The 115,343-nt window shown below is 44.8% G+C and carries 93 protein-coding genes and 1 pseudogene (1 of these 94 running past the window's edge); 25 read left to right on the top strand and 69 right to left on the bottom strand.

What is annotated here, in order from left to right:
• The 13 genes from choW to D8S93_RS15645 form a co-directional block, all read right to left on the bottom strand.
• Nucleotides 1-189, bottom strand: partial view of a choline ABC transporter permease subunit gene (choW, locus tag D8S93_RS15705; RefSeq protein ID WP_005392552.1) — the beginning only. The gene continues 654 nt to the left of window position 1, outside the view; the window shows 189 of its 843 coding nt (coding positions 1-189); the start codon lies at nucleotides 187-189; its stop codon lies off the left edge, out of view.
• 78 nt (nucleotides 190-267) lie between these two features.
• Nucleotides 268-1,206: a choline ABC transporter substrate-binding protein gene (locus D8S93_RS15700; protein WP_005392553.1), complete on the bottom strand. Its 939-nt coding sequence runs from the start codon at nucleotides 1,204-1,206 to the stop codon at nucleotides 268-270.
• A 38-nt stretch (nucleotides 1,207-1,244) separates the two neighbouring features.
• Complete coding sequence (betA, locus tag D8S93_RS15695) at nucleotides 1,245-2,960, bottom strand: choline dehydrogenase (RefSeq protein WP_152814174.1); 1,716 nt, start codon at nucleotides 2,958-2,960, stop codon at nucleotides 1,245-1,247.
• 181 nt (nucleotides 2,961-3,141) lie between these two features.
• Complete coding sequence (gene betB, locus D8S93_RS15690) at nucleotides 3,142-4,602, bottom strand: betaine-aldehyde dehydrogenase (RefSeq protein ID WP_152814171.1); 1,461 nt, start codon at nucleotides 4,600-4,602, stop codon at nucleotides 3,142-3,144.
• 18 nt (nucleotides 4,603-4,620) lie between these two features.
• Nucleotides 4,621-5,220, bottom strand: coding sequence for a transcriptional regulator BetI (gene betI / locus D8S93_RS15685; RefSeq protein ID WP_005392557.1), 600 nt, complete (start codon nucleotides 5,218-5,220; stop codon nucleotides 4,621-4,623).
• Between the two features lie 525 nt (nucleotides 5,221-5,745).
• Nucleotides 5,746-7,767: a diguanylate cyclase gene (locus tag D8S93_RS15680; protein WP_413743278.1), complete on the bottom strand. Its 2,022-nt coding sequence runs from the start codon at nucleotides 7,765-7,767 to the stop codon at nucleotides 5,746-5,748.
• Between the two features lie 456 nt (nucleotides 7,768-8,223).
• Nucleotides 8,224-8,982, bottom strand: coding sequence for an SDR family oxidoreductase (locus D8S93_RS15675; protein ID WP_152814168.1), 759 nt, complete (start codon nucleotides 8,980-8,982; stop codon nucleotides 8,224-8,226).
• 9 nt (nucleotides 8,983-8,991) lie between these two features.
• On the bottom strand, nucleotides 8,992-9,888 hold the full coding sequence (mmsB, locus tag D8S93_RS15670) for a 3-hydroxyisobutyrate dehydrogenase (protein WP_005392560.1): 897 nt from the start codon (nucleotides 9,886-9,888) through the stop codon (nucleotides 8,992-8,994).
• Nucleotides 9,889-9,906: 18 nt separating this feature from the next.
• Nucleotides 9,907-11,037 carry an enoyl-CoA hydratase/isomerase family protein gene (locus D8S93_RS15665; protein WP_152814166.1) on the bottom strand — a complete coding sequence of 377 codons (1,131 nt, stop codon included), beginning with the start codon at nucleotides 11,035-11,037 and terminating at the stop codon, nucleotides 9,907-9,909.
• 10 nt (nucleotides 11,038-11,047) lie between these two features.
• Nucleotides 11,048-11,824, bottom strand: a complete 777-nt coding sequence (locus tag D8S93_RS15660) for an enoyl-CoA hydratase (protein ID WP_152814164.1) — start codon at nucleotides 11,822-11,824, stop codon at nucleotides 11,048-11,050.
• A 49-nt stretch (nucleotides 11,825-11,873) separates the two neighbouring features.
• Nucleotides 11,874-13,028, bottom strand: coding sequence for an acyl-CoA dehydrogenase family protein (locus D8S93_RS15655; protein ID WP_152814162.1), 1,155 nt, complete (start codon nucleotides 13,026-13,028; stop codon nucleotides 11,874-11,876).
• A 90-nt stretch (nucleotides 13,029-13,118) separates the two neighbouring features.
• Entirely contained in the window at nucleotides 13,119-14,612 is a 1,494-nt protein-coding gene (locus D8S93_RS15650; protein ID WP_152814160.1) for a CoA-acylating methylmalonate-semialdehyde dehydrogenase, read from the bottom strand.
• 70 nt (nucleotides 14,613-14,682) lie between these two features.
• A complete protein-coding gene (locus D8S93_RS15645) occupies nucleotides 14,683-15,861 on the bottom strand; it encodes a thiolase family protein (RefSeq protein WP_152814158.1) in 1,179 nt (392 codons plus the stop codon).
• Nucleotides 15,862-16,070: 209 nt separating this feature from the next.
• On the opposite strand from D8S93_RS15645, the gene D8S93_RS15640 reads away from it, so the two are divergent.
• The 6 genes from D8S93_RS15640 (at nucleotide 16,071) to D8S93_RS15615 (ending at nucleotide 23,221) form a co-directional block, all read left to right on the top strand.
• Nucleotides 16,071-16,457: a MerR family transcriptional regulator gene (locus tag D8S93_RS15640; protein WP_152814156.1), complete on the top strand. Its 387-nt coding sequence runs from the start codon at nucleotides 16,071-16,073 to the stop codon at nucleotides 16,455-16,457.
• A 59-nt stretch (nucleotides 16,458-16,516) separates the two neighbouring features.
• Nucleotides 16,517-17,686: an isovaleryl-CoA dehydrogenase gene (locus D8S93_RS15635; RefSeq protein ID WP_152814154.1), complete on the top strand. Its 1,170-nt coding sequence runs from the start codon at nucleotides 16,517-16,519 to the stop codon at nucleotides 17,684-17,686.
• A 113-nt stretch (nucleotides 17,687-17,799) separates the two neighbouring features.
• Nucleotides 17,800-19,407 (top strand): carboxyl transferase domain-containing protein, encoded by a 1,608-nt coding sequence (locus D8S93_RS15630; protein ID WP_152814153.1) that lies wholly within the window; start codon nucleotides 17,800-17,802, stop codon nucleotides 19,405-19,407.
• A 107-nt stretch (nucleotides 19,408-19,514) separates the two neighbouring features.
• Nucleotides 19,515-20,297, top strand: a complete 783-nt coding sequence (locus tag D8S93_RS15625; RefSeq protein ID WP_193621622.1) for an enoyl-CoA hydratase-related protein — start codon at nucleotides 19,515-19,517, stop codon at nucleotides 20,295-20,297.
• Entirely contained in the window at nucleotides 20,290-22,338 is a 2,049-nt protein-coding gene (locus D8S93_RS15620) for an acetyl/propionyl/methylcrotonyl-CoA carboxylase subunit alpha (RefSeq protein WP_152814149.1), read from the top strand. The genes D8S93_RS15625 and D8S93_RS15620 overlap by 8 nt, the downstream gene beginning before the upstream one ends.
• Nucleotides 22,319-23,221, top strand: coding sequence for a hydroxymethylglutaryl-CoA lyase (locus tag D8S93_RS15615; RefSeq protein ID WP_152814147.1), 903 nt, complete (start codon nucleotides 22,319-22,321; stop codon nucleotides 23,219-23,221). The genes D8S93_RS15620 and D8S93_RS15615 overlap by 20 nt, the downstream gene beginning before the upstream one ends.
• Before the next feature lie 86 nt (nucleotides 23,222-23,307).
• On the opposite strand, the gene D8S93_RS15610 is transcribed toward D8S93_RS15615, so the two are convergent.
• Nucleotides 23,308-25,929 (bottom strand): ATP-binding protein, encoded by a 2,622-nt coding sequence (locus D8S93_RS15610; RefSeq protein ID WP_152814145.1) that lies wholly within the window; start codon nucleotides 25,927-25,929, stop codon nucleotides 23,308-23,310.
• Nucleotides 25,930-25,940: 11 nt separating this feature from the next.
• On the bottom strand, nucleotides 25,941-26,777 hold the full coding sequence (locus D8S93_RS15605; protein WP_152814143.1) for a phosphate/phosphite/phosphonate ABC transporter substrate-binding protein: 837 nt from the start codon (nucleotides 26,775-26,777) through the stop codon (nucleotides 25,941-25,943).
• Nucleotides 26,778-26,909: 132 nt separating this feature from the next.
• Here D8S93_RS15605 and D8S93_RS15600 point away from each other — a divergent pair, with 132 nt between their 5' ends.
• Together D8S93_RS15600 and D8S93_RS15595 are read left to right on the top strand one after the other, a co-directional pair.
• Nucleotides 26,910-27,230, top strand: a complete 321-nt coding sequence (locus D8S93_RS15600) for a DUF1840 domain-containing protein (protein WP_005392576.1) — start codon at nucleotides 26,910-26,912, stop codon at nucleotides 27,228-27,230.
• A gap of 243 nt (nucleotides 27,231-27,473) precedes the next feature.
• Entirely contained in the window at nucleotides 27,474-28,022 is a 549-nt protein-coding gene (locus D8S93_RS15595; protein ID WP_152814251.1) for a sugar O-acetyltransferase, read from the top strand.
• A gap of 9 nt (nucleotides 28,023-28,031) precedes the next feature.
• Here D8S93_RS15595 and D8S93_RS15590 read toward each other — a convergent pair whose 3' ends face one another.
• Nucleotides 28,032-29,465: a PLP-dependent aminotransferase family protein gene (locus D8S93_RS15590; RefSeq protein ID WP_193621627.1), complete on the bottom strand. Its 1,434-nt coding sequence runs from the start codon at nucleotides 29,463-29,465 to the stop codon at nucleotides 28,032-28,034.
• 136 nt (nucleotides 29,466-29,601) lie between these two features.
• On the opposite strand from D8S93_RS15590, the gene D8S93_RS15585 reads away from it, so the two are divergent.
• From D8S93_RS15585 to D8S93_RS15575, 3 genes are read left to right on the top strand one after another with little or no spacing between them, the layout of a single operon-like run.
• Nucleotides 29,602-30,966 (top strand): cytochrome ubiquinol oxidase subunit I, encoded by a 1,365-nt coding sequence (locus D8S93_RS15585; RefSeq protein WP_069496089.1) that lies wholly within the window; start codon nucleotides 29,602-29,604, stop codon nucleotides 30,964-30,966.
• Nucleotides 30,967-30,994: 28 nt separating this feature from the next.
• Nucleotides 30,995-32,002, top strand: coding sequence for a cytochrome d ubiquinol oxidase subunit II (cydB, locus tag D8S93_RS15580; protein WP_152814139.1), 1,008 nt, complete (start codon nucleotides 30,995-30,997; stop codon nucleotides 32,000-32,002).
• A gap of 20 nt (nucleotides 32,003-32,022) precedes the next feature.
• Complete coding sequence (locus D8S93_RS15575; protein WP_015313385.1) at nucleotides 32,023-32,151, top strand: DUF2474 domain-containing protein; 129 nt, start codon at nucleotides 32,023-32,025, stop codon at nucleotides 32,149-32,151.
• Nucleotides 32,152-32,285: 134 nt separating this feature from the next.
• Here D8S93_RS15575 and D8S93_RS15570 read toward each other — a convergent pair whose 3' ends face one another.
• From D8S93_RS15570 to D8S93_RS15560, 3 genes are all read right to left on the bottom strand, one after another.
• Nucleotides 32,286-32,792: a hypothetical protein gene (locus D8S93_RS15570; RefSeq protein WP_226420519.1), complete on the bottom strand. Its 507-nt coding sequence runs from the start codon at nucleotides 32,790-32,792 to the stop codon at nucleotides 32,286-32,288.
• A gap of 15 nt (nucleotides 32,793-32,807) precedes the next feature.
• Entirely contained in the window at nucleotides 32,808-33,509 is a 702-nt protein-coding gene (gene hxpB / locus D8S93_RS15565; protein WP_104970586.1) for a hexitol phosphatase HxpB, read from the bottom strand.
• A 129-nt stretch (nucleotides 33,510-33,638) separates the two neighbouring features.
• Complete coding sequence (locus tag D8S93_RS15560) at nucleotides 33,639-34,520, bottom strand: LysR family transcriptional regulator (protein WP_152814136.1); 882 nt, start codon at nucleotides 34,518-34,520, stop codon at nucleotides 33,639-33,641.
• A gap of 97 nt (nucleotides 34,521-34,617) precedes the next feature.
• Between D8S93_RS15560 and budA the strand changes: the two genes are divergently transcribed.
• Genes budA through D8S93_RS15545 form a run of 3 tightly spaced genes read left to right on the top strand, consistent with a single transcriptional unit; the run spans nucleotide 34,618 to nucleotide 37,891 of the window.
• On the top strand, nucleotides 34,618-35,403 hold the full coding sequence (gene budA / locus D8S93_RS15555; protein ID WP_005373273.1) for an acetolactate decarboxylase: 786 nt from the start codon (nucleotides 34,618-34,620) through the stop codon (nucleotides 35,401-35,403).
• A gap of 29 nt (nucleotides 35,404-35,432) precedes the next feature.
• Nucleotides 35,433-37,136, top strand: a complete 1,704-nt coding sequence (gene alsS / locus D8S93_RS15550) for an acetolactate synthase AlsS (RefSeq protein ID WP_152814134.1) — start codon at nucleotides 35,433-35,435, stop codon at nucleotides 37,134-37,136.
• Nucleotides 37,133-37,891 (top strand): SDR family NAD(P)-dependent oxidoreductase, encoded by a 759-nt coding sequence (locus D8S93_RS15545; protein ID WP_152814132.1) that lies wholly within the window; start codon nucleotides 37,133-37,135, stop codon nucleotides 37,889-37,891. The genes alsS and D8S93_RS15545 overlap by 4 nt, the downstream gene beginning before the upstream one ends.
• 90 nt (nucleotides 37,892-37,981) lie before the next feature.
• Here D8S93_RS15545 and D8S93_RS15540 read toward each other — a convergent pair whose 3' ends face one another.
• From D8S93_RS15540 to D8S93_RS15490, 10 genes are all read right to left on the bottom strand, one after another.
• Complete coding sequence (locus D8S93_RS15540) at nucleotides 37,982-39,895, bottom strand: BCCT family transporter (RefSeq protein WP_048624916.1); 1,914 nt, start codon at nucleotides 39,893-39,895, stop codon at nucleotides 37,982-37,984.
• 125 nt (nucleotides 39,896-40,020) lie between these two features.
• Nucleotides 40,021-40,626, bottom strand: coding sequence for a methyltransferase domain-containing protein (locus D8S93_RS15535; protein ID WP_152814130.1), 606 nt, complete (start codon nucleotides 40,624-40,626; stop codon nucleotides 40,021-40,023).
• A 123-nt stretch (nucleotides 40,627-40,749) separates the two neighbouring features.
• Nucleotides 40,750-41,952 carry a phenylacetate--CoA ligase family protein gene (locus D8S93_RS15530; protein ID WP_152814128.1) on the bottom strand — a complete coding sequence of 401 codons (1,203 nt, stop codon included), beginning with the start codon at nucleotides 41,950-41,952 and terminating at the stop codon, nucleotides 40,750-40,752.
• Nucleotides 41,953-41,961: 9 nt separating this feature from the next.
• Nucleotides 41,962-42,783 carry an ABC transporter ATP-binding protein gene (locus D8S93_RS15525; protein ID WP_005392594.1) on the bottom strand — a complete coding sequence of 274 codons (822 nt, stop codon included), beginning with the start codon at nucleotides 42,781-42,783 and terminating at the stop codon, nucleotides 41,962-41,964.
• A gap of 80 nt (nucleotides 42,784-42,863) precedes the next feature.
• On the bottom strand, nucleotides 42,864-44,108 hold the full coding sequence (locus D8S93_RS15520; RefSeq protein WP_006741059.1) for an ABC transporter substrate-binding protein: 1,245 nt from the start codon (nucleotides 44,106-44,108) through the stop codon (nucleotides 42,864-42,866).
• Nucleotides 44,109-44,153: 45 nt separating this feature from the next.
• Nucleotides 44,154-45,221 carry a branched-chain amino acid ABC transporter permease gene (locus D8S93_RS15515; protein ID WP_152814126.1) on the bottom strand — a complete coding sequence of 356 codons (1,068 nt, stop codon included), beginning with the start codon at nucleotides 45,219-45,221 and terminating at the stop codon, nucleotides 44,154-44,156.
• 11 nt (nucleotides 45,222-45,232) lie between these two features.
• On the bottom strand, nucleotides 45,233-46,126 hold the full coding sequence (locus D8S93_RS15510) for a branched-chain amino acid ABC transporter permease (RefSeq protein WP_006741061.1): 894 nt from the start codon (nucleotides 46,124-46,126) through the stop codon (nucleotides 45,233-45,235).
• A complete protein-coding gene (locus tag D8S93_RS15505; protein ID WP_152814124.1) occupies nucleotides 46,126-48,078 on the bottom strand; it encodes a long-chain fatty acid--CoA ligase in 1,953 nt (650 codons plus the stop codon). Before D8S93_RS15505 ends, D8S93_RS15510 begins: the two co-directional genes overlap by 1 nt.
• Complete coding sequence (locus tag D8S93_RS15500; protein WP_005392600.1) at nucleotides 48,078-48,878, bottom strand: ABC transporter ATP-binding protein; 801 nt, start codon at nucleotides 48,876-48,878, stop codon at nucleotides 48,078-48,080. Before D8S93_RS15500 ends, D8S93_RS15505 begins: the two co-directional genes overlap by 1 nt.
• Before the next feature lie 241 nt (nucleotides 48,879-49,119).
• Nucleotides 49,120-50,757 (bottom strand): electron transfer flavoprotein-ubiquinone oxidoreductase, encoded by a 1,638-nt coding sequence (locus D8S93_RS15490; protein ID WP_152814120.1) that lies wholly within the window; start codon nucleotides 50,755-50,757, stop codon nucleotides 49,120-49,122.
• A 156-nt stretch (nucleotides 50,758-50,913) separates the two neighbouring features.
• Between D8S93_RS15490 and D8S93_RS15485 the strand changes: the two genes are divergently transcribed.
• The 3 genes from D8S93_RS15485 (at nucleotide 50,914) to D8S93_RS15475 (ending at nucleotide 54,704) form a co-directional block, all read left to right on the top strand.
• A complete protein-coding gene (locus D8S93_RS15485; protein ID WP_319803014.1) occupies nucleotides 50,914-51,666 on the top strand; it encodes an electron transfer flavoprotein subunit beta/FixA family protein in 753 nt (250 codons plus the stop codon).
• Complete coding sequence (locus D8S93_RS15480) at nucleotides 51,663-52,589, top strand: electron transfer flavoprotein subunit alpha/FixB family protein (protein ID WP_152814118.1); 927 nt, start codon at nucleotides 51,663-51,665, stop codon at nucleotides 52,587-52,589. The genes D8S93_RS15485 and D8S93_RS15480 overlap by 4 nt, the downstream gene beginning before the upstream one ends.
• Nucleotides 52,590-52,676: 87 nt before the next feature.
• Nucleotides 52,677-54,704, top strand: coding sequence for an acetoacetate--CoA ligase (locus D8S93_RS15475; RefSeq protein ID WP_152814116.1), 2,028 nt, complete (start codon nucleotides 52,677-52,679; stop codon nucleotides 54,702-54,704).
• 178 nt (nucleotides 54,705-54,882) lie between these two features.
• Here the strand turns inward: D8S93_RS15475 and D8S93_RS15470 are convergent, their stop codons facing one another.
• Nucleotides 54,883-56,433 carry an alpha-glucoside-specific PTS transporter subunit IIBC gene (locus tag D8S93_RS15470; RefSeq protein WP_074190707.1) on the bottom strand — a complete coding sequence of 517 codons (1,551 nt, stop codon included), beginning with the start codon at nucleotides 56,431-56,433 and terminating at the stop codon, nucleotides 54,883-54,885.
• A gap of 55 nt (nucleotides 56,434-56,488) precedes the next feature.
• Nucleotides 56,489-57,817, bottom strand: coding sequence for a 6-phospho-alpha-glucosidase (locus D8S93_RS15465; RefSeq protein ID WP_152814113.1), 1,329 nt, complete (start codon nucleotides 57,815-57,817; stop codon nucleotides 56,489-56,491).
• A gap of 180 nt (nucleotides 57,818-57,997) precedes the next feature.
• Between D8S93_RS15465 and D8S93_RS15460 the strand changes: the two genes are divergently transcribed.
• The gene (locus tag D8S93_RS15460; protein ID WP_005373312.1) at nucleotides 57,998-58,705 is read left to right on the top strand and encodes a GntR family transcriptional regulator; all 708 of its coding nucleotides are present in this window, start codon (nucleotides 57,998-58,000) and stop codon (nucleotides 58,703-58,705) included.
• A gap of 19 nt (nucleotides 58,706-58,724) precedes the next feature.
• Here D8S93_RS15460 and mnhG read toward each other — a convergent pair whose 3' ends face one another.
• The 9 genes from mnhG to D8S93_RS15415 form a co-directional block, all read right to left on the bottom strand.
• A complete protein-coding gene (gene mnhG, locus D8S93_RS15455; RefSeq protein ID WP_005392605.1) occupies nucleotides 58,725-59,018 on the bottom strand; it encodes a monovalent cation/H(+) antiporter subunit G in 294 nt (97 codons plus the stop codon).
• Nucleotides 59,018-59,296 (bottom strand): cation:proton antiporter, encoded by a 279-nt coding sequence (locus D8S93_RS15450; RefSeq protein ID WP_046875930.1) that lies wholly within the window; start codon nucleotides 59,294-59,296, stop codon nucleotides 59,018-59,020. Before D8S93_RS15450 ends, mnhG begins: the two co-directional genes overlap by 1 nt.
• The gene (locus D8S93_RS15445) at nucleotides 59,289-59,765 is read right to left on the bottom strand and encodes a Na+/H+ antiporter subunit E (protein WP_005392607.1); all 477 of its coding nucleotides are present in this window, start codon (nucleotides 59,763-59,765) and stop codon (nucleotides 59,289-59,291) included. Before D8S93_RS15445 ends, D8S93_RS15450 begins: the two co-directional genes overlap by 8 nt.
• On the bottom strand, nucleotides 59,762-61,258 hold the full coding sequence (locus tag D8S93_RS15440; RefSeq protein ID WP_152814111.1) for a Na+/H+ antiporter subunit D: 1,497 nt from the start codon (nucleotides 61,256-61,258) through the stop codon (nucleotides 59,762-59,764). Before D8S93_RS15440 ends, D8S93_RS15445 begins: the two co-directional genes overlap by 4 nt.
• Nucleotides 61,255-61,608: a Na+/H+ antiporter subunit C gene (locus tag D8S93_RS15435; protein WP_152814109.1), complete on the bottom strand. Its 354-nt coding sequence runs from the start codon at nucleotides 61,606-61,608 to the stop codon at nucleotides 61,255-61,257. Before D8S93_RS15435 ends, D8S93_RS15440 begins: the two co-directional genes overlap by 4 nt.
• Nucleotides 61,608-64,277: a hydrogen gas-evolving membrane-bound hydrogenase subunit E gene (mbhE, locus tag D8S93_RS15430; protein WP_152814107.1), complete on the bottom strand. Its 2,670-nt coding sequence runs from the start codon at nucleotides 64,275-64,277 to the stop codon at nucleotides 61,608-61,610. The genes D8S93_RS15435 and mbhE overlap by 1 nt, the downstream gene beginning before the upstream one ends.
• Before the next feature lie 166 nt (nucleotides 64,278-64,443).
• Nucleotides 64,444-64,635, bottom strand: a complete 192-nt coding sequence (locus tag D8S93_RS15425; protein WP_005392611.1) for a hypothetical protein — start codon at nucleotides 64,633-64,635, stop codon at nucleotides 64,444-64,446.
• Nucleotides 64,636-64,745: 110 nt separating this feature from the next.
• Nucleotides 64,746-65,681, bottom strand: a complete 936-nt coding sequence (locus D8S93_RS15420; protein ID WP_152814105.1) for a universal stress protein — start codon at nucleotides 65,679-65,681, stop codon at nucleotides 64,746-64,748.
• A gap of 396 nt (nucleotides 65,682-66,077) precedes the next feature.
• Nucleotides 66,078-66,797 (bottom strand): SDR family oxidoreductase, encoded by a 720-nt coding sequence (locus tag D8S93_RS15415; protein ID WP_046875926.1) that lies wholly within the window; start codon nucleotides 66,795-66,797, stop codon nucleotides 66,078-66,080.
• A gap of 135 nt (nucleotides 66,798-66,932) precedes the next feature.
• Here D8S93_RS15415 and D8S93_RS15410 point away from each other — a divergent pair, with 135 nt between their 5' ends.
• On the top strand, nucleotides 66,933-67,841 hold the full coding sequence (locus D8S93_RS15410; RefSeq protein WP_031780274.1) for a LysR family transcriptional regulator: 909 nt from the start codon (nucleotides 66,933-66,935) through the stop codon (nucleotides 67,839-67,841).
• 93 nt (nucleotides 67,842-67,934) lie between these two features.
• Here the strand turns inward: D8S93_RS15410 and D8S93_RS15405 are convergent, their stop codons facing one another.
• A complete protein-coding gene (locus D8S93_RS15405; protein ID WP_152814103.1) occupies nucleotides 67,935-68,708 on the bottom strand; it encodes an AraC family transcriptional regulator in 774 nt (257 codons plus the stop codon).
• Nucleotides 68,709-68,807: 99 nt separating this feature from the next.
• Between D8S93_RS15405 and D8S93_RS15400 the strand changes: the two genes are divergently transcribed.
• Nucleotides 68,808-69,944, top strand: a complete 1,137-nt coding sequence (locus D8S93_RS15400) for a multidrug effflux MFS transporter (protein WP_152814101.1) — start codon at nucleotides 68,808-68,810, stop codon at nucleotides 69,942-69,944.
• 116 nt (nucleotides 69,945-70,060) lie between these two features.
• Here the strand turns inward: D8S93_RS15400 and D8S93_RS15395 are convergent, their stop codons facing one another.
• The 11 genes from D8S93_RS15395 to D8S93_RS15345 form a co-directional block, all read right to left on the bottom strand.
• A complete protein-coding gene (locus D8S93_RS15395) occupies nucleotides 70,061-71,164 on the bottom strand; it encodes an alpha/beta hydrolase (RefSeq protein WP_152814099.1) in 1,104 nt (367 codons plus the stop codon).
• A gap of 223 nt (nucleotides 71,165-71,387) precedes the next feature.
• The gene (locus tag D8S93_RS15390; protein ID WP_152814097.1) at nucleotides 71,388-71,798 is read right to left on the bottom strand and encodes a hypothetical protein; all 411 of its coding nucleotides are present in this window, start codon (nucleotides 71,796-71,798) and stop codon (nucleotides 71,388-71,390) included.
• A gap of 98 nt (nucleotides 71,799-71,896) precedes the next feature.
• The gene (locus tag D8S93_RS15385; RefSeq protein ID WP_152814095.1) at nucleotides 71,897-72,388 is read right to left on the bottom strand and encodes a hypothetical protein; all 492 of its coding nucleotides are present in this window, start codon (nucleotides 72,386-72,388) and stop codon (nucleotides 71,897-71,899) included.
• Nucleotides 72,389-72,396: 8 nt separating this feature from the next.
• Nucleotides 72,397-72,969 (bottom strand): imm11 family protein, encoded by a 573-nt coding sequence (locus D8S93_RS15380; protein WP_038899731.1) that lies wholly within the window; start codon nucleotides 72,967-72,969, stop codon nucleotides 72,397-72,399.
• A gap of 3 nt (nucleotides 72,970-72,972) precedes the next feature.
• Nucleotides 72,973-73,740, bottom strand: a complete 768-nt coding sequence (locus tag D8S93_RS15375; protein ID WP_053807557.1) for an AHH domain-containing protein — start codon at nucleotides 73,738-73,740, stop codon at nucleotides 72,973-72,975.
• Between the two features lie 7 nt (nucleotides 73,741-73,747).
• Nucleotides 73,748-75,256 (bottom strand): PAAR-like domain-containing protein, encoded by a 1,509-nt coding sequence (locus D8S93_RS15370; protein WP_152814093.1) that lies wholly within the window; start codon nucleotides 75,254-75,256, stop codon nucleotides 73,748-73,750.
• Between the two features lie 148 nt (nucleotides 75,257-75,404).
• Nucleotides 75,405-76,196, bottom strand: a complete 792-nt coding sequence (gene icmH, locus D8S93_RS15365) for a type IVB secretion system protein IcmH/DotU (RefSeq protein WP_006741083.1) — start codon at nucleotides 76,194-76,196, stop codon at nucleotides 75,405-75,407.
• The gene (gene tssK / locus D8S93_RS15360) at nucleotides 76,193-77,518 is read right to left on the bottom strand and encodes a type VI secretion system baseplate subunit TssK (protein ID WP_006741084.1); all 1,326 of its coding nucleotides are present in this window, start codon (nucleotides 77,516-77,518) and stop codon (nucleotides 76,193-76,195) included. Before tssK ends, icmH begins: the two co-directional genes overlap by 4 nt.
• A gap of 11 nt (nucleotides 77,519-77,529) precedes the next feature.
• Nucleotides 77,530-78,030, bottom strand: a complete 501-nt coding sequence (gene tssJ / locus D8S93_RS15355) for a type VI secretion system lipoprotein TssJ (RefSeq protein ID WP_005392625.1) — start codon at nucleotides 78,028-78,030, stop codon at nucleotides 77,530-77,532.
• On the bottom strand, nucleotides 78,023-79,522 hold the full coding sequence (locus D8S93_RS15350) for a type VI secretion system-associated FHA domain protein (RefSeq protein WP_152814091.1): 1,500 nt from the start codon (nucleotides 79,520-79,522) through the stop codon (nucleotides 78,023-78,025). The genes tssJ and D8S93_RS15350 overlap by 8 nt, the downstream gene beginning before the upstream one ends.
• A 9-nt stretch (nucleotides 79,523-79,531) precedes the next feature.
• Nucleotides 79,532-80,131: a hypothetical protein gene (locus tag D8S93_RS15345; RefSeq protein WP_005392629.1), complete on the bottom strand. Its 600-nt coding sequence runs from the start codon at nucleotides 80,129-80,131 to the stop codon at nucleotides 79,532-79,534.
• A gap of 539 nt (nucleotides 80,132-80,670) precedes the next feature.
• Here D8S93_RS15345 and D8S93_RS15340 point away from each other — a divergent pair.
• From D8S93_RS15340 to D8S93_RS15330, 3 genes are read left to right on the top strand one after another with little or no spacing between them, the layout of a single operon-like run.
• Nucleotides 80,671-81,984 (top strand): type VI secretion system ImpA family N-terminal domain-containing protein, encoded by a 1,314-nt coding sequence (locus D8S93_RS15340; protein ID WP_152814089.1) that lies wholly within the window; start codon nucleotides 80,671-80,673, stop codon nucleotides 81,982-81,984.
• A gap of 27 nt (nucleotides 81,985-82,011) precedes the next feature.
• Nucleotides 82,012-85,404: a type VI secretion system membrane subunit TssM gene (gene tssM / locus D8S93_RS15335; protein ID WP_152814087.1), complete on the top strand. Its 3,393-nt coding sequence runs from the start codon at nucleotides 82,012-82,014 to the stop codon at nucleotides 85,402-85,404.
• 28 nt (nucleotides 85,405-85,432) lie between these two features.
• Entirely contained in the window at nucleotides 85,433-85,885 is a 453-nt protein-coding gene (locus tag D8S93_RS15330) for an Lrp/AsnC family transcriptional regulator (protein WP_005373369.1), read from the top strand.
• A 54-nt stretch (nucleotides 85,886-85,939) separates the two neighbouring features.
• On the opposite strand, the gene tssG is transcribed toward D8S93_RS15330, so the two are convergent.
• The 13 genes from tssG to D8S93_RS15265 form a co-directional block, all read right to left on the bottom strand.
• The gene (gene tssG / locus D8S93_RS15325) at nucleotides 85,940-86,938 is read right to left on the bottom strand and encodes a type VI secretion system baseplate subunit TssG (protein WP_152814085.1); all 999 of its coding nucleotides are present in this window, start codon (nucleotides 86,936-86,938) and stop codon (nucleotides 85,940-85,942) included.
• Entirely contained in the window at nucleotides 86,935-88,683 is a 1,749-nt protein-coding gene (gene tssF, locus D8S93_RS15320; protein ID WP_006741090.1) for a type VI secretion system baseplate subunit TssF, read from the bottom strand. The genes tssG and tssF overlap by 4 nt, the downstream gene beginning before the upstream one ends.
• Nucleotides 88,684-88,693: 10 nt before the next feature.
• Nucleotides 88,694-89,104, bottom strand: coding sequence for a type VI secretion system baseplate subunit TssE (gene tssE, locus D8S93_RS15315; protein ID WP_005392634.1), 411 nt, complete (start codon nucleotides 89,102-89,104; stop codon nucleotides 88,694-88,696).
• 61 nt (nucleotides 89,105-89,165) lie between these two features.
• On the bottom strand, nucleotides 89,166-90,641 hold the full coding sequence (gene tssC, locus D8S93_RS15310) for a type VI secretion system contractile sheath large subunit (RefSeq protein ID WP_005392635.1): 1,476 nt from the start codon (nucleotides 90,639-90,641) through the stop codon (nucleotides 89,166-89,168).
• Nucleotides 90,642-90,649: 8 nt separating this feature from the next.
• Nucleotides 90,650-91,156, bottom strand: a complete 507-nt coding sequence (tssB, locus tag D8S93_RS15305; RefSeq protein ID WP_005392637.1) for a type VI secretion system contractile sheath small subunit — start codon at nucleotides 91,154-91,156, stop codon at nucleotides 90,650-90,652.
• Between the two features lie 26 nt (nucleotides 91,157-91,182).
• Nucleotides 91,183-92,745, bottom strand: coding sequence for a type VI secretion system protein TssA (gene tssA / locus D8S93_RS15300; protein WP_152814083.1), 1,563 nt, complete (start codon nucleotides 92,743-92,745; stop codon nucleotides 91,183-91,185).
• Complete coding sequence (locus D8S93_RS15295; RefSeq protein ID WP_319803013.1) at nucleotides 92,732-94,732, bottom strand: serine/threonine protein kinase; 2,001 nt, start codon at nucleotides 94,730-94,732, stop codon at nucleotides 92,732-92,734. The genes tssA and D8S93_RS15295 overlap by 14 nt, the downstream gene beginning before the upstream one ends.
• A 237-nt stretch (nucleotides 94,733-94,969) precedes the next feature.
• Entirely contained in the window at nucleotides 94,970-95,914 is a 945-nt protein-coding gene (locus D8S93_RS15290) for a hypothetical protein (RefSeq protein ID WP_152814081.1), read from the bottom strand.
• Nucleotides 95,907-96,899 (bottom strand): DUF2169 domain-containing protein, encoded by a 993-nt coding sequence (locus tag D8S93_RS15285; protein WP_109169811.1) that lies wholly within the window; start codon nucleotides 96,897-96,899, stop codon nucleotides 95,907-95,909. The genes D8S93_RS15290 and D8S93_RS15285 overlap by 8 nt, the downstream gene beginning before the upstream one ends.
• Complete coding sequence (locus D8S93_RS15280) at nucleotides 96,880-98,199, bottom strand: hypothetical protein (RefSeq protein ID WP_152814079.1); 1,320 nt, start codon at nucleotides 98,197-98,199, stop codon at nucleotides 96,880-96,882. Before D8S93_RS15280 ends, D8S93_RS15285 begins: the two co-directional genes overlap by 20 nt.
• 94 nt (nucleotides 98,200-98,293) lie before the next feature.
• On the bottom strand, nucleotides 98,294-98,779 hold the full coding sequence (locus tag D8S93_RS15275; protein WP_319803020.1) for a hypothetical protein: 486 nt from the start codon (nucleotides 98,777-98,779) through the stop codon (nucleotides 98,294-98,296).
• Complete coding sequence (tssI, locus tag D8S93_RS15270; protein WP_152814075.1) at nucleotides 98,779-100,857, bottom strand: type VI secretion system tip protein VgrG; 2,079 nt, start codon at nucleotides 100,855-100,857, stop codon at nucleotides 98,779-98,781. Before tssI ends, D8S93_RS15275 begins: the two co-directional genes overlap by 1 nt.
• A gap of 72 nt (nucleotides 100,858-100,929) precedes the next feature.
• Nucleotides 100,930-101,448 (bottom strand): Hcp family type VI secretion system effector, encoded by a 519-nt coding sequence (locus tag D8S93_RS15265; RefSeq protein ID WP_005373415.1) that lies wholly within the window; start codon nucleotides 101,446-101,448, stop codon nucleotides 100,930-100,932.
• A 457-nt stretch (nucleotides 101,449-101,905) separates the two neighbouring features.
• Between D8S93_RS15265 and tssH the strand changes: the two genes are divergently transcribed.
• Both tssH and D8S93_RS15255 read left to right on the top strand, forming a co-directional pair.
• Nucleotides 101,906-104,584 (top strand): type VI secretion system ATPase TssH, encoded by a 2,679-nt coding sequence (tssH, locus tag D8S93_RS15260; protein WP_152814244.1) that lies wholly within the window; start codon nucleotides 101,906-101,908, stop codon nucleotides 104,582-104,584.
• Nucleotides 104,571-106,202 (top strand): sigma-54-dependent Fis family transcriptional regulator, encoded by a 1,632-nt coding sequence (locus tag D8S93_RS15255; protein ID WP_152814073.1) that lies wholly within the window; start codon nucleotides 104,571-104,573, stop codon nucleotides 106,200-106,202. Before tssH ends, D8S93_RS15255 begins: the two co-directional genes overlap by 14 nt.
• Nucleotides 106,203-106,274: 72 nt before the next feature.
• Here D8S93_RS15255 and D8S93_RS15250 read toward each other — a convergent pair whose 3' ends face one another.
• The 4 genes and pseudogenes from D8S93_RS15250 to D8S93_RS15235 form a co-directional block, all read right to left on the bottom strand.
• Nucleotides 106,275-111,038 (bottom strand): OmpA family protein, encoded by a 4,764-nt coding sequence (locus D8S93_RS15250; protein WP_152814071.1) that lies wholly within the window; start codon nucleotides 111,036-111,038, stop codon nucleotides 106,275-106,277.
• Complete coding sequence (locus D8S93_RS15245) at nucleotides 111,031-112,272, bottom strand: hypothetical protein (RefSeq protein WP_152814069.1); 1,242 nt, start codon at nucleotides 112,270-112,272, stop codon at nucleotides 111,031-111,033. The genes D8S93_RS15250 and D8S93_RS15245 overlap by 8 nt, the downstream gene beginning before the upstream one ends.
• 23 nt (nucleotides 112,273-112,295) lie before the next feature.
• Complete coding sequence (locus tag D8S93_RS15240; protein WP_152814067.1) at nucleotides 112,296-113,951, bottom strand: hypothetical protein; 1,656 nt, start codon at nucleotides 113,949-113,951, stop codon at nucleotides 112,296-112,298.
• 768 nt (nucleotides 113,952-114,719) lie between these two features.
• Nucleotides 114,720-115,343 (bottom strand): annotated as a pseudogene (locus D8S93_RS15235) (hypothetical protein); the annotation flags it as partial.

The raw sequence follows: 115,343 nt of genomic DNA, 5'->3' as shown, positions 1-115,343 counted from the left end.
AATTGCCGCCGTCATAATGATTGGCGCTGCAGGTGGCATCCATTTAAAAATGTCCACCACAAAAAGAATGATCGTTTCAAGTGTAATAGAGATTGCATCGAAGAAACCCGATGCATTGATGGTTAACCAATCGACGCCAGTTTCCATCCATTGGCCCAACGGTAGTTTGTTGTCCGTAATAAAATTCAAAATAAAACCTTTGTGTTAATGAAGCGGGCATAACTGCCCACTTTCTTTTTCAAAAAAACGCGCTTAAAAACTGCTTAATTAAGCGTTGGTTTTTAAATAGTTTGTAATTGCTGTTACTGCGTCTTGACCATCCACCGTCTTAACGCCTTCTAGCCACGCTTCAATTTGTTCTTGGTTTGCGTTCAACCATGCTTGCGCTGCTTTCGACGGTTTCTGCTTCTGGTTGAGAATCGCTTCCATCAATTCGTTTTCCATTTCTAGGTTGAATTCTAGGTTTTTCACTAGCTGACCTACATTTGGACACTCAGCAAGGTAGTTTTTACGTACGTTTGTGTACACATTCGCGCCGCCGTAGTTAGGGCCGAAGAAGTCGTCACCACCAGCTAGGTATTCCATTTCAACATTGCTGTTCATTGGGTGCGGGGCCCAACCTAGGTACACAATCCATTGGTTGCGGCGCGCAGCACGTGATACTTGAGACACCATGCCAGCTTCACTGGATTCAACTAGGCTGAAGTCTTTTAGGCCGAATGCGTTGCTATCAATCATTGATTGAATTAAGCGGTTACCATCGTTACCTGGTTCAATGCCGTAAATGCGGTCTTTAAATTTGTCGGCATGTTTTACTAGATCAGCGAAGTTGGTCACGCCTGCGTCATAAACGTATTTTGGAACCGCGAGTGTGTATTTTGCGCCGACGAGGTTCGCTCGTACGGTTTCAACGGTACCTGCATCACGGTATTTCGCGATGTCACCTTCCATCGTTGGCATCCAGTTACCTAGGAAAATGTCGATATCGCCATTGGCCATAGAAGAGTAAGTAACAGGTACCGATAGTAGATCGGTCTTCGTTTTGTACCCCAACCCTTTTAGCAGCTCAGATGTCACGGCGGTGGTCGCCGTAATGTCGGTCCAACCTACATCTGCAAAACGTACCGTTTCACATTGGTTGGCATAAGCGCCTGTTGCTAAAGTACTTAGTGCGATTGTTGAGAAGATTTTTGTCATCTTAGACATATTGAATTCCTTGTAATGATTACTGACTTTTTTCGTTTTTATGAGATCGAATCGAGATCTCTTTTTGGCGGATGCATTCGTTGCATCTCTTGCCAGTTCGGTGCAATCCAAACTGGTGCGTTGTTCGACGTTTCCAGGGCGTTATCCAAAATCATGTCCGCGGCGCGTTCTGCCACCATAATAGTTGGCGCATTTAAATTACCGTTCGGAATGGTTGGGAAAATAGAAGAGTCCACCACACGCAAGCCTTGAATACCGCGTACTTGGCATCGCTCATTCAAAACCGCTAATGGGTCATTGTCTGCGCCCATTTTGCAGGTACAAGATGGATGGTAAGCACTCTCGACATTCTGCTTCACCCATTCATCAATTTGCTCATCCGTTGTGATATTCAGACCCGGCTGGATCTCATCACCACGAAACTCATCCATGGCTGGCTGATTGAGAATCTCGCGAGTAAGGCGAATACAATCACGCCAATCCTGCTTATCTTGTTCAGTGGAAATATAGTTAAACTCAATCTTCGGCTTATCATTCGGATTCGCAGAGACAACTTCGACCGAGCCGCGACTTTCGGGCTTGTTAGGTCCAACGTGCACTTGGAAACCATGACCGTCAAAAGCAGCTTGTCCGTCATAACGCATTGCCGCTGGCAAAAAGTGATATTGAATATTTGGCCACTTTAGTCCTTCACGAGAACGAATAAACGCACATGATTCAAAGTGGTTAGTAGCCCCAAGGCCTTTGCGAGTTAATATCCACTCAGTGCCAATCAAGCCCTTGCTCACCAAACCTAATTTGCTGTTGAGCGTGATAGGTTGCTTACAGTGATATTGGAAGTACACTTCTAAGTGATCTTGCAGGTTTTTACCTACCCCTTCCAACGGATGTTTCACCTCAATGCCTGCTTTTTCTAATACTTCTTTAGGGCCAATGCCTGAAAGCTGCAACAGCTGAACTGAGCCAACCGAACCAGCACTCGAAATCACTTCATGATTCGCAAAACATTGCTGAACTGAACCTGACTTTTCGAATTCAACACCAACCGCTTTCTTGCCTTCTGCGCCTGTTTCTTCTAGTAATACGCGATGAACTGTCACTCGCTTCATTAGGGTGAAGTTTTTGCGTTTTTTAGCACGGCTTAAGTATGCATTAGAGGTTGAAGCGCGTACGCCTTTGTCAACGGTCATGTGCATTGAGCCAAAGCCTTCTTGCTGATAACCGTTGTAATCTTTTGTTTCTGGGTAGCCCGCTTCTTTGCCTGCATCAATAAAAGCTTGATACAGCGGATTGAGCTTCATATCGTTGCCGTTACATGTGCCGACTGGACCGTTATCGCCTCGGTATTCATCTGCACCACCAATCCAAGACTCTGCTTTACGGAAATAAGGCAAACACGACTGATAATTCCAGCCTTTCGCGCCTTCCTCTTCCCACTGGTCAAAGTCACAAGCGTGTCCGCGAACGTAAACCATGCCGTTGATAGATGAGCTACCGCCCAGAACTTTTCCGCGAGGGCAATGAAGTTGGCGACCATCCAACCCTTGCTCTTCAACCGTCTCAAACTGCCACGCGTATTTTTCAGTGTTCATAGGGTAAGAAAGCGCCGTCGGCATTTGGATAAAAATACTTTTATCCGACCCACCCGCTTCGAGTAATAGGACCGAATATTGACCACTTTCACTTAAGCGATCTGCTAACACACAGCCGGCCGAACCCGCACCGACGATGATATAATCGTAGTGTTGTTGCATTTTGATTCTCCTAGGAGTTAATACCAATCACAGTAGATAAGTGAGCGAAATTAGCGTAGGAAAAATGCTTGAGAACAAGGCGGAAATTTTCGATAAGTAGTTAGCCTACAATCAAAATTGACAACGCAGTTATCGAGCATTTTAACAAGCTAAAGTGGTCAGTTATCTACTACGATTGGTATCATTTATAAGGGCTTTCGAAGTCGCTTAGCTGAACCAGAACACTCTTCGTTTGTGTGTAATGCTTAAGGGTTTCGACTCCGTTTTCACGGCCAACACCTGATTGCTTGTAGCCGCCAACTGGCATTTCCGCAGGTGAGTCACCCCATGTGTTCACCCAACAAATACCCGCTTGAATTTGATGGATCACACGGTGCGCACGAGATAGGTTTTGAGTAAATACACCTGCCGCTAAGCCATAATCTGTGCCATTTGCACGCGCAATCACTTCCGACTCATCGCGGAATTTCAGAACTGACATTACCGGGCCAAAGATTTCTTGCTGAACGTGGCTCATGTCATCATCGCAATCGACAAATACGGTTGGAGCAACAAAGTTACCATTAGCTAAGCCATTCTCTGTTACTTTGTTGCCACCAGTCAGTAACGTCGCGCCACTCGCTTTCGCGGCTTCAATCGCTCCTAGTACTTTCGATTCATGATCTTTAGAGATCAGCGCGCCAATTTGCGTGTTCTCATCAAGCGGATCGCCGACAACTAACAACTCAGTTCGAGCTTTAAGTTGTGTAATAAAGTCATCATAAATACCTTCATGAACAAACACGCGTGTACCGTGCGTACAAACTTCACCTTGCGTATAGAAGTTCGCCACCATGGCCGCAGAAACGGCATCGTTTAACTTCGCATCATCAAAAATAATCAGTGGAGACTTACCACCCAGCTCCATCGTTACTTGTTTTAGTGTCTTAGCGCTGTCACTCATGACGACTTTACCGGTGCCTGATTCGCCCGTGAACGATACTTTTGCGATGTCAGGATGCGCCGTTAGCATCTGCCCTACTCGGTAATCCCCTTGTACGACATTAAATACGCCATCTGGCATGCCCGCTTCTGAATAAATTTCTGCTAGCTTAAGCGCTGTTAATGGTGTTTCTTCTGATGGTTTGAAGATCATAGCGTTGCCCGCAGCCAGTGCTGGCGCCGATTTCCACATCGCAATTTGAATTGGATAATTCCAAGCGCCAATACCTGCGCAAATGCCCAATGGCTCGCGACGTGTGTAGAAAAACTGGTCTTCGCTGAGTGGCTGCTGCTCACCTTGCAAGCTTGGAGCAAGACCCGCATAGTACTCAAGAACATCGGCACCTGTTGTTATATCAACCGCGACAGCTTCTTGAATTGGCTTACCAGTATCTGCCACTTCCAATACCGCCAGCTCGTCATTACGCTCACGTAAAATGGCAACGGCTTTGTGTAAAATACGGCTACGCTCGATCGCAGTCATTGCTGACCATGCAGCAAAACCTTTCTTTGCCGACTCAATCGCCGCTTCGAGATCGTCTTGGTTCGCTTGTTTAATGTTGGCCAATGGCTCACCATTCGCCGGATTGTAAGTGGTGAAGTGCTCATCTGAACACCCGTTGTACATCGCACCATTGATATAGTGTGCTTTCATTTCCATTTTGAAGACCTGTGACTTTTATATTTTTTCAGAATAAAACGTAAGTTGTTTGTCGAGATAGTCGTTGATGATGATTCTCGCTCTTTCTGCATCAATGCCTTGCGGGTTGAGCGTTCCGCGCAGCCAAATACCATCGATAAGTGACGCAATACCATGAGCAACCAGTTCGGCCTGCTCTGCATTTAATAATGCTTTGAGTTCTTTTCTTAGGTGGGACAATAAACGTCGTTCATTGACACGCTGCAAACGCTTAAGCTGCTCGTCATGCATTGAGTACGACCAGAACGCTAGCCAAGTCTTCGCAACTTGGTTTTCTGCCTGATAGCCGACAAAGTTACCGTCAATGATGGCATTAATTCTTTGGTGATGAGCATCGCTTGGCAGCTCACGTAACTTCTGTGTGATAGTGGACGAAAGCTGACGCAAGATCTCTCGCATCGTTTCCTCCAACAACCCATGCTTACCACCAAAATAGTGATTGATAATTCCCGTTGATACACCTGCTTCTTTACTGATCAACGAAATACTCGCAGCGTGTAAACCGACTCTATCAATCACTGACATTGTCGCTTTCACCAGCTGTGGTTTTCTGATTTCAGGCATCCCCACCTTTGGCATTTTGCGTCCTTGTTATTTTTAATTGAACGGTTAGTTAAATATAAAATGCCTGAAAATTAGTTCGAACTCAAATCATTTTTTAAGAAAAAGGTTATTAACAAGGGAAGGAAAGTTGATGGTGTACGCAAAATTTCTATGCGATAACTTGTCGTAAAAGTCAAAGATGCGTTTAAAAACCCAAATAAAAACACAAATAAACCAATAACTTATTGAAGAATCATTTTTTAACACACCTTTCAGAGAATTGTTTTTCGTGCCACAAAAATCCACACCAGAAAAATTTTACATCGACCACTAATCATTTCACCTGTATCGGCTTTGTTTGTATAAAAAACAGACACACTCGTGTGTTATAGTTTCGTATACACAAGTGACATTAGTACTTTGAAAATGGGGGAGATAAAACGAGTAGAAAATACTGAACGCTATGAGTATGTAATTCGATACTCTTAAGTGATTTTGAAGTAATCAGTAGGAAGGATGAGTTCAGGCTCACCGTTTGATGAGCCTGCATTCTTGATTTTATTAGGTCAGCTTGCGCCCTTTCACGCAGTTGCGTCCATCCGCTTTAGCTTGATAAAGTAATTTATCTGCCTGATCACAGAGTGATTTAAAATTCATCTCACTATCTTCGGTCGTCACAACACCAAAACTACAGGTCACTCTCACTTCTTCATTCTGTTCCGTGACGAACCCATGTAAGGATAAAGCGCTACGTAATCGTTCAGCGGTAATGAGAGAGTCTTCATGATCGGTATTGGGCATCACAACAACAAACTCCTCACCACCAAAGCGTGCAACAATGTCATTTTCACGCACCGTCTCTTCTAGCACTTTGGCAACGCCTGTTAGTACGGCATCACCGAACACATGTCCATAGGTATCATTTACCTGTTTAAAATAATCTACATCGATTAGCGCTAAACTTACCGGCCCCGACTGCGGCTTCTTTGGCACCATTTTCTGTTTATCGAGCTTGCTATCCACCCATTTGTTTAAAGCTAGGTAGCCGTACTTAACTTGCTCGACTTGCTCAGACACAAAATGCTGGACCTTTTCTTGCTTAGATTGAAGCGTCGGCTTTTCTTTGCGTTCACGTTTCGTCTCAACGGGTTTAGTGAACCAATCTTCTAAAAAACGGCGATTGAATAACCCTGTCAACGTATCTGTCTTTGCTAGGCGGCGCATTCTTAAACGTGATCGATTCACAACAAGGAATACCACTGCCATCATAAAGAGAACACCAATGAGTGCTAGTAGCGCTTCACCCAATAGATAAAAGGTGCGACGGTTATTTTCCAGTTCCATACGCTGCAACACGTTGTTCCAGTTGAGATCTTCGTTCTCATATTCAAGTCGTTCCAACTCAAATAACGTCTGCTGGCGCTCAAAATTTTCAACTTCTCTTTGGTTGCTAAATTGGATGAATTTATCGTGATAGTTGCCGTAAGTTTTATACGCTAATTTAAAGTCATTGCTTCCCGCGTAGGCCATGGCAGCCACTTTTAGTAGTTCCATTTGCTGTTGCTTAACATATCGGCTCTCGATAATTTCCGGCAACATAGGCGCGATCATCGCTAGAAGTGTCTCAAACTGCTTCTGTTCTAGCATATATTCGGCTTGCAACAGCTTAAATGTAGCTAAGTAGGCGCTAGAGGTTTCTCTATACTGTAAGTTCTCCGCCAACTTTAAGTGGCGAACCATCTTATTTTCTTGGTTCGTCTCACGGTATAACGCAGCAAGCTCGAGGTTAACTCGAAACCTAAAGCGCCCGTCACCAATGATTTGCGCGAGCTTTAGCGCTCTCTGATACGATACAATCGCCTCTTCGTATTGGAACTGTGCCTTATGAAGCTTTGCTATCGTTAAGACGCTCAGCAGCTCATTGAACGACATGCGTCTATCCCTAAAATAACGGTACGCTTGTTCCAACAATGCTTCTGAACGGTCATAGCCCTGAATTTTGACCAGTACGTCACCAAGCTCTAGCGCCGCCCGTTCGACCAATCCTTGAACGCCAGAAGACTCAGCCGCATCCATTGACGACATAATTGCGGCATAGGATTTTTTAAACTCGCCCTGCTCATCGTAGTAACGTCCTTTTAGCAACAGGATCTCAGACTCGAGCTGCTTATCGCCATTTTCACGCGATGTTTCCAACAAACTATCCAACGAAGAAAGCGCGGTATCGATATCGCTCTTTCCGACCATAGTTCGCATCTGAATCAACTTAAATAAGAGATACTCATGGCTTTGTGGACGCACAAGTTCCAACCCTTTTTGTGCGACGTTTTGGCTCTCTTCCGCGCGTCCAAGTAGCTCTAGAACCGTGGACTTTGCAAGCCAATAACGTACCAGTAGCTCTGTTGGTTGATTTTGTAGTAGAGAGTCTTCTTCTAACGCCTCAATCAAAGCCAAAGAGCTCTGAGGTAATGCGTAAATTTGATTTTCAATGCCTTCTAGCGACTGTAAAAACTTACCTTCTTGTTCAACCTTTTCTGCGGATGCCTGAATAGAAAGACACAGACACCCCAATAGTAGTGGCATCGTCCTAAGCGAATGAAATAGTGACATTATTGCTCTTCCCTAATGGGTAGTTACTTCAGTGTAATAGAGAATTCTGGTTATTTTATTATTAAGGTAGCTGAAGGTTATTCAGCCAGCCTCATATTCCCATGTATTTTGCGCTGAATAATAAATCACCATCTTTAGATGTCGAAATGGTTTTCGGTCACAATATAATCAATAAGAGTGTTTTTCATACCCCAAGAAGAAAAATCTCATCAATGAGACAAAAAATTGTCTTGATTGTGAATTAATGCATTTACATAAAAATTAACACGAGAGAACTTATTCATGCCAAAAATACAAAAGAGTTGTAAATGTAATCGGTACAGCAGCCTTTACTAAAACATCCATTAAAAATTATCGATAGAAACAATATAAGAAAGGAGGAAGGAAGCGGACAATCAAGCTCGCTCCCCTTTTTAATATGAGGAGGGGCTACATTCGCATTCCGCCATCGACTTCGAATACTCTTCCAGTCACGAACTCGTTGGTTAACACATATTTGATGGTCGAAGAAATTTCGTCCGCAAGCCCTAAGCGTCCCACAGGAATCATTTTCACTAAACGCTCCATCGCTTCAGGTTTTATTTGGTCCGTCATGGCAGTCTTGATGACACCCGGAGCAATCGCTACTGAGCGAATTCCGAAACGCCCTAACTCTTTCGCCCACACCGTCGCCATGGTGGCTACCGCCGCTTTGGATGCAGAATAGTTAGTTTGACCAATATTCCCCGCACGCGCGACGCTAGATATGTTGATCAGAACGCCTTTGCTATCGGTGTTCAGCATTACCTTGCTCGCTTCGCGGCCACACAGAAAAGTACCTGCGACATTCACATCCATAACAGACTGAAATTGTTCCAGCGACATCGCATTAACCTGACCATCTTTAACTTTGATGAACATACCATCGCGCATAATGCCTGCGTTATTGATCACGCCATTGAGCTGTTTGAAATCCGCTTCAATTTGCGTAAAAGCAGCGCACACTTCTTGTTCTTCCGTCACGTTCGCTACATAAAAACGAGTGGTGACGCCGAAAGATTCACACTCCGCTTTCGTTTCAGCCAGTTGGTCTGAATTGAGGTCGATAAGCGCAAGGTGAACACCGCTTTCCGCTAGCGACAGCGCCATTTGTTTACCAAGCCCCTGCCCGGCCCCCGTGATCGCAATAACCTTATTTGCTAGATCCATAAGCACTCCTTAGGCCTGATTTTGCTTTTGGTAGAACTCAAACAAGCTTGAAAAATCTTTTTGTCCGTTGCCCTGACCGTTGTGAAAATTAAACAGGTTACGAGCCAAGCTGCCCATTGGCGTTGATGTTTGACTGGCAACCGCCGCTTCCATCGCAAGACCGAGATCTTTCGCCATTAACTGGCTCATAAAGCCGCCCTGATAACCATTGCTTGCAGGCGTATTTTCCATCACACCCGGGCACGGGTTGTAAAGCTCTAGCGCCCAGTTACGGCCTGAACTTTGCAGCATGATGTCAGACAGCACTTTGGGATCAAGTCCGTTTTCCATGCCTAAATTGAGTGCTTCACAAGTGCCGCTCATCAAAATGCCCAACATCATGTTATTGCAGATCTTCGCCACCTGACCGGCTCCGGCATCACCTGCATGGAAAATGTTTTTACCCATGTGGCTAAGCACCACCTTGGCTTGAACAAAGTTCTCTTGTGAGCCGCCAACAATGAAAGTCAACGTACCTGCCGCTGCGCCCGCAACGCCACCAGATACCGGTGCATCAACAAAGCTGATGCCAAGCTGCAGCGCCTTTTCGCCAACCAAACGAGCGGTCGCTGGATCGATGGTCGAAGAGTCGATTAGCAGCGTTCCAGAATCTACGCTATCTAAGATCCCGTCTTGACCAAGATAAACACTTTGAACGTGTTGGCTAGCAGGTAGCATGGTGACCACCACGCTCGCACCTTGAACGGCTTGTTTTACCGAATCTGCACTCGACGCACCAAGTGCGGTAAGTTCTGCCACAGCGTTTGGATTCAAATCAAACACTTCGACGTTCAAGCCCGCTGTAAGTAGGTTCTTAGCCATAGGCGCGCCCATGTTGCCAAGGCCAATAAATGCAATTTTATCCATGTCGTATTTCTTCCTTGTCTAGAGTGCCACAGTGGCAACCGAGGATGCGGTCAGTGGGTATTCTGCTGAATCAATTGGCGCGAAGAAGCGTTCCAAAACTTGTGGCGTTACGTCAGAAACCGTGCGATGTTGCCAAGTCGGTTGATTGGTTTTATCGATAATCAGCGCACGAACCCCTTCTCTAAAATCACCTTCTAAGCCGCAACGTAACGTCAGATTAAATTCCATATCAAAACACGCTTTCAAAGAGAGGTTTTGATACTGCGTTAGCTGCTGATAAGTGATATTGAGCGACAACGGACTGCCATAATTCAATGCTTTTTGCGCATTGATGAACCACTTATCATCAACGTCGGCACTGCTGATTGCGCGAACAATCGAATCTAAATCACCCGAACAAAGCTGCTCAATCAATCCCGCATATGGCATCAACATCCCTTCGCTTGGCTCGTCCACTTGTACCGAACGTAGCGTAGTAGCGATTTTTTCGTTGATGTTCGCTTCACCTTTCCAACTTACCGATGCGAGTAGATCCAACAGAGCTTGTTTGCTTTCTGGCTTTGCAATCCATTGGCTTAATCCCAACGCTTTCATGTCTGTCGCATTAATTTGGCAAGCTGTCAAACTTAAGAAAAGTGCCAAATGTTTTGGCAACTGATTTAGGAAGTACGTCGCGCCTACGTCTGGGTAAAGGCCGATTTTAATCTCTGGCATCGCAAAGCGTGTGGTGGTTTCTGCTACACGATGGCTGGCGCCCATAAATAAGCCCACACCGCCGCCCATCAGATAACCATGCCCCCACGCGATGATCGGTTTTGGGTAAGTGTGAATAAGATGATCACAGCGATATTCGAGGTCAAAGAAGGTTTCCATCGCTGAAAACGCAGAATCAAAGTCTTGCTCTTTGTTTTCAAGTGCACGGTAAATCGCTTGAATGTCACCACCAGCACAAAACGCTTTTTCACCTTGAGCATGCAAGAATACCGCGACGATGCTGTCGTCCGTTTGCCATTCATTAAGCTGTTTGTACAACTGCTCAATCATTACGTAACTCAACGCGTTGAGAGCAGATGGATTATCAAGCTCCAGCACACCAATGACAGAGCCATCAGCGCACTCAAGTTTTGAAACATTTACTGTACCTGTCATTTGGCCTCCGCTAGCTGTTTGTCCATTGTGGCTTACGCTTTTGCAAGAAGGCGTTTACACCCTCAGTCTGATCTTGTGTATTGAACAGCTGTAAAAACAGTTCACGCTCCAAAACCAATCCAGCCGCGTGAGTTTGGCTGCGTCGACCTTGAATAAGCGTTTTGCACGCAGACACGGATTTCGGCGATTGGCCAGCAACACGCTGTGCAAGTACTATCGCCGCTTCTAGTGCTTGGCCATTCGCCACCACTTCTTCGACTAAACCAATTTTTTCCGCTCGCTCGGCCGTCACTCGTTCGCCACATAGAATCATACGTTTCGCCCAACCTTCACCTACCAACGCGGTCAGGTTTTGCGTTCCGCCCGCGCAAGGCAACAAGCCGACCGATGCTTCAGGAAGTGCCATTTGTACTTGTTCTTCTGCGATGCGAATGTCACACGCCATCGCCACTTCCAGACCACCCCCCATCGCATAGCCATTAACCGCTGCGATAGAAACCCCATCGAATGCAGACAGCGCTTCAAACGCTTCACCAAATGCGAACGCCATATCTGCTGCTTGTGATTTATCACCCGATGCAAAGTTGTTGAGATCCGCTCCAGCAGAAAAGAATTTCTCGCCTTCGCCCGTCAGTACCAACGCATAAATAGAGCGATCATTACTGAGTTCAATCGCCAACTCTTTGAGCTGATTTAGGGATTCAAGCGTCCAAGTGTTCGCTGGCGGATTACTAATCGTGAGTTTGGCGATATGCGCTTCGCGCTCCAATTTGATTTGTGCCGTCATAATCTTTCAGTCCTTTTTAATTTCTTTAGGTAAGGCTGTGTCTCGCTTTCTAGAGCAGTTCAACGCCTTCCGTGAGTAATCGTCTTGCGACGATCAGACGCATGATTTCGTTGGTGCCTTCAAGAATTTGGTGAACACGAACGTCTCGGAAATGGCGCTCAACAGGATATTCTTTGATGTAGCCATAGCCGCCATGGATTTGCAGCGCCTGATCACACACCTTAAAACCCACATCCGTTGCAAAGCGTTTCGCCATTGCGCAGTAGGCGCTTTTTTCTGCGTGTTTCGCGTCCAGTTTGGCGGCGGCGAGTCGCACCATTTGGCGCGCTGCCACCAGCTCTGTCGCCATATCAGCAAGCTTGAACTGCAACGCTTGAAATTGCGCCAGTGAACGGCCGAACTGTTTACGCTCAGTCATGTACTGCTTGGCTTCGTTCAGTGCCTGTTGTGCCGTGCCGACGGAACAAGTAGCGATATTGATTCGACCACCATCCAGACCAAGCATAGCGAACTTAAAACCTTCGCCCTCTTTACCCAACAGGTAGTCGGCAGGAATGCGGACATTTTCGAAGGTGATCATGCGCGTTGGCTGGCAGTTCCAACCCATTTTCGCTTCTTTTTTACCGTAGCTAATGCCTTCGATGTCAGCAGGAACGACGAACGCAGAAACGCCTCCCGCTCCTTCACCGCACGAACGCGCCATCACGACGAGAACATCTGTATCACCCGCGCCAGAGATAAACACTTTTGCGCCATTCAGGACAAACTCATCGCCGTCACGCACTGCACTGGTCGTCAGTGAAGCGGCATCAGAGCCGGCATTAGGTTCGGTTAAACAGTAGGAAGCGAGCTTTTCACCCGAAATTAGATCCGCGCTAAACTGCTGCGCCACTTCGGCTTTGGCAAAGCTGGTGATCATCCACGTCGCCATGTTGTGAATGGTCATAAACGCCGTCGTCGCGGTACAACCCATAGCCAACTGCTCGAAAATGATCGCCGCATCCAAACGAGACAATCCCAAACCACCATGCTCTGGCGGCGTATAGATGCTCAGAAAGCCAAGTTCACCTGCTTGACGCAGTACATCTTTAGGGAAATGATGGTTTTCATCCCACTCGGCCGCGTGCGGCGCTAACATTTGGTCTGCAAACTGCTTTGCTACTTCGGCAAACGCGAGTTGATCTTCGTTTAATTCAAAATCCATCTTGAAGTCCTAAGGTCTAATTCGTTGCACTTGAAGCCAAGCCATCTAAAGGTTTGAAAGGCTTGGCTAGAGGTATCGCTACTTCTGTGACTAGCTCAATTGAATGGTCATGTTTGGACCGCTTGGAATGTCATCTTCAAACCAACGCGCAGTGACAGTTTTCGTCTCGGTGTAGAAGCGAACCGCTTGTTTACCGTAAGCATGCAGGTCGCCGTAGAAGCTGCCTTTCCACCCCGTAAATGAGAAGAACGGCAATGGCACCGGAATCGGCACGTTGATGCCTACGTTACCTACTTCGATATTGTGTTGATACTTTCTCGCGGCAGCGCCGTTCGCCGTGAAAATAGACGTACCATTACCAAAGCGGTTTGCATTGATCAGTTCAATCGCTTCATCTAGGTCATCCACTTCCATAGTTAACAGTACAGGCCCGAAAATTTCTTCCTGATAAATCGACATGTCGGTTGTAACATTGGTAAACAGTGTTGGCCCCACCCAGTTACCGTTCGGGAAGCCAGGTACTTGGCAATCTGTCCCGTCCAGAACACAATTCGCGCCTGACGCTTTGCCTTCATTAATCAGATTCACCACTCGCTGCTTCGCTTGCGGGCTAATCAGTGGGCCATAACCTGCGGTTTCATCGTCCCACGCGCCAGGTTGAACCTGAGCTAACGCCTCTTTAAGCTCTGAAATCCATTCTTTGGTTTCGCCGACAAATACCGCCACCGAAATCGCCATACAGCGTTGGCCTGCGGCACCCACTGACGCGCCAACTAGGTTATTGATGACTTGCTGTTTGTTTGCATCTGGCATGATGACCATGTGATTCTTCGCACCCGCAAATGACTGCACGCGTTTTAAGTTGTCCGTACCCGTTTTGTAGATGTACTCACCAACTGGCACAGAGCCGACAAAAGAGATCGCACGAACGACTGGCTCAGTCAGAATGCGGTCGACTTGCTCTTTGGTGCCGTGGACAATTTGCAGCACGCCTTTTGGTGCGCCTGCTTGTTCAAACAGCTCCGCCAATTTCATTGCAGTCAGCGGAACTTGTTCCGACGGCTTCAAAATAAAGGTGTTGCCACAAACGATCGCCATTGGGAACATCCATAGAGGGATCATCGCAGGGAAGTTAAACGGAGTAATACCCGCACAAACACCGAGCGGTTGAATGTAAGAGTAACCATCAATATTGGTTGCGACGTTTTCCACCGTTTCACCCATCATTGAGCTACAAATGTTCGCCGCTTGTTCTACGACTTCAATCCCGCGCCAAATGTCACCCTTTGCATCCGCAAGAGTTTTACCTGTCTCGCTGGAAAGCAGTATCGCCAACTCATCGTGTTGCTCTTTTAGCAAGTGTTGGTAGCGTAGCATCAATCTCGCACGCTCCGGAGCGGCAACTTCTTTCCAACGCCTAAACGTCTCTGTTGCGCTGGCGATCGCCGCATTCATTTCCGATTCGGTGGCACAAGGCACTTGCGCAATCACTTCGCTGGTTGCCGGGTTGGTTACATCTAGCCATTGTTTTGAGTCGGAGATGGCGAATTCACCACCGATATACTGCTTTACTTGTTCTGTCATGATGACATCCTTGTATTTTTCAGCTTGTTACTGACTACTGTTATGTAAGTGAAACTTTGTTGAGAATGAATTAGCAGATTTCAATCGCGATGGCGGTAGCCTCGCCGCCACCAATACAAAGCGATGCAACGCCACGTTTACCGCCTGTTTGTTTAAGAGCGTGAATCAAAGTCACGAGGATTCGGTTACCACTCGCACCAATTGGATGCCCCAACGCACAAGCGCCGCCGCGAGGGTTCACTTTGCTCTCGTCCAATTCGAGTGCTTTCACCGCGTATTGAGCGACAACGGAAAAGGCTTCATTGATTTCCCAAAGGTCCACGTCTGATTTGTCCCAGCCCGTTTTTTCCAGCAGCGTTTCAATCGCGAATACGGGTGCGATGGTGAACTCATCAGGCTGTCTTGCATGCGTGCTGTACGCGACAATTTTGGCTAGAGGTTGAAGGTTTTCCTGACGGCCAAATTCACTATCAACCAATACCATTGCCGATGCACCATCAGAAATAGAACTGGAATTTGCTGCCGTTACGCCACCATCTTTAGCAAACGCAGGACGTAAGGTAGGAATTTTAGTGGCGTCGAGTTTACTCGGTTGCTCATCGTCTACCACCAAGGTTTCGCCGCGTCGACTTTTTACGTTGACAGGCACGATCTCTTCGTTGAACAAACCTTGTTCGATTGCTTGCTGCGCACGAGTCACCGACTGCTGCGCCCAGATATCCATACTTTCACGGCTGAACTGATACTTTTGCGCGGTTTGTTCGGCAAAGACACCCATCAATTCGCCTTGGTAGGCATCCTGCAAACCGTCATAAAACATATGATCAAGCACTTGCTCATGGCCTAAGCGGAAACCATCACGCGCTTTCTTAAGTAGATAAGGAGAAGAGGACATGTTTTCCATACCGCCAGCGATAACCGCGTGCGCGTTACCAGATTGAATAAGATCATGTGCCAGCATGACGGTTTTCATACCCGAACCACAGACTTTATTCAGTGTCGTACAACCGATCGATTGTGGCATTTCTGCTTTAAGACTTGCTTGTCTTGCTGGCGCTTGCCCCACGCCGGCGGGTAAAACGCATCCCATCAACACTTCGTCTATTTTTTGCACATCGAGTTGGCTTTCGGCTAGTGCCCCTTGGATGGCTTTCGCACCGAGTTCCGTGACATCTGTTGAAGCTAATGCACCTTGAAAAGAGCCGATAGGCGTTCGCTTAGCGGCAACAATCCATGTTTCATTTTTCATTCCATTAACCTTTTGTTGACGTTTACGTCATAACTATACTAACATTTACGTTAACGTCAAGTTTGAGGTTATTGTTTGTTCGAGTGACTATTTTATTTCGAGTAAATGCGAGTGATATCAAGGCTCAAGAGTGGATGTTGTTTATTTACTTTAACGTTAACGAATTGTATATTCGTATGAATGTTATACGAAAGTCGTAAGGTTAAGGAATGAACACATTTAAGATCAGCGAGCTCGCGAAAGAGTTCGACATTACTACCCGAAGTATTCGCTTCTACGAAGATTTAGGTCTCCTAACTCCGGAACGTAAAGGCAACACACGAATCTACAATGGTCGCGATCGAATTCGACTAAAACTGATTTTGCGAGGTAAGCGATTGGGCTTTTCTCTTGCAGATATCAAAGAGTTATTTGAACTCTACGATACCGATCAAAGTACTGAGCAGTTGAACTATATGATTCGGTTGATCGAAGAGAAGAAGGCAGCATTGCAACAGCAAGCAAACGACATTCAAGCGGTAATGATGGAGTTAAATGCAGCCAAGTTGCGATGTGAAAATACACTGAGCTCCATGAAAGGCGAAAAAGTCACCTGATCCCCCTATTATTAATCAACAGTACGGGGATGTAGGTGACGTAAAGGCAAGGACACGCAATGAAATCTACCTACTCTTCCCTGAACTTTGTTTATGATGAAAATACCGATTTGCTACGCGAGCAAATCAATAGTTTTGCTGCAAGAGAAATTGCGCCTTTAGCGCAATCTATTGACCAATCTAACGACTTTCCTAACCATCTTTGGTCCAAATTGGGTGACATGGGTCTTTTAGGTGTGACCACCAGCGAAGAGTTTGGTGGTGCGAACATGGGCTATCTCGCCCACGTTATCGCTATGGAAGAAATCAGCCGAGCATCCGCTTCGGTTGCGTTAAGTTACGGCGCTCACTCCAACCTTTGTGTCAACCAAATCCACCGCAACGGCACACAAGCGCAAAAAGAGAAATACCTACCAAAGCTCATCTCCGGCGAGCATATCGGCGCCCTTGCCATGAGTGAACCCGGTGCAGGTTCAGATGTAGTATCCATGCAGCTCAAAGCTGAACGTAAAGGCGACATTTTCCTGCTAAACGGCAACAAAATGTGGATCACGAACGGCCCAGATGCTCACACTTATGTTGTGTACGCCAAGACTGAGCCAAGTCTAAATGCGAAAGGCATTACCGCCTTTATTATAGAGCGTGGATTCCCTGGCTTTACTCAAGCACAGAAGCTCGACAAATTAGGTATGCGCGGTTCGAACACTTGTGAATTGGTATTCCAAAACTGCGAAGTCCCTGCTGAAAATATTCTCGGCGAAGAAAACCAAGGCGTGAAAGTGTTGATGAGCGGTTTGGACTACGAACGCGTGGTACTTGCCGGTGGCCCGCTTGGCATCATGCAGGCCTGCATGGACATCGTTGTGCCTTACATTCACGACCGCAAACAGTTTGGCAAATCCATCGGTGAATTCCAGCTAGTTCAAGCAAAAACCGCTGATATGTACACACAAATGAACGCCGCTAAAGCGTATGTTTACGCCGTTGCTGCTGCTTGTGATCGCGGTGAAACCACACGTAAAGATTCTGCTGGTGCGATCCTCTACAGCGCAGAACTGGCAACCAAAATGGCATTAGATGCCATTCAGCTACTCGGTGGTAACGGCTATATCAATGAGTTTGATACCGGTCGTTTACTTCGTGATGCCAAGCTGTATGAAATCGGAGCCGGCACTTCAGAAATTCGCCGCATGCTTATTGGTCGCGAATTGTTTAACGAAAGCGCCTAATAATCAGCCCAGGCGTTCTGACTAAAAAACATTTTCTTAATCAACCCAAATCTTATTCAACCTAAATAAAGACGGGTGTTCTCACCCGTTTACCGAATGGAGATCGGCTATTTATGGCTTGTTTGACGACCAATATTAATACCCATTCAGAGCAGTATCAGGAAAACTACCGATCTATGGCGTCTCTTGTGGATCAACTCTATACCGTGACCGCGCAAATCGAAGATGGTGGCGGCGAGAAAGCAAGAGAGCATCAGCAGAAGAAAGGCAAACTTCCGGTTCGTGAGCGTATTCTTGCCCTACTCGACCCTGGCTCATCCTTTTTAGAAGTCGGTCAGTTTGCTGGCTGGGATGTGTATCCAGATTACGTTCCATGCGCTGGCGTGGTTGCTGGCGTGGGTGTAATAGACGGCACCGAGTGTATGATCGTTGCCAACGACGTGACGGTAAAAGGCGGTAGTTACTACCCGCTCACGGTTAAAAAGCACTTACGCGCACAGGAAATCGCAGAGAAGTGTCAGTTGCCTTGTGTTTACTTGGTCGACTCTGGCGGTGCTAACCTACCCCGCCAAGATGAAGTATTTCCAGACAAAGACCATTTTGGCCGTATTTTCTATAACCAAGCTCGAATGTCAGCCAAGGGTATCCCGCAAATTGCGGTGGTCATGGGGCTATGTACCGCTGGCGGTGCTTACGTTCCTGCCATGTGTGACGTTTCCATCATCGTCAAAGAACAAGGCACGATCTTCTTAGCTGGCCCTCCTCTGGTAAAAGCAGCAACAGGTGAAGAAGTCAGCGCGGAAGATCTTGGTGGCGCAGACGTTCACTGCCGTACGTCTGGCGTAGCCGATTACTATGCTGAAAATGATCACCACGCGTTAGAACTGGCAAGACAAGCTGTCTCTCAAATCAACCACTTGAAACCCGTTCAACTCAAGCAGAAAACGCCGCAAGAACCACGCTTTCCTGCGCAAGAGCTGTACGGCATCGTCGGAACCGATCTTAAAAAGCCGTTTGATGTAAAAGAAGTGATTGCCCGAATTGTTGATGATTCGCAGTTCGATGAATTTAAAGCGCTATTTGGTGAAACCTTAGTCTGTGGCTTTGCCCATATTCACGGTATGCCGATTGGCATTGTCGCTAACAACGGCATTCTATTTTCAGAATCCGCACAAAAAGGTGCGCATTTTATTGAGCTGTGCGCACAGCGCAAAATTCCTCTGCTTTTCTTGCAGAACATCACTGGCTTTATGGTCGGTCAGAAGTACGAAGCAGAAGGCATCGCCAAACATGGTGCGAAAATGGTAACTGCTGTTGCGTGTGCAGACGTGCCAAAGTTTACCGTGGTTATTGGTGGTTCGTATGGCGCAGGCAACTACGGCATGTGTGGTCGCGCTTATGATCCAACCATGATGTGGATGTGGCCAAACGCGCGCATCTCCGTAATGGGTGGGGAGCAAGCGGCTGGCGTGATGGCGCAAGTGACTCGAGATATCAAAACGCGCAAAGGGGAAAGCTGGAGCGCAAAAGAAGAGGAAGCGTTTAAGCGTCCGATAGCTGAACAGTACCAAACTCAAAGCCATGCGTATTACGCCAGTGCTCGCCTGTGGGACGATGGCATTATTGATCCTGCAAAAACCCGTGATGTTGTGGGTATTGCTCTATCTGCTGCGCTTAATGCACCAATACCAGACAGCAAATTTGGCATCTTCCGTATGTAGTCAGATGCAAGGCAAGCCTTAACTCCTCGCTATCCACCGATGTTTATCCGAGTACTGGTTAGCGAGTATTGGAATATCAGACTGAAATGTCAGACAAAGGAAGTCACATGACCGGACTACTGCTTGAAAAAGACAGCAATGGCGTTGCCTGGTTGAGCCTGAATCGGCCAGAAAAACACAACGCGTTTAATGATGAATTGATTGCCTCACTGATTGAGACACTAGAACAACTCGAAAAGGAAGATTCTCTCCGTGCACTGGTGTTAACTGCACAGGGAAAACACTTTTCTGCGGGTGCGGATCTTGGCTGGATGCAGTCAATGGCCACCAAAACCGAGAATGAAAACCTGCAAGATGCACAGAAATTAGCTAAGCTCTTGCACAAACTGGATACCTTTAGCAAACCAACCATTGCTATGGTGCACGGCGCGGCATTTGGCGGCGCACTTGGGCTTATCTGTTGCTGCGATATCGCCATCGGTACGCCTGAAAGCCGCTTCTGTTTGAGTGAAGTGAAACTCGGCTTATTGCCCGCGACCATCGGCCCCTATGTGATTCGAGCGATTGGACAACGTCAAAGCCGACGCTACTTTTTAACCGCGGAACTGATTGATGCCGAGACTGCGCTTTCGATGAACATTGTTCATCAAATCGATCCCCAGCCAAAAGAGGCGGTCAATCGTATGGTTGAACACCTGCTTAATAATGGCCCACAAGCCATGCAGGCGGCGAAAGCACTTTGTTTGCGTTGTGATAACCAACCTATCGACCACTCATTAATTGAATACACCAGCCAAGCCATTGCAACCGCCCGCGTGTCCAGCGAAGGACAAGAAGGACTAAGTGCATTTTTTGAAAAGCGCGCCGCCAATTGGAGGAATCATGTTTAAAAGAATACTGATCGCAAACCGCGGTGAAATTGCATGCCGAATTATTAAAACCGCAAAAAGCATGGCTATAGAGACGGTTGCCGTCTATTCCGAAGCGGATCGAAGCAGCTTACATGTAAAACAGGCGGATTTTGCTGAATTTATTGGCCCTGCTCCGGCGAGTGAATCGTATCTTGATATCGATGCGATTATTGGCGCTGCGAAAAAATGGCAAGCTGATGCTATCCACCCCGGGTATGGTTTTCTTTCCGAGAACCCAAAACTAGCCAAAGCGTGCAGCGAAAATGGCATTGTATTTATTGGTCCTTCCACCAGCGCAATTGAAGCAATGGGTTCGAAGTCGCAAGCCAAATCCATCATGTCAGAGGCGAACGTGCCCTTGGTTCCGGGCTATCACGGCACAGACAACAGCGTTGAGCACTTATTGGCTGAAGCAGAAAAAATCGCTTACCCAGTGATGCTTAAAGCAACACAAGGTGGTGGCGGTAAAGGCATGCGAGTGGTCAACAGTGCAGCCGAAATGCCGTTGGCCATCGACGGTGCGCAGCGTGAAGCGCTTTCAAGTTTTGGCGACAAGCAGCTTCTTATCGAAAAATGTATTTTGCAGCCGCGCCACGTTGAAGTTCAGGTGTTTGCTGACCAGCATGGCAACTGTGTTTACCTGTCTGACCGCGACTGTTCCATTCAGCGTCGTCACCAAAAAGTAGTCGAAGAAGCACCTGCACCCGGTCTTAGTGATGAACTGCGTAAACAAATGGGTGAAGCCGCGGTTCAGGCCGCGCAAGCAATAGACTACGTTGGCGCTGGTACGGTTGAATTCTTGCTCGATAGCCGAGGTCATTTCTACTTCATGGAAATGAATACCCGTCTGCAAGTTGAACACCCTGTCACTGAATTGATCACCGGCGTTGATTTGGTTGAATGGCAATTCAAAGTTGCGGCTGGCGAGCATTTACCGATCTCGCAATCCGAAATCACTCATAACGGTCACTCAATCGAGCTGAGAATTTACGCCGAAGATGCAGACAATGACTTTATGCCGTCGACTGGATGCATTGATTATTTACAAGAACCCATCACGGACAACAATGTTCGACTAGCTTGTGTGCGTGTTGATAGCGGTGTTACCCAAGGCGATACCATTAGCGAATACTACGATCCTATGATCAGCAAACTGATCGTCTGGGGCCAAACACGTGATATCGCGCTCAAACAGCTTAAACAGGCCTTAACTCAATATCACGTGCGTGGAGTGACAACAAACATTGGTTATCTGCACAGCATTATTTCGCAGCCAGCCTTTGCCAATAGCGAACTTGATACCGACTTCCTAGTTAAACATCAGCAAGGCATTAGCGCTCAGCAAAATGTGTCAGATTCTCTCTGGCTAACGTTGGCGGCGGTTGCTCGCTGGAATGCTCTCACTGCTAAATCAGGCAGCTCAACGTTACCCGCCCCAACCGCACAAGGTTTTAGGCTGTCTGTTGACAACGTCTATCGATTTAACTTCACGGATGCCAATGCCAACCATCATGTACGTTTGCAACAATCATCGCAAGATACAGGTTCTCACTTCACTATCCGATGCGGCGAGGAGTTGCATCAGGTCATCCTGCTTGAAAGTGGCAACCAGTTTATCGTCGATATCGATAGTGTGCGTTACACCTTTAACGCGCTCAACGACGAGCAAAAGACGACGCTGTTTTATCTTGGTCAGCAGCGCACTTTCGCTCATCAACCTAACTTTGACTCTGCAAAAGATGTAGATGATGAACTTAGTCCAACCGCACCACTGAACGGCGTGATCTCGGCGGTCATGATTAAAAAAGGCGATGAAGTGGCGGCGGGCGATCCGCTGTTAGTACTCGAAGCGATGAAGATGGAATACACCATTACCGCTCCGGTAGCTGCGACCGTTGATGAAGTGTTTTATCAACATGGAGACCAAGTACAACACGGTTCCATCCTGCTGCATTTAATTTCTGCACGCGATAATATCTGTGAAGATAAGGAGCGCGAATATGCTACCAGCGAAGGTTAATATCGTCGAAGTCGGTGCTCGCGACGGCCTGCAGAATGAAACGGCAGTGACGCTGGTTGATAAAATCCGTTTGATCAATCAGCTAAGCACTAGTGGCTTAAAGCACATTGAAGCGGGCTCTTTCGTCTCGCCGAAATGGGTACCTCAAATGGCCGATTCCGATCAGGTGTTTGCGGGGATCACTCAAAAGCCAAACGTGGTTTATAGTGCGCTAACGCCAAATCTCGCAGGGTTAGAGCGTGCGCTGGAAAGTGGCGTAAAGCAAATTGCGGTGTTTGGTTCGGCTTCGGAGGCGTTCAGCCAGAAGAACATCAACTGCAGCATTGCGGAAAGCCTCTCTCGTTTTGAGCCCGTTATCGAGCTCGCAAAGCAACACAACATTCCTGTGCGTGGGTATTTATCCTGCACCATGGTTTGCCCTTATGAGGGAGAAATCAAGCCAGAGCAAACCACCGCGGTAGCGAATACGCTGTTTGATATGGGATGTTATGAAATTTCTCTGGGCGATACTGTTGGTAAAGCTACGCCCAATCGCGTTATCGCCATGCTGGATTCACTGTTTACACAGCTGCCAAAAGACGCATTAGCAGTGCACTTCCACGACACATACGGGCAAGCACTAGCCAATATTTACCAAGCCTTATTAATGGGCATCAACACCATTGACAGCGCTGTAGCTGGTTTGGGCGGCTGCCCTTATGCAAAGGGGGCCAGTGGCAATGTTGCAACGGAAGATGTGCTTTATCTGTGTGAGCAGCTCGGGATTGAAACGGGGGTTGATCTCAACATCATCAATCAAGCAGGTTGGCAAATTTGCCGCGCATTAGGTAAACGTCCGTCTTCCAAAGTAGCACTCGCTTTGGGTGACCCAAACAGCTTGTAAATTGCTCAACCCACGATACATAACTACAAACGAGCATGTTTAATAACATGCTCGTTTTTTTGAGCCGATTTAATCTAACCGAAACACTAAACAGAAGCGTGCTTTTCCTCTGCAAGGGTGTGACATCCCCACTTCGCAATCATATTAAGCAAATCACTTTTCTGAACTGGTTTTGTCAGGTAATCATCCATACCTAATGCGATACTTTTTTGTTGCTGCTCTTGCATCGCATGTGCAGAAAACGCGACGATTGGACACCAAGGAAACGCACCACTTTCCTGTAACTCACGAATGTCTTTTGTCACGCCAAAACCATCTTTGTTTGGCATAGAAATATCGGTCATCACCAAGTCCGGAGAAAGCTGTTTATAAAGTTCAACGGCTTCAACACCATCTTCCGCCAACGTCAGTTTAACACCTGTGTCTTGCAACATTTTTTCAATCAATATTCGATTGATATGGCTGTCTTCTGCGACTAATAGGTGCAGGCTAGAAAAGTCAGGGTTCTCATCTGAGGAAAGTTCTCGACGCTTTTGTGTCTTAGTAGAAAACAGAGCTTGCAGTTTATGCTGCGTGACCGGTTGCGGCAATAAACGATCCCGCTCGCACGACCATGCCTGCCCTTCCTCCATCACGCAAGGAGCAAGAAACAGTACCTGTTTGGCGGCGGATTCTGTCGCATCAAGCTCATAGAGCGCATCTCTACCTTGAGCATTGTTTACACTCGCGAGGATACGATCAAAACCATCCAATTTTTTACCCAAAGACTGCGCAGTTGACCAATCGTTGGCATGAGTAACTTCAATGCCAATCTCTTGAGCTAAATGTATCAAGTGTTGCACGCGCGGTTGATAATCATCAATCAACAATAGTCGATTTGCACTCAGCTCTATCGGTTCGGAAAGAAGCCGACTTTGCTTAGGCAACTGCAAACTAAAGCTAAAACACGACCCTTTGCCAAAATCCGAATGCACACAAAGCTCGCCGTTGTACATGCTGATCAAACGTTTTGAGATTGCCAACCCCAAGCCTGTACCTTCATGGCGTCTTGTCGCGGAGGTATCGACCTGCTCAAACTTATCCATAATATGAGCCAATCGATCTTCGGGAATACCAATGCCCGTATCACTCACGGAAAAATCAAAACCGTGCTCACTTTCTCTGACTTTGAGTAGCACATGGCCTTCATCCGTGAATTTCACCGCATTACCGATCAAGTTAAGCAAGATTTGATTAATCCGACCTTTATCGCCGACCACGACCGTATTCATAGACAATGGCATATCAACCAACAACTTAAGGTTCTTTTTATCCGCCTGATAGGCACACAAAGCGGTGCAACTCTCGACGAGTGAACGCAAGTCAAACTCCTCTTCAACTAACGTCAACTTGCCCGCTTCTACTTTGCTGTAGTCGAGGATGTCGTTAATGATCGTCACAAGGTTGTTGGCAGATTTGTGCAGCAAGAGTAATAACTCCCTTGGCTCTCGACGGTTTTCGTTCTCAAGCAATATCTCGCTGATCCCCATGATCGCGTTCATTGGGGTGCGAATCTCATGGCTCATGTTCGCCAAAAATTCCGATTTGGCTTGCATCGCCTTTTTCGATTTATCTAAAGCAGACGACAGACGCCCCTCCATCCTGCGCCTGTCGGTGATGTCACGCTCTACCGCAATAAAACGTAACAGCCCGCCATCTTCATCAAACACAGGAGAGAGCTCCAACTCGACCCAATACGGGTGCTTCGACTTGGTATAGTTGAGTATTTCAACCCTAATAGGAGAGTGCTTACGGACACTGTTTGAGAGCAATGCCACCGTATTTGGGTCTGTGTCTGGCCCTTGGAGTAACTCGCCCGGCGATTTGCCAATAACTTCTTCCAACGTATATTCGGTTAGCTGTTCAAACGCAGGGTTTACCCATGCAATAGTGCCTTCAGGGTGAGTAATGATAATGGTATCACGCGCATGTTCAGCAACCTCAGCAAGCTGCGATATTTTGGCCGATAACTGTTGCTGGGTTTGATGCTCTTGCTGAAGTTTAGTTTGCGCTTGCGCTAAAGAGCGTGACATTTGGTTAAACGCTTCGCCAACACGTGTAACTTCGTCATTGCCTGAAATCGAAATTTGCGAACCCGGACCTTGCTGTGAAACCTTGATTACCCCAGTACGAAGAAGATCGAGCCGCTTCATCAAATAGCTACCGAGAGCATACGAAAACATGGCCACCAGCGACATTTCAATAAAGGCGATAACCAAACTTGCTTGAGTCGCAAATGAAAGAACTTGATGTACATGTTCAACATTCACACCCATTTCAACCTTACCGAAAGTCTGCTCTCCAAGAGTAATCTCTTGCGCAACATCGTAAACTCCATCGGTCACATCAAACGGTCTCACACCAGTATCAACACCGCTGTAATCCCCCTGTAGCGTCAGCTCGACGCCATCTTGGTTAACAATACGAATATAAGCCAGCTCGCGCTCACTCACGACAGAGCGAGCAAAACTGTCTAGATAGGCTAAGTCCGTCGCAATCACCGCATCTCTCGACGCCTGAGCAAATACACTCACCAAGTGTTGGCTCCCAACCTCGAGGCTAGTCTCGTTGGAACTTTCCAACCAATTAAGCCCACTAATGATGAGTACACCGAGCGCAAGGGCCTCAATAAGAGCAATGCCAAGTATCGTTTTCGAACGCAGCGTCATAGGACAACCATTTATCTTGAGATTCCCAATTGAACAACATCTTGCCAATCTTGGTCTTGTGCAAGCTGTAACCCGTCAATGTTGAGTAAAGTAAAACTCTCCTGTGCTTTTGGATCGTCATTAAGTTGCGAAATTGCCTTTCGTAAGGCAAGAGTAATCTCTTCATCGACATTATTTGAAACCGCAATAGCATGAGGCGTATAACCAGCAGTTGTATAAATGATGCTAAGTTGGTCTTTTATTTCACTCGGCAAGCTCTCAAAGGTACGCTTCACGCCACCACCAGCAATGTACAAACCTTTAAGTACCCCCAAATAGACTGAGTCGTGCGAACCAACATATTTAGGCGTAAACTTGATGCCTTTCTGCGCCAACTCTGATTGTGTGATGATAGAAGCAGCAAATGCTCGTGGGGCAGGAAAAGCGATGGTCTTGTCTTGCAGCTCATCAAGGGAAACCGACTTCCCTAGCCTTGCTACAATAATGCCTGTAATGCGCTTATTTTTCGCTCTTGCTAACGCCGTATAACCTGGGTTTTGATTCACCAACGTAAAGTGATATGGGTTCATGTATGCAATGTCGTAGGCTCCAGCCATCAAGCGAGCTTCGAATGTGGGAATATCACGTGCCGTGGCAAACTTAATCTCAACGCCAGCAAGATCTCCCCAGCGTTGCAGTAATGGCTGCCATTGTTGCACTAGTTTGGTCGCCGACTGTTGCGGTACGACACCAAAAACAATGGAAGGTTGAGCAACGACAGAAGGTGACCATATGCATAACACCATAAGCAACGTAAATATTCGCTTGTGAAGCCGCCAAATCAACGTCTTTAATTGGGAGTTCAACAAAATCATCTCCTTATGTTTGTCTTTCGTTAAAGATAGATAGCTATCTGAAAGATTGCGAATTATCGGATTAAATTGCCTCGTGTCTCAGATACCATTTATACTCAAATGAACACCTACAACAGGAGCAGGTAAATGCTTATTACATTTCGTTGCCATAGCCACTCGAACGTCACTATGTTTGGCGATATTGCGATAAAGATGATCAAAATGATGGGGCATAGTGGCTCAGTACCAGGGTCTATTTCCGCTCAAGACATCCCTGATGCTCTATCTAGATTGACCTCCGCTCTCGCAGCACAAGAAGCGATAGAGAAGAACAACAGTCAAGCAATGGAAGAAGATGAGGAGCAAGAGGAACAAACGGTCAGTTTAGGACGCAGAGCATTTCCACTTATTGAGCTTTTAAAATCGGCTATTAAAGAAGAGTGCGAAGTGATGTGGGACAGCCAATAAATGCTCCAAATCAAGCTGTGGAGAGGAAAGCAACATCCAATCTATACTTTCCTCCCCTGCTAAAAGGAACTTACCCAATTCACTTCTCTATTTGAATGACTCTTAACGAGTGCTTACTCAAAACTAACCTATTGAACATAAATCAGTGATAAACATCTGATTTCATAATAAAAATTTCCTATTGACTGAAACACTCACTTATCATTGTGGCCTCAACTGCAAACCATTAATGGAATGATTGTTATGTCAGAACTGACTCGGATGCGCTCTGGAGAAACCTATAATTGCCTGGATGAAGAACTAAAGCTAATGCGCGCCAAAAGTGCGCAGCTTGTCTTCCAATTTAACCACGAGCCAAACCCAGGTATCCGTAGACAACTATTGGCGGAGATGGGCGTCCAATTAGAAAACAGCGCCTGTATAGAGCCACCGCTTCAACTTACCTACGGTTGCAACTTGTCCATCGGGGAAAACACCTACATCAACTGGGATGCCATTATTCTGGACAATGGACAGGTTGAGATTGGTGCGAACGTCATGATTGGGCCTAGAGTGCAAATTTACACAGCCGCTCATTCACTGGATACACAAAGACGCTTAGTCGGAGATGAGATCGCCAAACCGGTAAAAATCGGCAATAACGTTTGGATTGGTGGGGGCGCTATCATACTGCCAGGCGTGACCATTGGCGATGAGGCCGTCGTCGGCGCTGGCTCTGTCATAACCAAAGACGTTGCGCCGGGCGATCGAGTTGCTGGAAATCCGGCGCGCTCCATTAAACCAAAAAACTGAAGCAAGTCGCTATTCCGCCAAATGATCGCGAATAATGTTGGCAAGCAGATTGAGAGCATGGACGTATTTGTCATTGAGCTCAAAAGAAGCGTTAAGACGAATACAGTGATCGTATTGTTCTGTCAGGCTGAACATCTTTCCGGGTGCGATACTGATATTGTCTTTTAGCGCTTCTCGATATATCTGCAAGGCGTCGATATGCTTGGGAAGCTCTAACCAAATAAAGTACCCGCCGCTTTGGCTTAACACTTTGACTTCTTCAGGTAACAGCTCACTAAGCCGATCCGTCATCTTACTTTTACGTTCAAACAGCTTTTTCCGTAACTGCTTCAAATGCGATTCATAATTGCGGCTTGTTAAATAGTGCACCAATGTCATTTGCACTGGTGCACTCGTCGCTAATGTACTCATTAACTGTAACTTTTGTACCTCTAGCGCCCGCTTTCCCGCCGCAACCCAACCAATACGTAGTCCTGCGATTAATGATTTTGAAAACGAGGAGCACAACATGGTATTGCCCGTGTCATCAAACATTCTTAGTGGGTAAACCGAGTCATTCCCGGCATGCAGTTCGCTGTACACATCATCTTCAATCACTGGCACGTTATATCGCTGTGTCAGTTCAATCAGCTTTTGTTTTTTCTCGTTGGAGAGCGTAAAACCCAGAGGATTCTGGAAGTTCGACATAAGCCAGCACGCTTTCACATCGTGTGTTTGCAGCGCTCGTTCCAATGAATCTAGGTCAATACCCGTGACTGGGTCTGTTCTTACTGAGAGCGCTTTCAAACCTAACCGCTCTAAGGATTGCAATGCGCCATAGAATGCAGGCGACTCCACAACCACCCAATCTCCCGGTCTTGTACAAGCTTGCAAACTGAGCGTTAACGCCTCCAGCGCGCCTGCCGTAATGACAATTTCATCGGGTGAAATTTCAATGCCTTTCGCAGCATAACGCTTCGCGATGATGGTGCGTAATTGTTCGTTTCCCGGCGGTAAGTTATCAAAGGTGGTGGAAATCGGCATATTGCGAGCGGCTGCGCTCATCGCCCGATTCACGTGATATCGTGGGTACAAACTTGGGTCTGGATAGGCAAAGCCAAAATTGATCATGGATGGATTTTTGCTCGCCTGCAGAACATCAAAGATAAACTCATTGATGTCTACCTGCTCTGTCCACGAAACCGCGGCTGGCGCTTGGGGTTCATTTGAACTCTTAATATTGGGCGCGACTCGATAACCAGATCGCGGCTGTGACGTTACCCAGCCTTGAGATTCCAGAATTTGATACGCGTGCAACACCGTCATCAAGCTCAAACCCGAGTGTTCAGATTGGCGACGCAGCGAAGGCAGCTTGTCACCCGGATGCCATATCCCCGATTTTATCTGCCTTTTAAGCTGTTCCACTAACTCTTGATACTTCGCCAAACGCAAATCCCCTTTCATAAAGCCGAATGCAAAATAATAACACTTCAATATTTAATCTGTTATAGGTTTATAGTCACTGTCTGTACCTACTTCCCTCATTTCGCTCCTTTTAAAATAGCTCTCTCATAAAACTTAAAAGATCAAAGGAAGTTTAATGTTTGGCCTCGACGCATTTATGCTTGCACGGATACAGTTCGCCTTTACGGTATCCTTTCATATTATTTTCCCCGCTATCACCATAGGTTTGGCCACCTACCTCGCCGTGCTAGAAGGCTTATGGTTAAAAACACGTAATCCCGATTACCAAAAGCTCTATCACTTCTGGTCGAAAATTTTTGCGGTTAACTTTGGGATGGGCGTTGTATCTGGCCTTGTCATGGCCTATCAATTCGGCACCAACTGGAGTGGTTTCTCCGACTTCGCTGGTTCTATCACGGGCCCATTACTGACTTATGAAGTGTTAACGGCTTTCTTTCTCGAAGCCGGATTTCTTGGCGTAATGCTGTTTGGGTGGCGTCGCGTCGGCGAAAAGCTGCACTTTTTTGCAACCTCGATGGTGGCGTTAGGCACGATCATTTCGACGTTCTGGATTCTCGCCTCCAACAGTTGGATGCAAACACCACAAGGCTATGAAATTGTCGACGGACATGTGGTGCCAACCGACTGGTTTGCTATCGTTTTCAATCCTTCATTTCCTTATCGTTTGGCGCACATGAGCGTCGCAGCTTTTGTCAGTTCAGCACTCTTTGTAGGCGCGTCAGCCGCTTGGCATTTATTGAGAGGCAATCAAACGACTGCGGTAAAAACGATGTTTTCGATGTCGCTCGGGATCTTAGTGTTCCTTGCGCCACTCCAAGCCGTGATTGGCGATGTACACGGGTTAAACACTCTCGAACACCAGCCCGCCAAAATCGCTGCCATCGAAGGACATTGGGATAACAGCGATGGCAAACCAACCCCATTGATATTGTTCGGCATGCCAAACATGGAACAAGAACGCACAGACTATGCCTTAGAAATTCCTGTTCTAGGAAGTTTGATCCTACGCCACAGTTTAACTGAGCCAATCCCGGCGCTGAAAGACTTCCCGAAAGAGGAACGACCGAACTCACCTATCGTCTTTTGGTCATTTCGAATCATGGTCGGGCTAGGACTTCTGATGATTTTTCAAAGCTTCTACAGCATGTGGTTACGAAAAAAGAACACGCTTTATACCTCGCGTTGGTTCCTCAAATTTTCATTATTTATGGGGCCATCTGGTCTTATCGCGATACTCGCTGGCTGGTTTACGACTGAGGTTGGGCGGCAACCTTGGGTCGTGTATGGCGTACAAAAAACGCGTGATGCGGTTTCTGCACACGGAGACCTACAAATGAGCATCAGCCTGCTGTGTTTCCTTGTTGTGTACAGCTTGGTGTTTGGTTTTGGGTATTACTACATGATCCATCAAATCAAGAAAGGCCCCGATACAATCGAGCATGATGAGCACGACATGACGACCGTTTCAGGCCGCATTTAGAATTTGTCACAAAGTGAAGGTAAAGAATATGCATTTTGATTTATCCGTGATTTGGTTCGCGATCATCGTTTTTGCCACTTTGATGTACATCATCATGGATGGCTTCGATTTGGGGATTGGAATACTGATGCCCTTCATCAAGGATGAAAAACAAAAAGACGTCATGGTCAACAGTGTCGCGCCAGTTTGGGACGGCAACGAAACTTGGATTGTGCTTGGAGGCACATCTCTATTTGGCGCTTTTCCCATGGCTTACGCGGTGATTATTGAAGCGCTAACCATCCCTTTGACGTTGATGTTGATTGCTTTGATCTTTCGTGGCGTAGCGTTTGAGTTTCGCTTTAAAGCATTGGAAAACCACTTAAAGTTCTGGGACCGCTCTTTTATGGTCGGCTCGATTTTAACCACGTTTTTCCAAGGCATCGTCGTTGGCGCGGTAATTCAAGGCTTTGCGGTGGAAAACCGCGTCTTCGTAGGTAGCCAATTAGACTGGCTCAGCCCTTTTCCCATCTTTTGTGGTTTGGGTTTAGTCGCAACGTACGCGCTGCTCGGTAGTACATGGCTCATCATGAAGACGGAAGGTGAACTGCAAAACACGATGTACCGCTTCACTAACAAAACACTACTGGCGATGATCTCCGCATTAGTCATTGTGAGCGCTTGGACTCCACTTGCTTACCCTGCCATTGCGGAAAGATGGTTTTCTCTGCCTAATTTGTTCTACTTATTGCCCGTACCTGTCATTACTGGGCTGGTATGTCTGAAGATTGCCGACTCCGTTAAAAAGCGAAAAGAGGGCAGCCCTTTCGTGATGGCATTGGTGATCGTGATTCTCGGGTTCGCTGGGCTTGGCATCAGTATCTGGCCAAATATCATTCCTCCTAGCATATCAATGTGGGAAGCAGCGGCTCCTGCAAGCAGTCAGCGCTTTATGCTCGTTGGAGCGGTGATCATCATCCCGATCATTCTGGCTTACACCTTTTGGAGTTATTACGTCTTCTCCGGAAAAGTGAAAGAAGACGAAGCGTACCATTAACGAGTTGATAAGGAGTGAGTATGAAAATCAAAAATTGGTGCCGCCAGTGGGCTTGGATGGTTGGGATCTGGGCGGCCAGTGTGCTAGCTCTGGGGTTCGTATCAATGTTGTTTCGCGTCATGATGACCGCTGCAGGGTTAAAATCTTAGCTCGGGACTTTTAAGTCAATAAAAAAATGGATGCCTCTAGAGCTTGTGTAAGAGCTAGAGGCGTTGAACCTAATACTCAATCTTAATGATAAAGCCAAGCGTTAAGAATCTACTCAAAACACTCTTTCATAAGTCTACATTGCCTGCAGTCGTTCATGCATGCTTACGAGATCAAAAGGTTCAAGCTTTTTCGCAAGGTTCAGTAATGCTTCCTTTTTATCTTGCGGTAAACTTTGAAACTTCGACTCTAAACGTAAATCCACTTTGCTAAAAAGTAGCTTTCTAATTTGACTAGCTTTTGCCTTTGATAATTGCAATCCATCATTATCGGAGGTTTCAATTATCATGATAATCCTTGCTAACTCACTGAATTCATTATCAGAGCATAAATAAAGTGATTGTTTGTATAAATAGCCAACCGAAATTTCAAAATCAATATTAAGCGCTTGAATCTTATCGACAATGTTTTCACTCACATCATTTTGAGAAGAAGAGTTGATACAATCATCAAATCGCCTTTCAAATGTAACAAATCGATTATTGAGCTCGTCCAACATAGTCGTATCTTTTGCGAATGATTCTATAGGTAAAACCAATAAGAACATTGGCAGTAGGTATTTTTTCAGCGACCGACTGTTCACAATCAAGTCCTTCTTCTAAAAACTTTCATACGGTGTTGGTGCAATTGTTGCTCTCAAACTCAAGTCCATTAAACTCGCCAAATGGCTTTCATTAAACTCTGATAGCTTTTGCAGCTTTAGACTGGCTTCATTAAACTCTTGGTAGAACTTATCAGGTTGAGGTATCACGACTGTTTTTATGTTTGCTCGTGTTGCCGCAAGCATACCCGAATAAGAGTCTTCAAAGGCAATACAGTTACTTGAATCTACACCTAGTTTATTGATTGTTGAAAGGTAGACATCTGGCTCTGGCTTGCCCTGTTCTACATCGTCTGACGATGATATCGCATCAAAGTAACTGGCAATACCGAGTTTGTTCAAAATGATGGGAATGAGTTGATAAGGTGAATTAGTAGACAACCCTATCTTAAACCCTTTTTCCTTAAGCAATTTGAGTGTTTCTGTAACACCCTCTAATTCGCATCCTTTTTCAATTATTAATGTCTCCACTTTATCCACAACAGCATTCTCTACTTCCTCTAGGCTCTTTTCTTGCCAAGGATTACGTTCATACCAAAACCTTGTTACTTCACCTGTCGTCATCGTCGCAGTCTGCTTTGATAATACTTCGGTCACCTGGACGCCAACTGATGAAAACACCTGCTTTTCAGCTTCCTTCCACAAAGGTTCTGAATCAATCAGCAACCCGTCCATATCAAAGACCGCAGCGTATATCATTGGTACACCCTCAGTAAGTTCTATTCGTTGAGTAAGGTTTATCTGTTCAACCAAAGCATAGCTTTGCATATAACGAGGGAGAGTATCACATTTGCCTGGGGCTATCAGAGCCAGTTCGATAACTCATCTTTAAGCCTCAACATGACTGATGTTCGTGACTACTTTTAACGCCAGCTTATTGAGATTAGACGCCTCCCAAGCAACGACAACACGACTGGTTAGGGGGATATCATCAATCTCGGCGACTGTCGCGGAATCATCGAGATGTTCAGCCAGTGAGCGCGGAACGAGAGCAATACCTAGCCCTGCCTGCGCCATGGCAATCGTCGTACGAAGTTGCGGTGCTGCGAACTGTGGTTCGAGCCTTACTCCTGCGTCGGCAAAAAGTGTGCTCATGCCATCAAACAATGCAGGTCCAGTCTCTCGTGGAAACAGTAAAATTTTATGGCCTCTCAACTGTTTCATCTGGATACAGGGATATTTTGCCAGTTCGTGCCCCGCCGGAATCACCGCGACAAAAGGGTCGTTAAACAACACCTTGTGCTCAAAAGGCTCACTGGCGTAACAGGGTAGCCGCATGATTGCGAGATCAAGTTGTTTGCTTTTTAACTGAGCGGCAAGCTCTGGCATTGACAGTTCCGCCGCCTGTAAATGAACCCCATTCTCTTGAATACGCCCCACCCTCTCTAATACCTTAATGCAGGTTGATGTTGACGTTGCGAACCCGATTTTAACCTGCGTATTTTCACCACGGGCAATCTGTCGGGCTTTTGCTTTAGCGCGTTCCACATCAGCAAGAATATTTACCGCATCCGTATAGAAGACTTGCCCAGCATGGGTCAGTTCTACCCCTCTAGACAAGCGCTTAAATAGGTCCACACCAAGCTCGTACTCTAACTTTTTGATTTGTTGACTTAAAGGAGGTTGCGCAATCCCTAACTGTTCAGCGGCTCGGGTAAAGTGACGAGTCTCGGCGACCGCGACAAAATACTTCAGGTAGCGAAATTCCATATATTTTCCATATCAAAATAAATCTTTTTTATATTGGATTTAGCACCGTGTAGAAGTCAATCTAAATATACTCTTCATTGCATAACTGGTCTTACTCATGCGTGGATTTTATAACCCTCTATGTGCTTGTTCGCTTGAAGTAGCGAAAGAATTTTCTGAATACCATCACGTTACCGGAGATGGTGAGATTTATCAGACTTCGTTAATGAGTGCTTTGATCGCTGGTGTTTACGAAGGCTCAACAACCATAGAAGAACTGCTGAAACATGGGGATTTTGGTTTAGGTACGTTCAATGAATTGGATGGTGAGTTGATTGCGTTTGATAAGGAAGTTTTTCAACTCAAGTCGGATGGCTCCGCAAACCCGGCAGATCTGGCGCAAAAAACGCCCTTTGCTGTCATGACTTTTTTTAAGCCTGATATCGAGCTGCCACTAACATCGCGCATGTCACGTCATGAAGTCCATAGCCTCATAGACGACATGGTTCCAAGTGACAACCTATTTTGCGCAGTGCGCATTGATGGCGTTTTCGATTCAGTTCGTACTCGCACCGTACCTAAACAAACACGCCCTTATCGGCCAATGCTTGAAGTGGTCAAAGAACAACCGACATTCCGCTTCACGCATAAGCAAGGCGTGGTCGCCGGCTTTCGCAGTCCTAAATATACGACTGGCATCAATGTACCCGGCTATCACGAACATTTTATTACCGATGACCGCCAAGGAGGTGGTCATATCCAGGATTACAGCATTTCGTCAGGATTTCTCCAGATTGGCAAAGTCTCACGGCTAGTGATTGATACCCCAGTATCGACAGACTTCCTCAACGCCAATTTGGCTCCGGAAGATATAAATACCGCCATAGAAAAGGCGGAAAAGTAACAAAGTCAGGCAAATAATAAGGACAACAAATGCAATCCAAACCTTCAAATAAAAATGGAGCTCAGTTGATCGCTCAACAGCTAGAGTCTCTCGGCATTAAGTACATTTTCGGTATTCCCGGTGCAAAAATCGATCGACTGTTCGATGCGATTGAAGACACTAACATCCAAATGATTCCGGTACGTCACGAGGCTAACGGCGCGTTTATGGCGGGCGTTATGGGAAGACTAACCGGCAAAGCAGGCGTTACAATGGTTACGTCAGGTCCAGGCTGTGGAAACCTAGTTACGGGGGTGGCAACAGCAAACTCCGAAGGCGATCCGCTGATTGCTATCGGTGGTGCGGTGAAACGAACTGACCAGCAAAAACAAACACACCAGAGTATGGATACCGTCAGTATTTTTCGCTCTATAACCAAATTCAGTGCTGAAGTGCAGCATGTGGACGCCGCAAGCGAGATCATGGCGAACGCATTTCGTATCGCAGAGTCAGGTCGTCCTGGGGCTTGCTTTTTGAGTCTCCCCCAAGATGTTTTATCCGAGCAAACCCAAACGGACATTATTGTCCCCTCGCCTTACACACAGCCTGGTTGCGCAGACATCGCAGCAATCGAAGAAGCGGTCAGTCGAATCAGTAAAGCAAAGCGCTGTGTGGTTTTACTTGGCCTTCACGCGAGCCGCAGTCAAAACGCTGCTGCTATCGCCCGATTTCTTCAAAATACGCAGCTACCCGTTGTCGGCACTTACCAGGCCGCCGGCACGGTAGACATCAATTACTATCATCACTTTGCTGGGCGTGTCGGTTTGTTTAATAACCAACCTGGCGATGTTTTACTGCGGGACGCCGATTTAATTCTCACCATCGGCTTTAGCCCAATAGAGTATGACCCTGAGCTTTGGAACAGCCACCGCAACCCAGTTATTCACCTCGATATTGAACCAGCAGAATACCAACTTAATTATCAACCTTGTGTTGAAATCGTCGGAAACATTGCGCAGTCATTAGACAAAATGGGCAGCTATATCTCTGAATATGCTCGCCTTTCCCCAACGGCACTTTCAGTACTGGAAGAGGTAGCACTGCAACGGCAAGTGATCAAGGCTTATCCCAATGTCTATAACAAGCAAGGGTTTCATCCACTGGCGCTAATTAAAGCCATGCAATCTATCATCACACCAGATACCACGCTATGCCTTGATATGGGGAGCTTCCACATCTGGATCGCTCGTTACTTAAGCTGTTTTCGAGCTCGCCAAATGCTGGTGTCTAACGGCCAACAAACAATGGGCGTTGCACTACCATGGGCCATTGGTGCCAGCCTACTAAAACCTGGTAGCAAAGTGGTATCGATATCGGGAGACGGCGGTTTCATGCAATCGAGCATGGAGTTAGAAACCGCGGTTAGACTGAACTGCAATATCGTCCATATTGTGTGGGTTGATAACGCCTACAACATGGTAGAAATGCAAGAGATCAACAAATATCAGCGCTGCTCTGGTGTGAAATTTGGACCAATTGATTTCAAGGCCTACGCCGAATCATTTGGCGCGAAAGGCTTCGCAGTGACTAGTCAACACGAATTGCTACCGACATTGAATAAAGCCATGGACGTTGAAGGACCAGCAGTGGTGGCTATCCCCGTAGATTACAGCGACAACGACAAACTGATGTTGCCGCGCACAGAGAAAAATCAAGATCCCGTTTTTGTAAGTTTCGAAGGAGAAATCGCATGAGAGGATTAAAAAATAAAGTCGCACTCGTCACTGGTTCAGCCAATGGTATTGGTTTGGCCATCGCAAAACGTTTTTATGAAGAAGGCGCAAACGTCGCTCTTGCCGATTGGAATGAAGAGCAGTTGGCAAACGCCGTTGAGGGCTTTGATAAACAGCGCGTGTCTGCGCATTCCATTGATGTTTCTGATCCAGACAAAGTCGCAGAACTAATTTCTGATGTTGTTACCCGTTTCGGTAAACTGGATATTTTAGTAAACAATGCTGGCGTACATGTCCCTGGTTCAGTGATTGAAGGTAGTGTGGAAGACTGGAAGAAGATCTCTGGTGTAAACATTGACGGCGTCGTTTATTGCGCGAAGTTTGCGTTACCTGAACTATTAAAAACGAAAGGTTGTATGGTGAATACCGCGTCCGTTTCTGGTTTGGGTGGTGACTGGGGTGCCGCATTCTATTGCGCGAGTAAGGGCGCTGTGGTCAACCTTACTAGAGCGATGGCATTGGACCATGGTGCGGATGGGGTAAGAATTAACGCCGTATGCCCCAGCTTAGTAAAAACCAACATGACGAACGGCTGGCCGCAGGAAATCCGCGATAAATTCAATGAGCGCATTGCGCTCGGCCGAGCCGCCGAACCTGAAGAAATTGCGTCCGTCGTGACTTTCTTGGCAAGTGATGACGCATCTTTCATTAATGGCGTAAACCTACCTGTAGACGGCGGTGCCACCGCATCAGATGGTCAACCTAAAATAGTATAAGCATTAACACTGACTGAGCAGAATTTTTAACTGTAAGGTATCCACGCCAAAAAAGAGCCGAGTTTGTACTCGGCTCTTGTGTGTCTGTTCTTAAGCCTGCGACGTTGCTAAACCTGCCGACGCGCCGCCTAATAACACATGATTAAATTCCATTCGAGATTCTTGGGCTTGTTCAGACAGTTCTTGTTTCTTCTGTTGAGCCAACTCAAGCGCTTCGGTTAGTTGCTGTAGCTCTGTTTGCATCTCTTCTGGTAAATGATGGTCCGAAAACCCAGATTCACAGCTGTGCTCTAAGGCAAATGCGCGAATTCTCTTACGCATGCTCATCAGGGCCGCCATTGCTTCGCGCTCTTCTTCAGCCGCCTGTTGAGCTAAGTCTTTAAAGCGCTCAAATTTCGCCAAAGCCATTCCCTCTGTTGACCAAGGGTCAATTTCCGGCAGTTCTTCAATGTTAATGGTTGGCTCTTCGTATTCGGCTTGATGTTTAATATCTAGGCTCGCCGCGCGAACAAAGGACACCATCAACATCACCGAGATAACTAACAACGGTAAACCTCCCACGATCGCAGCGGTTTGTAATGTCGATAAACCTCCCATGAACATTAGGACGGTTGGCAGAAAAGACAAAGTAAACGCCCAGAACAAACGGTTCCAGCGCATCGGTTCTTCCGTCACATCATTTTGAACCACTGACGCAAGAATGTACGAGATAGAGTCAAACGACGTCGCCGTAAAAATGATACACAATAGTGTAAAAACACCAATAACGATTGGCCCTAACGGTAATGTGTCTAACGTTGCAAAAATAGCCGCTGGTGCGCCTGATTCGTTGAGGATTGCGATGACATCAAGCTCACCCGTCAATTGCAACGATAACCCGTAGTTACCTAAAACAATGAAGAATAAGAAACAACCTAAAGAACCGTAAAATATCGAACCTACGACCATCTGTTTGATCGTTCTTCCACGCGAGATACGCGCAACAAACAATCCCATGCAAGGAGCAAAGACCAACCACCATGCCCAGTAGAAAATAGTCCAGTCTTGCGGGAAGTGTGTATCTGTAAACTCACCATAACCACCAAACGGCTCCGCCCAGGTTGCCATAACAAAGAAGTTAGACAACATACGACCAATAGAATCTAAGCCCGTTTCTAACATGAACACGGTTGGCCCAACGGCAAGTACAAAGAGTAACAAGCCCATCGCACCCCAGAAGTTAATGTTACTAAGGAATTTGATCCCCTTCTCAAGCCCTGCATACGCTGAGTAACCAAAAATCGCAGTGCAGAGAAGTAATACAGCCACTTGGCTGAAGGTATTGTTTGGAAGACCAAAGATATGATGTAGACCACCGTTGATAAGAGGCGCTGCTAAGCCAAGCGTTGTCGCCGCGCCACCCAACATACCAAAAATAAATAGCACATCAATAAACTTGCCAATACCACCGTTTGCACGCTTTTCTCCTAATACAGGCATTAACGCACTAGAAATTTTCAAAACAGGTTGTTTGCGTACATAAAAAAAGTAAGCGATAGGTAGAGCAGGAATAAGGTAAATTGACCAAGCGATCGGTCCCCAGTGAAACAGACCATAAGTCGCGGCCCAGCGAATGGCTTCTTCACTGCCTGCTTCCAACTGAAATGGTGGTGATTGATAGTAGTATGCCCACTCGATGCACCCCCAATACAGAATACTTGCGCCAATACCTCCACAAAATAGCATTGCAGCCCATGAGGCGTTACCAAATTCTGGTTGCTCGTCGGCTTCACCAAGTTTGATTTGGCCAAGATCGCTGAACACCGTGTAAATCATAAAACACATTGCTGCGATACCCAGTGCGAGGTATAACACACCAAGCTTATCAGTCATGAAAAATTTGGCTGAAGCTATCCAATCCGCACCTTGTGTGGGAAATAAAATTAAAGGTATAACGACGCTGAGTAAAAGAAAGAGTGAGCCTAAGAAGGTAGGCTTATCGATGAGAGAAAATGATTTGTCCATATTATATATCCTTATGCTTTCAAAGGACATGATCTACATTTCTCACAACTTCGCCAATTCACAACACTTATCGTTACCACAAGAATAATTGTCTTTAAAATATGCATTATTTGATGCCATAGCGTTTAAATACGGCAGCTTTTCTGCCACACCATCCAGCGCTCTCTACCTTTAAAAACCTCAACACTGTTTGCCACCACTGAGGATTCCACAAGCTTAAACGCCGGTTCTAGATAACCCTCCAACTCCCCACTTCGCAAACAAAATGGAGGGAAGCGAGAGTGGTAATCATCATCTATAACGAAATAACCAATTAACAAACCGCCTCTTGGCAGCAATTTATCCACCATAGCAAAGTAATCTGGCCACTGGTCTCTCGGTAGTGCAGCAAGAAAGGCACGCTCGTAAATCACATCAAATGAGTGCGTAGAGTCAGCGTTAAATACATCCCCCAGCACGACTTTATCTTTGTGCTTGCCTAACGTCGATTGCGCCATTTTTACTGCTTGTTGGCTGTAATCCATCGCGATCACATCATGCCCATATTGAATAAAAGTGCTCAGTTCATAAGCGGCACCACACCCAGGAATAAACACTGACTGGCCTACATGAAGTGAATTGTCGAGATAGTCCTTGAGTTCTTGAGGTGTCGATTGGGCATCCCAAGGCATAGTGCCTCGGATAAACAAATCATCCCAGAATTGTGTGTTAATCATTGGTGCCTGTTTCATTTACCCGCTCCCTGATTGCGGTAGTAAAAAATAAAGGGATACGCAGCGCAATGTGGTATCCCCTCTCCTAGCCTTTGATTTTTACGTTGTTAGCTTTTTATAAATTCGTTTTACAATGATGGGTTAACTGCGCAGGTCATTGATTAACGGCTGCTCCGCTTGGTTCGGTACAAACTGGACATTGCCTTTCAGTTTAGTGACTGACTGTAGTGTTGCTTGAATGTCCTCTGCTGATACATGCACATCATGACAACAGAAAGTAATGGTATCGTTGAAGCCATCGCGCTCAATTTTCAAAGAACCTTTAATATCGTGGCGACGACAGACTTCTTGGATCTGATGCGGATAAACAAACAGGCCTTTCACTTTCACCGCTGAGTCCGCACGCCCCATCCAGCCTTTAATTCGCGCATTCGTGCGTGGCGAACCCGAGCCCGTTTCTAGGTATGCCGATAAATCTCCCGTTGCGTAGCGAATCAGCGGAAACTTCTCATCGAGCGATGTCACGACTACTTCACCGACTTCTCCCGGTTGTACAGGAATGCCATCAGGATTAACGATTTCAACGATAATATCTTCGGCAATCACCAAGCCTTGCTCGCCTGTGACTTGATAAGCAATCAAACCAAGCTCAGCACTTGCGTAGGCTTGAGAGACTGCAATGCCTTTGTCCTCAAACATCTGTTGCATGTCTGCAGTGACTGCTTCACCAGAGACCAGCGCTTTGGTAAAACTCGGCGACTCACCATATTTCTCTTGGTACTTTTGTAGCAACGTCAGCAAGTAAGAAGGCGTGCCCGTATAACCCGTTGGCTGCAGCTGTTTAATCGCTTCAATTTGTGCTTCGGTATTCCCGACACCCGCCGGAAATACCGCGCAGCCACAAGCTCTTGCGCCACCATCCATAATAAATCCACCAGGCGAGAAATGATAAGAGAGCGTGTTATGCACTAAATCGCCCGCACTAAATCCAGCCGCGTGAAACGCGCGCCCCATACGCCAGAAATCCATCTCATCCGTTTGTGCCTCATACAACGGCCCCGGTGATTGGAATACACGCGCCATCTGACCAATCGCAACACTATTTAAACCACCAAACGGCGGTTTAAGTTGCTGCTGGTTTGGCATATTGAATTTGCGCGTAATTGGAAACTGGGTAAGCCCTTCACGATTATTCGCCAATGTAGGATCTAACTCAGCAAAATGCGTCGCATAATGTTCGCTGTTGGCTTTTGCATTTTCAATCAACGTTGGCAGACGTTGAAACAGCGATTCTTCTCGTGCCTGCGGAGACAACGATTCTTTCGCATCAAATAGTTCGTTCATCCTTGCTCCTTATAACCAACGCTTACGACGTTTGTAAGATTTCAGATTCTTGAAGCTCTTGCGATCTTCATCGCCGCCGCCAAGGTAGAACTCTTTCACATCTTCATTGTTTAGCAGTTCGTGCTTGCTGCCATCCAGAACGATTTTGCCGGATTCCATGATGTAACCGTAATCGGCCGCTTGAAGGGCAAAGTTGGCATTCTGCTCAACCAAAAGCATGGTAATGCCTTGATCTTTATTAATCTTGTTAATAATGCTGAACACCTCCTTCACCAATAGCGGCGAAAGCCCCATCGAAGGTTCATCCAACAAGATCATTTTTGGACGAGCCATCAGTGCACGACCAATCGCTAGCATTTGCTGCTCACCACCTGACAAATAACCCGCTAGACCAGTGCGCTCTTTAAGGCGAGGGAAATAATCAAACACCATTTCGATGTCTTGTTCAACTTCGTTGTCCGTGCGCGTGTAAGCGCCTAAGCGAAGATTTTCTATCACCGTCATGTCTTCAACAATTCGGCGCCCTTCCATCACTTGGAAGATGCCCGAACGGACGATCTCTTCCGGGCTTTTGTTGTCTATGCGCTCGCCCATGAAGTTGATTTCGCCGCGCGTCACTTCACCATCTTCGGTTTTCAACAAACCAGAAATGGCTTTCAACGTCGTTGATTTACCCGCACCGTTGGCACCCAGTAAGGTCACTATCTGCCCTTTTGGAACTTCTAAGCTCACACCGCGAAGTACTAGTATTACTTCGTCGTAGACGACTTCAATGTTGTTCACTGAAAGCAGTATTTCTGCCGGTTCGATATTCGTTGCTAATTCAGCCATCAAGCTACTCCTTGCTAGGGTGAGAGTGTTCTCTCACCCATCCTTATTTTCAGTAAGCTTTGTTATTAATAAGTCGTCGATTAGTAACCTAGCCAATCGTCACGACGTGACAATGTCACCTGAGATACTTTCTTAATATCAACTGCGCCGCCGTTGTTGTTACCCATAAACACGTTCACGGTTGTTGTGCCACGGTGATCTTCCGGTTTCCAGTTCGCAGGTACACAAACACCTTCTAAGCCTTGTGGGACCCAGTTGTCATGGACATACATGCCCTTCTTGATGTTTTCACCCGTGATGCCACCGTTGTCTTTCGCCCACTCCATCGCTTCTTTCATGTAGAACGCAGAACAAATGCCGCGAATGTAGTGGTGAGTTCTAAACTCGCCAGGCTCTGATTCAGACTGCTTAGAAATCTCACGAACCAGTTTCATGCCTTCGTTATCGTCTCCCCAAAACGCCGTCATGCCAGGAAAAACATAATCTTTAAGGCCATCGCCCGCCGCTTCAAGTACTGGTTTGTCACCGCCCCAAATGTTCGCCATGTACTGGAACTCTGTACCAACCGTATTACAAGACTTCACGAGTGAGATTACCGAGCTACCGATATTGGCAATGTAACCGTAGTTGGTGCCAGACTCTTTGAGTGACAGACATTGTGCTTTGAAATCACCCGGTTTGAGTGACACAACGACTGGGTTTTGTACCTCAAAACCAAGCTCTTCAGCATATTCTGCACACGCTTCTTTTGGCGCATTCGGGAATGGGTGGTTATCGCCAATATGGGTAAATTTCGGCGCACCTTGGTTGCCCTTTGATTCCCAATCTTCTTTCGCCCACTTCACTAGTGCACGACACGCATCTGAGTACGACGCACCATAGAAGAAGTTATAAGGCGCTGGTTTCGCGGTTTTTGGGTTCTTGCCGGTTGGGTCCGTTAAGTGACCTGAATAAGAGGCAGAGAACACTGGCACTTTGTCTTTGGTCACAAACGAGATGAGTGCTTCGGTATCTGCCGTGCCCCAACCTTGTAGCGCAACCATGTCTTTACGCGCCACCCAACGTTTGTAGTTGGAAATGGCTACTGGCACTTTATACGCCATGTCTACCGTTTCAAATTCGAGCTCAGTACCGTTAATGCCACCGTTTTGGTTGATCCAGCGTAATGCGTCTCGCACACCAGAACCATAAGGCTTACTCACGTAGGCTGTTGGTCCAGAAAAGTCGACCAATTGCCCGACAAATACAGAGTCTTTTGCCCAAGTGGCGGTAGTAAACAGTGCCGAAGATAGCACCAACGTTGTCGCTAAATGTCCTTTGTTCATAACTCGTTGTCCTTGTTATTGAGGTATATTCCACTTAATTCCACGTTAATATGAGAACGGATAGTGTTTCCAATATGCTCGAATCTGTTGCCAGCGATGCGATAACCCTTGAGGTTCGAAAATAAGGAACAGCATGATGACCAAGCCGATCGCCATTTCTTTGAAGTAAGCAAGCCCATCAACGAACGAAGTGTTATTGCTAAACGCAGCCAACCCCGTCACGCCAAACTCCAACACTTCTGGCAGTAATACGATAAATATCGTGCCCATCAATGTGCCTTTGACGGAACCCAAGCCACCAATGATGATCATTGCCAAGAACTGGATAGACATCATGATGGTGAAACCTTCTGCTGATACGAAACCTAAATAATGCCCGTAGAGTGCACCCCCGATGCCTGCATAGAATGCACACACACCAAATGAGAGCAGACGATACTTGGTTAGGTTGATACCCATGATTTCTGCCGACAGGTAGTGATCTCGTACCGAGACAAACGCGCGACCATCACGAGAACGGATCAAGTTCGATGCCCACATGTACATAAAGATCAGCGCAAACAAAGCAATGTAGAAGAAGCTTTCATCGGTCGTAAACTCAAAGCCAAACAGATTGATAGGATTTGCACCAGCACCATATGAGCCGCCACTGAACCAGTCTGCACGAGCAAAGAAGTCCTCTAAAATAAACTGCGCAGCCAAAGTCGCGATCGCGAGGTATAAACCTTTAATTCGCGCGGCTGGCAGACCAAACAGCATCCCCACAATCATGGTTAAGTAACCCGCGAGCGGAATCGCAAACACGACTGGAATGTTGTACTGGTTATTCAGCCAAGCCGATGCAAAGGCACCAAAGCCAAAAAACGCGCCATGACCTAGGGAAATTTGTCCGGTAAAACCAACCAGAATGTTTAAGCCCAGCGCCGCGATTCCGAGATACGCAATCTGAATAAACAGGTTAAGAAAATAGATATCCAATACCAAAGGCGCAGCCAACATGGCGATCACACCTACAATCGCTAGGCTTCTAATGGTTTTGGTTTCAAAAATTGGCGTATCACTTTTGTATGTGGTTCGAAAATCCCCACATGGGCGCATGCTAAGTTGAGCCATGTTATTTCTCCTTAAATACGCTCGATATCTTTGGTACCAAACAGGCCGTATGGCTTGAAGGCAAGAATGATTAACAGCACATAGAACGGTGCAATGTTATAAAGGTTACCCACTTGCAGGTATTGGCTATCAAAAAACTCAGCTAAGTTCTCTAGCACCCCGATGGTGATACCACCGACAATTGCGCCGACTACAGAATCTAAGCCACCTAAAATAACGGCAGGGAAAACTTTGATACCAATAATGGATAGCGCGTCAGATACGCCGTTAACGATCCCGATAACAATCCCTGCTGTTGCAGATACCATGGCCGAAATAGCCCAACTGATGGCGAACACTTTCTTGATGGAAATGCCAAGACTCTGCGCGACTTGCTGGTTAAATGCCGTTGCGCGCATTGCCAGACCCATTTTGCTGAATTTGAAGAACCAGTAGAACGCGCCCATGATGAACATTGAGAAGATCAAACTCAGAATGTAAGCAAACTCAACATTCAAACCACCGATATTCACCACGTTTGTTTCGAACACTTGCGGATACGATACGGCCGAGACACCAAATATCCATTTCATCAATGCTTGGAAGAACATGGACAGACCGATGGTCACCATAATCACCGAGATAATCGGCTCACCGATTAAGGGCCTGAGCACAATGGTTTGCACCGCAATACCGAACACCATCATGAACGCAAGCGTGAGTAAAAAGCCGATAAAAAATGGCAGTTGCAGATGAACGAGCGCCGCCCAGCATACCCATGCGCCAATCAGCAAGAACTCACCCTGAGCAAAGTTGACCACTTGAGTCGATTTGTATATCAGTACAAAGCACATGGCGACCACGCCATACAACATGCCAACGATCACGCCATTAATGACGAGTTGCAGTAATAAATCCGTATTCACTATGCGATCCTCCGTTGTTCGCTATCCACCAGTGTTGGCTCATGTTCAATAAGCGTTTCAATCACTAGCGACGTTTGAATGCGTGTTTTGGTGCCATCCTGATAAGTGATCACCGTATCCACATCGACTTTTGGATCGTCGCTGTAGATGGTTTCGATGATGTCTCCGTATTTCTCCGCAACCACACCACGGCGCACTTTACGCGTACGAGTTAGCTCGCCATCGTCGGCATCCAGCTCTTTGTAAAGTAGAATGAATTTGCTGATCTTCTGTGCATCCGGCAGTGATTCGTTCACTTTCAGCACTTCTTCACGAATCGCTTGATACACTTCTGGTTGAGCGGATAAGTTGGTGTAGTTAGTAAATGCCAAACCGCGCTGCTCTGCCCACTTCGCAACAATCGCGTAGCGAATGCAGATGATGGCGGATAGCCAAGGTCGACCTTTGCCCACCACTACGGCTTCTGCAATAAACGGCGAGAACTTGAGTTTGTTTTCAATAAACTGTGGCGAATAACGGTCTCCATGGCTGGTTTCCGACATGTCTTTCAGACGATCAATCACCACCAAGTGACCTGAGTCTTTAAAGTAACCCGCATCACCCGTGTGCATCCATCCGTCTTGTACGTCTTCGTCATACGCTTCCTGGTTGTTCAGGTAGCCAGTAAACATGCCCGTACTTTTCGCGATAATCTCACCCACGCCATTGCTGTCTGGGTTGATGACTTTCACTTCTGCATTGTCAAACGCGACACCGACGGAATCGTAATCCACGTCATCGGCTTGGTGGACGGTGTACGCACCACACATTTCGGTTTGACCGTAAAGCTGCTTGAGTGGTACACCGATCGCTTGCAAGTAACGGAAAGTATCAGGTCCCATCGCCGCACCACCGGTAGCCGCAGATGCTAGATTCGAGAAACCTAAGCGGTCACGCAGAGCACGTAGCAAAATCCATTCAGCGAGTTTTGAACGTTTGCCCTGCTCTAACGCTTTGTTGGCTAAGCTCATGCCCAGTTTGTACATCTTCTGCTTAAACGGTGTGGAATCCATCATTCGCGCAGACACGTCTGCCACAATGTTTTCCCACACTCGCGGCGCAAGCAGCACGAAGTTTGGACCAATTTCGCGCAAGTCAGACATCATGGTTTCTTGTTCTTCCACGAAGTTAACGATTTGACGAGAAATCAACGCCTGACCAACCACATACACCTGCTCCATAATCCAAGGCAAAGGCAGAACAGAAACGTAGTTGTCGCCTGGAGAGCGCGGGTCTGCACGCAAATAAGCCGCACAGTGATCTAAAAAAGTGCCGCTGTGTAGCTGAGCCAATTTTGGTTTGGAAGTCGTACCCGACGTGGTACAAAGAATCGAAAGATCGCTGCCTTTGGTTGCCGCAACCATATTGAGATATTTATCGGGATCCGCTTTGTCGATCAGTTGACCTTTTTTATAGACCTTTTCAACGTCGATAAGTCGTGGGTCGTCGTATTTGCGCATTCCACGCGGGTCACAATAGATAATGAATTCTACGCTTGGGATCTCATCACCGAGCTCAAGTAGCTTATCGCATTGCTCCTCATCTTCCGCAACCACGACTTTTGCTTTGGCATAATTGATGAGGTACGCCACCTCTTCGTGCATAGAATCTTGATAGATGCCCAGCGAGAAACCTTTGATCGCGTGTGCGGCCAACTCGCCCCATACCCATTCCGGGCGGTTATCACCCAGCAAACCAACAACGTCTTGCTCACCAACACCTAAATCTTGCAGTGCCAGAGCCATCCACTTCACTCGATTTTCATAATCTTGCCAAGTGAACTCTCGCCAAATACCAAACTCCTTTTCACGCATTGCGACTTGCTCGGGCCATTTCTTGGCATTGTGCTGCAACACTTTTGGAAAGGTATCTAAGCGGGTTATATCTGCCCAATCATTATGTTGCTGTGCCATTATGCACTCTCCTCTAATGTCGGTAACTCTTCGCCTAAGTACGCTTGTTTCACATGTGGGTTGGCCATCACTTCTTCTGGCTCGCCCATCGCAATGTGTTTACCAAAATCCAACACCAATACGCGGTTAGAGATATCCATCACCACGCCCATATCGTGCTCGATCATGATGATGGTGATGTCTAACTCTTCGTTTAAATCCATGATGTAACGCGCCATGTCTTCCTTTTCTTCCAAGTTCATGCCTGCCATCGGTTCATCAAGCAGCAACAACTTAGGTTTTAAGGCAATGGCACGAGCAAGTTCTACACGTTTACGTAAACCGTAAGAAAGTGTGCCAGCGGTGGCTTTGCGAATGTGCTGGATTTCTAGAAAATCGATCACGTCTTCCACGTACTTGCGGTGCGCCATCTCTTCTTTCTGTGCGTTAGAGAACCAATACAGTGGCCCCGTGACGAAGTTGTTTTTTAGTAGGTGATGTCGGCCAACCATAATGTTGTCCAGTACTGACATATGAGAAAAGAGCGCTAAGTTTTGGAAGGTTCTTCCCAACCCTAACTCAGCTCGTTGGCTAGGTGTTCGTTTGGTTACATCATCTCCAGCGAAGATTACAGAGCCTTTGTTTGGTGTGTATCGACCAGAGATGCAATTGAGCATTGAGGTTTTACCTGCACCGTTTGGACCAATGATTGAAAAGATTTCCTTTTCATTCACATGGAAGCTCACGTCAGTTAAAGCTTTCACCCCACCAAAAGCCAATGAAATATCGTTTACCTGCAACAGAGGCGATTCCGATACCATAGTTGATCTCCCTTTCGTTATTTAAGTGCGTTCCATTGAGCACTATTTGATCAAACCTAACTTTGATACTGGTAACCGCTTTTACACCTATGCATCAACTTTGTATTCAGTTTACGTAAACGTCAATTTAAAATCAGAATAGTGCTTGAAAGATTAAGTTGCAATCGAGTTCATCGAGAAAGATTTGAACTAACGCAAACTTTAAGTAAATAAATTGTTAATAAAAATTATTCTCAGACGACTACATATTCGGATAGTTAGGGCCACCACCACCTTCCGGCGGTGTCCAGGTAATATTTTGACTTGGATCTTTGATGTCGCAGGTCTTACAGTGGATACAGTTCGCCGCATTTATTTGCAGCTCTGGCTGCTCCTCCCCCTGTACGATTTCATACACGCCAGCCGGACAATAGCGCTGTGCTGGCTCTGCATATAATTCAAGGTTCTGCTCAATAGGAATCCGTTGGTTCGCCAGTCGTAAGTGGCATGGTTGATCTTCCTCATGGAAGATATTGGATAGATAAACAGAAGAGAGGCGATCGAAACTTAACACGCCATCAGGCTTCGGATAGACAATTTTATTGCTGTTTTCCGCCAATAACAGAGACTGATGATCAGGCTTATCACAGCGGATATGCCACTTAGCTTTACCTTTTAACACGTTATGTTCCAGCAGCGCTAAGCCACCGCCCAGCCACGATCCAAAGCGGTGGATTCCACTTGAGAAGTTACGTGCTTGATAAAGCTCTTCATACAGCCAAGACTGTTTGAAATGCTTTTGATAATCAGCAGTAACTGACTGACTCTCAAGGGTTTCACATACTGCTTCGGCGGCAAGCATGCCAGATTTCATTGCGGTGTGCGTGCCTTTGATTTTAGCGCCGTTAAGCGTTCCTGCATCACAGCCAATCAACAAGCCACCAGCAAACTGTTGCGTGGGAAGCGAATGGAAACCGCCCTTGGTGATCGCTCTTGCGCCATAACTAATGCGTTTACCATTTTTGAGGTATTGCTCAATCAACGGGTGATGTTTAAAACGTTGAAACTCATCAAATGGACTCAAGTGCGGGTTCTTATAATTCAAGTCAACAATCAACCCGACGGCAACTTGGTTTCCCTCTAAATGGTAGAGGTAACTGCCACCTGTGGCTTCGTTCGCTAACGGCCATCCTAAGCCGTGAACCACTAACCCTTGTTGATGCTGCTCTGGTGGTATTTCCCACAGCTCTTTAAAACCGATAGCGTAATGCTGAGGCGTTTTCTCTTCAGCAAGATTAAATCGGTTAATCAATTGCTTACCAATATGCCCCCGTGCGCCTTCAGCAAATAAAGTAAACTTCGCTCGCAGTTCAATACCAGGTTCGTAATTTCCTTTTTGTTCACCATTTTTGTCTAACCCCATATCGCCCGTGATCACGCCACAAACGCGGTTGTCTTCATCGATGATCGCTTGGCTGGCAGTAAAACCTGGGTAGATCTCCACCCCTAAGTTCTCGGCCTGCAACGCCATCCATCGGCATAGATTGCCCAAGCTGATAATGTAATTTCCATCATTGTGCAACGTACTAGGCACTGCCCAAGAAGGCAGTTCATGACCATTGATTTCGTTGCCCAGATAGTAGGTTTTATCTTGGTTTACTTTGGTATTGAGCGGTGCGCCTTTCTCCTGCCAATCTGGAAACAGTTCATCCAAACTTCGCGTTTCAAACACCGCACCCGATAAAATATGTGCCCCAACTTCAGAGCCTTTTTCTACCACGCAAACTGATAGATCTTGTTCTTTCTCTGCGGCTAACTGTTTAATTCGGCATGCCGCAGACAAGCCTGCAGGGCCAGCGCCCACAATCAGAACATCAAATTCCATGCAGTCTCTTTCCATGATTGCATTCCTTTTTCTTTGCATGTTGCCAACTTGTTAATCAACAATATATTTAAAGTTGACGCAAACGTAAAGGTAAATTAACATCATTTTAAAGACGTCATCACATCGTCTTCCCTGTAAACACATAGTCTTCACTGTAAAAAGGAATCTAACGTGAAAATACTAGTGCCAATAAAAAGGGTCATTGATCCCTACATTAAAGTTCGCGTGAAAGCGGACCATAGCGATGTTGAAACCAATAACGTCAAGATGACGATTAACCCATTTTGCGAAATAGCCGTTGAAGAAGCCGTACGACTAAAAGAGCAAGGAGTTGCAGATGAAGTCATCGTTGTCAGTGCTGGCGGTAGCCAATGTCAGGAACAACTGCGTACCGCGCTTGCTTTAGGTGCCGATCGCGCTATTCATGTCGATACCGAAGACAAAATAGAGCCATTAGTCGTCGCTAAGCTGCTTAAAGCTCTGGTCGAGCAAGAACAAGCACAGCTCGTGATTACGGGTAAACAGTCGATTGATACCGACAACAACCAAGTAGCTCAGATGTTGGCAGCCCTACTTGACTGGCCTCAAGCGACTTTCGCTTCCGACGTGAAGATTGAAGATCAAAAAGTGCAGGTTGTCAGAGAAGTTGATGGTGGCTTGCTGACGGTTGCGATGAATTTGCCTGCCGTGATCAGCACCGATTTGCGTCTGAATGAACCGCGTTTTGCCTCTCTTCCTAATATCATGAAAGCCAAGCGTAAACCGCTAGATACGATCACACCTGACAGTCTGGGTGTTGAAGTGGTATTTGGCCAAACCATTCAAGAAGTCACACCTCCAGCGCAAAGAAAAGCTGGTATTAAGGTCGAATCTGTCTCAGAGCTTCTCGATAAGCTACGTAACGAAGCGAAGGTGATTTCATGAAGAACTTAATCATAGCGGAACATGACAATAACCAATTGCACGTAGACACACTTAAAGTGGTCAATGCTGCAAGCGAGGTCAGCCAAAATAACGTACTACTCGTGGTGGGTTATCAGTGTGAAGAAGTCGCTCAGCAAGCCAGTCGGGTTGATGGTATTTCAAACGTTATTTGTATCGATGACGAGCAACTCAAGCATCAATTTGCCGAGAGTATCGCACCTATTGTAGTGAGTATTGCTGAAGGTTTTGACGCAATCTGGGCTAGCTCATCATCAAAAGGGAAAGATCTTGCACCGCGAATTGCAGCGAAGTTCGGCGTTGGGCAAATCTCCGATATTGTCCAAGTTATCGATGAAAACACCTTTATTCGCCCTATTTACGCAGGGAATGCATTTGCCAAAGTGACCACCAGCGACAAGGTTCGCGTCGTCACCTTGCGCGCGTCTGCGTTTGAGCCGGTTACTTGTCACAACCAAGCTGATATCGAGCATCAGCAGGTCACTATCTCAGAGCCATTGGTTGAATTGGTTTCTGTCGATAAAACCGTGTCAGAGCGTCCTGAATTAAGCGCGGCAGAGGTGGTTGTGTCAGGTGGACGCGGGGTCGGTAGCAAAGAGAACTTCGCGTTGATCGAACAAGTTGCCGATAAACTAGGTGCTGCCATTGGCGCTTCTCGCGCGGCGGTTGATGCAGGGTTTGTTGCCAACGATTTACAAGTGGGTCAAACCGGTAAAATCGTTGCGCCTAAGCTTTATATTGCAGTTGGGATCTCCGGTGCCATCCAGCACCTTGCAGGGATGAAGGAATCCAAAGTGATTGTCGCGATCAACAAAGATCCTGAATCTCCTATCTTTGAAGTTGCCGACTATGGATTGGTTGGTGATTTATTTGAGGTACTACCTCAGCTTGCCGAACAACTTTAAACAATCAGATAAGGGGCGAACACTGCTATGTTCGCCCCTTTATTTTGTTTTGGTCATATTCAAAAAGAATTGAAATTAGAGGGACCTATGCAAAATTCTGCACCTATTTGGTCACCATCTGCTGAGCGCATCAGCAATAGCAACTTGCTACGATTTATCGAGACGGTTAATGCGCACCAAACCGAAGATATCTCAATCAATAATTACACGTCTTTACACCAGTGGTCCATTGACCACCATGACGAATTTTGGCGACATACCTGGCATTTCTGTAACGTCATTGGAAATATTGGCTCGCAAGTCAAAAGCCTTGGTGCTCCCAAGTGGACACAGACAGATTCTACTCAGAGCCATGTCAATAGGGACACCGTATGGTTTGCTGACGCCACGCTTAACTACGCAGAGAATCTCCTCTCTCAGGCCGAACAAACACCTGAGCGTGAGTTTATCGTTTTTACTAATGAACGCGGTGAACAAAAGCAGCTCACTGGTACACAGTTGCTCGAACAAGTGTCTGTCATTCAGCAATGGCTAACCACTTGTGGTGTTGGCAAAGGCGATGTCGTTGCGGGTTATTTGCCCTACCTTCCAGAAACCGTTATAGCCATGTTGGCTACTACCAGCCTTGGCGCCATTTGGACTTCAACCTCTCCTGATTTTGGTATCGATAGCGTCGTAGAGCGTTTTGGTCAGGTCAAACCGAAAGTTCTTTTTTGCTGTGATGGCTACCAGTTCGGAGGCAAAGCTTTCGATATGACGGACAAAAACACCACTCTTAGTAGTAAGTTAAGCAGTAGCTCCGAAGACGCTACTATTAGCGTATGCCAAATCGAATATTTACAAAATGCTAAGAATGCTAGCACTTCTGACTTTGTGTATTGGTCTGATATTACTCACCACTTTTCTCCAAAACCAGTTCAATATCAATCAACACTGTTTAATGACCCGTTATTCATTTTGTATTCTTCTGGCACAACGGGGCAACCAAAGTGTATTGTCCATTCCGTGGGCGGAACCCTGCTCAATCACCTCAAAGAACACCAACTACATTGCGATATCAAACCACAAGACAAGGTTTTCTACTACACAACATGTGGTTGGATGATGTGGAACTGGCATGTTTCCGCTCTTGCGAGTGGTGCAACCTTAGTGATTTACGATGGTAGTCCGGTTTACCCTGATCACTCCGTCTTATGGCGATTAGCAGAAGAACATAGCGTGTCGCTGTTTGGTACTTCAGCGAAATACTTAGAGGCACTGGAGCATGCGAGCTACTCTCCCAAGTCAGAACATGACCTGAAATCACTCACAACCCTGTGTTCGACTGGTTCGGTGCTTTACCCAGAACAATTTAATTATGTCTATCAGCACATCAAGCAGGACTTGCATCTCGCTTCTATCGCTGGCGGCACGGATATTTGCGGGTGCTTTGTACTTGGAAACCCTATCTCACCAGTTTACAAAGGTGAATGCCAAGGCGCAGGGCTGGGAATCGACGTGCGTGTTTTGGACGACGAGGGAAAAACCATTACACAGCAACGCGGCGAACTGACTTGCAATAACTCACTACCTAACTTCCCTATTGGGTTTTGGCACGACAACGGCGAACGCTATCACAACGCTTATTGGAGCAAGTTTACTGATATCTGGCACCACGGCGACGATGTGATGCAAACCGAACATGGCGGCTTTATTTTTTATGGTCGTAGCGATGCGACATTGAATCCAGGCGGCGTACGAATCGGCACCGCTGAGATCTATCAGCAAGTGAACGCGTTACCCGAGGTCGAGGACTCCATCGCCGTCGGCAAGTTAAACCAGCAGTCTGAAGAAATCTGGTTACTAGTAAAACTCGCTCACGAGGTCGAGTTAACCCAACAACTCACCGATTCAATTCGCCAAACACTAAAATCAAAATGTTCACCACGCCATGTGCCACGCCAAATTTTTGCTATCAGTGATATTCCTAAAACGCGATCAGGCAAACTGGTTGAACTAGCCGTGAAACAATTGGTGAACGGGCAAGCTGTAAAAAATATTGGTGCTATTGCTAACCCTGAAGTGCTGGAAGAAATTAAAACGCTTTTCAACATAGAAGGCGCCACTGTCACTTAGAGACCCAACAAGTCTTCCAACAATACAGACGGGTATAACCTAACTGTATTTTTAGCTCGCTCGATAACTCCTCCCCACTTTTGTGGAAACTGAGCGAAATATGCTTCATGTACACAAAAAAGGTGAGATAATTCTATCTCACCTTTGAACCATATGAGCTGGAGCATTAGTTTGGGGGTTAAGCTTTTATCAGTTGGCTCATATCTTCGCGAACTTGTGGCACCGTTAAACCAACGATGATTTGAAGGCTCTCTTGATTTCTAACAATATTCACCGCTCCGTGCTGTGTGAAAAATGCGTTCTCCTTTACAAGGGAGACATCTTTAACTTTAACACGCAGACGCGTCGCGCAATTAGTTAACAATTCAATGTTTTCTTTTCCACCCAAACCTTCAATAAAGGCACTAGCTTGTGACGGACTTGCGCTACTGTTGTGGACCGCTTTCGCTTCTTTGTAGTCAGTTTTGGAATACAACTTACTATCTGCACCTTCACGTCCCGGAGTAAGTATGTTGTATTTTAAAATAAGCGCGCGAAACGTCACAAAGTAAACACCAGTAAACATGAGACCAATAATAATCTGAATCACGTATGTTCCCGCATGGTTACCAGCCAAAGGCAACCAGTTTTGGAAAATAAAGTCTATCAAGCCAGTCTGAAAGTTACCGGAAACACCAAACATAAAGGCGATCGTTGCCATTGTCGCAGATAACAACGCATGCAAAGCAAACAGCGCAGGTGCGATAAATAAGAATGTAAACTCTATTGGTTCAGTGATCCCTGTAAGAATTGCTGTGATTGCGGCTCCGAGCACTAACCCCATCACCATCTTTTTATTTTCTTTTTTCGCAACTGAATAAAGTGCTAGTGCGATACCCGTACAACCAAACACTTTACCCATTCCCGTCAACATCAAACCACCTTGGGGAAATTGTGTCGTTAAACTTTCCGAGCTCTGGGCGAATGTCTGTATATTTTGAATCCAATAGGCAACCGTCCCGCCATCGACTGCAACTGGCCCATAAAAAACGGGACCATATACGAAATGATGCAACCCCGTTGGTATCATGATTCGCTCTAAAAACGTAAATAGCCATACCCCTAAAGATCCAGCAGAAACCAAAAATGATTGCAGATTGTTAATACCATGCTGAATACTTGGCCAAGTCAAACAAGTTAGAATTGCCATCACGACCATAATTGGGAAACTAATGATCACAACCAATGGCGTTCCGCCAAATACAGCCGCCCAATCCGGTAGCTTTTTATCAAAGAATCGGTTGTGAACCCAAACAGAAAGACTTGCAATTAAAATGGCACCTAGCAAGTTTGTATCAAGCGTTAGAATGCCACCAACTTCAGTCAAACCTCGCTCACCTTCCGTATAGTTAACGCCCAGTTCTGGTCCCCAAAATTGAAGGATTCCACCAATAACGTAGTTAAACGTAATGTAGGAAACGAGTGTTGCAAGTACAGCGCGACCAGATGCTTTTTTAGCTAAAGCGATAGGTAACCCAACGGCAAAAATAAGTGCCATATTTTTAAATACGGCGAGTGATGCCTGTAAAATGATCGTCGAGACTTTAACCCAAGCACTCCCCTCCAGTGCCCAAGGAAACACTTCTTGATTTAACAGCACAACGGAGAAACCCAATAACATGCCCGCTGCTGGAAATAATAGAACGGGAACAAACATCGCGGCCCCGAACCTTTGAATAATGTCTTTCATATAAACCTCTTGTTTCATTCACGGAGCCTACAAGTAGGCCCCGAACGTCCAGTTGTTATTGAAAAAATTGAGGAAGGTAGGCTTTATTTTCTTCTAGTAATTGTTTTGTTATTTCTTTAGCTTTTGGCACATTAACCACGGTACGGTTAAGTGTGAGTGCATTAATCAGCTTTTGCTGACTTCCTTCGTACCAAGCATCCACGACTAATTTCTCGTAACCAAGTTGGCTCTCAATCATGGCTTTTTGGAAAGTTGGGATTTTTCCTACAGTAAAAGCTTTCGGTCCATCACTAGTTAGCGCTGCAGGAACTTCTACCATAGCGTCATTTTGTAAGTTTGTAATAGCACCATTATTCGGTACGATGACGAGATATACATCGCTCAAGTTGTAGGCTAGCGAAGCCGCGACTCTCACCATGTATCGACCATGGATATCGGCATGCAGTGTTTCGTGCTTCGTGGTGCCCGCTTCAATTATTCTTGCGTTCAATTCGAACACTCGCTTCTCACGGCCGTTAATTACCTGCCTTGCGCGAGTATTGTTGATATCCTCTTTCGCCACCATTTTTTCAGGGTACAAATAGTATTGAAGATACGTATTCGGCAAAAACTCTGGATTATCAGCAAGCATCGTTCTCATGTTTTTGAATGTGGCTTGCCACGATGGGTCATCCGCTATTTCCGCATCAACCGCACTGATCCCTTCTTTTAAGATGATATTTTTAATTTTATCCGTTAAGTCATAACCCTGTTTGTTACGAATTTTGGTAAACCAGCCATAGTGATTAAGCCCAAAGTATTCAGGAACAAAGTCCCAAATTTCACACCCTAACAATTGCGCATAGCTGACCATAATCGCTGCTGGCATATCACAGATATTTAGAATTCGCTTATCATGCGGAAATTCACGATTTAAAGCTTCAGCGACAATTGCCGCCGGGTTGGTGTAATTAAGAATCCACGCATCTGGACACGTTCGTCGGATCTCGTTCACTAGCTGGATTATGTCGCCGATAGAGCGAAGTCCATATGCCATTCCTCCCGCGCCACATGTCTCTTGCCCAACACAAGAGTTGGATAGCGGGATTTGTTCATCGCGCTCGCGCATGGCCAACCCACCAGTGCGGATCTGGATAAAGAAAAAGTCCGAATCTGCGAATGCGACAGATTTATCCGTTGTATAAACAAACTCTTCAACTTCTGGATAGTGTTCTCGCAATAGAATTTCAGTAGCTAATGCATTCGACTCTTGGCGTTTTGCATCTATGTCGTAAAACACGACTTTTGCGAGTGGAAAGTTATCTTTTTCGGCAATAAGGCTGTTCATCATACCAAGTGTGTATGTACTGCCAGCACCAACAATCGTTAATTTTTGACGTTTCATTTCGCTACCTCAAATGTTTACCCTGAAAATGTATAAAATAAGTATTAATACTTTTATGATACTTTTAAAGTGTAAGCACAAAGATACGAGATAAAAATCACACAAAGATCCTAAGGAAAAGTATTAACTACATCTCAGATCACATTCTTGCTATCATGATCCAAGACTTAGCGAGGTATTATGAAACCCAAATACATAGACATTGCGGAACGATTAGAAAAAAAGATCAAAGATGGGGAACTACAACCTAAATCGATGCTTCCAAAAGAGAGTGATTTGCAAGAAGAGTTTTCCGTAAGCCGCGTAACCATCAGAAAAAGCTTACAAATTCTGGTCGACAATAATTTAATTAGTCGGACAAGAGGTAGTGGAACTTATGTAAACGATCTAAAAGCCCAACATGATGCCTTACATTTGCTGGGTTTTATCGAGGAAGTCAGTAAACAGGGGAAAACTCCTAGCTCTCAAGTCATAAAGTTCGAACTTAAAAAGCCGAATGAGCAGGTTGCTAAGCAGTTAAATCTCTCGCCCAATGATGATACATATGAAATACATAGACTCAGATGTATTAATGATGAGCCTGAAATTTACGAAGTCACTCATATGCCAGCAGTGTTATTTCCAGACTTGAGCATAGCCATAATGAATGGTTCTAAATATGAGTACATTGAAAATAGCAAAGGATTGAAAATTGCGAAAAGCAGTCAGTCTGTCAAACCGTATTTGTTAGATGCAGAGACGGCCTCATACCTGAATGAATCAGAAGCTTCCCCTATTCTAAAAGTTGAGTCCACTGGTTACCTAGAAGATGGTCGTGCATTTGAATATACCGTCAATTACTTCCGACTTCATCAATACAGCTTCGAGTTTATTTCAACTAGGACGTAGTACTATTCGACGCTAATGGTTAATCATTGCGCCAAATCTTATATCCGACCTCTCGCATTGCTCTTCCGAGTAGGTGGGAGGCAACTGGCGCAGTGAGAACGATAAACAACATCGTACCGATAACCCGAGAGATCACAGTAACTTCAGGGAGTGAGAAGGCAACCGCTAGTAGTAAGCAACTAACTCCAACGGTACCGGCTTTGGTTGCGGCATGCATTCGGGTGTATAGATCTGGTAACCGCAACACACCTAAACTAGCGCTTAGGATCAATAACGTCCCTAAACATAAAAACAGCCCAATCAACACATCCATTATTCTCTCTCCTTCCTTTTAACGATCAAACGCGCAAATGCGATTGTGCCAAGAAATGCGACCAAACCTAATGTAATGGCGATATCTAACAAGGCATCCTCACCACTGTCTAAGGTGTAAACCGTAATAAAACCGATGGTGATAAATGAAATCAAATCTAACGCCACAACTCGGTCAGCCAGCGTTGGTCCTAAAATTAAACGGAAGAAAGCCATAACAAAACTGAGTAATAGCCCTGCATAGGCAAAAGTGACACTTATTTGCAGCCAACTATCCACGCGTCACCTCCAAAATTCGATGCTCTAATCCGTTTTTAATTCCACGAATAACTTCTTCATGCTCAGGAGCAAACATGGCATGAACGATAAGATGCTTTTTATCAGGCGTAACGTCCAAACTGAGTGTGCCCGGTGTTAACGAAACCATATTCGCAAGTAAGGTGATTTCAAGGTCGGAATCGACGTCCAAAGGGACATAGACGATATCTGGCTGGCTCAAATGCGTTGGCGTCACAACATCCCACACGACTCTTGCAACCGATATGATCATTTCATAAGCGAAGTACACCAGTAACTTTAATGCCGACGCAAAACGTCGAAAGTAGCTGGTTTTTAATCCAAATGGTTGGCTCAACCGTAAGGCAAAAAAACCGACCGTAAATCCGACAATAAAATTCAAACTCGAATAACTGCCGTTTAACATCATCCATGCTAATGCTAAGAAAAGATTGAGGAATAGATAGATCATAAATTTCCTCCCAATACCGCTCGAATGTATTCATTCGGATTTAACAGTTGTTCAGCGGCTTGAACAGAAAACTGATAAAAAGGCTCCGCCACCAAGCCTATGATCAACGTGAACATGGTCAATACGGCAATTGGAACGAAATACAACCAATGTACTTTGACTTGCAGAGTCTGTTCTGTTTTCTCCCTAACCGGCTTTTTCCAGAATGCCTCACTCCAAATTTTCGTCATCGAGTAGACGGTAAGCAGCCCCACCAATAGCGCGGTACCGGCTAACCAGTAATATTCAGCCTGTAAACTCGATTTGATCACCAAAAATTTGCCCCAGAAACCAGAGAGCGGCGGAAATCCTGCCAGAGAAAACGCAGGGACAAGAAACAAGAACGCTAACCAAGGCATTGCTTTATATACCCCGCCCAAATGTTCAAGTTGACTAGAGCCATATTTGCGCTCAATAAAGCCACCGATTAAGAACAAATTCGCTTTTACAATGATGTGATGAACAATGTAGAAAATAGCGCCAGCCAAAGCTAAAGGAGTGTAAATCGCTAATCCCATTATCATGTAACCTATTTGGCTAATAATGTGAAAAGAAAGAATTTTCTTAATGTCGAATTGACTTGCCGCCCCCAAAACGCCCGTTAACATAGTGAGGCCAGCAATCCAAATCAACGTCGGCTGCCAACCACTCTCGGCGAGCGGAAATACTAATGTGAAGACTCGTATTAACGCGTATACGCCGACTTTAGTAAGCAACGCAGCAAACAGCGCAACCACACCACTTGGTAAGGTGTGATAAGAAGCTGGCAACCAAGCAAATAAAGGAAATAGTGCCGCTTTGATAGAAAAGGCAAACAAAAACAAGGCGGACAACATCATGTTGATGCTCAATTCGCTCTCTCCCGCTTTGGTATAGAGATCGGCCAAGTTCAAGGTGCCAGTTGCGCCATACAACAAACCGATGGCAAGTAAGAACACTAGCGTCGAAATCAGGTTCAACATTACATACTTCACTGCCCCATCAATTTGAGTTTTCGTTGCATCTAATACCATTAAACCAAATGACGCGATGAGCATGACCTCGAACCAAACATACAGATTAAAAATATCTCCGGTGAGGAACGCGCCATAAACACCAGCAAGCAACACGTGCGTCAACGCATGGTAATTGCTATAGGAAGGTTTTCGGTGAAGGTCCGCCATGGCATAGAAAACACATATCGCACCAATCACTGCGGTAATCATCACCATGGCAACGCTGAAGTAATCTGCGACAAAGACGATACCAAACGGTGCTTGCCACTGGCCAAAAGCAACGGCTTGAATACCATTACTTATGATGTTTTCTGTGAGAAGTCCTGCGACAACAAGGTTCAACATCGCACTCGCGCCACTTAACCACTCAGCACTTTTTGTTGAGCGACGTACAAAGAAAATGGTCAGCGCCGTACTCAATGAAAGAACAACAGGTAACGTCAGTAAAATCGAACTCATTGACCCTCCTCAGAACGTTGCATTTCATCGACGTCTGCGGTTCCAGAATCTTTATAAGCTCGATAGAACAACATTAAAGCAAAAATAAGTAGCCCAAAGCCGATGACTATCGCGGTTAAAATCAGCGCTTGAGGTAATGGGTTTGCCGCGCCATCTGGTGGAAAAAGTGCATTATCGCCAATCAATGGCGGCTCTCCAGGAGTCAGCCTTCCCACTGTAAAAATAGCAAGGTTAACCGCACTGCTGAGTAACATGATACCGAACAAAAGACGCAAGATATGTTTTTCAAGCATTAAATAAACACCTGCGGCGACAAATACTCCAACGACAACACTCCAGACTATTTCCATCACTCTAGCTCCTCATTAATACGAAGCAGCATCCCCATCACGCCACCTATAACGGCAAGATAAACACCAACATCAAAAACCAACGGCGTACCCAGTGGTATCACATCTTTCCACCACAACCCGGTTAAAAACGGTTTATCAAACGCAAAGCTCAAAGCTCCTGATATCAAGCTCAATGCAATGCCAGATAACGCAATGAAAAACGGCTTGAAATACAATCTAGAACGAACGTATTTCGGTGACTCCGCGAACATGAGAAGCGATAAGCCAATAACGGCAATCAATGCACCAATGAAGCCACCACCCGGTTCGTTATGACCACGTAATAACAGATACACTGAGAACACGAGCATGAGCGCCGCGACGATATGTGCCGTGGTTGCAAAAATTAATGATTGAATACGGTTTTGCTTTTTCGCTCTTGTCTTAAGCAAGCTCACTGCTGCAATCCCAGCAATGACAACGACGACAACCTCTCCCAATGTATCAAACGCACGAAAGTCGACGAGAATGACGTTGACAATATTGCGCCCATGCCCGCCTGGGACACTATTTTCCGCAAAGAAATCCGACACCGATGAATCCATCGGCTGGGACGTGATTCCTAACAAGAGGAAAGTAATCGAAACACCTATCACGCCCGCTATACAAACATTCGCCAATTTACGTTTTATTGAATGCTTGGGCACGGTGGTTAAACGCGGCATATGACGCATTAACAATGCTAAAAAGACCACCATTAATGTTTCCACTAACAGTAGAGTCTTCGCGACGTCCGGAGCACTGTAGATCATAAAAACAAGCGTGGTCATAAAACCAATCATACCTAGCGCAGAAATCGCAAGAAGCCTTGAGTGAGACAACGTACATACGATCGCTGCACCAATCAGCAATAAGGCAATGCCAATCTCATAGAAAGCCACGTTTGAAAGCTGTTCAAACAAAGGCAGAGGAATAAATGCTACCTGACCAAGTAAAGCGACGGCGAGTACCGCGAAAAATAGCAGGACATAACGACTCAACTTCTTTTGCTGCAACAGCGCCGTCTGCCACTGCGCCAGTGTCATCATGTCATCTAATAGTCGTTCAAAAACATTCTCCGCTTTGGGGACGAATAGATGTAACCGCTGAAAAAGTGCAGACACAGTAGGATAAACACGGTACACCACATACCCCAATACTAGCGTGATAACGCTTAGGACCAGCGGTACATTCACACCATGCCATAATGATGTCGCTTTAAGAGCAGCTGTGGGCAGAATGTCAGCAGAGCCCGGAAAAATGATATTGCGATCTAACCAATTTAAACCGACTAAAGGAACGATGAGACTGCCAAGTGCCAAGAGTAAAGGTGAAACCCACATAGCCTTTTGGGCCTCAATCGGCTTCGTTTCAATTGGCACGAGATCACGGTGAGCAAAGAATGGTCTCGCAATAAGCATAATGGTTAGCGCAACCATCAATATATTGACCATTAAAAGTACAAAGGCGATCCAGTTATTGAGCTCTACTGCGGATTTGTACATGTATTCTTTGCTCAAAAAGCCTAACAACGGCGGGAATCCCGCTTTAGACAATGCAGCCAAACTCCCCGCAACCATGCTGATGACGAGCACTGACTTCAAGCCGTACAGTTGATCAATATCTCGTGTTCCTGTCGCTTTGTCGATATTGCCCACCACCATAAACAGCGCTGCTTTATAGAAAGAGTGAGCGAGAATAAACATCAATACTGCACTCACGGCCAAATCTGTGCCCATACCTAGTAATAATGTTAATTTACCCAAAGCAACATTCGTACTGTAGGCTAACATCAGCTTCAAGTCAGTTTGTTTTAATGCGACAAATGTGCACCAAATGGCCGTGATACTCCCAGTGATGACTAAAGCATAAAACCAGATCTCGCTGTGGGCATAAACTGGCGATAAACGTGCTAATAGGTAAATGCCTGCCTTTACCATTGTTGCCGAGTGTAAATACGCACTGACCGGAGTGGGGGCTGCCATCGCGTTAGGTAGCCAAAAATGAAACGGGAATTGCGCAGATTTAGTAAATGCACCGAATAGTATGAGCACTAGAGATGGGATAAACCATTCATGCTGCGCAATAGTGTCTGCCTGCTCGATAATGGTATTGAGCTCATAACTCCCTGCCATTGCTCCCAACAAGATAAGGCCAGCTAACAACGCTAATCCACCAGCACCTGTAACGATCAACGACTGCAGTGCATTTTTTCGTGACGTTTTGTTTTCGTGATTAAAACCAATCAGCAAGTAAGAAGTGATGGTGGTGAGTTCCCAGAAAACGAACAACAATAGGATGTTATCGCTCATCACAATCCCTAGCATGGCAAGCATGAATAGGGTTAGGTATAAATGAAAGGAAAATCGGCTATCACTCTCTCGTAAGTAAGCCAAAGCGTATATTTGGATCAGTGCGCCAATCCCGCTGATCAGCCCGGCAAAAAGGAACGACAGACCATCTAACCTAAAGCTGAAGTTAATATCAAGGCCAGGTATCCATTCCGCATTCCAGCTTACGCCTGCGGGTGTGTAGATGTAAAAAAGAAAAGAGAAGATTAAAATTGGCAGCACAGGGAAAATCAGTAAGACCAACTGATTATCGGGATTTTTCGGCAGGTTTTCTTTACCCGTTATGCTATTCAACATCGCAGCCCATTCATTTTTATAAGAAAGTTCGCCCTATTTGGCGCAAAGATAAAAAGCTCCACTTAATTGTTTTAGCCCAAGTATTTCAAAAAAGATCATAAAACCAAGGGATAAGTAGCAAACAGCAATCACTGAATGCTACTTAAAGGAACGTTAATACAAACAGCTACTTGCTGTCCGCTACGGTGTAAGAACGTAGATCACTACTTACGTGTTCTCGACTGAATGTGTATGGATTATCGTCATCAGTTAACTCGAACGCATCGTAGGTGCAGTCACCGATATCATTTCTCGGACAAACATAAACGTTCGAACGTTCTATCATTTCTGTGTGGCATTTCGGGCATAGGTTTTTCATGTCACTCTCCTCTGATAACTTATTGATACACTGATAATTCCATGTTCTAGAACTCCGTCTCCCTCCTTTACCTAAAACAACCACTTAAACCCAGGTTTGTTACACACCAATTACTGAATCGGCGATACAAAACCATCGGGCTTAAGAGCGACCAAACTACAGTTTATAGATTGCAAAATGTTTTCAGCCGTATTACCAATGACGTAGCCAGATATCCCTGTTCTCGCTAAGGTACCCATGACTAGAACGTCCACTTCTATGCTTTCTACGTAATCCGGGATTTTTTCATCAGGCTTTCCGTGTAAATGATGAATCACAATTTCACCCGTAATCCCCGACTCTTCCAGCAGTTGTTGTAGAGCTTGTTTATGATCGGCTTTTGCTTTGTCGAGTTCATGTTTCAACTCAGCATCGTCGACTTGAATCCAAGCATTGTCATGTAGGTAATTCTCTAAGTAATATTCCCAGCAAGAAATCACATGTAAACGACTGTCACAGGTGTCGGCTATTGAACGAGATAATTCAAGTAAACGCACCGCTAATGAGTGCTGTTCATCGCTCGCCGTTAACGGATCTATCGCAACAGCCACACGGCGTTTGTCTCTCGGCTTATCAATCGGTCGGTGTAACCATAATGGACAAGGACATTTGCGTAACAGTGTCATATCAATGGCTTTGAAGCCTTCAGCGCCTTCACCGAGTGGTTCAGCTTCTTTGATGATAAGATCTTTGTTGTCAGCTAATGCTTCTTTAATGATACAGACAGCGGGTTTTTCACTGCTTTTCACAGTAAGAGGAAATGCCAGATCATCTTCAGAAAGATCGAGCTTCTGTCTGTATTCCTGAATGCTTTGTTTGAGGGAGTCTTGTAGCGATTGCTCATAACTTTGCTGATACTGGAACATATCCGCGGGGAAATCGGGGCACGCAATTAGCCCTGAAACAGGCACTTTGTTGCTGGATGCGATCCTCATCGCTTGTTCGAGCGCCTCACTATGACCAGGCAATCCTTGTGTTGCAAAAAGTATGTTCGCGAATCGTTTCATACACACCTCCTTGTTTGGTTAAATATTAACCACCCACAAAGTATAATACCTAACGGATAATTGTAACGGCTTGTGACGTTGATGAAATCAATTCTCATTAAGCTATGGATATTGCTTCATTTTGCTTTACGTCACCTTCTCCTTTTCTTTACGACTGTGGCCCGCTGACCCCAATAGAGCTACATACTAAAAATTGAGACCAAATAAAAACCCAAATTACTCAAAGTTTTTTCTCACCTTGAGTAACTTGGGTATAAGCAATAACACACTTAGGCTACGGACTAAAATGGGTAACCTAAATTTTCATACGACTTAGTTGAAAGATGCCATATCAATCACGAATCAGTGTGCAAATATTCACAGCCCTAATGATCCAGAAGTCGCTGTAAATTAATGTTAAGGTTGCTGTTTTGTTGGTGCCAAAGCAATTTCGCGAACACATACACCTTGCGGTTGCTGATAAGCAAACAGCACTGCTCGTGCAATATCGTCGGCTGCCAACACGCCCCCCATATCCTCTTTCCAAGCATCATAGCCATCTTTAATATCTTGAGACGTAGTATGTGAAAGTAATTCCGTTTCCACTGCGCCAGGTGCAATAGTCGTAACACGAACATTCGATGATGCGACTTCTTCACGTACGTTTTCAGAAATCGCATGAACCGCAAATTTGGTACCACAGTAAGCGGCATGATCAGGAAATGTTTTCTTGCCCGCAATAGAGCTGATATTAATGATCGTACCACTGTTACGCGCTTTCATCGGTGCTAAAACGGACTGCATGCCATTTAGCAAGCCAAGTACGTTCACATCAAACATGCGCTTCCACTCCGATGCGTCCTGAGTATCTATCTGGCCTAGAAGCATAACGCCTGCGTTATTTACAAGTGCATCTACCGGACCATACAACGCTTCTGCTTTCTCAATTGCCGCTTCAAAAGAAGCTTTATCGGTCACATCTACCTTTTCACAAAGCGTATTTGGTAAGTTTAATGCTTCTAAACGTTCTACACGTCTTGCTAACAAAAGAAGAGCATGGCCCTGTTCGCTGAAATGACGTGCAATCGCTTCACCAATGCCTGAACTAGCGCCTGTAATAACAATTAACTTTTTCATTTTGATTCCTTAATAGAACGGTTTACCTCAATGGCGATAAGTTTAAGAAAACTTTGTTTGTTGATATATACCGACCTAGTTGAAACACTGTTGTTATACTGCAACAATACTTTTTTGAATTACGCAGAAGTCATCATGCAAACACACATCAACCTTGCGGATATCCGCTCTTTCGTCCTAATCGCTCAACTAGGAAACTTCACGAAAGCAGCAGAGCAACTTGGCGTTTCTCGCTCACACGTTTCACGTCAAATAACAAATCTGGAACAACAGATTGGTGCCACTTTGCTACAAAGAACCACTCGAACACTGAAGCTCACCGAAGCAGGCAAGGTTCTGTATAAACAGTGTGAAACCGCCCTTCACAATATTGATCAAGCTGTTATGGCAGTGGTTGATGATGTAGAAGAATTAAGAGGCGAAATTCGTATCAACTGCGTGGGGGGTTATTTAGGGGAAGACGTTGTCGCAGATATCGTTGCTCAGTTTCTAATCCAACACCCACAAGTGAACATTAACTTAGATTTTAGCAGCCATCGTGTCGATTTAATCGCGGATGAATTCGACATCGCTTTTCGAATGGGAAAGTTAGACGACTCCAACTTTATCGCTCGCAAACTGATTGATGTGGAAATGGGGACGTACGCAAGCCCAAGTTATTTAGAAACACATGGCTATCCTTCGCATCCAAAAGACTTAGAAAAACACATTTGTTTGACAGGTAGTGTGACACGCTGGGCATTCGAGAACACAAATACAAAGCAGTCAACGGAACACCAGATACGTGGACAGTTACGATGTAAGAGTGGCAGAGTAATGATAAAAGCAGCGTTGGCGGGAAATGGTATCATCCGTGTACCAGCACTTTATTGCCAACAAGAACTCCAGACAGGCAAGCTAAAAGAAGTGTTTACCGACTGGAGCATTCCGAGTGTGGAGTTTTCACTCCTTTACCATCACGACCGACATCAACCAAAACGCATCCGAGCCTTTATTGACTTTGCTACTCAATATTTTCGTCAGCTGCCGAGTAAACACAAGTAACGTGCTCGATAGCATTTCACTATGTGAACCAATATATACGGAATCTATAAAGCCCAAATTTGTACTAAAGAAATACGTAAGCATCGTGATGTTTTAACGTCTAGTTTTCATAAACATTAGCGGTGTTTGCCCAGTTTGCTTTTTGAAAAATGCAATAAAAGCACTGTCTGACGAAAACTCCAGCCACTCAGCAACTGCGCTGACTTGCATTCCCGTTGATAACAATTCAACTGCTTTTAAGAGCCTCCACTGTTGACGCCAATCTTGATAATTCATACCCGTTTCCGACTTAAATAATCGTGTTACCGTCTTGGTACTTGCCCCCACTTTGCTTGCAAGAGTAGTAAGCGAAGGAGCGAGAAATGAAGGTTCAACCAACTCCCGGCGAAATGTTGTTAAGCGCCGATGTGATGGCAAAGGCAACTGAAACGAATAACGTTTCGCAGCATAAAACTCCTCCCAGAAGAGTGCTGTCGTATTTAGCATCTCGCTCTTACGCTTATCCCACTCCCAGAATGACATTTTATCAATGAGAGCTTGGAGTAAAGTATTCACTTCTATCATCGTGATCTCACTCGGACACGCAAACACCTCACAATCAAAATACAAAGATCGATACGCAACCACATTCGTCATCAGCGCGCGATGCGGCGTATTAGGTGGGATCCAAACCGCCTTTGTCGGGGGCAGAATACAAATCGAGTCTTTCAGAGCAAAACTCATACAACCTTGAGGTGCGTACAACAATTGCCCTTTCTTGTGCTGATGCATGCCTGAGTCGTGCTTGCCAATATCCGCAGCAATTCCCACTACACAATTAGAAATTTTGTCTGCGTCAAATGGTGTTTCTTCGTCAATAAGTGCCATTTTGTCCGAATATTGATGTATTTGGTTTTTATGTTGTTATTGGCTCAATCATAGCCTCATTTATACTGCCCGCCAACTTCATTAACGATGGGTAAAAATATGAATACTAAGCCCTCTTTATGGCTCATGCTGGTTATGTTGATGTTTCCTCAAATTGTAGAAACCATCTATAGCCCAGCGTTGAGCTCAATCGCTCTATCATTTGATGTAAACCACGCACAAGCAGCCCAAACATTGTCGATTTACTTCCTAGCTTTTGCCATTGGCGTTGTAGTTTGGGGAGTGCTCGCAGATAAACTGGGAAGAAGGCCCACCATGCTTATTGGGCTCTTTATCTATGGTTCTGCATCTTTACTCGCAACTCAAACCGAAAGCTTTGCTGTTGTCATGGCTGCGCGGGCCCTGAGCGCATTTGGTATCGCGGTAGGTTCCGTTGTCACACAGACCATGCTTCGTGACGCGTTTGACGGTCAAGAACTGAGTAAAGTCTTCAGCTTAATGGGGATGGGTATATCAATCAGCCCGGTAGTAGGCATGCTATTAGGCGGACAGCTTACAGGGCTTGGTGGATATCGTTATGTATTTTTCGCTTTATTCTTAATCGCGTTAGTATTGCTCGCTTATAACGTTATTAAGCTTCCTGAAACACAGAAAGAACAGACACCAGTACGGTTGCGTCAACTTAGCTGGAAAATGGTAAGAGACGCGCGAATTTGGCGCTCAGGATTACTGGTTGCTTTGTATAACATTGCTCTATTTTCTTATTACCAGCTTGGCGCATTTACTTTCTCAGCACTTGGGTATAGCTCCGAACAATTTGGATACAGTGGCATAGTACTGGGGTTAGGCACTCTGCTTGGGAGTTATTTAAACAAATCCCTAGTGTCTAAAAATGTACGAAAAAACCAACTACTTTGGCTCTCAGCAGTATTGCTTAGTTTGGGATCAGTCGGTGTGTTGATTCTGAGCCAATCAATCTGGTTTGTTGCTCCAATGATGTTAGTCGTCATGTCGTATGGGATTGCGATACCCAATATACTCAGTGACGCACTCGTTGATTATAAACAACAGGTAGGTAGCGCAGGCGCTTTATTTGGGCTCATGTACTACATCATGATCGGGACGGGATTAGCGATGGCTGGAACAGCACAAAACTTAAGTGTCATCCTATTAACATGTAGCTGTTTAGCGATTTTATTGGCGTTTTCTACAAAACAAGTTCATACCGACTTGTGACAATAATAATGAAAGACTCTCCGTAATGGTTCACCGAGAATCTAGAGAATTTTTCAATCAATAGGAACTGAGGAGCACAATAGTAACCACTCCTCAGTTGTCTTCTAGAGTGCGATCTAAACTAAATTAACCTTAAAGAAGCTCTCTAATTTATCAAATGGGATCACATCCAGTTGATCGTAGAGATCCGTATGATTCGCATTTGGAATGATCATCAATTCTTTAGGCTCTGCCGCCGCTTCATAAGCCGTTTCACTGAAATAGCGAGAGTGCGCCTTTTCGCCATGAATGAACAACACTGGGCGTGGAGATATCTCTTCAATGTAGGTCAGAATTGGCATATTCATAAACGACAGCGGCGTTGTGAGTGTCCATGCAGCATTTGAGTTAATCGCTCGTGGATGAAAGCCACGTTCAGGAGACTTGTAATAGGCTGCATACTCAATAACAAATTGGGGCTCACCTCCAACTAACTCAAGCGATACTGGCCCGTAAGTAGGTGTTCCATTTTCGGCGTCTTCCCATCGTTGCAGGCTTAGCTGCTCTAACGTTTGCGTGCGCTGTTCAAACGTCGTACTGTCGTTATAGCCTTTAGACATTACACGGGTCATATCATACATCGTACTGGTTGCGACTGCTTTGACGCGTTTATCTGCAGCAACTGCGTTTAACGCCATGCCGCCCCAACCACATATGCCTATCACACCAATTTTCTGACGATCAACGTCTTTCTGTAGGCCAATAAAGTCCACAGCTGCGCTAAAGTCCTCTGTATTGATATCAGGTGATGCAACGTTTCTTGGTTCACCACCACTCTCTCCGGTATACGACGGATCAAACGCTAAAGTAATGAAGCCTCGCTCGGCTAATGTTTGAGCATATAAGCCTGAAGACTGCTCTTTCACAGCGCCAAATGGACCACTAATGACGATAGCCGCAAGCTTGCCACTTTTATTTTTAGGTCGATAAAGATCCGCTGCCAACATGATTCCATAACGGTTTTTAAAACTCACTTTGCGATGTTGAACTTGGTTACTTTTCGTAAATGTTTTATCCCAGGTGTCACCAAGATTTATTTGCGTCTCAGCTTGAACGGAACTCGTTGAGAGCAATCCGACTCCCATAGCAACCACGCTGGCACCCGTCATTTTCATCATATTGCGACGACCTTCATCAGGTTCATCTTGGTAACTTGCTTGATTGTCGTTCTGGCTTTTCATGGTAGACACTCCTAATTAACGTAACACACGATGAGTACAGTACGCGGAGGCTTTATCGCTCCTACTTTACTGACACGTACATTGTTGCAACTTTCGTATTTTTTCGTTAACCAGATACTACGCATTGCTTGCCTAATCTTCCGAAGATTGGTCTAAACCTCTTCTAACGTTAATTAAGGCGTAAATAAAAAGCGCCTGTCGGCGCTTTAATTATCCATAGGTCTTATTGCCATGTTGGCTCGCCAAACTCTTCACAACGTTGCTTGTCGTAATTTTCAATGCGCCCGCGTTTACCTACAAACTGAACCTGAACAACCATTCCAGCTTCAACATATTCACTGAAATAATCGCAAGAAACACGAAAACTAGTATCGCGTATCACAATTGGTACCCATTCATAGCCGCCGCTGCGTGGTAAGTAAGACTTGAAGGTAATGATCCCATCATCTGAAACGTTGATTTCTTCATCATATTCATTCAACTTATAAAAGCGTTGTCCATCAAACTCTGCCTTTGCTTTTTCAATTATTTCCTTCGTTGCGGTCGATTGCATCGGCGTATTTGACACCAGTTGACACCCAACAACAGATGTCAATACGGACAAAGCCAAAGCGAGTTTAGTTATTTTATTCATTTACCTAACCACTGTAGAATTATTCAACACTTACCATTTTAAAAAGAGGGAGACCATACTTTATTTTAAAGAAAATAAAAAGCGCCTTTCGGCGCTTATTATACATCCCTAACCCAAACGTCCTTGACGTCTTTTTTAAGAAGATCAATCACACTTTGGTGAATGAAAACGAAGCCAAAATCTTCTTCTAGTTTAAATATTAATCGTTCCTCTAAGGGAATACTTTCTAATTTAGAGAAATCAAACTCTGTTGACTCGATATCTAACCAGTTCAACTTACCGTATTGTTTTTCTTTATCCGTCAATTTATAAGTTTGATGGATATAAGGCATACGATAATCTTCGTAAACTTTAATTTCATCATCAGATGGTTGGCTTGGAGAACAATCCACGCGAGCGTCTAACCACTCTACTCCATGTACGACCAGTTTCTCTACTTTTGACGCAATATCACTGATGATAAATAGCTTTGGAGAAAAGGTCATTTCCAAAAGCAAATCTGGCTCTACTGGCACTATTGGCTTAGGGCTTTGTTGGAATGGGAAGTTACCTAGGTCTTGTTTAGTTAGTAAATGATATTGTTCTTTCATTTTAAGCCTCAGTACTTTGGTACTTCCTTATCACAATCCAATTTAAAAGCTCTTAAATCACTAAATGATTCAGTGCCACTCACAAGATCAAAAATTTCCTCACAGAAAATTGTTGCGGTCTCTGCCCCTTTAACGCGGAACAAAACTCTATTTTGAAGAGGGATTTTTTTTAATTTCTCCTCAGATAAATAAAGTTCCATAACTAACATCTTATTTCTCTTGGGTGACTTTCTCATTCTAGATTTAGATTCATCAATAACATCTAAAACATTATTTAGTGCCAACAAATAACGATTTGATAACGAGCCATCTGGTAATCTAAGTTCTGCGGGGTAACATTCGATCCCATAAGGGTCAAAACTCATCACCAGTTCAGCGAACTCCTTACTAACACAGAGATCACCATTATCCGCAATATTACCTACACCTTTAATAAAACCATCCGTAGATTCCCAAACAATAGGCTCTAAAGAGCTTGTGGGCTCAAATTGCGCTTTGCTATACAATGGTTCTCTACTGTCAATACAAACAAAACTTGTTGTAGACTCATGAAAGTTTTCACTAATTATTGAAAAGTTCATAGGCTAAACTAATTCTCCCATTGTTTTTAATGATGCCCCTTCAAAACAGAACTTTTTGACCTTGGCTTGACTAGGCACTGGTTCATCAAAATCTCTGCTTCCACTCAAGTAATGCAATCTTGGTGTGCCTACTTTACCACTTCTACACATATGACAACCTCCACCTGAAGGAGTCAAATGCCTACCACGTGAAATCAAATGAAGTTTGTGGCAACCCAAAAGATCGGCAATATCGATAGATAATTCATCCAAGCTATCAACATACTCTTGAGCCTCTGTGTCACAATCTAAATTTTTTAACGTTTTAGCTAACATAGAGCCAACGACCTTGTGATAACCTCGCACACTAGCAACCATAGACAAATCTCCAGCTAGCAACTTTGATTTATCCGCATCTGCCTCTTGCTTGAGACCACTTTCTAACTCGGACAGCTCGCCTTCAAGGTTTTTTCCGGATTCTCTCTGAAAATACTCTTCGAGGCGACGATCGGTATGCCCTGATTTATGCAATGGTACGTTATACTGGCATGAAACTTGGTCAATCGTTGGTAATAATACTAAATTATACAGATAGTTAATATCATAACCCTTGTAAACAATTTGCTTTTTTCTGATGCTTGATAACTTTTTTGCAACCTCGCAAGAAATTAAGTGGTGAGCAGCCATCGAGTAAGTTTGAAAGTTAAGTGGATGCTTATTACGCAGCGATTTAACTTTGCTGTTGCTTAAACTAGAACGCTCCCAACGACCTTTATCTTTGATGATCCCCATAACATCCTCACATTTTCAACGCTTCTTGGCATTGACCTTTCTTTCTACCCGCAATACGCTTACAAACCTTACATTTGATCGGTTTCTTATCTTTATCCTCATTCGCCTTTGCAGAGTTCTTTCCTGACTGAGCAGACTCACCGGTATTATGTTTTACTTTTGCTGGGTACGTTTTCTCGCCCTTACCTAAGATTCGAGCAAAAAGATCATCAAACTCGCCCATCGCTTCTTTAAGCTTGTCCGGCACCATCTTATCGATGATTTTTACCTCATCCGCTAACTTTAAGAAATACGCACCGAGCTCATCTGCGCCCATTCTATTTGCGTATGAAGCCAACTCGGTTGCCACTTCAATACAAGGTTTTAGAACATCGCTAACAATCTGGCTGGTTTGTTTGGCGTAATTCACCCAATCTAATGTACGCAAGAATTTTTCTGGATCGCCTTTACCCATGCCTCTTAAAACGGCTAGCAAAGTATCTTTTGATGTTCCTTTACCGCCTTTTAGCGCAACTTTACATGTGCCTTTAACCGCACTACCAAACGTAGGAACACAGCCGACAAGGGTAAGTGAAAGTGCTAACCAGTTTTCGGACTTATCACGTTCTTCCTCATTCAACAACGTCATAATGTTCGCTGATAAATCGCGGACATCTGCTGCTTGATCGACAACAGGAATCATGGTCAGGGCCGTATTGGCAATGATCTGTTCTACGGAGGCATCATCGTTAAAGTCCCCAAGAATGACGCCCCAAACCCAGCTTGCAGCACCAGACATTCTCTTCCACGCATTCTCCCAGAAACCGACTTCTCCACGCTTAGCTTCTTCAATAATTAGCTGCGCGTTCGCACTTGGATTAAAGTTTGGATTGGTCTTGGTTGGGACATTTGGCATAAAATCGCGGCTGTCCTCGCCGTACTCTATAGCAAACTCCCCCGGAGCAACGCCACCAACTGATGCTTTACCGTTGTTGTCTAGTGTTCCTTCAAACACCGCGCCAGATTGATCTGTGAGAGTGTATGTTGCGCCTTGAACGGGTTCACCGTCTGAGTAAGAGAGGTACAAATCAACCGTATACGTCCCTTCCTGCTCTTCCGTCACAGAAACCGATGGGTTTTGTGCCCCACCAAGACACATGGTATTAGCTTTGTTCATGGTCATTTGATCGGATAGACGACATACGCCTTTGCCCTCAAATTTAACCGTTGGTGAAGCTGAAATGAATTTTGCTTCGGCTTCTATCGTGCCTGAGGCAACGCCTTTTCTGTCACCGCCCGCATCGCCAGTACTTTTTGAGAACGTACTGCCCTTGATAGCGACACTGTTACCGCCATCCATAGAGACTGTCGTAGTCCCACCAGCAAGGTCTGCTGATTTAGCATTGTTGCCATAAGGGATAGGAACGACTGGCTTGCCGACCTTAGTTAAACAAACATCTGGGAGCGTTGCATTCGCTTCACCACCTGAGCCTTTATGAACTATCGAAAGTCCATTCGCACCAACTGTTACGCCCATAACCAATCCATTTGAATTTTATTGATTGAATGATAAAAGAGATCGCACATTGCAATCTCTCTAAATGACTAGTGAATTTCACTAAAAGACCAGTGATATTCACAGCAAACCTTAAAACTGGCAGAAGATCTCATTTTTAGATTTCTGGTTATCTATACACTTCAAGCAGTTGCTGGAATTTTAAGTCTATGACGATGTAGGTTGCCGCATACATAAGCGCAAACGTAATCGCACTAAGACTCAAGATCAGCTTGGGTGAAATTACCCTTTTTAACGGCTTCTTTAGGTATTTAGCTTTAAGGTTGATTAAAGAAACTTTTTCTTGTTCTGCTAGGCGGTCATCTCGCACTAATCGATAAATGGTGCTGCCAATTTCCGCTAACTTTTCGTTACCACGCTCTTCACGGCCGTACTTGCCTTGGAAACCAAGTTGAAGCAATAAATAGAGAAACTCTATAACGTGACGGTATTTGCGAGGGTCGGCTTTTAAGCGGTCGAGAATAACGAAAAACTTGTCACCACCAGATGTTTCGTTATGGAATTCAGACAGTAAGCTGTTCTGGCTCCAGTGACTATTTGCCCCCCATTCTTGCCGACAAACAGATTCATCAATCGCCGCACACAAGCAGTAACGAATAACAAGAACCGAAGCACGATCGAGCTCCATTTCATTAAGTTTTCGTTCACCTTTTCGAATCTCACGTGCCACTTGTTCACGAAATGGCATCGGGTCATCAAGCCAAGGGATCGAAGACATACAAGACAGACTGGCGATCAACCATGAGAATTGATCCACCAGCGGGTTAATACCCATGTTGTCGATAGATAGATCTTGTACTGCGATGTTTCTCGATAAGTCAGGCGCTGGCATTACCTCCATTGGTTTGCCAGGCTCTGGTTGGAATAAGACTACGGTGACGTCTGTTTCTGCGTAACTCATAGACGAACGGCCCAAAGTTGCAATGATAAGTTAGCGAAATCGCCCGCAACGTGAATCGCAATCGCAGCAGTGTTCTTCAATGCCATCCACTCTTCACCCGTTTTATCGAGCTCGAAATAGGTATAGCCAGCGTGATACGGCAGCGCGCGTGGCACAACTGGCATTGGTTTGATCTCAATCCCAGGCAGTTGAAGGTTAATCAAGTCGCGAATGTTATCGATTGAGCCGATCTTCGTTTGGCTGACAAACTGCGTATGCAGGACATCCAAGGTTACGTCGGCTTTAACTGCGAGGATAAAGGTCGTCGTATCAATGATCTTATTGTCAGGTATCGCTGCCGTTCTGATGCCATAGTTCTGATCTTTTAAGGTCAGTGGAATTGCTCTTTGTTCAGACATCACGCTCAATGTCATTTTCGCACTGTCTAGAACGCGAGAAAGACAGCTAGTAAGATCACCATGATTGTATTTAGTAAACTCAATAGGTCGGCGTGTCGTCGAGCACAGCGTCGAAAGCTCGCCCTCTGCCTGAAGAAGAATTCGATACAAAGACTCAGGGTGTACAGCTTCTGTGTTTGCAAAATGCCAAAACAAGGGTTCGTATCTATTGAGCGCTTGCAATAGCATAAAGTCAGAAACTGATGATACGCCTTGTTGATCCACCACTCCCAGGCGCTGAACTATGGATTCTGCGCGGTGCTTCAGCATAGAAGCAAACTCCGTCGCGAACTTATTAAGTACCGTAGATGCGTGAATATCAATACAGGTAGGAATGAAACTATCATCTAAGATCACGCTACCATCTGGCTTCACTTCCGAGATCTTGAGGATCGGAATAGACGTGTAAGCACTTTTATCTTCATGGTCGTACATTAAGCAAAAGTTAAGCTTACCGACGACGATATTTGCCATGTCTTCCGAATCATAACAAGCATCAACCGCTTCTTGAGATTCCATCGTATAACGTGCACCGTCTTTTTTAGTGCCAAATAACTCAGAACGTTCCGATGGTAACGGACAGCACAAATAAACCACTTTATCGGCAATCGAAGGATCCACATCTTTCACTTCTGGTAGTTCAGCGAGCAGTGGAAGCTCAAATGGCGTGCGGTCCTGTAGGATGCCTTCTGCACGCGTAATACCAATTTTACCGAGGGCTAGCAGTTGTGAATTTATTTCCAAACGCTTAATCCCCCAATGTAAAGGAGATGCGTTGTTGCTCAACATGCTCGACAGTTTACTTTGCGAACGATCGAGTTGTTGAAAATGCTGCGGCTTCATGAACATTCCATCTTGCCAAACAACTGGATTGTATAAAGACATGTTTCTATCCCTTAAAAGTAAACCTGTTCAATGCCGCGAGTATTATCAGAAATTAACTCACTGCCTTCTAACTTGAGCTTGATGTAGTACTCGCTCTTCTCTTCAATGACTTCAACTTTACGCCATGACGAACCATCAATATCACGAAAGGCCACAGAAAAACCGACGGCACGAGTGTCAGGGTCTAGCGTTAGCATTTCATGAACTTTTCCACCTGGCTGTATTTGATATTCATAACGTTTGATGTACTCATCACCCAACGACGCTTTATCGTTTTCAAACAGCGCAAAAAAATCTAAGCTTCGGAATAAAACTGGCGAATTTAATTCGTGAAGGCGGAGAATGACCGGAGATGACTGCCCCCCATCTCTCACATTGAGTACAGGTGACGCCTCAATAACCAATTCAATGGACGAAGTTTCTGGTGTGATACCCGTGGACTCTTTAAATTGATCCCACATGGAACAACCGGACAACATGGCAAATCCGAGTAATACGGCGATACTACGCATGGTTTCCCTTAATCACTTTGTTATAGTTTTTCTTAATCAGCCCTTTTAAGGATGTTTCGTTGAGCAGGCGACGATTATTAGAGTAGAAATCTAAATATTCGCCCCACAGTTTTGACTTCGTTGAGAACAAAGATTGACTCGCCACTTTGTTAGCAAATGCAACGGGATCGTTCGTCTCTGATTGTTCTAAAATGAGCTCATTCAGCGCTTTGTTAAACATGACTTGGTGGTCATTCAACTCATCAAGCATTTGTTCTACCAGTTCATTTGGAGCCAGTAGATGTTGGCTATTGAGAGTCAGCATCAGCTCTGCAATGTTAGAGTTAGACTCACTCGTACTCTGCTCTTCTTTCAAGGACTCTACTTCGTGTAATTCTTTCTGTAGGTTATCAATACATAAGCGCAAACAAGTGCCCATTTGTTTGAACAACTGAGCTTCATTCGTCATTAGCTCAGGATTTCTTATACCCAAACCATCAAAAAACGCTTGTGCTATATCTTGAGAACAGGCGGTTGCTTCGATACCAGCTTGCTCTTTAGTCGTACTGTTTATCGTAGGTTCTACCGCAGGCATTTGAAGTGGCTGATTAGTTTGAGAAGAAGGAGTAAATGACTGTGTCATCTCTTCCCATTTTGAGCCCGTAGCAGTATGTTCGACGATCGCCTCTGTGGAGTTAGGTGCACGATGTTGTCTTTGAACTGCCCTATCTAGAATCGTCGTTTGGGGTTGAACCGTCTCTTCTGAGACAATATCTTCTCTATGTGGCGTACCGTTCTCTACCTCTATCCCTAACGAACCATTTATTGATGCGTTACTCTTGGTCTCCGTAGCCATCCAATCTTCAGGGATGAGGCTTGGCTGATCGAACTCGGAGTATATGCTGAAACTGTCATCGACCACCTGACGTGTGCTTTCCACCGTTTTAGGCTGTTCAGGTTCTGGATGCTCATCGTCACGAATCAAATAATCATCATCTCGTTGCATTGAAAAGTTAAGGTGCGCAACAGGATCATGACAATCAATGTCATCCTGTTTAGTCTCCATAAACAAATCTTCTAAAGCGCCTACTTTTTCTTCTTCTTCGACAACTGCGTCTCCGAGGCTAACCAAAGGATCATTGGATACTCTCTCAGGGGCTATATCAGCGGCAATGTCTTGTGTCGAGGTAACATGCTCCAGAGAAACGCCAATTTCATATTGTCCTAAAGAAATAATATCGCCATCGACTATCGCAACAGGTTGATTTTTGAGTATTTTGTTTCCGTTAACCATAGTGCCATTAGTGGATACGTCACTAATATAGTAGGTATCTCCATACACACTGATCAGGCAATGAGTGCCTGATATAAAGCGGTTGTGATCGGTTAAAGACACACTACAACTTGGTGAACGCCCTATTGAACCACCACTCTCGGGCATTTCAATGTGCTTGACACCTGTGTATTCCTCTGGGCATTTAGAAATAAATAGAACTAGCTGATTTGAGTGCATCTATATACCTCAAAATAGCATAGAAACAGACAGTTCAAGCCCACCTATCCCATCATTGATAACTGGGAGAATATAAGAGGCTTGAGGAATGATTTGTATATGAGCATCTGGGTTACTACCTAGCTTAATGACTGTACCAACGGCGATAACTGCACCCAGCTCGAACTGATCGATGTCCTCGACACTCTTATAGCGGTAACCTTCTGGGTCAACTTGCCAACGGTTTGAATATTGTGAGTAACCTGCAGATAAACCAGCACCTACGTACGGTGTAAAAACGCTCCAAGAAGCCAGCGCATATTGCGGTACAACACGAAGTTCATAGTTAGTTACTTCTTGATATAGACCGCTAGCTGGCGCTTCGATATCTTCTGCTAGGTAGTTAAGCCCTAACCACCAGCGCCAACGGTTATTATTTTCATCAATAGGGCGAGAATGAACCAAGCCGAACCTCAGAGTGTCTTGTTCACCACTGTTACCTTCTTCGTAATTAATGCTATCGATAGTCAACATACTGGCAGAGAGTCCATAACGCTCTCCCTTTGCGACTGCAAAAGAAGAAAATAGACACATGGCTGAAATCAGCCCGATTTGACTTGGTTTTAGCATTTCGTCCCTCTAGGAAAACCGATATTCTACTTAGAGGCGAAAGATATCAATTATATTCTCTTTTTCAATAAGCCTAAAAAAACACCTATAACTTAATACATTTCAACTACAGGGTTGGTTATTTTACCTACAAACAAAAACTAATGGACCGAACTGAGTTAAAGCAATGAGCCTGTAAACCTATTTAATTAAATAAAAATTAAGAAGGCTCTATCACCAATTTAAGAGGGCTATTTTAAAGAACACAGACGAACAAAAAACAGACAAAATTAACAATTTAATCACATTTATTAACTCAAAAGATCGACTTCGTCATATATAAGGCTCTCCTTAAAAACAAATCGAACTATTGACATTAATATTATTGAACAAAGATCACACTAAGGATAATTTAATTTATTTTTTAAGTGTTTTTATTATCTAAACAACTTCTTTTATCTATAGAATCACTTCGGTAATGCACTGCTTACAATTTAATATAACAGCAGTGGAGTCCTATATACTTTAATACTTCTATATGATCAGTTGGAATTTGCCTTATGTTTTTTAGCGACTTCGCTCGAAGACCAATCGATGAAAATAACCCAAGCGGCTCTAACCCTAATGGCTCTGAAGACTTTGACGAAATAAAACGTCAAATAAATAATCTTAATAAAGTCACCGGAAGAGTCTCTTGGAAAACGGTTCAAACACTCTCAAAAAAAATCTTGAGCACTCACGCAAAAGACTTACGTTGTTGCTGCTACTTCACTGTCGCATCAACATATAACGATGGTCTAAGAGGCCTTGTTGAAGGGTTAAATTCATTGCTTGATGTGTGTGTCGTCTATTGGAACACCGCATACCCTGAACATTCAAAGTCAAAAGCACGAATGAGCGCAATTGAATGGATGGTGGAGCATACTGAAAAACGTATTAATAAGCACCGTGCGTTGCCGGAAGAACTTCCACTTATTGAAGCTGCGCACCAGTTGTGTTTAAGAATAGAGGAAGAGCTTCGCCTTCATTACGGTATTCAAGCGCCTTCATTTGGTCGCATTCGTCGTATCTTAAATCAATGGGCTGAACAGATAAAAGAACAACAACATGCCATAGAGTTACGCGAGAAAAAACAAGCAAATACTAACGTTGCTGCTTCCGCACAGGCAACACCTGAAATTAAAGTGAATGTATCTCCCTCTCCTGCCCCGGACTCGCCATCCCCCCTCAATAACAGTGAAAAAACGACTCCAACAAAATCCGGCCGATTTATGATCTACTTCATCATTGGCTTGATTGTTACGGCGATATGTTCACATTTTGTGTACGAACAACAACGCTATCGAACGCTGGAGCAAAAAATTAGTCAAGCTTCACTTAATGAACTTGTAAAGTTGGTCGCCTCGTTAGATTACGAAAATAAAAAATATGCCCAGCCACTGAAAACACCAACTATTAATCGCGTAGATATTATGATGAATAACTGGTTTTTAGACTCGGCCAAAGTAAGTAACGTCAGCGAGCTCGATAGCTTGACCAATGAATTAATCGCAATCTATCCAGATTCATCTTCTGCCCAGCAGTTACGTCAAAACTTTTTGACACAGAGCGCCCATTTAGAAGACCAGTTTATGGATGTGTATAAGCGATTCTCAGACGCAAGAACGGTGTTTGCCAACGTAGCTAGACAGAATGTAGATAAGAACTCTAAAACGGCGTACGAATATAGTAACTCACTATTCCCGCTTCTAGGTCGTATTGAATACGCTGAAAAGTATTCACAGCAAAAGGAAATTGACCGCGCAACCCTTTTACTGAACATCTACCTATATAAATTGAGTCAGCTACAAGCTGAAAAAACTGACAATAAATAACAATACAATTAAAGAAGTTTTAGGCTTATGTTCAAACAAAAACTGTTTAGAAATCCAGTTGTGATTTCTACTATATTAACGCTTTTAGTGGCGATAACCATTACCGCTATTTATCTTCTTTTTCTAAAAGATGCAGATAAACTGTATCTTTGGCTGAGCCTTGGTGTTATCGCCATTTTCTACGTCACTTTTCAATTCACACTATGGTTGAAAAAAAAGAACAGCGCTAAAGCTCAAAATTTGGAAACTGAGGAAGAAGCTCTTTCTATGGTTATCCAACCTCTTCTTGCTAACTCAGGCAAGAAACCAATTTATCTGATGCTTGGTAACAAAGGGTCAGGGCGACGTCAATTTTTATTTAATTCTAGTGCAATTAAACCAATGGATCGCACGAGAACCGCTAAGAATGATTTTTTTGAATGGTACGAATCTGACAGCGCTGTATACATCAAACCTGACCAACGCTTAGTGTTTCAAGAAATATCAAGCAGTGATGCTTCTTTATGGAATACATTCATCGAAGAAGTGATTCGCCACCGACCTAGAAAACCATTTTCTGGCTGTTTATTCTTTATCGACTTCGAGTTCATGATCGTCTCTGAGCCAGAACAAAAAGAGTACACTATTTCGTCGTTATTGGAGCGCTTGAGCACTATCAACTCTAAAACGTCGTCAGCATTACCAATTTATCTAATTATGTCGAAGCTAGACAAGTTAGATGGATTTAAAGAATACATGCACTTTAGCTCTCTTAAGACACGTGTAGAGTTCCTTTCTATCCCACTGAAAGAGGCCAAAGGTGTTTTTTCAGAATACTATCGTGATAGTTACCGAAATCTAGTTAAAGTGCTTGAAAGTAACGCGCTAGATGCATCAGCTAACTCAACAGATATCGACGAGAAACAGGCAATTCTCGCTTTCCCTAAGCAGTTTGAGCTATGTCAGTCTGAAGTCAGCTATGTTCTAGAGCGTCTGTGTGATGTTAACAACGGTGTTTATTCGCTAGATATCCGTGAAATTTTCTTTAGCTCAAGTTTACAAGGCGGTCGTAAATACAATTTACTAGCAAAAAGTTGTAGTAACTACTTCAACTTACCAATTATCGCCTCTGAGCATACCCAGTTGACGGAAACACCGTATTTTTCTCGCTTTCTGATTGATTCGCAAATATTGCCTGAAAGCGATTTTGCAGGAGAAAACAAGACGTATCTTCGTCTAATTCAGAGACAAAGCCGTTTAGCCATACTCGGCTCCATTATTCTGCTTGCTGGCGGTAGTTACTTTTTTGCAACTACGTTAGACAGTAACTTACATGTGATGAATCAACTACTAAGTATTGATGACAAATCACAAGCAGAGCACGATGCAAGATTTAGTGAGCTTTTAGAAAATGCAACCAAAGCGATAGAACCGTCTTATGGGGCATGGCTTAAAGGTTCTAAGGCTTTAGATGAGGAAATATTACCACTCAATATTAGCCGTTTGGATCAAAGCACTCGCATTGCCTACGAAGCGTTACTTAAGGAAGTCGCTCAGCAGCTAATACCTCTGATTGAGAAAGGTTACCGCCTACAATTAGCACAAAGTCAAAACGCTTTCACGCGCGCTTTACCTCTATTGAAGGGGTATTTAATGCTTAACGATCCATCTAAGCGTGATATCCGTTTTTTACGTCATCAAACACTCCAAATGATGAGTGATTTGAGTAACCAAAGTGACGTCGTTGATCAGGCCATGCGCTACTTAGACGCCTACTTTCGCACACAATTTGCTCCAATCGATATCAACATGGATCTTGTTCGTGCAACACGTCGCTCATTACTTGCAAATTCGAATGTCGACCTCGTGTATGCAGGCATTTTAAACGAAGCAAGCTCTATTGATTTAGGAACATTAGATCTGCAACGAGCCGTCGGTTTTGAGTTTAGCAATGTATTTAATACGCCAATCGATAGCGAACGCTTAATCGTCGATAAGATCTATACCTCCACTGGTTTTAGTACCTTTTATCGACCACGCGTGGACTTAATGTCGCAACGAGTAATCAGCGACAACTGGGTTCTAGGTCTATCGCAACATGTCATCCCTACCAACGAAGAGCAAGAAGCCTTTAAAGAAGAAGTGCGAAAAAAATATACTGATGACTACATCAATAACTGGCGTAATGCGCTGAGTGAGCTCAAAGTCCAAAACTATGACAACGTTGGTGACCTGACCAACGCTATAGACTTAATCTCTGGCCCTTCTTCACCAATGACAACGGTATTGAAGCAGGTCTATGCCAACACACAATTTTCACCCGTTGGCGAAAAAAGCGCTCTAATTTCAAAACTTGACCCGAAACTCGCGGCAGCAGCAGATTCTGCATCAGATGCCGTAGAAGAAGTGGTAAAACCTGATTACTTGCTAATGCAACGTGTTGAGCAAGCCTTTCACCTATTAAACCAGCTTCAAGTGAGTGAGACACCAAACTCCCCTACTCCTTGGGATGAGACCGTTGCAGCGTTGAGTCGTGTTCGCACCTACATGAAAGACATCGCCGACGCGCCAGATCCACAAATGGCGGCGCTAGCAGCAGCACAGCATCGAATGAACAGTACAGAGGCGGACCCATTAATCAAGCTTAAACAGATTGCGCAAAAATCACCAGAACCCGTTCGCAGCTGGTTACTAGATGTGGTTCAGCAAAGCTGGTCAGTAATGATTACAGAGTCCGCAAAAGGCATCCAAACTCAGTGGTACAGTGAAATTTATACCAAGTTTAAAGAGATTGGATTAGGGAAATATCCATTTGACCTAACAGCGACCGAGGAAATCTCAATTGAAGATTTCGAATTGCTATTTGCTTCAGGTGGCTTGTTAGACACATTTATTCAGAAAAACTTTGCACCGTTCTACGATACGAACTTGTGGACGCCAAAGCAGGTAGATGGTGAGACGATGCCAATCTCTCCAGCTCTGCTAGTGCAACTACGCAACTATAATGTCATTCGAGATACATTAATTAATAAAAGCACCAACCGAGTTCATATTCCGTTTAGTGCAAGAGTACTCGACCTTGACTCTAGTGCAATTAGAGCCAGTTTAAAAATTGCAGATACCAATATGAGTTACTACCACGGTCCAAGCCGAATTCGTGAAATGGCCTGGCCACCGCAAAATGGTGACTTCAATATTAGTATCACGCTCCAGGATGTAACAGACGAAGGTAGACAGCACGTTTTAAATAAGAGTGGTCAATGGGCGATATACAGATTGCTAGGTGACTCGACCTTGACAAACACTCATAACGGCAGCTTTGTCAGTGACATAAAAGTGTCAGGGAGGGACTTAAGCTTACGCATCACTCCATTGACGCAGAAAAACCCATTCACTCTTGCTGAGCTATATAACTTTACGCTCCCAGAGTCGATTAAATAACAATATAAAAACAAAATAGGCAGAACACATGATTTCAAACATGACTTTACAAGGTTTAGATAAATTAGATCGAAAAATACTTTCAAGTCTATTGTCAAACGGGCGTGAGTCTATTGCGAATCTATCTCGAAACATTGGTTTGTCTCGTACAGCAGTAGCAGAAAGGATTAATCGTTTAGAAAAGACCGGTATTATCAAAGGCTATACCGCACAAATTCGTGTAGAAAACGAAGGGCGCAAAGCCGCAAGCTATCTATTGATATCTTGTGAAAAGGGTAAGAAAAATGATGTAACAAATGCGCTTAAAGAAATCCCTGAGGTTCGCTTAACAAGCGTTGTTGGTGGCAACTTTGATATTATTGCCCTAATTGAAGCGCCCGATCTGCAGTCTATTCATCATCTTTGTAACGAAATTGAGTCATTTAACGGGATTCAAAGGCTTGATACTACCGTCGTACTTCACCAGCCGATCAGCCGTTAAGCTTTTCTGACCTTTTTGATGACAACATAAAAAGCCGCTCGTAGAGCGGCTTTCTTATATGCTTCCGATAACTCGGATTTTGGCATCTTTATCACTTGGGTTACCTAACCAGAATGTTTGTCCTAAGTGGTTCCCTTCCCCATTACCTAGCTTATTCTCTGGAATACTATCTAAGTTAACTGTCAACTTTAAGTCCCACGACATCGGGTCACGCAAAATGAAACGCATCAGGCCAACCAGTGTTTTGTGTAACTCACCATCGTAGGAAAACTGCTTAAATGTTTCAAAATCGATGCTGTCGATGCAGAGGTTAAATTTTCCGTTTAAGTCCGCAATGCTTTGTCCTAAGTGCAAATTTTGCCCTAATATGCAATTAGCACGGTTGAGTTTATTCCGTTGGCTTTCTGCGATTTCCACGCGTCTATAAACCCACTCTTCAATACGCACATTCGGCAGTGAAAAGTAGTGCGAAACAATACCGGATATCAGCTTTGGAGAGCGTGTACGCGTAGAAAGTTGGTTTACATAAGACAGTATTTTCGCTCGATCTAACTCTGCGACCTTACTATCTTGCATTACGCTAGATAGGCCCGCCAAGTGCAGCATACGTCCAGAGAAGGCATCACTTGCCCCGCTTTGGTACTGCACGTGATATCTATATTTCTTCCAAACCCGGTACAACAAACTGGTGTACCGATTATGGAAAAAATCAAAGAAATCTTTTACCGGATTGTCTTCAGGATCTCGCCCTGCCAGTTTCTCAGTATAAGAAGCAGGAAGTGGTGAGCTTGAACCATGCAAGCCAAGAAAGTTAGTTTCGACTCTAGAATACTGCTGGCCATTTCTCTCCATATGAGCAATAAAGTCCATATCGCTCTTTGGAAAAGATAAGTTTGGCGAAACGCTGAACTCAATACGTTCTTGGTGGAAGTACTTGTTCTCACCGACGGCGACAAAGTTAGAGTTCTGCTCTAGTTGATAATGCTTCTCTAGCAGCAAGACTGCTTGATAGAAACTAAACTCATTCGACTTATCAGAAAGTGTATTAATCATAGTATCGTCTGCTGTCCGATAAGACTTGCCCAGTTATAAACCTCGCCTGTCGCTTCATCAAACACTTCCAGTTCGGTAAAGGAGTTCACACTCGAATACAAACGGATGAATTCGTTAAGCACCGTCGCCATCAAGAACATGTCGCCTTCATTGACAAAAAATTTGGAATTGGTGACCAACTTAAACTGATTGCCGCGTACCGAAACGCCACGAAACACACGGTCGATTGGTTTCATTTCCGAAGAGATAACCCCATCAAGTCGATGAATGGATGCACGGTGCGCTTGTCTGTCAACACGAGAGTGGAAATCATAGGTAGAGAGAAGCACTTTAAGTACATCAATATTTGCCAGCGATAAGTAGTTGAGTGACATATTCGCAATTAGCTGCCACTGAAGCTCACCATTCACTTGCGGACTGACCGATTGAGTGGGCTTGGTAATATTCCTAAACGTCGCATAGGTCGGTGATTTATGAGTCGCGTAAGTGATGTCCCCCACTGACAAACGTTCCGCCAAATCTGCGTTACTACATTGCAGTTTCATGAGTACCGTTTCTGTTCCCAGTTCCGCAATGTCCCCATTATGAGTATGAAATGATATGTAGCGTTCAAGGCCTCTACCGCTTACACGCTCAGCGACTTTAGATTTGTAGAACTCGCGCTTATCTCGTTGGTTAATTTGATGCTCAAATGATTCAAATTCAATCAGAGACTTTCGACGACGCTCGTCTTTACTCCAGCTTTCCACTTGCTCAATGGAATAGACTTCGTAATGCTCCTGAGTGTTGCTTTGCGGACGTACCTTGTACTCGTTACGTCGGTGCTCTAAACGAATTGGATCGCCATCTTTTTCAAATAAATTAACGGCAGGCGTACAGTGCAATTTCAAGTGTTTATCTTTAAGCACCACTTCTGACGGTAATGCCCGCTTAAAGTGGAATTTGATTTTGACCGTGCTACGTTGTGGAATGCCTTTTAACCACTCTAAGCCTTTAATGTCGAAGAACATGAACTTATCTGGCAAAGAGAAGAATTCTTGCAGCAAACGATAGCCTGCAAATGAATTTTTGCTGTAAGGCAAGAGCGCTTCGTCCTCTTCATGCCCAACTGGCTTAACGTATTCTGGCCCTAAGCGATGTTTGTAACCACCACCAACATCTAATTCGACATAATCTAGGTAACGGAACAGCCATAAAAAGACAGTTCGAGTAATATGAATCTCGCCATGCAAGTGTAATCGCAGCGTGTCTAAACCGATCCGAGACAGTTCAAGACCATGCTCCGTCGATAAAGTCACATCAATCATCGAACTGGTGCGGCTGTTGGTCTGTTCGATGTTAGTGATCGTAATTGGGTATAGATTGACGTCGTAACAAGTACGGAACAAACATTGCGTGCCCTCTACCTGTTCACTCGCCATTTCTGCGCCACGTTTCACCACGGTTTTCTCAGTAACACTTCCAGTATGCGGTTTTAGTTCGCTAATGCACAAAGACGGAATCGAACGCATGTAATGTGGCCACAGCAAAGTCATCAGAGATTGCGTCAGCTCAGGCAGTTCATCATCAATCTTCTCGCGGATTCGACCTGTCAGAAAGGCAAAACCTTCGAGAAGTCGTTCGACATCTGGGTCAAAGGTTCCCTCAGAGAGAAAGTGAGTTAACTTCGGATGATATTTGGCAAACTCACTACCCGACTCACGCAAATACGTGAGTTCATCTTGAAAGTATTTACTGTTACTCAAGTGGCACCTACTAAACGTTAAATTGGCCGTCGGTTCCCATGTAGACGTCTATCGACATTGGGACTTTACCGCCGTTATGGGAAACTTCGCCGCGAATACCAAAGCCGAGTTGTAGCGGGTTATGGTGATCTTCACGGTAATTAACCTCGACATTCAACAGTCGCGGTTCAAAGCGTTCTATGGTTGACGTGATATTTTTTTGAATGTGGCGAACTAGGTTCGTGTTGTTAGAAAGTACGTCATTAAAATCTGGTAAACCATACTCATTGTCGATCATTGCATTCCCAGAATGGGTATTCAGCAAATCTGCGAGATGAGAATGAATAGATTCAATCAAATGCTTGTGAGAAACGACTTTCTCGTAACAGTTTTTGGGTTCACCAAGCTCAATCCGCTCTAAAAGGCGATAACCTTTTTCCATCTTCACTCCTACGAAAAAAGCAGCCAGTCTTTACTGGCTGCTTTATGGTTTCAGCAATGGGTTATTGGTCTAACTTACCAACTAGAGACAAGTCGAAGCTCGCACCCATGTACTTGAAGTGAGGACGTACAGACATTGATACTTTGTACCAACCTGGGTCGCCTTCTACGTCTGACACTTCAACCTTAGCAGCACGTAGTGGACGACGACCACGGACTTCTGCTGGCGGGTTTTCCTGGTCAGAAACGTATTGACGAATCCACTTGTTCAATTCGATTTCTAGGTCAGAACGCTCTTTCCAAGAACCAATTTGCTCACGCTGTAGCACTTTGATGTAGTGTGCTAGACGGTTGATGATGAACATGTAAGGAAGCTGAGTACCTAGCTTGTAGTTCATCTCTGCTTGTTTGCCTTCTGGCGTGTTCGCAAACACTTTCGGTTTTTGAACTGAGTTTGCAGAGAAGAACGCCGCATTGTCAGAACCTTTACGCATAGTTAGCGCAATGAAGCCTTCTTCTGCTAGCTCGTACTCACGACGGTCAGAAACAAGAATCTCAGTTGGGATCTTAGTTTCGATTTGACCCATGGCTTCAAAGTTGTAAACCGGTAAGTCATGCACAGTACCACCGCTTTGAGGACCAATGATGTTTGGACACCAACGGTACTTAGCGAAAGATTCACTAATTTTTGATGCCATCGCGTACGCAGAGTTACCCCATAGGTAGTTGTCATGGCTGTCTGTTACTTGCTCATCGTAGTCAAACGCCTTAATTGGGTTATCTTCTACAGAGTAAGGTGTACGTAGCATAAAGCGAGACGTACATAGACCTAGGTAACGTGCATCTTCGTGTTCACGTAGACTACGCCATTTAGTGTATTGTGGGCCTTCAAATACTGACTTAAGATCTTTTAGATTCGGTAGCTCTTCATAGCTATCTAAACCAAAGAACTTCGCAGACGCCGATGTAATAAATGGTGCATGAGACATTGCACCCACGTTTGCCATGTACTCCATCAGTTTGATGTCTGGAGACGAAGCCGACATATCGTAGTCACAAATGACTGCGCCAACAGGTTTACCACCAAATTGGCCATATTCACGCGTATAGATTTGTTTGTACAAACCAGACTTCACCACTTCTGGTGCGTCTTCGAAGTCATCAAGAACTTCATCTTTCTTTGCAGAGATCAATTCAATTTGAATGTTCTCACGGAAGTCAGTGTGATCAACCAGGTACTTAAGGCCGCGCCACGTTGATTCAATCGCTTGAACTTCTTCGTTGTGAAGAATTGCATCAACTTGCTTGGACAATTTTTGGTCGATTTCAGAGATCATCAGATCAACCAGAGATTGGTCGACTTTCTCTGTGTTCGAACTGCTTAGTAACTCACTGATGAATGCTTCTACGCCACGTTTTGCAACGTCAAAACCTTCATCACTTGGCTTTAAACGAGTTTCGTTAAGAATGCTATCCAGAAGTGAGCCTGATTCAACTAAGGCTGCTTCTTGTTCTGGCGCTTGTGCTTCTGCAGACATGATATCCCTTACTCTTCTTTCGCGTCTTGGTCGTTACCAATGCTTAGTTCATCCAACAGTTTCTTTCTCGCGTCTTCATCTTGAAGAACCGATGCGATCTTCTTACGGAACGCAGGAACGTTTCCTAGAGGACCTTTCAGTGCAACCAAGGCTTCGCGAAGCTCAAGTAGGCTGTTTAGTTCAGGTACACTTTTCGCGATCGCTTCAGGAGAGAAGTCCTTCATGTTTTGGAACGTTAGATCAACACCGATTTGGCCGCCCTCTTCATCAGAAAGACGGTTTTCAACGTTCACTTTAACGTTTGGAGACATGCCTTCTAGCACTTCGTTAAAGTTGTCTTTATCGATATTGATTGGAGTGCGTTCTTCAATTGGCGTCTCATCTGCACGTGCAGTAAAGTCGCCAACCACCATCATGCTTAGCGGCAGTTCTACGTCTTCTTGCGTATCGCCAGTTGCTGGAACATAACGGATATTAATTCGCTCTTTAGGAGCCACCGAGCCGTCACGTGACATAATTCGTTCCTTATCTAACTCTTTAATTAGTCATAAATTGCTTTCCACTCTTCATACTTCTCAGGTAAAAGATCCTTACTTCTGAATAACTGATGGAGTGTTTTTCGAATCAGGTCTTCTAACTGCGACGATAAGTGGGGTTCCCAGCTCGCGAGATTAAACGCATTTTGTACTTCCCACCCCTTCTCAAGATACGGCAAACACAACGGGTATAATCCAACAGACTGGTAAGCTGCTATCAATTGTAAATACAGCATGAACTGTCCACGCCCTGAGCCATCCAGCTCAAGTTTGCGGGCGAGTTCTGCGGCATATTCCCCTAGATTTTCTAGAGTGATATCCTCCACCAGCAATGAATCTTCTTCAGCGATCACAACCGTCTGTACGACAGTTTGTGCTGCCGATGAAGTAGCATCTTGAGTAGACAACCAACTCAATGTTGCTTCATCTGCAAATGGTATAGAATTCTTAAAAGAGAGGCGTTCGATGCCCTCCAGTGACTCAACAAACCGCTTTACTTCTTGTTTCACGGCAAGTGCTGCGTCATCAAAACCTAAGTTAGTAAGCATCAAATACACGAAATGGTGGCCTGTGAGCCAAAATGGCGCGTCAGTTAGCGTGCGCTCCAAACGTTTAATCGTGTCGATGTCACTTTCCTGATTGGCTTTGTCGCGGTATTCCGCTTGTTGATCGGACGATACCGCCAAGCTCAATGGCGTTTGATCGTTTTGGTGGTCAGGTAGACCATCAATGTCATCCCAAGTCAGATGACGATAAATTCGGTAAGCCAGCGGATCACTTGGGTTCGCATGAAGCATGACTTCCGCAACCTTCTTCAAGGTTCGCTTAGAAGCCGTCGGCGAAGAGAAGTCCGTATCGACATCGACTTCTTTTACTACGGCTTTCTTAACTGGCGCAGGTTTAGGGGCCGGCGGAACCGTCTTCACTGGTGTGGTTTGAACATCGTTCTGTGCTGGCGTTTCTACCGCAGCTGGTGCAGGTGCCGCTTGTTCGATGTTTGCGACTGACTCATCGCTCTGGTCATCGGCCGCTGCTTGTTGAGATAAAACATTGAGCTGCGTACGAATCTCAAAGAAGTCCGCTTCGGAATCTTGGTAAACATCGTCGTACTGACGCTGCACTTCTTCAATAGTCGAAATGCAACCTGAAACTAATTCCCAAGATTGCGCACTGTCCGCAAGTTTAGTGCTCATCAATTTAAATTGATGATTCAACCACTCCACCGCACCGTCTCTACCGCGTTTCCGTGACGGGTAAAGATCACTACCGAAGCAAGCTAACGCCTCATTAAGCAGTTTCAGACCTTGATCAAAACCTTTGAGCCCAGATTCCTCGGCAAGCGCTCGTACTAAATAGCAAAGTGCTTTTAAATCTTTACTATGATGCTCGAGCACTTCCATCGCATTGGTTTTTACTACATTCCAGTCGACTGTTTCGCCAAATAGAGAACCGAACTTTTTTACCTCGGCTTCCATCATTTCATAGCAAAACTCGTAACGAGCATCGTTACCCGCAGGAGATTCATCAGAAATCGGTTTAAGAAGGTGATCAGTATCAATGTTGGACAAAATTCGCATCTCCTTCAGTCAAGTAGTCTCTCAATGCACGAGCTACGGCAATGGCACCATTTGCAGGCTTAGAAAACTGATGACTCTGATTAATCGCATCCGACGCCATGCTATCTAGAATTTTTGTGATTTCTGTAAATTTTCTTGGCGCATTTCGTTCTAAATCAGCAAGGGACTCATGCAATTTCTGTTTGTCGAAAATGGATTGCTCCATCACCGTACTAAACAAAATAAATTCGCTTCTTGCGATGATTAAGTCTGTTATTTGTTTTTCTAGTTCTGGCGTATTACCAAAGTAGTCTTTGGCTAATTCAGCTTCTTCAATCGCTTTGGTATAAAAGTGCGCTTCTGCATGTTTATCAATGGAGTCATTAATATTTTCCATCACTCTCTTTGGTAAGATTTGGCTATAGAAATATGCCTGTGACTGGTTTAATAACCACGCCTCTTTCATTTCTTCTTCTGCGAGCTTAGCTTCACCATCTAAAATTAAGTGAGCAATCTGCTTATCACGACTGCCAGCAATGGCAGATACTTTCATGGAATCAACAGAGGCGACATTCAAACCCGACATCACTTTAGTCAGTGTTTCGTCCGCATAGGGAAACAATGCACCATCACGAACGAGTTCCTCTCGCAACGTGATAAGCTCCTTGCGTAAATCCACTAATGTCTGTGGTAGTCCATCAGCTAAAGCTTGATAAGACTTCAACTGAGTCTGTTTTTCATTATATAAACCCGAAAGGCTTAATTGCTGAACTCGATACGCTTCTCGGTAGGCTTCAGTCGTATCAACGCTCTGCTCAGTTTTTGCTAATACTTCTTTGATTTTCCATGGCGGCTCAGCCAAAAAAGAAGCAGTATCTGTGGGCGTGATTGTGTGACTTAAAGGTGTCGTTTCTTTGGCAAAAATAGCATCCAATGCATCCGAATTTTGCTGATACAAATAACTTCCTGTCATTGCCACCACACTCAACACTAAACTCGCCTCCAATAGTTTGAAGCGTCCGTACGCTGTTTTATCATTCGACTTACAGTGTGTAAGCAGAAGATCCGCATTACGCAAGCTACTGAAAATTGGTGCGTTAGAATTTGAGTTAATCGATTGAGTATCGATTCGTGCTAACTGCTGGGCGAAAGAAATAGCGGTATAGCCATGCCCTCTTGGTTTATTGATGACTTGTTTCAGCAACTTCCAAATATGAGCCGGGATCAATGCAGGACGTTTTCGGTCTTTTAATTGCTTATTCCAAGTATCACCAAATATTGAACCCAAAAATAAATGTCCAGCGAGCAAAGCAAGGGAGTAAACATCATCTTGCGGTTCCGCGATGCCAGTTTCGATATAAAGAGGTGAAGCGTAGTTCAAGCTTGCTTCTGCGTAAGGTTCCGTTTCTCCAATATAACGAGCAGCACCGAAATCGATGAGTTTAACGTAATCGCCTTCACTCACTAGCACGTTGGATGGCTTAATATCAAGATGGCAGATGCCTCTTGTGTGCATAAACTCTAAGGCACCAGCGAGTTGATATACCAACCAAGCGATATGGTCGTGGCGGAAACCTTTAGAAGAGTGACGCTCCATTTTTTCTGCCAGTGATTCACCTTGAATCCACTCGTACATCAAATATGGGCGTTCGAATTCGTTGCCGATTTTTATGAAGTTAGCCACGCTAGGATGTTGGGAAAGCTCTAATCGACTCGCTTCGTTAACCAACATTTTACTCGCAAATTCTGGCGAGTCATCATTGATAACTTTGCAACAGATCTGCTTTTCTGGCTGCCCTTTTTTTGCGAGATGATAAACGGTTGTTTTACCATTTTTAGAGGGAAGCTTGTCTAATACATCAAATTGTGAAAAAAGCACGTACTCAAGCTTTGGCTTATTTTTTTCTGCTAGCCTTTGCTCATTCAGTTTCTTTTTCTCAATAGCTTTCACAACCAACTGATCGATATATCCTTTGGCTGTACTCTGATTATTAGACACTTAGTACTCTTTCATAGAATAAATATTATTAGAGTTGAATAATATTTTCTTGAACATACTTGTATCAAGGCTAGTATTTAAAACAAACAGTAAGCCTATTATTTTAGTTATTATTACTAACTTATTAGAGTTTTTTACTTACGCTTTCACTGCATCAGTTATACGCTTTTTCATGATACAAACGTAAACCTAATAATATGAGTGTATTTTCATTGCCATTTGATCGATGAGTGCCTACTAACATTGCAGCAACTGGAGAATCCCCTTGTCACCATGAAAGTCCAACATTAACAACGTGGTTGGTTGCCTAAAATGGTGATCTCTGACCGCAAAGGCGATTAAGGCTAGAGAAGAGCAACTGCCCATCGTGCCCCACAACTCATTGATAAGCTGCGGTTGTTCTGGGTTCGTGAATCGTTCTGCTTTAGCCCCCAGAGCAAAGCCGTAATCTTCCGAGTGCATGCGAAGGTTCGTCATATCGGAATACACTTCACCAAATGAATCGATCTTTTTACTTGCACGCTGAACAAGTCGAAACATGCCTCTTCGGTCTGAAGTGTTTAATTCCGTATCAATGTAGCCAAGCTGCGCTTGAGGCTTAAGTTTCAATGTCTCTATGGTATTTCTGCGACAAAGAATTAAACCTGCCCCACCCTCGCTCGGAATAACGCCCCATGGATTATTCGTACTCATTACCATCGCATCGTCGATGAGTGTTTGCATCGAACTCACCAAGGAATCGACACTGATACACATCATGGCATCGTATTTATCCAATGATTTCATGGCCTGGAGAACGAAACTAGGCCCACTGGCATGAACGGCATTCACCACAGAGAGAAAGTCAGCGTAGTGACTTTCACCAAGCCATTCTTGTACTTTTACTAGTGAAATAGACGCAGGCACCGCTATAAGTAACGGAATCGGCCTTAAAGAACGCGGCAATTGTTCCAACAATGAATCAAGCAAGTGGGTTATTAACTCACACGTTTTCTCAAACTGCTCAATTTCTTTGGTGTATTCGATTTTTGCGTAAGTAAACCGCTCGATACCATCATCCCCTACACATTGGTCGAATCTTCCTAAATCAGCATACGAAACTGCACTGGCAATATCTAAGTTCATACCAGTTGGTGTCATCACTTCCATACCCAACACATAGCGACCTGTTGAATTATGCATGCTCGCTTACCTCTTCCGACTTAGTGATAGATGTAGACAGCAGCAAGTGTTCTTTCCCCTGACAAGGAAACGCAGCGGTGTAACTAATTGATATGGCTTTCTTTTCAGCATCAACGAATAAGGTGTACATCGCCATATCAACTTGATAGATATCGTTATTAAAAATGGCAGTTGCTCGATATTTCTCTTTAGGAATGCGGAATGAAAGCGTGTCATCATGACAAAAGCCACTCATCATCAAACGCTCCCCCCCACGAAGAAAGCCTTTGCACTGCTGATCAATAGGCGCGCTTTGGAAGAACCGCTTATCAAAATCGAGTGGCAACATTGGCTTGCGGTTCTCAATCCAATCGTCATCGAACGTGCCGGCCAGCTTCTGGCGCGACTCAAAGAACGGAGGGACTGGCCCGAACCCCGCAACGCGTAGTTTTTTCGCGGCGGCACTCCAGTCCTCTCGAGGATAAAAAACCGAGGGTACTTTCTGTTCAAGCAATTCTTTGTTGGAGTCGGCAACCCCACCACCTATTCGGTTACGTAAATCACCGCCTACCGCGCAAGTGTAATCAATGTCTTTTTCAATAAATGGGATTGGATTACTCAGCGTGATACTGCCAGCATGCTCAACCCATACGCGTTCCCCGTGAATAGCGAGAGTCTTATCGATATGACCATCAATCAACACGCGGCATTCTTGGTATGTCACCGGCTTTTTCGCGTAGCTGCGCGCTTTGCCGTAAACAAGTACGTCTGTGTTGTCTTTGGTATAAGCGAATTCGTGGTCAACTTTCATCGCAGAGAAACCTTCTTCGCCCAAATATTGGGGATCATCGAAGATTTCACTTTCACCTAATTCGTGCCAAACCACACCATCGAATTGCCATGTGCGTTTGGCGACCACAACCCACACTTCATCGCCGTTTTCGTCACGTTGAAAACGACCTTTAAGTGATAGCTCAGGGTGCACCTCAATATCCCATAACTGCATTGCTATTCCTTAAGTTGAATCGTTCGCTCGCAGAAGGTGCGGCCTTTAAATTGTTAAAGTTCCAGTCTTGTTGATGAATCGGCATTGCCATATCCCAAGGCACGTAGGCTCTGGATTGAATACAGAGTTGACGCCATAGCCAATCGCGGAACAGCACATCGACGTTGGCATCTTGCATCGCCGCTAACGTAGACTCGAAGCTCAATGCGTAACCCAAGCGGCTTGGTAGATTTTGGATATATTTTTCATCTTCCACCCACTCATTGAGCAGATCGACGATCTCTTCCCATTCATACTCGACACCAACATCTTGCGGAGTCAGAGGAAGAAGTTTTCCGTAGACGACATACAAGGCTTGAAGCCAAATTTCACCCTCAGCTTCCTCCAGACTTTCCAAGTGCTCGGTGATTTGGGGCACCAGTTTCCAATCGCCACTCAGCGCAAAATCAACAGGTGCTAATGAAGAAGAGATATCAAACGCCTCAAACTCTTTTAACTCAAGCAACTTGGCATAAGTGAGCACTTGCGCTGATGGTAATCCACTTGGTTCGATGCCAAAGCACTGACGGAACCAAGTACCTCTGTCACGTTTGGTAATCAAACGTTCAAATAGATATTGTTCGCTGCCTGCATTGTCATTGAGCCAATCAATCCCCTCTTTCACGTCTTGTAAAGCAAGTAGTGGCAAAGCAACATGAGAGCTAATGATGCTGGCTTTGTGCCAGCGCTTGATGAGAGAAACACTTAATGTCTGGCGGACACGTAAGCATTCAAAGTAAAACGCACTGGATGTCGCATTACCCTCAATAAGCTCCGAAAGCGTGCTATCCATAGACTCAACCGGAGATTGTACGGCAATGACCATTGCAGTTTTAGCATCTAACTCTTCGAGTAAACTCAATCCACACAAAAGGTTATCCAACTCTGAGCCCAACTCGCCCTGTAGCATCAGCCAGCCGTAGATTTCTGGCTCCTGGCCTCTTAATTGATGAATCAACCCCGGTGCTAACCGATAAAACGACAAGTACACCTGCTTCAGTTCTTCAATTTGGCGTTCGATCAGTTTGAGATACTCCAACTCACGACTTGGATAACCCCTTTTGTGAATTTGAACTCGCTGCCTGATTAAAAACCCGATACTTTCAGAAGCAATGGACAGCTTTTCATTACAGAAATCCAGCCACGTTACTGGCAATTGGGAAAGATCGTTCACAGCACGCTCAGCTTTTGCTAACGCGCCTTCGACTTCTTGATTGGTTATGGGTGCCTTTAGGTGCTCGACACCGATTCTTTGTCGCATCTAGTTATCCGTTATTAGCGTGCCATAACGCGATTGCAATTAGTTAATACGAAGTAATTAGCTAACTCGAAGTGAATTAGCTAACGCGAGGTAATTAGTTAATTGCGATCGTTCCGCCTTGAATTTTTTGTGCTTTTTCTGCTTGAGAAGTGACGTACTTCGCTTTAGTGGTAATTCGTCCATCGCGCCCGCTATAGCGAGTTTCTGTCTCACCACTTTTGACTATCAACTCTTGTTCTGTCTCGATCACCATCTTCTTAGCTCGCAATACAAACTCATCAGAGTCATCCAGAATGGAGAAAAAAATGTCCGTCACAAGAGGCAAGCTTAAGTCGTAGTTCAAAAACTCAATTCGACAACTTAATCGATTATCGATAGCCATTTGCAGTTCAGAACGACGAAAGCCACGTCCTAGTCTCGCAGTGAGTGGCTGCTTAAATGGGTTACCATCAAAATCAACTCGCACACTGCCCGTAGACTCATTGATAGCCACTATTATTCCAAAACGCGAAAAGCAAGCCGTTGATTCGGCTTGCTGATCTGATGTCACTTCTGTTGTAAGAGGTTGTTTTTCCATTATTAGTTAACCACTACGTTGCCACCTTTCACGACGACTTTGTCACTGCCTTCAATCGTAATAGCCGAGCCTGATAACTTTATTGAACCATCACTGTTCATCACTAAAGAGGAACCACCCGTTTTCAATACAATCTTGTCGCCACTGATAATTTGCGTCGCACCATCGGTTTTATAAGCGGTGTTACCTTTCACTGATACCGTTAAGTTGCCACCAACCGTCTGGTTATCATCCGCACCAATGTCTGAACTCTTAGACGCACCGATAGTAAGGTTACTGTTTTCACCAATATCTAAATCATCATTTTTACCGATCTTAGCCGTACGGTTATCACCAATTTCTAAGTCAGAATTGTTTTTCACATACTTGGCTTCATTCGCGTTGTATGTGACGGTAACGTCTTGCTCGACAGTCTCGGTAAACGTACTGTTTACTTGTGTCGTTTTATGCCCATGAATGGTTTCTTTATGGTCACCATGAACTTCATTCGTTTGGTGACGTGCAACCTTTAAGAATTCATCTTGACCGATATCACGGTAACGGTTGTTGAGCACCTTGGTAGACATGTCTTTTTGAGCGTGAATATAGACTTCTTCTTGGTTCGCTTCGTCTTCAAAACTCAACTCGTTGTAACCTGTTCCTTTGTGCGTTTGCGTGCGGAATGTGGTACGAGTTTTGTTTTCTGGCAAAGAGTACGGTGGGAAATGCAAACCGTTGTAAACTGCGCCCGTAACTAACGGACGATCTGGATCCCCCTCAAGGAAAGTTACTACGACTTCGTGGCCAATACGCGGCAAATAAACTGCGCCCCAAGTTGGCGCCGCCATGGATTGACTTACGCGGATCCAGCAACTTGAGTGTTCATCGTTATCGCCATAGCGATCCCAATGGAACTGTACTTTCACTCGACCAAGCTTGTCGGTGTAAATCTCTTCACCTTCTGGTCCTACAACAACCGCCGTTTGCGGGCCATCCACTACTGGTGCCGCTAGTTTAGGCGCTTTAAATACCACATCACGTGGAATACATGAGAACTGGTTGTAGTAAGTGGTTGGCATACCACTCGCTTCATCTTCATGCACTTGCGGATCTTGCCCTGTGTGCATTACAGACAACATGAGGTAATCGCGGTTGATCTCGGAGCGCGGATGGTCACTGACGTTAAAGCTGTAACCAGATGCTAAGCGCATTACGTCACTGGTTGCTTCCACTTGTTGATTATCGACAATGTGTTCCGACATCCATTCCGTGGTTCTCACCTGACCCATCAGTGGGTCAACGTATCGTCCAGGATAATCAAACTGCTTGAGATCTTGGTCTAGCTCACCAGCCTGTGTCATCTCTTGTGGAATTTTAGGGTGTTCGTAGTTGTAATCTGTGTACGTAACCTGTCCCGTTCTAACGCGGTTAACTACCTCGAGATCAGAGATATGTTCGCGATCGGCAACACCGCCACCATCGGCATGATAAACAATCGGCCCAATGTATGAAGCATTTAGTGGCGAGCTTATCAAAGGTGCAATCGCGTCATTACTGTCGACAATGACCATCGTATGATTTGAATCGCTATGGTCAAAGTAATACCACATACCGTGTTCAGCCATCATGCGCTGCACGAAGTGCAAGTCAGACTCACGATATTGCAGAACGTATTCTTTTGGAGGATAAGTACCCGACACTTCAAATCGGTAATCGGTGACTGCCCCATCATCGAGTACTTCTGTGATGATGTCTTGCGCTGACTTTTGCTGGAAAATACGACAATCTTGGCGCTGAGATAAGAACCAAGCTTGAGGAACTAAAACTAATTGATAACGCGAAAAACGACGTCCAGTCCCTAAGTAACGAACTTCATTCACCACGCCGTTGAACACACGCGCAGCCCCAACACCTTGTCCGTAAAGTGTCAATGTTCCAGCTTTACGTATTAACTCATCGAACGAGATATCTGGATCAAGTGAAAGTAATGAGAGATTGATGTGGAAAGGCTTAGATAACTCTTCATGAACATGAAAGCTCTCAACCCGAAATTCATGCCCACATCCAGGCACTTCAAATTTAAATTCTACGTCATTCACCATATCTTTTACCTGATACAAATAATCGAATTAGGGCCAACAATCGTTGGCCCTGAATCTTTACGCGACGAGCAATTAAGCTTCGCGTGGAGCACGCCAGTCGTCGTTACCCGCAGTACCACAGTTTTCGTGAGTTACTTCGATCGCACGGTAAGTGAACTTAAGCACTTCTTCTGTCACACGGTCAGCTGTTGCTGCGTCTTGACAGTGGTTCATACGAGTTTGGATATCGACAAGTAGCGCATCAATCAATTTGATTGAGTAGTAGTGCTCTTGTTTACCTTGAACTGAAGTACGGTAGAAGCGGATCACACACTCAGGAAGTTTTTCGCCAGATACTAATGCGTTGAATAGTAGTGGAGATGAGCGATCTTGAACTTTAGTTACAACAAGTGGACGGTGTACACGTTGACCAGTTGGCTGACCACTTTGTGGATCACGTGGAACAGTTAGCACGTGATCAAGTTCTTGTACTAGGAACTCATCAACGTGAGCTTCTTGCCATGTGTTACCTACTGAATCTGCAGAGTAAGTATCTTTAGTAATATGGCCTTGAGTCTCACCTTGGATAGACATATATGCTGGAGTTGGCATCGCTATTTCCTTTTCTAAAATCTGTTTTGTTTAAATCACCAAATCGCTTATCACCGCGACTACTTGGCATAATCAAAGTCCGTGCCAACTTTAAAAAACACAATAAAAGCAACAATTTATACAAATTAAGACATTATTCACCAATATCTTGAGTACAATTTATTGGATAAAAAACCAATAAGTTGGATTAAGATAATAATAAATTGTTCTAACTTTAAAAAGTGAAAATAACCATATAAAACTGTGTAAATAAAGTCATTAAAACTAATAAATCCGACACTTTTACTATCAATTAATTTAGAATAACAACGCCATTAAAATAACCACAAACATTAATGTCACAATAATCATTAAAAATAACCAACAAACGATAGTCAAAATATCTTGATAAAAAAAGAACGCAATCACTTTTAGTATAATAGCCGCTACCTCTTTTCCTCTAAAGAATAAAATGGCTATGATAAATATAAACCTTTCTTCATTAATTCAGCGTCTACACCCGATTGCAAAAGTAGCATTAGAAGACGCCGCTGCACTTGCAGTCTCTGAAAAAGCAAACGAAGTTCAAATTGAGCATTATTTACTGAGTCTATTAGAAAGGCCAAATAGTGATTTTGACGTCTTATTAAGTCATTTTGATTGTTCTGAGAACTTATTAAGACAATCGGTTCGATCCACACTCGACACCAACGCCAAAGGAAATGGCAGCAAACCTGTTTTTTCTGCTTTATTAATCGAATGGTTGCAAGAAAGTTGGCTGGTTTCTTCTTTAGATCTATCCGAAACACAAATCCGCTCTGGCGCCCTACTCCTTACTCTTGTTAGCAACCCTCTCCGTTACGGCCAACATGGTTACGCCTCTATCCTTGAAGCGGTAAACCCTGACAGCCTTAAGCGTAACTTTGCAGAGTTAACAAGCCAATCTATTGAGGCGCAAGTTGCTACTTCAGAGAAAACACAAGCTCGTGAAGATGGTTCAGCACTGAGCAAGTTCACAACCGACTTCACTGGTAAAGCACGCAAAGGCGAAATCGACCCTGTTTTCTGCCGCGACCAAGAAATCCGCCAAATCGTGGACATTCTTGCTCGTCGCCGTAAAAACAACCCTATTGCTGTTGGTGAGCCGGGCGTTGGTAAAACCGCAGTAGTAGAAGGTTTGGCACTTAAGATTGTACAAGGTGACGTACCAGACAACCTCAAAGGTGTTGAGCTTTACGGGCTAGATATGGGTCTTCTGCAAGCTGGTGCAAGCGTAAAAGGTGAATTCGAAAAACGCCTAAACGCGGTATTGGATGAAGTGAAAAACTCGCCAACCCCTATCATTCTTTTCATCGATGAAGCACACACCCTTGTTGGTGGCGGTAACCAAGCAGGCGGCAGCGACGCAGCAAACTTGTTAAAACCTGCCCTAGCACGTGGCGAAGTGAAAACCATCGCTGCGACAACATGGTCGGAATACAAGAAGTACTTCGAGAAAGATCCTGCCCTTGCACGTCGTTTCCAATTGGTGAAACTCGACGAGCCGTCTCCTGAACAAGCAGCATTGATCATTCGTGGTCTTCGCCCTGCATACGAGAAGTCACACAATGTTTACGTGCGTGACGATGCTATCACCGCTGCGGCAGCACTTTCTGCGCGTTACATCTCTGGCCGTCAACTGCCAGACAAAGCGATCGATGTACTAGATACGGCGTGTGCACGAGTGAACATCAGCCTTAATGCCATTCCTGCTTCTGTTGAGACACTGCAACAAGAACTTGCAGCTCAACAGCGCGAGCTTGAAGCACTTGAGCGTGATGCTCTGCAGCAAACTGGCGACAAGCACAACCTTGCTAATATTCCAGACCTAAAACTGGCAATGGAAACAACAAAAGAAGAGCTAGCTGAACAAGAAGCCCAATGGCACAAAGAAAAAGAGCAGATCCAAGAGATGATTGCTCTACGCTCTCGCTTGCATGAACTGGTCTTTGGCGAAGCAAATGAAGAAGAACTTGCTGCAGACGAGGATTCAGAACAAGAGCAAGACGTTTCTCCATATGCAGAAATGGATGAAGAAGCCGTTCGCATTGCAATTTCGGCCTGCCAAGAACAGCTAGACGCAATCCGCAATGGCAACCCACTGGTTCACTTTGAAGTGGGTCCAGATGAAGTCAGCCACGTGCTCTCGGACTGGACTGGTATTCCTATGGGTAAGATGCTTCAAGACGAAGCAGAAACCACGCTAAAACTGAAAGAAAGCCTAACACAGAGCATCAAAGGCCAAGAATACGCTATCGATGCACTGTCTGAAGGCATTCAAACTGCAAAAGCCGGCCTAGGTAACCCAGACGCACCGACAGGCGTATTCCTGCTGGTTGGCCCAAGTGGTGTGGGTAAAACCGAAACTGCTCGAGCGATTGCTGACCAAATGTTTGGTGGCGAGCGCTTTATGACGACCATTAACATGTCTGAGTTCCAAGAGAAGCACACGGTATCTCGCCTAATCGGTTCACCTCCGGGTTACGTAGGTTACGGTGAAGGCGGCATGCTGACAGAAGCGGTTCGTCAACGTCCATATTCTGTTGTACTTCTTGATGAAGTGGAAAAAGCCGACCCTGAAGTGTTGAACCTGTTCTACCAAGTGTTCGATAAGGGTACGCTGAACGACGGCGAAGGCCGCACCATCGACTTCAAAAACACGCTGATCATCATGACCAGTAACCTTGCAACGCATGAGATCGAATCTTTGGTTCATCAATCAAAAGACATCGATGCAAACATCATCGCAGAAGCTATCCGCCCTACTTTGAACCAACACTTCAAACCGGCGCTATTGGCACGTATGTCTGTGCTTCCGTTTGTTCCGCTGTCTGATGAAGCAATGACAGAAATTATTCACCACAAGCTGAACAAAGTTTCTCAGCGTCTACAGAGCCATCACAAGTTGTCCCTGAGCTACGAAGAAAGCTTGGTTGAGTTCGTACTAGGTAACTGTCGCCTTGCTGAAACGGGCGCGCGTAATATCGACGCGGTCATCAACCGTCAGTTGCTGCCGCAACTATCGACTCAGCTATTAGTACATGACAAGGATGATTCACATACGCAAATCGAAGTGTCTGTCGATGAGCAAGGAACACTAACCTATGCGTTCAGCTAACCATAGCGAACTTAGTAACGCCCTACTTGCGATCAGTCAGTCTTTGGCTGATCGCAGCCAGCTTACCCAAACGTTGGATGCTGTGTTGACCGCTGCGAGACAAATGACCCTCGCAAAGCACGGCATCATTTATGTTTTGGACCAGACTGGCCAGGCGTTGATTCCAAGTACCGCTCACCATAACGATAAAACGATTGTTTCCCACCCTTGGGAAGCATTACAGTTAGACTCAGCCAGTGAGAACGACCCATTTAACTTTGCTATTCGTAATGGTGAAGTGGTGTTGATTAACGAGTTGTATAAGTACAACGGTTATGACTGCGAAAGCATCTATCAAACTGAGCAGACACTGGGATTAAAAAGCGAGAACTTACTGGCTTGGCCTTTGATTGATAGCGAAAGCAAAACCATTGGGCTGTTAGTCTTACTCGATTTGAACGTCATCGACAACGAGGCAGCCTTGACTGAGTTTTGTCGTATGGCTGCGAGTAATATTCGCCAAGCCGTTTGGTTAGAGCAATACGGGCAAGTAATAAAAAATCTCAATGCCGACAATCAAGCCCTAGTACGCGAGAACACTCAGCTCAAAAAGCGTACCCAGAAAGCCTATCAAGGTCCTATTGCAGAGAGCGAAGAAATGCTCAATGTCTTGAATCGTCTTGATAAGGTGCTATCTCTTCCTGTCGATGTGCTGTTGCGTGGTGAAACGGGCGCTGGTAAAGAGGTGATCGCGAAATACATTCACGAAAACTCTAATCGTTCAGAACAACCTTTGATCGTACAGAACTGTGCCGCAATCCCAGAGCAGTTATTAGAGTCAGAACTCTTTGGCCATAAGAAAGGCTCATTTACGGGCGCAGACAAAGACAAAGTCGGTTTGTTTGAAGCAGCCAACGGCGGCACGCTTTTCCTAGATGAAATTGGCGATATGCCAATGCTACTACAAGCGAAGTTACTGCGTGTACTGCAAGAGCGTAAAGTTCGCCCAATCGGCACTAGCAAAGAGATTGAAGTGGACGTTCGCGTTATCGCCGCAACCCACTGTAATCTTATGCAGCAAATCAAAGATGGCGGATTCCGTGCCGATTTGTTCTATCGTTTGAATGTGTTCCCTATTACATTACCACCACTGAGAGCACGCAAGTCGGACATTATTCCCCTTGCTGAGCATTTCGTGCAACACACGACTAACACGCTAGGTTTGCCGCAAGCGCCAGGGTTAAGTGCCAATGTACGTAAACAGCTCCTTGCCTATCAATACCCAGGTAACGTGCGTGAGCTTAAGAACATCATTGAGCGCTCGGTGCTACTGTCCGATTTTGAAACCATTACTCACATTGAGTTTGGCGAACAAATCCCAGAAGATGTGCCAAATATCGAAATGAAAGTAGCTTCACCTACCCCAGAGCAACCTGCTTACGAGCAGCAAGCACAAGCGGATTTAGAAGACGTTTCAAAGAGCCTTAAGGACGTCGTTAGCCAATACGAGCGTACAGTGATCATCGATTGCTTAAATGCCTGCAATTGGCACACCAAGAAAGCCGCTGAGCAATTGGCGCTGCCAATGAGCACTCTCAACCATAAGATGAAGAAATACGATATTTCTGCAGCGGGTTGATGGGGCTTAAAAAGAAAACTCTAAATTCAGTATGAAGTGATAAGAAAAGAAAAACCGCCCGAAGGCGGTTTTTTATTTTCCATCAAACAACCACTTTTTAAGTATTTGCTCTCGTTGCGCAGATAATGGAAGATCCCTAGCGACAGAGTAGTCTTTCATTACAGGCTCTGCATTCATCCAAACACTCAACGGAGTAGCTTTGTGGGACATCTTGCTACGAGTTGAATTTGCCAAATTGGAATCAGCATCGTCAGTCGTTCCCGCAGTATATTCAGAAATAGCTTTAAACTCCTTTTTACTCATCTCATACCACTTTGGGTTATAGTGGATCTCTCGCGAGTTGAACAAGGTTGGCGCCGTTGTATTTATAGCTCGTACTGGAAGCTTCTGTGATGAAGCGTTTAAAGATAAGCCTGCTTTCCCATCGATATCGAGCATGATATATGGCTTTTCGTTTTCACTAGGGATAAACGGGCGCAAGCCAGCCATCTCTTTCCCAGTTGCATTAGTGTACTTCAGTGAAATCTCGACTGCATAGAGATCAGTGTCAACAAAGTCTGGTGATAAATCGAATAGCCCTCCTTCCTTGACTACCATGTCGTTTACAAGCTTACTTATATTGCTCGAAAGATGCTTCGAAATGTCAGTCAAGTTTTGCGGAACCGACTTAGGTTTGAATAAGACCTCTTTTTTCACGAGATTCACTTCGACCTTTCCTAGTGGATACAGATCGACATCTTGATGCTCAAAACTGTAGCGACCTCTTGCGTCGTTTGCTTTCAAACGAATATCCACTGGTAAACGGTGAGTGTCAAACCCCCCTTGCTCAAGAGTTATCTCCACATTAGCAACCGATTTAGTGCTGACAATAAGTAGCAGCTTGGAGGCTTGAGCCGAAGGATCATAGGATGGCTGTTTTTTTGTCCAGCCGAGCGCTTCCATTATGTCGTCATGCTCACTTCCGGGAATGAGGCTCTTAACGCTAGCATCATAAATGTACAAGTTTGCCTTAGCATCTGAGAATAATTCTGGATACTCTACTGCTTTTTTCCCTGCTCTTGCTAAGAAGGTTTTCTCATATAAGAATTCATGCTCTTTCGACATTGTTAAATTAAAGATGGAAGCCTTATTCGTACTAGAAGTTAGCTCCTCACCATCTTGTGTTTTAAATACGAGCTCTCTTTTATATGTTAGCTTTGTTTCTGTTTTAGCAGCGTTAGGCACACCAACTTCTAAAAGGTAACGCATCACATAAGCCGCTGAGTGTTGTTCATCTACCTGACCAAACACCGACTTCCATTCTTTGCTACCGTAGTCATCTGCAATAGGCTTGATCCCACTCATGATGTTGCATCCAAAGTAATAAGTAGGACTTACAACAACACCGTATAGTGTCGTATCTGTCTCTAACATTTGCTTCTCTGTTAAATACGCCCTCTCAGTTTCAACTAGTGATTCCAGTGCAATTTCACGAACATATTCAGTAGTGTAAGAGCCAAAATCGTCAAAGAACCTATTTTGCCTCACAGGTCTAACACCGACAGGCACAAGATTAAGCAAACCTTCTTCTTTGAACTTGGTCAGCGTTTCGTCCTTCATATCAAGAATAATAAGTACTCTAATTGGCATAGTCGGCGTAATAGCTTCACCGCTATTAACCCTGTCTTCGAGTGGGAGCCACTCGTCATTGACTTTTACGGAAACCATATGCCCAGCAAACATGGAGTCATCGAGCTTAGATAAATCTGGCGCTTTTAATAGAGATCTAAGCTTAGTTAAACTAGGGTCCGCAATAGTATGTATAGGACAGAATTTTTGATATACCTGCGATTGTTCAAGCGCTTTTATCCCGGTCTGAGATTGCTTCGCTCGGTATGTTACGTAACTCGTCATTGCAGCAATACTCAGCACACTTTCCGAAGCACTACGGTAAATATTCTTTGTTTCTAGCCACGCTTCATCAAGGTGGAAAGAAGGAAGCCAAGTTCCCCCCAAATCCCATTCATCACTTAAAAGATAGGTCTTTATATAGCCTTCAATATCAAGATCTCTTTGCCCAGACGTCAAGTGATTAACCGCGTAATATTCCGAAACGTAATTAGTTGTTTTATTCTCTTCTTTTATTTGAGATTCAAGTAGAAGCAATCGCAGCAGCCCATTGAGCGCTATAGCGCGTTTTATATATGCCTTGCCAACAACACTCAGTTCATCGAACGCAGGTAAACCGCGATACAGTAACGCCTGTCCTACCACATCAAATTCAGAAAAACGTTTCTGCTTCTCTTTGTATTCTTCTAATTCTTTATTAAGAATTTTGGCTGCACCATCCAAAGTAGAAACCAAGGTTTCACCTGACCAATACAACCCATATGCTAACGCAGCACCTGGACCAAGCATTGGCGCAGCAAAGCCTAATGCAATATCAAAGGCTTGGCCGGAAAATTTCCAAATTTCCTCATGGACTTTCATCTCTGCTAAAACCGCTTTCTGTCGATTTTTCTCCAGAGCTAGCAGCCAACTTCTACAAGCAGGATATTCAAAAGCAGAGTTGAGGTAGAACTTCATCTCCGCTCGACGACTTAAGCGCCTATTACTCGTATCATTATCGGCATAAACGCCTTTACCAAGCGCAGATATTCGATGGTCCCACTTAATAGCATCAGTGCCAAGATCTTCTAAAATTGAAGATTTAAGCGCCATAGCACGTTTTTTTGACAGTTTAGTGTTGTATTCCACCGAGCCAATATCACACGTATATCCTTCAATGTTCAGCAACATTTCTGATTCTGTATTACGCAGATATTCAGCCACTTTAGAAACGAGCTTCTTATCAGAATTGGTTAGTTCATCATTTGCGCTATCAAATTCAAAAAACAGTGTGAGATAGCTTGCCTCACCCTCTTTTGCCTGTTTTTTTTCTAATAGCGGACTACCATTTAATAGCACTTTATGACTTACACTTTTATCAGAGAATGCTTCAAGGAGCGCTTTTTTATGTTCCGCTTCAGACTCAAGCAGTGCCTGACGATCTTTTTCATCACTCAATAAAAGTGTTGATATTACCGATTGTGTTTTCTGACCATATTGCTTTGATTTATCAATATAGGCGTTAAACGCCGACTCGGAATTATCAATACCTTTCGGAATTTCAAGGCCACTAGAAACAAGCTCTGCAAAGCCAAAAGGTTTATCAAGTGCATATTCAATAGCCCGGACGGCCGGCTTTAAAGGGGTTAAAATCTTATCGTCCACCTTATGCCAGAAATGCTTCAACTCCGGCGGAATCGTATAAACGCTCGGTAAGGTGCTCCCAATGTAGTTTGACCAGTTAAGCACACTTGCTAAGTCAGAAATAGGCTCAAGTGTACCTTGTGCTGGTGGCTTTAGCTTTTGCGCAAAATCTAAGAACCCCTTCGCTTTAGCATCAATACCGACCGCGAGTTTTAATGCCTCCAACATATCCCCGGCTTGATCTCCATTCAAACCTGCGCTGAACGCTTTATGGACTGTTGTCATGCTGAATGGGTCCATCACGCCAGACGCTGAAGCCTCAATAACGTCTTTATAGTTCCCAATGGAATTTAGAATGTTAATCGCCGGTTGCGCACCGGGCGCGGCTTTGTTCTTACTGGTATATGGTAGGTTTTTACTCCAATCTAACCAACCTTTAAACGTATCTGGCGCATGTTGAAACAGTGACTCTTCAACAGAGATGGGATCACCAGAAAGGATTATGCTGCGCCCTGCTATTGAATAAATAGGCAAGTGTAAAACTTGCTCAGATAAGGAGTAGCAATTGTTTGGGAGGCTTAACTCATCAACTCGGGCTAACCTCTCTTCCAATTGGCGTTTTTGATTTTCATCTTCGAGATCTAGGTTATCTTCCAAGTAAGCATTAATCGTATTTAAATCTATATCAAAGCGGACTAATTGCTTAATTTGTTCATCATCATCTAGATGACCACCTGTGATCCAAAATGTGGCGACATATTGGGTTACTTCCTTTGCAACGTCAGAGCCACTGGCCTGATTAGCAATATCAAAGTATGTTACCGGCCTTACTCGACTGGTTATTTTATTGCCTATATCGTTAGCATCCCCTTTGATGCTCAAGTTTTCCGGTTGTCCAGATAAAGTAACTTCTGCCCCCTCAAAATAGTCGGCTGAGAAGAATAAATTGATGGTCCAAACTTGAGGAATACGCAGATAATAAAAATTATGTTTATAGTTTCCGCTATAAATTTGTTCATACAGACGTCTATACGCGCCTTTTTTTTGACACAGCTCCTCTTCTGCCGCCTCAGCTTTATGGACAAAGAACTCGGCTAATTCGGGCGCTAAAAATTGTCTCTCGGCTACAGCCTTTTTCAAATCTTCTTTGATTTGCCAGCCACGCAAGCGTGAGACTTCAACTTCAGCGCTCGTAATAACTGCCTCTGTGGCTAATTGTGCTAAGCGTTTCGTCCAAGCAGTATCTCCAGACATAACCGCTGCCGGAATTAAGTAAGGTGGAATGTAGACAGGTTTTAGCTTCTTTTCCGCAACCTTAGCAGAAATTAATAGTGGCGTTGAAGCAAGCTTGTACCCATCAAGTTCTTCAACTGATTGAACCTTTGTATTCCAACCTTGTAGCCTACCCGATGAATCACTGAAGTATAGTGGTGACTCATTCTTACTACTGCTACCATCCACAGTTTGACCAACTGTTAACTCTGGAAGGGCTAATGCAAAGCCGGGTAATGGATAAAGCCCATTGCCAGTAATTGCTTCTCCAGCTGGTCCAACTAATTGTCCCATCAAGTAGAGAGAGTGCTGTTCAATCTTAGCCCTAGCCATGATTACGCTCCTCTAGAACTGTTTTTGCTTTTTCGATGTCAGCGTAGGTTGGCAGTGGGTAGAGTGATTCGCTCCAATTATCCGCCTCTTTATGCTCAATTACATAACGACTAAAGCCAAAACCAAACGCAGATTTTGTTACGCCTTTAGCACCGTAAAGGTATATCATTTCTGTGGTAGGGCTATTCTCAGTTGGCTGGTGTAACACGCGGGTTATATTTCGACCATTAACAGGTACGAACCACATGTCACTACCGTTAAAAGCCAACAGATCGACCGTAGCAGGGAAGTTGCCTATTTTTTCAGATGGTCTTCCCAAACGGTATGCCGCACCTCCGAGGCAGTAGAAGCCATCTCCATACGTACCGCCCCAAACATTACAATCGTAGCTATCCGGAGTAAAATCACCGCGATCGATCAATTTTAATGTTTTGGCATCGAACACAAATGTGTTCCCGCATTTTGGAACATCACTCTCCCCAAAAGTTTCGAGATACTCCTCTTCCTCTCCTTTACAGCCAAACCCCGCCAGACCGGGTTCGTAACTAAAATATATCGCTTGCTCTGACTGGCTCATATAAGGCTTGGCAAAAGAGGTCATGTAACGTGCTTCTGGACCATTTACATCGGTAAACTTCACTATCTCTCTTGTGCTTAACTTAACTAGCAGGAGTTCATCTCTTTTTTTAACAACAACTTGTGTGCTGTCTATATCCCACATTACGTCGTGACGAGTTGCACCATATTCCTCACTAATGTCAGTTATTTCACCATTACTTAGATCATACAACACAGTGCTATCTTTCTGAGGGATAACAAGGTAGCGGCCATTTGGCGATCGTGACATATATTTAGCATAATCAATCCCAGTATTAGGCGCGGGCGGCAATACCCCTTCAGGGATCAGCAATTGAGGGTCAGTACCATCAATGTTTAATGCCCAGTAACTGACCTTGGATTTATCTTCTCGGTTTTCGATAGTAAACAATATCTGAGGGAGCTTAACACTCTCAGTATTCCAATCTGCTACCTTCGGGTTATTAGGTATTTCAAAAGAATAGCGGTATCTCCACTTACTTCCATCATTAAATCGCGTATTAATACGTGACTCTAATTGGTCCGCCAATAATTCTATTCGAGCTTTTTCGTCAAAATAGGGTTTAGTTGCTATGTAACCAACACCCGCGACAACAACAGTCGTCAAACCCAAGCCGAGTAATATTTTCTTTTTCATTCTTAATCCATTTTCTATTTAGGTTACAACGACCAATCCAGCACTAATGACTCAAAGCGTTGTTTTTCTGCTGCAGTCATACCTTTAGGCTTATCGTTTGGATGAGCTTCGGGCGAACGTTCAGTAGCGCTATCAGGTTCAACAAATAAATCGTTGTAAGCGACCCGATCAAAAAGTACGTGACGACTGTCTGGGTCTTGGTCATGTACTAGGGACATAGTAAAGACCCCGTCCGATGGTAGCCCACTTAACAACGCTTGCTGCCAGTCGTGGTCTTCCCCTTCATAAAACTCTAAATCAAAGACGTCTTTATAGTCGCTATTGTGATCGATCACATAGAGTGAATTCAAAGCGGTGATGCCAGACGTACCAACATCCACCCGGAATAATAGGCCACTGTTTTTTCCGTCAACATAAGCAATCACGGTATTACTCTGGTCGTAACTTCGAACGATGGCTTGCTGGTCGCTCAGCCATGGCATGTCATCCTCGGTAACTTTGTGGATGGCGGCACTGTCTACATCGGAGGTGAATTCTTGTGCACTGAATGACTGCCCGTCACTGTAACTGCTTAATTCATCTAATGGTGTGCTGGATTTCTCTAGCAACGCAGCATCCGATTCTAATGCTTCAATTTGAGCAAAGCGCTTTTGCTTTGGTGAGAAAATGATCTTGAGTCCATTTTCCCCCTGTTGGATCTCACCCGATATTTTGTAAGGTGCCCAGAAATGCGCCATAGCAAAACCGCTTGCGCTTCTTTGTATTACCTGAGGTGTGTCTTTTTTCTTTTCTTCTTGCTCTAGGGTACGGTAATACTCGACGTCAACATCTTGGTAGTAACCTTTCTCGTTTATGGCCATCTCGCGCCAAAGCTTTCCTTTCCAAAAGACATAAAGAAAACCACCACGCAGATCAGAAGCTTTTGCTTTGTCGTTACTACCATCTAAGTAAGCCAATGGTCTCACAGGCACCAACACGTTATCCCACTCATCCATCTGAGTATCTTTATCAACGGGTTGCAGGTCTTCGGCGAGTTTAAGCAAAATTGGCTGAGGCTGGTCAGTGCAAGGGATTTTGATATAGAGCGTTTTACCCTCAGCTTCGAGATCTTTAAATGTCGCGAGGCTGCGGTGTTTGTTTTCTGTATCAGCCTTGCCTACAGTCACTTTTTCTTTTTGAGTTTCCGTTTTTCCCAACATCAAACATGCCGCGTTGCTAGACCACTGCCCTGCAAACTCGACAACAATTTTTTGGTCTGGGCTTGGCTCAGAAGGTACATGCGTGTAACTGCGAACTAGAGCAACATCGTCAGTAACCTGCTTGTAACCCGCTTTAAAAACTTTGCTTTCATTCGAAGCAGATACAGAGTCAACGAGCGATTTAAGTCTAGGGAAGCTTTGCAGCTGAGAGTCCGTCAATGGCGACCGACGAGCAACGGTAGATAATGACACCCAATTGCCTTTTCCCAATTCGATTCTTATAGCAGCTAGCAATGCGCTGGTCGTTTTTTTGGCAGAGATGGAAATCTTTTGCGCCAACTCTTTAGGGAGGTTTCTAAGGATGTCATCTGAATTGCGCAAACGCGAAAGCTGCCCTATACACTCGTCCGGTGTAAGAACATAAGATAGCTCGTTGGAGGATAGCTTCGAGCTAGGTATAAATTTGCAAACTAAATGCATTTGAGTTCTCCACAACCAACATCGTAAATATGGCTGCGGTGACAATTAAGCTGATAAGGCTTACAAGTACGATTTGGTCTGCGTATCCTACTTACTTAGCCATTTATTTTCAACGAGATAGAAAAATCGCCCGAAATCAAAAAACACCAAAAAAATGGTAATTTTTACTATCAAAACATGCGATTTAACCACAATAAAAGCCAGTAACATCACCCACTCTGTCAAAATGGTAAAATCTTACTATCTAAAAAAATTTAATTTATGGACTGAAGTTAACAAAAATCGTAATAACGTGAGCTTGAGGTAAGCGCTCGGAAAGTCAGAAGCTGATGAGATGCCCTCCTCAGCAACAAACAACAAATTGACTGTTACTGAGGAAGTTTAAATAAAAAGGTGAGCGCATTACGCACTCACAAAAGTAACTGCTCTGAAGCTTGCTAGGATTAAATTTGCTTCATCGCGAGTTAAAGAGGCGAGGTATTACCCATCGACCTCATGCAGAACACTATACTCAGAGTATAGAAGCGAGCGTAAATATATAATATTTAAAAAGATTTTCAACGCGACACATTCACCACAGCATCTACCGAGCGACCATCACAATCACGTCATACACACCTAAAAGCAACATTGGCCTAGTTATTATAGATATTCAGCCTTGTATTAAGACGATTCATTAATTCGAGTAACTTATCAATAAAGGCAATTATTTTGATAAATATCACAAAAAGTCCCAAATAAATAAAGCGAGCTAAACGCTCGCTTTATTTATGCGGCATCTTTAAAGGTTCTGTTCTCGCCAAAATATCGGTTATAGACAGCTCCTAAAGAGGCCGTACTTGCGTAACGATCATAGTTAAATGTTGCTTGAGCCTCTTCAGCAGAGGCAGACAGCTTGTTGGTACCATTCACATAAATCGTCACCGCCCCGTCTTTCAGTCCTGAAAGATCTAAGTCAATTGTCCATGAGTCTGAAAATACGGTTGCCATGCCTGTAGCCTCTGTACCATCAGCGTCGACTGCTTTGATATCTATATACTCACCATCTTCAAACCGTTCACTGCTACCACTTACTGTCACGCTTTCCACTCCAGTAACATCGTTGATAGCATCTAGATGTATTGTTGGTGTGATTGGCAAGGAGTAAGTCGTGTTCTGGCTACCTGTATTCCCTGATAAGTCTTGGTAGTCACGAACCAGCAACGCCACATTGAGCTCTGACGTGCTTGGTACCACCACATCACCAGTCCAAACGCTTGGATCCCCGGTTGCCACTAATGAGGTGATCGTCGTGCCACCTAACTCCGCTGCGGCGGATTGCAGATCTTTATCGAATTCCAGCGTTACCGTCACGCTTTGGCCGATGGCTTGATGCTCAGGCGTAAACGTCAC

This window comes from Vibrio sp. VGrn 2, assembly GCF_009361695.1.
GTDB lineage: Bacteria > Pseudomonadota > Gammaproteobacteria > Enterobacterales > Vibrionaceae > Vibrio > Vibrio diabolicus.
Note: the sequence above shows the minus strand (reverse complement) of the source record. Positions and strands in the feature narration are given on the sequence as shown.

Excerpts from the sequence above, each read along its gene's own strand:
- D8S93_RS15700 (WP_005392553.1), bottom strand. The coding sequence starts at position 1,206 with ATGTCTAAGATGACAAAAATCTTCTCAACAATCGCACTAAGTACTTTA.
- betA (WP_152814174.1), bottom strand. The coding sequence starts at position 2,960 with ATGCAACAACACTACGATTATATCATCGTCGGTGCGGGTTCGGCCGGC.
- betB (WP_152814171.1), bottom strand. The coding sequence starts at position 4,602 with ATGGAAATGAAAGCACACTATATCAATGGTGCGATGTACAACGGGTGT.
- betI (WP_005392557.1), bottom strand. The coding sequence starts at position 5,220 with ATGCCAAAGGTGGGGATGCCTGAAATCAGAAAACCACAGCTGGTGAAA.
- D8S93_RS15680 (WP_413743278.1), bottom strand. The coding sequence starts at position 7,767 with ATGCCACTACTATTGGGGTGTCTGTGTCTTTCTATTCAGGCATCCGCA.
- D8S93_RS15675 (WP_152814168.1), bottom strand. The coding sequence starts at position 8,982 with ATGGATCTAGCAAATAAGGTTATTGCGATCACGGGGGCCGGGCAGGGG.
- mmsB (WP_005392560.1), bottom strand. The coding sequence starts at position 9,888 with ATGGATAAAATTGCATTTATTGGCCTTGGCAACATGGGCGCGCCTATG.
- D8S93_RS15665 (WP_152814166.1), bottom strand. The coding sequence starts at position 11,037 with ATGACAGGTACAGTAAATGTTTCAAAACTTGAGTGCGCTGATGGCTCT.
- D8S93_RS15660 (WP_152814164.1), bottom strand. The coding sequence starts at position 11,824 with ATGACGGCACAAATCAAATTGGAGCGCGAAGCGCATATCGCCAAACTC.
- D8S93_RS15655 (WP_152814162.1), bottom strand. The coding sequence starts at position 13,028 with ATGGATTTTGAATTAAACGAAGATCAACTCGCGTTTGCCGAAGTAGCA.
- D8S93_RS15650 (WP_152814160.1), bottom strand. The coding sequence starts at position 14,612 with ATGACAGAACAAGTAAAGCAGTATATCGGTGGTGAATTCGCCATCTCC.
- D8S93_RS15645 (WP_152814158.1), bottom strand. The coding sequence starts at position 15,861 with ATGAAAAATGAAACATGGATTGTTGCCGCTAAGCGAACGCCTATCGGC.
- D8S93_RS15640 (WP_152814156.1), top strand. The coding sequence starts at position 16,071 with ATGAACACATTTAAGATCAGCGAGCTCGCGAAAGAGTTCGACATTACT.
- D8S93_RS15635 (WP_152814154.1), top strand. The coding sequence starts at position 16,517 with ATGAAATCTACCTACTCTTCCCTGAACTTTGTTTATGATGAAAATACC.
- D8S93_RS15630 (WP_152814153.1), top strand. The coding sequence starts at position 17,800 with ATGGCTTGTTTGACGACCAATATTAATACCCATTCAGAGCAGTATCAG.
- D8S93_RS15625 (WP_193621622.1), top strand. The coding sequence starts at position 19,515 with ATGACCGGACTACTGCTTGAAAAAGACAGCAATGGCGTTGCCTGGTTG.
- D8S93_RS15620 (WP_152814149.1), top strand. The coding sequence starts at position 20,290 with ATGTTTAAAAGAATACTGATCGCAAACCGCGGTGAAATTGCATGCCGA.
- D8S93_RS15615 (WP_152814147.1), top strand. The coding sequence starts at position 22,319 with ATGCTACCAGCGAAGGTTAATATCGTCGAAGTCGGTGCTCGCGACGGC.
- D8S93_RS15610 (WP_152814145.1), bottom strand. The coding sequence starts at position 25,929 with ATGACGCTGCGTTCGAAAACGATACTTGGCATTGCTCTTATTGAGGCC.
- D8S93_RS15600 (WP_005392576.1), top strand. The coding sequence starts at position 26,910 with ATGCTTATTACATTTCGTTGCCATAGCCACTCGAACGTCACTATGTTT.
- D8S93_RS15595 (WP_152814251.1), top strand. The coding sequence starts at position 27,474 with ATGTCAGAACTGACTCGGATGCGCTCTGGAGAAACCTATAATTGCCTG.
- D8S93_RS15590 (WP_193621627.1), bottom strand. The coding sequence starts at position 29,465 with ATGAAAGGGGATTTGCGTTTGGCGAAGTATCAAGAGTTAGTGGAACAG.
- D8S93_RS15585 (WP_069496089.1), top strand. The coding sequence starts at position 29,602 with ATGTTTGGCCTCGACGCATTTATGCTTGCACGGATACAGTTCGCCTTT.
- cydB (WP_152814139.1), top strand. The coding sequence starts at position 30,995 with ATGCATTTTGATTTATCCGTGATTTGGTTCGCGATCATCGTTTTTGCC.
- D8S93_RS15575 (WP_015313385.1), top strand. The coding sequence starts at position 32,023 with ATGAAAATCAAAAATTGGTGCCGCCAGTGGGCTTGGATGGTTGGGATC.
- hxpB (WP_104970586.1), bottom strand. The coding sequence starts at position 33,509 with ATGATATACGCTGCGGTCTTTGATATGGACGGGTTGCTGATTGATTCA.
- D8S93_RS15560 (WP_152814136.1), bottom strand. The coding sequence starts at position 34,520 with ATGGAATTTCGCTACCTGAAGTATTTTGTCGCGGTCGCCGAGACTCGT.
- budA (WP_005373273.1), top strand. The coding sequence starts at position 34,618 with ATGCGTGGATTTTATAACCCTCTATGTGCTTGTTCGCTTGAAGTAGCG.
- alsS (WP_152814134.1), top strand. The coding sequence starts at position 35,433 with ATGCAATCCAAACCTTCAAATAAAAATGGAGCTCAGTTGATCGCTCAA.
- D8S93_RS15545 (WP_152814132.1), top strand. The coding sequence starts at position 37,133 with ATGAGAGGATTAAAAAATAAAGTCGCACTCGTCACTGGTTCAGCCAAT.
- D8S93_RS15540 (WP_048624916.1), bottom strand. The coding sequence starts at position 39,895 with ATGGACAAATCATTTTCTCTCATCGATAAGCCTACCTTCTTAGGCTCA.
- D8S93_RS15535 (WP_152814130.1), bottom strand. The coding sequence starts at position 40,626 with ATGAAACAGGCACCAATGATTAACACACAATTCTGGGATGATTTGTTT.
- D8S93_RS15530 (WP_152814128.1), bottom strand. The coding sequence starts at position 41,952 with ATGAACGAACTATTTGATGCGAAAGAATCGTTGTCTCCGCAGGCACGA.
- D8S93_RS15525 (WP_005392594.1), bottom strand. The coding sequence starts at position 42,783 with ATGGCTGAATTAGCAACGAATATCGAACCGGCAGAAATACTGCTTTCA.
- D8S93_RS15520 (WP_006741059.1), bottom strand. The coding sequence starts at position 44,108 with ATGAACAAAGGACATTTAGCGACAACGTTGGTGCTATCTTCGGCACTG.
- D8S93_RS15515 (WP_152814126.1), bottom strand. The coding sequence starts at position 45,221 with ATGGCTCAACTTAGCATGCGCCCATGTGGGGATTTTCGAACCACATAC.
- D8S93_RS15505 (WP_152814124.1), bottom strand. The coding sequence starts at position 48,078 with ATGGCACAGCAACATAATGATTGGGCAGATATAACCCGCTTAGATACC.
- D8S93_RS15500 (WP_005392600.1), bottom strand. The coding sequence starts at position 48,878 with ATGGTATCGGAATCGCCTCTGTTGCAGGTAAACGATATTTCATTGGCT.
- D8S93_RS15490 (WP_152814120.1), bottom strand. The coding sequence starts at position 50,757 with ATGGAAAGAGACTGCATGGAATTTGATGTTCTGATTGTGGGCGCTGGC.
- D8S93_RS15480 (WP_152814118.1), top strand. The coding sequence starts at position 51,663 with ATGAAGAACTTAATCATAGCGGAACATGACAATAACCAATTGCACGTA.
- D8S93_RS15475 (WP_152814116.1), top strand. The coding sequence starts at position 52,677 with ATGCAAAATTCTGCACCTATTTGGTCACCATCTGCTGAGCGCATCAGC.
- D8S93_RS15470 (WP_074190707.1), bottom strand. The coding sequence starts at position 56,433 with ATGAAAGACATTATTCAAAGGTTCGGGGCCGCGATGTTTGTTCCCGTT.
- D8S93_RS15465 (WP_152814113.1), bottom strand. The coding sequence starts at position 57,817 with ATGAAACGTCAAAAATTAACGATTGTTGGTGCTGGCAGTACATACACA.
- D8S93_RS15460 (WP_005373312.1), top strand. The coding sequence starts at position 57,998 with ATGAAACCCAAATACATAGACATTGCGGAACGATTAGAAAAAAAGATC.
- mnhG (WP_005392605.1), bottom strand. The coding sequence starts at position 59,018 with ATGGATGTGTTGATTGGGCTGTTTTTATGTTTAGGGACGTTATTGATC.
- D8S93_RS15445 (WP_005392607.1), bottom strand. The coding sequence starts at position 59,765 with ATGATCTATCTATTCCTCAATCTTTTCTTAGCATTAGCATGGATGATG.
- D8S93_RS15440 (WP_152814111.1), bottom strand. The coding sequence starts at position 61,258 with ATGAGTTCGATTTTACTGACGTTACCTGTTGTTCTTTCATTGAGTACG.
- D8S93_RS15435 (WP_152814109.1), bottom strand. The coding sequence starts at position 61,608 with ATGGAAATAGTCTGGAGTGTTGTCGTTGGAGTATTTGTCGCCGCAGGT.
- mbhE (WP_152814107.1), bottom strand. The coding sequence starts at position 64,277 with ATGTTGAATAGCATAACGGGTAAAGAAAACCTGCCGAAAAATCCCGAT.
- D8S93_RS15425 (WP_005392611.1), bottom strand. The coding sequence starts at position 64,635 with ATGAAAAACCTATGCCCGAAATGCCACACAGAAATGATAGAACGTTCG.
- D8S93_RS15420 (WP_152814105.1), bottom strand. The coding sequence starts at position 65,681 with ATGAAACGATTCGCGAACATACTTTTTGCAACACAAGGATTGCCTGGT.
- D8S93_RS15415 (WP_046875926.1), bottom strand. The coding sequence starts at position 66,797 with ATGAAAAAGTTAATTGTTATTACAGGCGCTAGTTCAGGCATTGGTGAA.
- D8S93_RS15410 (WP_031780274.1), top strand. The coding sequence starts at position 66,933 with ATGCAAACACACATCAACCTTGCGGATATCCGCTCTTTCGTCCTAATC.
- D8S93_RS15405 (WP_152814103.1), bottom strand. The coding sequence starts at position 68,708 with ATGGCACTTATTGACGAAGAAACACCATTTGACGCAGACAAAATTTCT.
- D8S93_RS15400 (WP_152814101.1), top strand. The coding sequence starts at position 68,808 with ATGAATACTAAGCCCTCTTTATGGCTCATGCTGGTTATGTTGATGTTT.
- D8S93_RS15395 (WP_152814099.1), bottom strand. The coding sequence starts at position 71,164 with ATGAAAAGCCAGAACGACAATCAAGCAAGTTACCAAGATGAACCTGAT.
- D8S93_RS15390 (WP_152814097.1), bottom strand. The coding sequence starts at position 71,798 with ATGAATAAAATAACTAAACTCGCTTTGGCTTTGTCCGTATTGACATCT.
- D8S93_RS15385 (WP_152814095.1), bottom strand. The coding sequence starts at position 72,388 with ATGAAAGAACAATATCATTTACTAACTAAACAAGACCTAGGTAACTTC.
- D8S93_RS15380 (WP_038899731.1), bottom strand. The coding sequence starts at position 72,969 with ATGAACTTTTCAATAATTAGTGAAAACTTTCATGAGTCTACAACAAGT.
- D8S93_RS15375 (WP_053807557.1), bottom strand. The coding sequence starts at position 73,740 with ATGGGGATCATCAAAGATAAAGGTCGTTGGGAGCGTTCTAGTTTAAGC.
- D8S93_RS15370 (WP_152814093.1), bottom strand. The coding sequence starts at position 75,256 with ATGGGCGTAACAGTTGGTGCGAATGGACTTTCGATAGTTCATAAAGGC.
- icmH (WP_006741083.1), bottom strand. The coding sequence starts at position 76,196 with ATGAGTTACGCAGAAACAGACGTCACCGTAGTCTTATTCCAACCAGAG.
- tssK (WP_006741084.1), bottom strand. The coding sequence starts at position 77,518 with ATGTCTTTATACAATCCAGTTGTTTGGCAAGATGGAATGTTCATGAAG.
- tssJ (WP_005392625.1), bottom strand. The coding sequence starts at position 78,030 with ATGCGTAGTATCGCCGTATTACTCGGATTTGCCATGTTGTCCGGTTGT.
- D8S93_RS15350 (WP_152814091.1), bottom strand. The coding sequence starts at position 79,522 with ATGCACTCAAATCAGCTAGTTCTATTTATTTCTAAATGCCCAGAGGAA.
- D8S93_RS15345 (WP_005392629.1), bottom strand. The coding sequence starts at position 80,131 with ATGCTAAAACCAAGTCAAATCGGGCTGATTTCAGCCATGTGTCTATTT.
- D8S93_RS15340 (WP_152814089.1), top strand. The coding sequence starts at position 80,671 with ATGTTTTTTAGCGACTTCGCTCGAAGACCAATCGATGAAAATAACCCA.
- tssM (WP_152814087.1), top strand. The coding sequence starts at position 82,012 with ATGTTCAAACAAAAACTGTTTAGAAATCCAGTTGTGATTTCTACTATA.
- D8S93_RS15330 (WP_005373369.1), top strand. The coding sequence starts at position 85,433 with ATGATTTCAAACATGACTTTACAAGGTTTAGATAAATTAGATCGAAAA.
- tssG (WP_152814085.1), bottom strand. The coding sequence starts at position 86,938 with ATGATTAATACACTTTCTGATAAGTCGAATGAGTTTAGTTTCTATCAA.
- tssE (WP_005392634.1), bottom strand. The coding sequence starts at position 89,104 with ATGGAAAAAGGTTATCGCCTTTTAGAGCGGATTGAGCTTGGTGAACCC.
- tssC (WP_005392635.1), bottom strand. The coding sequence starts at position 90,641 with ATGTCTGCAGAAGCACAAGCGCCAGAACAAGAAGCAGCCTTAGTTGAA.
- tssB (WP_005392637.1), bottom strand. The coding sequence starts at position 91,156 with ATGTCACGTGACGGCTCGGTGGCTCCTAAAGAGCGAATTAATATCCGT.
- D8S93_RS15290 (WP_152814081.1), bottom strand. The coding sequence starts at position 95,914 with ATGCATAATTCAACAGGTCGCTATGTGTTGGGTATGGAAGTGATGACA.
- D8S93_RS15285 (WP_109169811.1), bottom strand. The coding sequence starts at position 96,899 with ATGCAGTTATGGGATATTGAGGTGCACCCTGAGCTATCACTTAAAGGT.
- D8S93_RS15280 (WP_152814079.1), bottom strand. The coding sequence starts at position 98,199 with ATGCGACAAAGAATCGGTGTCGAGCACCTAAAGGCACCCATAACCAAT.
- tssI (WP_152814075.1), bottom strand. The coding sequence starts at position 100,857 with ATGGTGAATGACGTAGAATTTAAATTTGAAGTGCCTGGATGTGGGCAT.
- D8S93_RS15265 (WP_005373415.1), bottom strand. The coding sequence starts at position 101,448 with ATGCCAACTCCAGCATATATGTCTATCCAAGGTGAGACTCAAGGCCAT.
- tssH (WP_152814244.1), top strand. The coding sequence starts at position 101,906 with ATGATAAATATAAACCTTTCTTCATTAATTCAGCGTCTACACCCGATT.
- D8S93_RS15255 (WP_152814073.1), top strand. The coding sequence starts at position 104,571 with ATGCGTTCAGCTAACCATAGCGAACTTAGTAACGCCCTACTTGCGATC.
- D8S93_RS15250 (WP_152814071.1), bottom strand. The coding sequence starts at position 111,038 with ATGGCTAGGGCTAAGATTGAACAGCACTCTCTCTACTTGATGGGACAA.
- D8S93_RS15245 (WP_152814069.1), bottom strand. The coding sequence starts at position 112,272 with ATGAAAAAGAAAATATTACTCGGCTTGGGTTTGACGACTGTTGTTGTC.
- D8S93_RS15240 (WP_152814067.1), bottom strand. The coding sequence starts at position 113,951 with ATGCATTTAGTTTGCAAATTTATACCTAGCTCGAAGCTATCCTCCAAC.